103 protein-coding genes and 5 pseudogenes (2 of these 108 running past the window's edge) are annotated in these 114,219 nt (G+C 62.3%); 72 read left to right on the top strand and 36 right to left on the bottom strand.

The features are described from left to right. The 10 genes from C2L66_RS37425 to C2L66_RS37380 all read left to right on the top strand — a co-directional run. Positions 1 to 218, top strand: partial view of a UbiD family decarboxylase gene (locus C2L66_RS37425; RefSeq protein ID WP_060610585.1) — the 3' end only. The gene continues 1,285 nt to the left of window position 1, outside the view; the window shows 218 of its 1,503 coding nt (coding positions 1,286–1,503); the start codon falls outside the window, past its left edge; it ends in the stop codon at positions 216 to 218. After that, the gene (locus C2L66_RS37420) at positions 211 to 831 is read left to right on the top strand and encodes a UbiX family flavin prenyltransferase (RefSeq protein ID WP_060609119.1); all 621 of its coding nucleotides are present in this window, start codon (positions 211 to 213) and stop codon (positions 829 to 831) included. The genes C2L66_RS37425 and C2L66_RS37420 overlap by 8 nt, the downstream gene beginning before the upstream one ends. Then, positions 828 to 3,869 (top strand): xanthine dehydrogenase family protein molybdopterin-binding subunit, encoded by a 3,042-nt coding sequence (locus C2L66_RS37415; RefSeq protein WP_060609116.1) that lies wholly within the window; start codon positions 828 to 830, stop codon positions 3,867 to 3,869. The genes C2L66_RS37420 and C2L66_RS37415 overlap by 4 nt, the downstream gene beginning before the upstream one ends. Continuing rightward, positions 3,866 to 4,687: an FAD binding domain-containing protein gene (locus C2L66_RS37410; protein ID WP_054931166.1), complete on the top strand. Its 822-nt coding sequence runs from the start codon at positions 3,866 to 3,868 to the stop codon at positions 4,685 to 4,687. The genes C2L66_RS37415 and C2L66_RS37410 overlap by 4 nt, the downstream gene beginning before the upstream one ends. Continuing rightward, positions 4,684 to 5,220, top strand: coding sequence for a (2Fe-2S)-binding protein (locus tag C2L66_RS37405; RefSeq protein ID WP_060609114.1), 537 nt, complete (start codon positions 4,684 to 4,686; stop codon positions 5,218 to 5,220). The genes C2L66_RS37410 and C2L66_RS37405 overlap by 4 nt, the downstream gene beginning before the upstream one ends. After that, complete coding sequence (locus tag C2L66_RS37400) at positions 5,213 to 6,787, top strand: AMP-binding protein (protein WP_060609111.1); 1,575 nt, start codon at positions 5,213 to 5,215, stop codon at positions 6,785 to 6,787. Before C2L66_RS37405 ends, C2L66_RS37400 begins: the two co-directional genes overlap by 8 nt. A 6-nt stretch (positions 6,788 to 6,793) precedes the next feature. Continuing rightward, positions 6,794 to 7,600, top strand: a complete 807-nt coding sequence (locus tag C2L66_RS37395; protein ID WP_054931164.1) for an enoyl-CoA hydratase/isomerase family protein — start codon at positions 6,794 to 6,796, stop codon at positions 7,598 to 7,600. Between the two features lie 45 nt (positions 7,601 to 7,645). Next, on the top strand, positions 7,646 to 9,367 hold the full coding sequence (locus C2L66_RS37390; RefSeq protein ID WP_060609109.1) for a GMC family oxidoreductase: 1,722 nt from the start codon (positions 7,646 to 7,648) through the stop codon (positions 9,365 to 9,367). A 67-nt stretch (positions 9,368 to 9,434) separates the two neighbouring features. Further along, complete coding sequence (locus tag C2L66_RS37385; RefSeq protein WP_054931230.1) at positions 9,435 to 10,811, top strand: MFS transporter; 1,377 nt, start codon at positions 9,435 to 9,437, stop codon at positions 10,809 to 10,811. Positions 10,812 to 10,873: 62 nt separating this feature from the next. Next, positions 10,874 to 11,575 (top strand): sterol desaturase family protein, encoded by a 702-nt coding sequence (locus C2L66_RS37380; RefSeq protein ID WP_060609106.1) that lies wholly within the window; start codon positions 10,874 to 10,876, stop codon positions 11,573 to 11,575. A 290-nt stretch (positions 11,576 to 11,865) separates the two neighbouring features. Here the strand turns inward: C2L66_RS37380 and C2L66_RS37375 are convergent, their stop codons facing one another. From C2L66_RS37375 to C2L66_RS37345, 6 genes and pseudogenes are all read right to left on the bottom strand, one after another. Next, on the bottom strand, positions 11,866 to 14,523 hold the full coding sequence (locus C2L66_RS37375; RefSeq protein ID WP_060609103.1) for an excinuclease ABC subunit UvrA: 2,658 nt from the start codon (positions 14,521 to 14,523) through the stop codon (positions 11,866 to 11,868). A gap of 29 nt (positions 14,524 to 14,552) precedes the next feature. After that, entirely contained in the window at positions 14,553 to 14,855 is a 303-nt protein-coding gene (locus C2L66_RS37370; RefSeq protein WP_060609100.1) for a putative quinol monooxygenase, read from the bottom strand. Between the two features lie 440 nt (positions 14,856 to 15,295). Further along, positions 15,296 to 16,306, bottom strand: coding sequence for a zinc-binding alcohol dehydrogenase family protein (locus C2L66_RS37365; protein WP_054931159.1), 1,011 nt, complete (start codon positions 16,304 to 16,306; stop codon positions 15,296 to 15,298). 184 nt (positions 16,307 to 16,490) lie between these two features. Continuing rightward, a pseudogene (locus C2L66_RS42515) lies at positions 16,491 to 16,747 on the bottom strand (hypothetical protein); the annotation flags it as partial. Positions 16,748 to 16,997: 250 nt separating this feature from the next. Further along, complete coding sequence (locus C2L66_RS37355) at positions 16,998 to 18,203, bottom strand: alcohol dehydrogenase catalytic domain-containing protein (protein ID WP_060609097.1); 1,206 nt, start codon at positions 18,201 to 18,203, stop codon at positions 16,998 to 17,000. A gap of 694 nt (positions 18,204 to 18,897) precedes the next feature. After that, entirely contained in the window at positions 18,898 to 20,121 is a 1,224-nt protein-coding gene (locus C2L66_RS37345) for a low temperature requirement protein A (RefSeq protein WP_233445069.1), read from the bottom strand. 669 nt (positions 20,122 to 20,790) lie between these two features. On the opposite strand from C2L66_RS37345, the gene C2L66_RS37340 reads away from it, so the two are divergent. From C2L66_RS37340 to C2L66_RS37330, 3 genes are all read left to right on the top strand, one after another. Further along, the gene (locus C2L66_RS37340) at positions 20,791 to 22,077 is read left to right on the top strand and encodes an LssY C-terminal domain-containing protein (RefSeq protein WP_060609095.1); all 1,287 of its coding nucleotides are present in this window, start codon (positions 20,791 to 20,793) and stop codon (positions 22,075 to 22,077) included. Beyond that, positions 22,074 to 23,327, top strand: a complete 1,254-nt coding sequence (locus tag C2L66_RS37335) for an LssY C-terminal domain-containing protein (protein ID WP_060609093.1) — start codon at positions 22,074 to 22,076, stop codon at positions 23,325 to 23,327. Before C2L66_RS37340 ends, C2L66_RS37335 begins: the two co-directional genes overlap by 4 nt. A 67-nt stretch (positions 23,328 to 23,394) precedes the next feature. After that, positions 23,395 to 24,468, top strand: coding sequence for a lipase family protein (locus tag C2L66_RS37330; RefSeq protein WP_060610582.1), 1,074 nt, complete (start codon positions 23,395 to 23,397; stop codon positions 24,466 to 24,468). Positions 24,469 to 24,952: 484 nt separating this feature from the next. Here the strand turns inward: C2L66_RS37330 and C2L66_RS37325 are convergent, their stop codons facing one another. From C2L66_RS37325 to C2L66_RS37310, 4 genes are all read right to left on the bottom strand, one after another. After that, the gene (locus C2L66_RS37325) at positions 24,953 to 25,726 is read right to left on the bottom strand and encodes a LysR family transcriptional regulator (RefSeq protein WP_208459766.1); all 774 of its coding nucleotides are present in this window, start codon (positions 25,724 to 25,726) and stop codon (positions 24,953 to 24,955) included. A 507-nt stretch (positions 25,727 to 26,233) separates the two neighbouring features. Beyond that, complete coding sequence (locus C2L66_RS37320) at positions 26,234 to 27,244, bottom strand: LysR substrate-binding domain-containing protein (RefSeq protein WP_054931128.1); 1,011 nt, start codon at positions 27,242 to 27,244, stop codon at positions 26,234 to 26,236. A gap of 97 nt (positions 27,245 to 27,341) precedes the next feature. Further along, complete coding sequence (locus tag C2L66_RS37315; RefSeq protein ID WP_060609090.1) at positions 27,342 to 28,013, bottom strand: DUF1028 domain-containing protein; 672 nt, start codon at positions 28,011 to 28,013, stop codon at positions 27,342 to 27,344. A 45-nt stretch (positions 28,014 to 28,058) separates the two neighbouring features. Further along, entirely contained in the window at positions 28,059 to 28,472 is a 414-nt protein-coding gene (locus C2L66_RS37310; protein WP_060609087.1) for a RidA family protein, read from the bottom strand. On the opposite strand from C2L66_RS37310, the gene C2L66_RS37305 reads away from it, so the two are divergent. The 4 genes and pseudogenes from C2L66_RS37305 to C2L66_RS42025 all read left to right on the top strand — a co-directional run. After that, positions 28,441 to 29,850, top strand: a complete 1,410-nt coding sequence (locus C2L66_RS37305) for an ABC transporter substrate-binding protein (protein WP_233445068.1) — start codon at positions 28,441 to 28,443, stop codon at positions 29,848 to 29,850. The genes C2L66_RS37310 and C2L66_RS37305 overlap by 32 nt on opposite strands. Before the next feature lie 120 nt (positions 29,851 to 29,970). Further along, positions 29,971 to 30,825: an ABC transporter permease gene (locus C2L66_RS37300; protein WP_054931124.1), complete on the top strand. Its 855-nt coding sequence runs from the start codon at positions 29,971 to 29,973 to the stop codon at positions 30,823 to 30,825. Position 30,826: 1 nt separating this feature from the next. After that, positions 30,827 to 31,648, top strand: a complete 822-nt coding sequence (locus C2L66_RS37295; RefSeq protein WP_060609084.1) for an ABC transporter permease — start codon at positions 30,827 to 30,829, stop codon at positions 31,646 to 31,648. Between the two features lie 38 nt (positions 31,649 to 31,686). Continuing rightward, positions 31,687 to 32,325: pseudogene (locus tag C2L66_RS42025) on the top strand (alpha-hydroxy-acid oxidizing protein); the annotation flags it as partial. Between the two features lie 140 nt (positions 32,326 to 32,465). Here C2L66_RS42025 and C2L66_RS37285 read toward each other — a convergent pair. Genes C2L66_RS37285 through C2L66_RS37265 form a run of 5 tightly spaced genes read right to left on the bottom strand, consistent with a single transcriptional unit; the run spans position 32,466 to position 36,675 of the window. Further along, positions 32,466 to 33,425: a 2-hydroxyacid dehydrogenase gene (locus tag C2L66_RS37285; RefSeq protein ID WP_233445067.1), complete on the bottom strand. Its 960-nt coding sequence runs from the start codon at positions 33,423 to 33,425 to the stop codon at positions 32,466 to 32,468. After that, positions 33,422 to 33,883 carry a type II 3-dehydroquinate dehydratase gene (locus tag C2L66_RS37280; RefSeq protein ID WP_176056923.1) on the bottom strand — a complete coding sequence of 154 codons (462 nt, stop codon included), beginning with the start codon at positions 33,881 to 33,883 and terminating at the stop codon, positions 33,422 to 33,424. The genes C2L66_RS37285 and C2L66_RS37280 overlap by 4 nt, the downstream gene beginning before the upstream one ends. Before the next feature lie 10 nt (positions 33,884 to 33,893). Beyond that, positions 33,894 to 34,511 (bottom strand): glutathione S-transferase, encoded by a 618-nt coding sequence (locus tag C2L66_RS37275; protein ID WP_054931152.1) that lies wholly within the window; start codon positions 34,509 to 34,511, stop codon positions 33,894 to 33,896. Between the two features lie 5 nt (positions 34,512 to 34,516). Continuing rightward, positions 34,517 to 35,512, bottom strand: coding sequence for an NAD(P)H-quinone oxidoreductase (locus tag C2L66_RS37270; RefSeq protein WP_224102114.1), 996 nt, complete (start codon positions 35,510 to 35,512; stop codon positions 34,517 to 34,519). Positions 35,513 to 35,523: 11 nt separating this feature from the next. Then, positions 35,524 to 36,675 carry an ABC transporter ATP-binding protein gene (locus C2L66_RS37265; protein ID WP_060609078.1) on the bottom strand — a complete coding sequence of 384 codons (1,152 nt, stop codon included), beginning with the start codon at positions 36,673 to 36,675 and terminating at the stop codon, positions 35,524 to 35,526. A gap of 266 nt (positions 36,676 to 36,941) precedes the next feature. On the opposite strand from C2L66_RS37265, the gene C2L66_RS37260 reads away from it, so the two are divergent. Together C2L66_RS37260 and argE are read left to right on the top strand one after the other, a co-directional pair. Continuing rightward, entirely contained in the window at positions 36,942 to 38,192 is a 1,251-nt protein-coding gene (locus tag C2L66_RS37260) for a flavin-containing monooxygenase (RefSeq protein ID WP_060609076.1), read from the top strand. A 42-nt stretch (positions 38,193 to 38,234) separates the two neighbouring features. Beyond that, positions 38,235 to 39,440, top strand: a complete 1,206-nt coding sequence (gene argE, locus C2L66_RS37255) for an acetylornithine deacetylase (RefSeq protein ID WP_060609073.1) — start codon at positions 38,235 to 38,237, stop codon at positions 39,438 to 39,440. 31 nt (positions 39,441 to 39,471) lie between these two features. On the opposite strand, the pseudogene C2L66_RS37250 reads toward argE, so the two are convergent. Next, positions 39,472 to 39,861 (bottom strand): annotated as a pseudogene (locus C2L66_RS37250) (DDE-type integrase/transposase/recombinase); the annotation flags it as partial. Between the two features lie 197 nt (positions 39,862 to 40,058). On the opposite strand from C2L66_RS37250, the gene C2L66_RS37245 reads away from it, so the two are divergent. Continuing rightward, positions 40,059 to 40,706, top strand: coding sequence for a hypothetical protein (locus C2L66_RS37245; RefSeq protein ID WP_060609068.1), 648 nt, complete (start codon positions 40,059 to 40,061; stop codon positions 40,704 to 40,706). A 751-nt stretch (positions 40,707 to 41,457) separates the two neighbouring features. On the opposite strand, the gene C2L66_RS37235 is transcribed toward C2L66_RS37245, so the two are convergent. From C2L66_RS37235 to C2L66_RS37220, 4 genes and pseudogenes are all read right to left on the bottom strand, one after another. Beyond that, a complete protein-coding gene (locus C2L66_RS37235; RefSeq protein ID WP_054931117.1) occupies positions 41,458 to 41,943 on the bottom strand; it encodes a hypothetical protein in 486 nt (161 codons plus the stop codon). Between the two features lie 336 nt (positions 41,944 to 42,279). After that, positions 42,280 to 42,742, bottom strand: a pseudogene (locus C2L66_RS42455) (DUF637 domain-containing protein); the annotation flags it as partial. After that, complete coding sequence (locus tag C2L66_RS37225) at positions 42,723 to 42,878, bottom strand: hypothetical protein (RefSeq protein ID WP_233445066.1); 156 nt, start codon at positions 42,876 to 42,878, stop codon at positions 42,723 to 42,725. The pseudogene C2L66_RS42455 and the gene C2L66_RS37225, both read right to left, overlap by 20 nt. Positions 42,879 to 42,945: 67 nt before the next feature. Then, positions 42,946 to 43,755: an SDR family NAD(P)-dependent oxidoreductase gene (locus C2L66_RS37220; protein ID WP_060609065.1), complete on the bottom strand. Its 810-nt coding sequence runs from the start codon at positions 43,753 to 43,755 to the stop codon at positions 42,946 to 42,948. A gap of 179 nt (positions 43,756 to 43,934) precedes the next feature. Between C2L66_RS37220 and C2L66_RS37215 the strand changes: the two genes are divergently transcribed. Continuing rightward, on the top strand, positions 43,935 to 44,882 hold the full coding sequence (locus C2L66_RS37215) for a GlxA family transcriptional regulator (RefSeq protein ID WP_060609063.1): 948 nt from the start codon (positions 43,935 to 43,937) through the stop codon (positions 44,880 to 44,882). 12 nt (positions 44,883 to 44,894) lie between these two features. On the opposite strand, the gene C2L66_RS37210 is transcribed toward C2L66_RS37215, so the two are convergent. From C2L66_RS37210 to C2L66_RS37185, 6 genes are all read right to left on the bottom strand, one after another. Further along, a complete protein-coding gene (locus tag C2L66_RS37210) occupies positions 44,895 to 45,290 on the bottom strand; it encodes a tautomerase family protein (protein WP_060609060.1) in 396 nt (131 codons plus the stop codon). Positions 45,291 to 45,419: 129 nt separating this feature from the next. Next, on the bottom strand, positions 45,420 to 47,093 hold the full coding sequence (locus C2L66_RS37205; RefSeq protein WP_060609058.1) for an electron transfer flavoprotein-ubiquinone oxidoreductase: 1,674 nt from the start codon (positions 47,091 to 47,093) through the stop codon (positions 45,420 to 45,422). Between the two features lie 3 nt (positions 47,094 to 47,096). Next, positions 47,097 to 47,744, bottom strand: a complete 648-nt coding sequence (locus tag C2L66_RS37200; protein ID WP_082670513.1) for a HutD/Ves family protein — start codon at positions 47,742 to 47,744, stop codon at positions 47,097 to 47,099. Next, positions 47,741 to 48,676, bottom strand: a complete 936-nt coding sequence (locus tag C2L66_RS37195) for an electron transfer flavoprotein subunit alpha/FixB family protein (protein WP_060609055.1) — start codon at positions 48,674 to 48,676, stop codon at positions 47,741 to 47,743. The genes C2L66_RS37200 and C2L66_RS37195 overlap by 4 nt, the downstream gene beginning before the upstream one ends. Then, positions 48,673 to 49,449 carry an electron transfer flavoprotein subunit beta/FixA family protein gene (locus tag C2L66_RS37190; RefSeq protein WP_060610569.1) on the bottom strand — a complete coding sequence of 259 codons (777 nt, stop codon included), beginning with the start codon at positions 49,447 to 49,449 and terminating at the stop codon, positions 48,673 to 48,675. Before C2L66_RS37190 ends, C2L66_RS37195 begins: the two co-directional genes overlap by 4 nt. Positions 49,450 to 49,471: 22 nt before the next feature. Continuing rightward, positions 49,472 to 50,659, bottom strand: coding sequence for an NAD(P)/FAD-dependent oxidoreductase (locus C2L66_RS37185; protein WP_060609053.1), 1,188 nt, complete (start codon positions 50,657 to 50,659; stop codon positions 49,472 to 49,474). Positions 50,660 to 50,842: 183 nt separating this feature from the next. On the opposite strand from C2L66_RS37185, the gene C2L66_RS37180 reads away from it, so the two are divergent. Both C2L66_RS37180 and hutG read left to right on the top strand, forming a co-directional pair. Next, the gene (locus tag C2L66_RS37180; protein WP_054931147.1) at positions 50,843 to 51,808 is read left to right on the top strand and encodes a LysR family transcriptional regulator; all 966 of its coding nucleotides are present in this window, start codon (positions 50,843 to 50,845) and stop codon (positions 51,806 to 51,808) included. 20 nt (positions 51,809 to 51,828) lie between these two features. Continuing rightward, positions 51,829 to 52,626: an N-formylglutamate deformylase gene (gene hutG / locus C2L66_RS37175; protein WP_060609050.1), complete on the top strand. Its 798-nt coding sequence runs from the start codon at positions 51,829 to 51,831 to the stop codon at positions 52,624 to 52,626. A gap of 226 nt (positions 52,627 to 52,852) precedes the next feature. Here the strand turns inward: hutG and C2L66_RS37170 are convergent, their stop codons facing one another. Beyond that, positions 52,853 to 53,455 carry a helix-turn-helix domain-containing protein gene (locus tag C2L66_RS37170; protein ID WP_054931109.1) on the bottom strand — a complete coding sequence of 201 codons (603 nt, stop codon included), beginning with the start codon at positions 53,453 to 53,455 and terminating at the stop codon, positions 52,853 to 52,855. A gap of 247 nt (positions 53,456 to 53,702) precedes the next feature. Here C2L66_RS37170 and glnT point away from each other — a divergent pair, with 247 nt between their 5' ends. The 6 genes from glnT (at position 53,703) to C2L66_RS37140 (ending at position 60,557) form a co-directional block, all read left to right on the top strand. Next, complete coding sequence (gene glnT, locus C2L66_RS37165) at positions 53,703 to 55,091, top strand: type III glutamate--ammonia ligase (protein ID WP_176056924.1); 1,389 nt, start codon at positions 53,703 to 53,705, stop codon at positions 55,089 to 55,091. A gap of 22 nt (positions 55,092 to 55,113) precedes the next feature. After that, a complete protein-coding gene (locus C2L66_RS37160) occupies positions 55,114 to 56,022 on the top strand; it encodes a class II glutamine amidotransferase domain-containing protein (RefSeq protein ID WP_054923437.1) in 909 nt (302 codons plus the stop codon). After that, entirely contained in the window at positions 56,010 to 56,699 is a 690-nt protein-coding gene (locus C2L66_RS37155) for a GltB/FmdC/FwdC-like GXGXG domain-containing protein (protein WP_060609047.1), read from the top strand. The genes C2L66_RS37160 and C2L66_RS37155 overlap by 13 nt, the downstream gene beginning before the upstream one ends. A 31-nt stretch (positions 56,700 to 56,730) precedes the next feature. Continuing rightward, a complete protein-coding gene (locus tag C2L66_RS37150) occupies positions 56,731 to 58,089 on the top strand; it encodes an FMN-binding glutamate synthase family protein (protein WP_060609044.1) in 1,359 nt (452 codons plus the stop codon). 216 nt (positions 58,090 to 58,305) lie between these two features. Continuing rightward, complete coding sequence (locus C2L66_RS37145; protein WP_225032545.1) at positions 58,306 to 59,652, top strand: ammonium transporter; 1,347 nt, start codon at positions 58,306 to 58,308, stop codon at positions 59,650 to 59,652. Between the two features lie 227 nt (positions 59,653 to 59,879). Next, positions 59,880 to 60,557 (top strand): GntR family transcriptional regulator, encoded by a 678-nt coding sequence (locus C2L66_RS37140; RefSeq protein WP_082670567.1) that lies wholly within the window; start codon positions 59,880 to 59,882, stop codon positions 60,555 to 60,557. Between the two features lie 187 nt (positions 60,558 to 60,744). Here C2L66_RS37140 and C2L66_RS37135 read toward each other — a convergent pair. Continuing rightward, positions 60,745 to 61,132 (bottom strand): annotated as a pseudogene (locus C2L66_RS37135) (hypothetical protein); the annotation flags it as partial. A 438-nt stretch (positions 61,133 to 61,570) separates the two neighbouring features. On the opposite strand from C2L66_RS37135, the gene C2L66_RS41040 reads away from it, so the two are divergent. From C2L66_RS41040 to C2L66_RS37035, 20 genes are all read left to right on the top strand, one after another. Then, the gene (locus C2L66_RS41040; RefSeq protein ID WP_148654651.1) at positions 61,571 to 61,948 is read left to right on the top strand and encodes a hypothetical protein; all 378 of its coding nucleotides are present in this window, start codon (positions 61,571 to 61,573) and stop codon (positions 61,946 to 61,948) included. A 329-nt stretch (positions 61,949 to 62,277) separates the two neighbouring features. Beyond that, the gene (locus C2L66_RS37130; protein WP_082670512.1) at positions 62,278 to 64,623 is read left to right on the top strand and encodes a type VI secretion system Vgr family protein; all 2,346 of its coding nucleotides are present in this window, start codon (positions 62,278 to 62,280) and stop codon (positions 64,621 to 64,623) included. A gap of 3 nt (positions 64,624 to 64,626) precedes the next feature. Continuing rightward, positions 64,627 to 65,973 (top strand): DUF4123 domain-containing protein, encoded by a 1,347-nt coding sequence (locus C2L66_RS37125; protein ID WP_060609033.1) that lies wholly within the window; start codon positions 64,627 to 64,629, stop codon positions 65,971 to 65,973. A 3-nt stretch (positions 65,974 to 65,976) separates the two neighbouring features. Further along, positions 65,977 to 66,141 (top strand): hypothetical protein, encoded by a 165-nt coding sequence (locus C2L66_RS41035; protein ID WP_156516844.1) that lies wholly within the window; start codon positions 65,977 to 65,979, stop codon positions 66,139 to 66,141. Beyond that, positions 66,138 to 66,701, top strand: coding sequence for a DUF3304 domain-containing protein (locus tag C2L66_RS37120; protein WP_062918623.1), 564 nt, complete (start codon positions 66,138 to 66,140; stop codon positions 66,699 to 66,701). The genes C2L66_RS41035 and C2L66_RS37120 overlap by 4 nt, the downstream gene beginning before the upstream one ends. A gap of 2 nt (positions 66,702 to 66,703) precedes the next feature. Then, positions 66,704 to 68,236 (top strand): T6SS phospholipase effector Tle1-like catalytic domain-containing protein, encoded by a 1,533-nt coding sequence (locus tag C2L66_RS37115; protein WP_082670511.1) that lies wholly within the window; start codon positions 66,704 to 66,706, stop codon positions 68,234 to 68,236. 1,450 nt (positions 68,237 to 69,686) lie between these two features. Further along, entirely contained in the window at positions 69,687 to 70,274 is a 588-nt protein-coding gene (locus C2L66_RS37095; RefSeq protein ID WP_054931099.1) for an amino acid synthesis family protein, read from the top strand. After that, positions 70,264 to 71,175, top strand: coding sequence for an alpha/beta fold hydrolase (locus C2L66_RS37090; RefSeq protein ID WP_060609021.1), 912 nt, complete (start codon positions 70,264 to 70,266; stop codon positions 71,173 to 71,175). Before C2L66_RS37095 ends, C2L66_RS37090 begins: the two co-directional genes overlap by 11 nt. Continuing rightward, positions 71,168 to 72,124 carry a flavin reductase family protein gene (locus tag C2L66_RS37085; RefSeq protein WP_060609018.1) on the top strand — a complete coding sequence of 319 codons (957 nt, stop codon included), beginning with the start codon at positions 71,168 to 71,170 and terminating at the stop codon, positions 72,122 to 72,124. The genes C2L66_RS37090 and C2L66_RS37085 overlap by 8 nt, the downstream gene beginning before the upstream one ends. 63 nt (positions 72,125 to 72,187) lie before the next feature. Then, the gene (locus tag C2L66_RS37080; RefSeq protein WP_060609015.1) at positions 72,188 to 73,252 is read left to right on the top strand and encodes an LLM class flavin-dependent oxidoreductase; all 1,065 of its coding nucleotides are present in this window, start codon (positions 72,188 to 72,190) and stop codon (positions 73,250 to 73,252) included. Positions 73,253 to 73,272: 20 nt separating this feature from the next. Further along, positions 73,273 to 74,745, top strand: a complete 1,473-nt coding sequence (locus C2L66_RS37075; protein WP_060609013.1) for an aldehyde dehydrogenase — start codon at positions 73,273 to 73,275, stop codon at positions 74,743 to 74,745. Between the two features lie 23 nt (positions 74,746 to 74,768). Next, positions 74,769 to 75,083, top strand: a complete 315-nt coding sequence (locus tag C2L66_RS37070; RefSeq protein ID WP_054931094.1) for an NIPSNAP family protein — start codon at positions 74,769 to 74,771, stop codon at positions 75,081 to 75,083. Between the two features lie 63 nt (positions 75,084 to 75,146). Beyond that, a complete protein-coding gene (locus C2L66_RS37065; RefSeq protein ID WP_054931093.1) occupies positions 75,147 to 76,178 on the top strand; it encodes an ABC transporter substrate-binding protein in 1,032 nt (343 codons plus the stop codon). Between the two features lie 64 nt (positions 76,179 to 76,242). Continuing rightward, a complete protein-coding gene (locus C2L66_RS37060; protein ID WP_054931092.1) occupies positions 76,243 to 77,127 on the top strand; it encodes an ABC transporter permease in 885 nt (294 codons plus the stop codon). 1 nt (position 77,128) lies between these two features. Further along, the gene (locus tag C2L66_RS37055) at positions 77,129 to 77,923 is read left to right on the top strand and encodes an ABC transporter permease (RefSeq protein WP_060610558.1); all 795 of its coding nucleotides are present in this window, start codon (positions 77,129 to 77,131) and stop codon (positions 77,921 to 77,923) included. A gap of 14 nt (positions 77,924 to 77,937) precedes the next feature. Then, positions 77,938 to 79,026 (top strand): ABC transporter ATP-binding protein, encoded by a 1,089-nt coding sequence (locus tag C2L66_RS37050; RefSeq protein WP_060609011.1) that lies wholly within the window; start codon positions 77,938 to 77,940, stop codon positions 79,024 to 79,026. 8 nt (positions 79,027 to 79,034) lie between these two features. Beyond that, positions 79,035 to 79,787 carry a GntR family transcriptional regulator gene (locus tag C2L66_RS37045; protein ID WP_054931144.1) on the top strand — a complete coding sequence of 251 codons (753 nt, stop codon included), beginning with the start codon at positions 79,035 to 79,037 and terminating at the stop codon, positions 79,785 to 79,787. Positions 79,788 to 79,841: 54 nt separating this feature from the next. After that, entirely contained in the window at positions 79,842 to 80,084 is a 243-nt protein-coding gene (locus C2L66_RS37040; RefSeq protein WP_060609010.1) for a hypothetical protein, read from the top strand. A gap of 99 nt (positions 80,085 to 80,183) precedes the next feature. Then, positions 80,184 to 80,333 (top strand): hypothetical protein, encoded by a 150-nt coding sequence (locus C2L66_RS41030; RefSeq protein WP_156516842.1) that lies wholly within the window; start codon positions 80,184 to 80,186, stop codon positions 80,331 to 80,333. Between the two features lie 141 nt (positions 80,334 to 80,474). Next, on the top strand, positions 80,475 to 80,837 hold the full coding sequence (locus tag C2L66_RS37035; RefSeq protein WP_060609008.1) for a translation initiation factor Sui1: 363 nt from the start codon (positions 80,475 to 80,477) through the stop codon (positions 80,835 to 80,837). Between the two features lie 507 nt (positions 80,838 to 81,344). On the opposite strand, the gene C2L66_RS37025 is transcribed toward C2L66_RS37035, so the two are convergent. Next, complete coding sequence (locus C2L66_RS37025; RefSeq protein WP_054931089.1) at positions 81,345 to 82,241, bottom strand: LysR family transcriptional regulator; 897 nt, start codon at positions 82,239 to 82,241, stop codon at positions 81,345 to 81,347. Positions 82,242 to 82,463: 222 nt separating this feature from the next. Between C2L66_RS37025 and sdhC the strand changes: the two genes are divergently transcribed. The 13 genes from sdhC to C2L66_RS36955 all read left to right on the top strand — a co-directional run bounded on the left by sdhC (position 82,464) and on the right by C2L66_RS36955 (position 97,040). Then, a complete protein-coding gene (gene sdhC / locus C2L66_RS37020; RefSeq protein ID WP_060609005.1) occupies positions 82,464 to 82,880 on the top strand; it encodes a succinate dehydrogenase, cytochrome b556 subunit in 417 nt (138 codons plus the stop codon). A gap of 4 nt (positions 82,881 to 82,884) precedes the next feature. Continuing rightward, on the top strand, positions 82,885 to 83,253 hold the full coding sequence (sdhD, locus tag C2L66_RS37015; protein WP_054935251.1) for a succinate dehydrogenase, hydrophobic membrane anchor protein: 369 nt from the start codon (positions 82,885 to 82,887) through the stop codon (positions 83,251 to 83,253). Between the two features lie 3 nt (positions 83,254 to 83,256). Further along, positions 83,257 to 85,032, top strand: a complete 1,776-nt coding sequence (sdhA, locus tag C2L66_RS37010) for a succinate dehydrogenase flavoprotein subunit (protein WP_060609003.1) — start codon at positions 83,257 to 83,259, stop codon at positions 85,030 to 85,032. 31 nt (positions 85,033 to 85,063) lie between these two features. Continuing rightward, positions 85,064 to 85,768, top strand: a complete 705-nt coding sequence (locus C2L66_RS37005) for a succinate dehydrogenase iron-sulfur subunit (protein WP_054935253.1) — start codon at positions 85,064 to 85,066, stop codon at positions 85,766 to 85,768. Between the two features lies 1 nt (position 85,769). Then, positions 85,770 to 86,039, top strand: a complete 270-nt coding sequence (locus tag C2L66_RS37000; protein WP_060609000.1) for an FAD assembly factor SdhE — start codon at positions 85,770 to 85,772, stop codon at positions 86,037 to 86,039. A gap of 283 nt (positions 86,040 to 86,322) precedes the next feature. Further along, positions 86,323 to 87,882 carry a methyl-accepting chemotaxis protein gene (locus tag C2L66_RS36995; protein ID WP_060610555.1) on the top strand — a complete coding sequence of 520 codons (1,560 nt, stop codon included), beginning with the start codon at positions 86,323 to 86,325 and terminating at the stop codon, positions 87,880 to 87,882. Between the two features lie 794 nt (positions 87,883 to 88,676). Beyond that, on the top strand, positions 88,677 to 90,002 hold the full coding sequence (locus C2L66_RS36985) for an epoxide hydrolase family protein (protein WP_060608997.1): 1,326 nt from the start codon (positions 88,677 to 88,679) through the stop codon (positions 90,000 to 90,002). A gap of 220 nt (positions 90,003 to 90,222) precedes the next feature. Continuing rightward, complete coding sequence (locus C2L66_RS36980) at positions 90,223 to 91,926, top strand: methyl-accepting chemotaxis protein (protein WP_060608996.1); 1,704 nt, start codon at positions 90,223 to 90,225, stop codon at positions 91,924 to 91,926. 46 nt (positions 91,927 to 91,972) lie between these two features. Continuing rightward, positions 91,973 to 92,440, top strand: coding sequence for a nucleoside deaminase (locus C2L66_RS36975; RefSeq protein WP_060608993.1), 468 nt, complete (start codon positions 91,973 to 91,975; stop codon positions 92,438 to 92,440). A gap of 163 nt (positions 92,441 to 92,603) precedes the next feature. Beyond that, positions 92,604 to 93,653 carry an aromatic ring-hydroxylating dioxygenase subunit alpha gene (locus C2L66_RS36970; protein ID WP_060608990.1) on the top strand — a complete coding sequence of 350 codons (1,050 nt, stop codon included), beginning with the start codon at positions 92,604 to 92,606 and terminating at the stop codon, positions 93,651 to 93,653. A 60-nt stretch (positions 93,654 to 93,713) separates the two neighbouring features. Next, positions 93,714 to 95,075 carry an MFS transporter gene (locus C2L66_RS36965; protein WP_054931081.1) on the top strand — a complete coding sequence of 454 codons (1,362 nt, stop codon included), beginning with the start codon at positions 93,714 to 93,716 and terminating at the stop codon, positions 95,073 to 95,075. Positions 95,076 to 95,096: 21 nt separating this feature from the next. Continuing rightward, positions 95,097 to 96,056, top strand: coding sequence for a PDR/VanB family oxidoreductase (locus C2L66_RS36960; protein ID WP_060608987.1), 960 nt, complete (start codon positions 95,097 to 95,099; stop codon positions 96,054 to 96,056). Positions 96,057 to 96,131: 75 nt separating this feature from the next. Continuing rightward, the gene (locus tag C2L66_RS36955; protein ID WP_054931079.1) at positions 96,132 to 97,040 is read left to right on the top strand and encodes a LysR substrate-binding domain-containing protein; all 909 of its coding nucleotides are present in this window, start codon (positions 96,132 to 96,134) and stop codon (positions 97,038 to 97,040) included. A 36-nt stretch (positions 97,041 to 97,076) separates the two neighbouring features. On the opposite strand, the gene C2L66_RS36950 is transcribed toward C2L66_RS36955, so the two are convergent. Beyond that, positions 97,077 to 98,312, bottom strand: coding sequence for a citrate/2-methylcitrate synthase (locus C2L66_RS36950; RefSeq protein WP_054931078.1), 1,236 nt, complete (start codon positions 98,310 to 98,312; stop codon positions 97,077 to 97,079). A gap of 269 nt (positions 98,313 to 98,581) precedes the next feature. Here C2L66_RS36950 and C2L66_RS36945 point away from each other — a divergent pair, with 269 nt between their 5' ends. From C2L66_RS36945 to C2L66_RS36910, 8 genes are all read left to right on the top strand, one after another. Next, positions 98,582 to 99,709, top strand: coding sequence for a cupin domain-containing protein (locus tag C2L66_RS36945; protein WP_060608984.1), 1,128 nt, complete (start codon positions 98,582 to 98,584; stop codon positions 99,707 to 99,709). Positions 99,710 to 99,737: 28 nt separating this feature from the next. Continuing rightward, positions 99,738 to 100,631: a 4-hydroxy-tetrahydrodipicolinate synthase gene (dapA, locus tag C2L66_RS36940; RefSeq protein WP_060608981.1), complete on the top strand. Its 894-nt coding sequence runs from the start codon at positions 99,738 to 99,740 to the stop codon at positions 100,629 to 100,631. A gap of 42 nt (positions 100,632 to 100,673) precedes the next feature. Continuing rightward, positions 100,674 to 101,228 carry a carboxymuconolactone decarboxylase family protein gene (locus C2L66_RS36935; RefSeq protein WP_054931075.1) on the top strand — a complete coding sequence of 185 codons (555 nt, stop codon included), beginning with the start codon at positions 100,674 to 100,676 and terminating at the stop codon, positions 101,226 to 101,228. After that, the gene (locus C2L66_RS36930) at positions 101,225 to 102,214 is read left to right on the top strand and encodes an ornithine cyclodeaminase family protein (RefSeq protein ID WP_060608978.1); all 990 of its coding nucleotides are present in this window, start codon (positions 101,225 to 101,227) and stop codon (positions 102,212 to 102,214) included. The genes C2L66_RS36935 and C2L66_RS36930 overlap by 4 nt, the downstream gene beginning before the upstream one ends. A gap of 137 nt (positions 102,215 to 102,351) precedes the next feature. Continuing rightward, complete coding sequence (locus tag C2L66_RS36925; protein ID WP_060608975.1) at positions 102,352 to 103,413, top strand: porin; 1,062 nt, start codon at positions 102,352 to 102,354, stop codon at positions 103,411 to 103,413. A gap of 14 nt (positions 103,414 to 103,427) precedes the next feature. Next, positions 103,428 to 104,789 carry an MFS transporter gene (locus C2L66_RS36920; protein WP_060610552.1) on the top strand — a complete coding sequence of 454 codons (1,362 nt, stop codon included), beginning with the start codon at positions 103,428 to 103,430 and terminating at the stop codon, positions 104,787 to 104,789. A 24-nt stretch (positions 104,790 to 104,813) separates the two neighbouring features. Continuing rightward, the gene (locus C2L66_RS36915) at positions 104,814 to 105,803 is read left to right on the top strand and encodes a substrate-binding domain-containing protein (RefSeq protein WP_060608972.1); all 990 of its coding nucleotides are present in this window, start codon (positions 104,814 to 104,816) and stop codon (positions 105,801 to 105,803) included. A gap of 13 nt (positions 105,804 to 105,816) precedes the next feature. After that, complete coding sequence (locus C2L66_RS36910; RefSeq protein ID WP_060608969.1) at positions 105,817 to 106,737, top strand: alpha/beta hydrolase family protein; 921 nt, start codon at positions 105,817 to 105,819, stop codon at positions 106,735 to 106,737. On the opposite strand, the gene C2L66_RS36905 is transcribed toward C2L66_RS36910, so the two are convergent. Further along, entirely contained in the window at positions 106,732 to 106,956 is a 225-nt protein-coding gene (locus C2L66_RS36905) for a hypothetical protein (protein WP_060608966.1), read from the bottom strand. The genes C2L66_RS36910 and C2L66_RS36905 overlap by 6 nt on opposite strands. A 28-nt stretch (positions 106,957 to 106,984) precedes the next feature. Then, entirely contained in the window at positions 106,985 to 107,623 is a 639-nt protein-coding gene (locus tag C2L66_RS36900) for a GNAT family N-acetyltransferase (protein ID WP_060608963.1), read from the bottom strand. Between the two features lie 173 nt (positions 107,624 to 107,796). On the opposite strand from C2L66_RS36900, the gene C2L66_RS36895 reads away from it, so the two are divergent. Continuing rightward, the gene (locus tag C2L66_RS36895; RefSeq protein WP_054931068.1) at positions 107,797 to 108,762 is read left to right on the top strand and encodes a GlxA family transcriptional regulator; all 966 of its coding nucleotides are present in this window, start codon (positions 107,797 to 107,799) and stop codon (positions 108,760 to 108,762) included. Between the two features lie 72 nt (positions 108,763 to 108,834). On the opposite strand, the gene C2L66_RS36890 is transcribed toward C2L66_RS36895, so the two are convergent. The 4 genes from C2L66_RS36890 to C2L66_RS36875 form a co-directional block, all read right to left on the bottom strand. Then, positions 108,835 to 109,776 carry an ABC transporter substrate-binding protein gene (locus C2L66_RS36890; RefSeq protein ID WP_054931067.1) on the bottom strand — a complete coding sequence of 314 codons (942 nt, stop codon included), beginning with the start codon at positions 109,774 to 109,776 and terminating at the stop codon, positions 108,835 to 108,837. A 95-nt stretch (positions 109,777 to 109,871) separates the two neighbouring features. Beyond that, complete coding sequence (locus C2L66_RS36885) at positions 109,872 to 110,897, bottom strand: ABC transporter permease (RefSeq protein WP_060608960.1); 1,026 nt, start codon at positions 110,895 to 110,897, stop codon at positions 109,872 to 109,874. A 20-nt stretch (positions 110,898 to 110,917) separates the two neighbouring features. Beyond that, positions 110,918 to 112,429: a sugar ABC transporter ATP-binding protein gene (locus tag C2L66_RS36880; protein ID WP_060608958.1), complete on the bottom strand. Its 1,512-nt coding sequence runs from the start codon at positions 112,427 to 112,429 to the stop codon at positions 110,918 to 110,920. 45 nt (positions 112,430 to 112,474) lie between these two features. After that, a complete protein-coding gene (locus C2L66_RS36875; RefSeq protein ID WP_054931064.1) occupies positions 112,475 to 113,236 on the bottom strand; it encodes a GntR family transcriptional regulator in 762 nt (253 codons plus the stop codon). A gap of 151 nt (positions 113,237 to 113,387) precedes the next feature. Here C2L66_RS36875 and C2L66_RS36870 point away from each other — a divergent pair, with 151 nt between their 5' ends. Continuing rightward, a protein-coding gene (locus C2L66_RS36870; protein ID WP_060608955.1) for an L-fuconate dehydratase crosses the window boundary here: on the top strand, positions 113,388 to 114,219 show its 5' portion. 467 nt of this gene lie beyond the right edge of the window; 832 of the gene's 1,299 nt are visible here — the first part of the coding sequence; the start codon lies at positions 113,388 to 113,390; the stop codon falls past the right edge of the window.

Genomic DNA, 114,219 nt, shown 5'->3' with positions numbered 1-114,219 from the left:
TCGATCCATCGACGACGGTGGGTCTGCCCGACGATGCGCCGTCGCATCTGCAAGGCGTCAGCGCGAAGATGGGTCTCGATGCGACGCGCCCCGTCGTGTATCCCGAGCATGTGTTCACGCGCGTGCGCATACCGGGGCAGGACACGGTCGACCTGCACGCACTCGTCGCCGCTGACAACAGCGCGTTCGACGCTTATGTGTCGCGCGATCATGGCTGAACGAAAGAAGCGCATCGTCGTCGGCATTTCGGGCGCAAGCGGCGCGGTGATCGGCGTGCGTTTGCTCGCCGCGTTGCGCCGGCTCGGCACGCACGAGACGCATCTCATCGTGTCGTCGTCGGGCGCGGTGACGGCCGCACAGGAACTCGGCTTCACGCGCGGCGATCTCGAAGCCGTTGCCGACGTCGTGCACAACGTACGCGATATCGGCGCGGCCGTGGCGAGCGGATCGTTTCTGACGGAAGGCATGGTGATTGCGCCATGTTCGATGAAAACGCTCGCGGGCGTCGCAAACGGCTTCGCGGACAACCTGCTTACGCGTGCCGCCGATGTGATGCTCAAGGAGCGCCGCCGCCTCGTGCTGGTCGCGCGCGAAACGCCGCTCAATCTCGCGCATTTGCGCAACATGACGCTCGCCACGGAAATGGGCGCGATCGTGATGCCGCCGGTGCCCGCGTTCTACGCGCATCCGCAGACTATCGACGATGTGGTCGATCACACGGTCGGGCGAATTCTCGATCTGTTCGGCATCGAGCACGACGAGATTGCCCGCCGCTGGAGCGGTCTCGCAGATGAATTCGGCGCCGGCGCCGCACGAGGAGTAACGTCATGAATCAGCGCGAAACCGCATTTGCCGACATGGACGCGCGCGTCGCCGGCAACCAGGCGCGCGAAGCGACCGCGCCGCAGCGTCATATCGGACGCTCGATGGAGCGCCTCGAAGACCCGGCGATCCTGACGGGCCGTGGCCGCTATGGCGATGACATCGCTGTCAAGCCGGGCACGCTGCACGCCGCGATTCTGCGTTCGCCGCACGCGCACGCAGACATCCTGTCGATCGATGCGCAAGCCGCGTCGAAACTCGCGGGCGTGCGCGCCGTGCTCACGCGCGACGATTTGCGTCCGTGGTCGAGACCGTTCGTCGTCGGCGTGAAATCGCCGATGGAACAGTGGGCGCTCGCGATGGACCGCGTGCGCTACGTCGGTGAGCCGGTCGCGGTCGTGATGGCCGAATCGCGTGCGCTCGCGGAAGACGCGCTCGATCTGATCAAGGTCGACTACGCGGTGCTCGATCCCGTGACGTCGATTGAACAAGCCGCGAAGGACGACGCGCCGGTGCTGCACGAACGCGTCGGCAGCAACGTCATCAGCGACCGGCATTTCCGCTACGGCGAGCCGGAAGCGGCCTTCGAGCGCGCGCCGCATCGCGTGAAGCTGGTCGCGCATTATCCGCGCAACACCTGCGCGCCGATCGAGTGCGGCGTGGTCATCGCCGAGTATCTTTCGGGCGACGAAGGCTACGACGTCACGTCGAATTTCATGGGGCCGTTCTCGCTGCACGCGGTCATGGCGATGGCCTTGAACGTGCCCGCCAATCGGCTGCGTCATAAGGCCCCGCGCGATTCCGGCGGCAGCTTCGGCGTGAAGCAGGCCGTGTTTCCGTATGTCGTGCTGATGTGCCTCGCGTCGCGCAAGGCGGGCGCGCCAGTGAAGTGGGTCGAGGATCGTCTCGAACACTTGAGCGCGGCGACATCGGCGACGGCCCGCCTCTCGACCGTCGAAGCCGCCGTCGAAGCCGATGGCCGCATCGTCGCGCTGTCCTACGATCAGTTGGAAGACGTTGGCGGCTACGTGCGCGCGCCCGAGCCCGCGACGTTCTACCGGATGCACGGCTGCCTGACGGGCGCGTACGCGATCCCGAATCTGCTCGTGCGCAATCGCGTCGTGCTGACGAACAAGACGCCGACGGGGCTCGTGCGCGGCTTCGGCGGGCCGCAGGTGTACTTCGCGCTGGAGCGGCTGATTCAGCGCATCGCGATCGAACTGAAGCTCGATGTGCTCGACGTGTATCGCCGCAACTTCGTTCCCGCCGATGCGTTCCCGTATCGCGCGGCGGCGGGCGCGCTGCTCGATTCGGGCAATTATCAGGAAGCGCTGCGCCGTTCACTCGACGAAGGCGGATACCGGGAACTCGTCGCGCGCCGCGACGCCGCACGCAACGAAGGGCGGCTGTACGGTATCGGCTTCGCGGCGATCGTCGAGCCGTCGGTATCGAACATGGGCTACATCACGACCGTGATGCCCGCCGACGCGCGCAGGAAAGCCGGGCCGAAGAACGGCGCGATCGCGAGCGCGACCGTCAGCGTCGATCTGCTCGGCGGCGTGGTCGTCACGATCGCATCGACGCCCGCGGGCCAGGGGCACATGACAGTGTGCGCGCAAGTCGTCGCCGATGTGCTCGGGCTCGATCCGAAGGACATCGTCGTCAACGTCGAATTCGATACGCACAAGGACGCCTGGTCCGTCGCGGCGGGCAATTATTCGAGTCGCTTCGCGGGCGCGGTGGCGGGCACGGTACATCTCGCCGCGACGCGCGTGCGCGACAAGCTCGCGCGCGTGCTCGCGAAGCAGTTCGACTGCGCGCCCGGCGACGTGCGCTTCGAAGGCGCGCGCATCTTTCCGCACGACGCCGAAGACCGTGCGCTGCCGTTCGCGCGCGCCGCGAGCAATGCGCCGCACTGGGCGCCCGCGCTCCTGCCAGAGGGCGAAGAGCCGGGCCTGCGCGAAACCGTGTTCTGGTCGCCGCCGCACATGGATGCACCCGACGAACAGGACCGCATCAATACATCGGCGGCATATGGCTTCGCGTTCGACATGTGCGGCGTCGAAGTGGATCGCGTGACGGGACGCGTGCGCGTCGACCGATATGTGACCGTGCACGACGCCGGCACCATCCTTAATCCCGCGCTCGCCGATGGCCAGATTCGCGGCGCGTTCGCGCAAGGCGTCGGCGCGGCGCTGATGGAAGAGTTCCGCTATGGCGCGGACGGCAGCTTCCAGTCCGGCACGCTCGCCGACTATCTGATGCCGACGACCTGCGAAGTGCCCGATCCGCTGATCGTGCACCTGGAGACGCCTTCGCCTTTCACGCCGCTTGGCGCGAAGGGTCTCGGCGAAGGCAACAACATGAGCACGCCGCCGTGCATCGCGAATGCGGTGGCGGACGCGCTCGGCGTCGAAGACATTCGCCTGCCGCTCACGCCGCCCCGAGTGATGGCGATGATCGGCATGGACGATCCCGAACCGTCGCGTCCGGAATACCGCGAAGCGGCCGCCACGAAGCCCGCGACGCCAGGCGGCGGTCGCGCGCTGACGGCGCAGGGCGCGGTCGACCTGCCCGCAACACCCGAAGCTGTATTCGCCGTGCTGCTCGATCCGAAGGCACTGGCGAACGTCATTCCCGGCTGTCACGCGCTCGAAGAGACGGCGCCGAACCAGTATCGCGCGGACGTGACCGTCGGCGTCGGCATGATCAAGGCGCGTTTCGAGGCGCGTATCGGCTTGTCGGAGATCGATGCGCCGCGCCGCTTGCGACTCGCTGGCGCGGGAAACTCGCCGCTCGGCAGCGCGCGCGGCAGCGGTCTCGTCGAACTGACGCCGCAAGGCAGCGGCACGCGGCTCACGTACGACTACGAAGCGCAGGTGTCAGGCAAGGTCGCAGCGGTCGGCGGCCGCATGCTCGAAGGCGCGGCGAAGGTCGTGCTGAAGCAGTTGTTCGAATCGCTCGGACGGCAGGCGGCGGGCAAGCCCGTGCAAGCGCATGGATCGTGGATCGCAAGACTCTTCGCACGTTTCAGGGGACACGCATGAAGCCCGCACCGTTCGATTACCTGCGCGCGATGAGCGCGCAAGACGCGCTCGACGCCCTCGCGGAATACGGCGAGGACGCGCGCGTGCTGGCGGGCGGCCAGTCGCTGATGGCCGTGCTCAACATGCGGCTCGCGCAGCCGAAGGTGCTCATCGATATCTCGCGCACCGCCGAACTCGAGGCCGTGCGCGTGGACAAGCAGGCGGGGCACCTCGTCGTGAGCGCCGCGGCGACGCAAGGCAGCGTCGAATGGCGCAGCACGCTCACCGACGAAGCGCCGCTGCTCGCGATGGCCTTCCCGCATATCTCGCACTTTCAGATTCGCAATCGCGGAACCGTGTGCGGATCGATCGCGCATGCGGACCCGAGCGCGGAGTTGCCGCTCGTGCTGTCGGCGCTTGGCGGCGACGTGATGCTGCGCTCGCGAAAGAGGCGCCGCACGCTCGCCGCGCAGGACTTCTTTCAGGGAATGCTGATGACCGCGCGCGAGCCCGACGAACTCGTCGAAGCGGTGCGTTTCCCGCTGCGCAAGGCAGGCGAGCGCTACGCGTTCGCGGAATTTTCCGCGCGACACGGCGATTTCGCGATCGCCGCATGCGCGGCCGTCGTCACCGACGAGTCGATCCGTATTGCAGTGGGCGGCGTCGCGGACCGACCGGTGACGGAGCAATGGCCGCGTCTGCAGGGCGATGACCTGCGCGGCGCACTGAACGATTTGAGCTGGAAACTGAACGCGCAAGACGACGCGCACATCAGCGCGACATATCGCCGGAATCTGGTCCGGCAACTCGGATTGCGTGTGATCGAGGAGGCAAAGTGAGCAAGATGTCGGACACCATCATGCGGCACGGCAAAGCGCAGCGTATCGCGCTGACGCTGAACGGCCGCGAACGAAGCGGGTATTGCGAGCCGCGCGAACTGCTGTCGGACTTCATCCGGCACGAACTTGGCGCGACGGGCACGCACGTCGGCTGCGAACATGGCGTGTGCGGCGCATGTACCGTGCAGGTCGATGGCGTCGCGGCGCGCTCGTGCCTGATGCTCGCGGTGCAGGCCGATGGGCGGCATATCGATACCGTCGAAGGCCTTGCGCCAGATCAGACGCTTGGCGACCTGCAGCAGGCGTTCCAGCGGCATCACGCGCTGCAATGCGGCTTCTGCACGGCGGGCATTCTGATGTCGTGCGCGGATTATCTGCGGCGCGTGCCGGATCCGTCCGAAGAGCAAGTGCGCGAGATGCTCTCGGGTCATATCTGCCGCTGTACCGGCTACACGCCGGTCGTAGCCGCCGTGCTCGACGTCGCGGCGCGCCGCCGGGCCGAGGCAAGCACGGAAGAGGTCGAACATGCTTGATCTCGGCCGCACGTTTCTGCAAAGCGTCGAGCGCAGTCCGAACGCGCTCGCGCTCGTCGATGGCGATGTGCAACTGACGTACGCGCAGTGGCATCGCTTGATCCTGAATGTCGCCGATGGCCTGCGCGAGTTCGGCCTGCAACGCGGCGACCGGCTGCTCGTCGTGCTGCAAAACCGCTGGGAAATGGCGACGCTGCATTGGGCCGGACAGTTTGCGGGCATCGTGATCGTGCCGCTCAACTGGCGCGCGAAGCCGGAGGAAGTCGACTACTGCGTGACCGACGCGGGGGTGAAGGCAATCGTCTACGAACCCGTCAGCGCCGATTCCGTCGCGCAGAGTCCCGCCGCGCAAAAAGTGCCGCGCGTCGGACTCGACGATGCGCCCGGCCGCACCGCCACCTTCGATGCGCTCGTCGTCGAACGAACGGGCAGCGGCGACGTGACCGACACGACGCACGCCACCGCCGACGACATCTCGCTGATCCTTTACACGTCCGGCACGACGGGCAAAGGCAAGGGCGTGCCGCGCCGGCATCGGCATGAACGCGCGGGGGCGCTCGCGCACGTCGCGCAGAACCTGTACAGGCGCGGCGAACGCACGCTCGGCGTGATGCCGCTCTATCACACGATGGGCGTGCGCTCGCTGCTCGCGATGGCCCTCGTCGATGGCCTTTTCGTCTGCGTGCGGCGCTGGAACGCGAAGCTCGCGCTCGAATGCATCTCCCGGTACGCGCTCACCTGCCTCTATCTCGTGCCGACGCTCTATCACGATCTGCTCGGCGACAGCGCGTTCGCGAGCACGGACACGTCGTCGGTCAGAAAGCTCGGCTTCGCGGGCGCACCGATGAACGATGGCCTGCTCAAGCGCCTCTCGGCCGCGTTCGAGCCGGAGCTCTTCGTCAATCACTACGGCTCGTCCGAGGTCTACACGTTCAGCATCGACCAGGACGCGACGAAGAAGCCCGGCAGCGCGGGCCGCGCGGGCATCAATACGCGGCTGCGCGTCGTGAAGCTCGATGCGCTCGCGCCCAATGAGATCGCCGAAGTCGGCGAAGAAGGGCAGATCATCGTGGACCTGCTCGGCGACGAAGCCTTCGAAGGCTACTGGAATCGCCCGGACGCGAATGCGAAGTGCCTGCGCGAGGGCTGGTACTTCACCGGAGACACGGGCTATCTCGACCGGGACGGCGATCTGTACGTGACGGGCCGCGTCGACGACATGATCATCAGCGGCGGAGAAAACATCTCGCCGGTGGATATCGAATCGGTTTTGTCGCTGCATCCCGCCGTCGATGAAGTCGCGGTCGCGGGCGTCAAGGACGAACGCTGGGGCCAGCGCGTGGTTGCATTCATCAAGCGCCGCGAGTACGTCGATTCCGACTCGCTCGATGCATGGTGCCGCCAGTCCGACCTCGTCAACTTCAAGCGCCCGCGCGATTACGTCTTCGTCGACGATATCCCGAAGTCGCCGGTCGGCAAGATTCTGCGCCGCAAGCTGCAAGCGGGCGAGTACACGCCCGATTCGAAAGCGCAGGCCGTGCAACCTGCAGAAACCACCAAGGAGTAACCCACAATGAGTGATCTCAACCATCGCGGCCAGACGCTGCTGCAAGACCTCGACGGCTTCTCGGTCGAAATCGATGCGCAGCGCGAGCGCGCCGACATCATCCTGCATCGGCCGCCGTTCAACGTCATTTCGATGCACGCACGCGACCAGTTGCGCGCCGTGTTCGAGGCCCTCGACGAGGACGACCGCGTGCGCGTGATCGTCGTGCGCGCGAAGGGCGAGCATTTTTCGAGCGGCGGCGACATCAAGGGCTTTCTGGAAGCCTCGCCGGAGCACGTATCAAAGCTCGCGTGGAACATCGCGGCTCCCGCGCGGTGCTCGAAGCCGGTGATCGCGGCGAATCGCGGCTTCTGCTTCGGCGTGGGCTTCGAGTTGTCGCTGGCGTGTGATTTTCGCATCGTCACCGATACGACCTTCTATGCGCTGCCGGAGCAAAAGCTCGGCCAGATTCCCGGTTCGGGCGGCTCGGCGCGTCTGCAGTCGATGGTCGGCATCGGCCGCACGAAGGACATCGTGATGCGCTCACGCCGCATTCCGGGCAAGCAGGCGTACGAGTGGGGCATCGCGGTCGATTGCGTCGCGGACGCGGAACTCGAATCGGCAACCGATGCGCTCGTCGACGAACTGCGCGCGTTCTCGCCGCTCGCGCAGCGCACCGCGAAGAAGCTGCTGAACGATACGGAAGACTCGCCGCTTTCGATCGCGATCGAACTCGAAGGGCATTGCTATAGCCGGCTGCGCGCGTCGGACGATTTCCGCGAAGGCGTCGAAGCATTTCATGGCAAGCGCAAGCCGGTGTTTCGCGGCAGCTGATATCTGACACGCCGCGCAGCGGACGAGACAAGAGGAGACAACGCGATGGATCGCTTCGACTACGTGATCGTAGGCGGCGGCTCGGCGGGATGCGTGCTTGCGCATCGGCTGTCGGCGGAGCCGTCGGTGCGCGTCGCACTGATCGAGGCGGGCACCGACACGCCGCCGGGCGCGGTGCCCGCGGCGATACTCGACAGCTATCCGATGCCCGTCTTCTGCGGCGACACGTATATCTGGCCCGATCTGAAAGCGAAAGCCACGCAGCACGCCGCGCCGCGCGTCTACGAGCAGGGTCGCGTGATGGGCGGCGGGTCGAGCATCAACGTGCAGTCGGCCAATCGCGGCCTGCCGCGCGACTACGACGAATGGGCCGCGAACGGAGCCGACGGCTGGTCGTGGCGCGACGTGCTGCCGTACTTTCGCAAGCTCGAACGCGACGTGAACTTTCCCGGCGGCGAATTGCACGGCGGCGACGGTCCTGTACCGATCCGCCGCATCATGCCGAAGGACTGGCCAGCGTTCTGTCATGCATTCGCAAAGGGTTTGCGCGCGAACGGCTTCGCGGAACTTCAGGACCAGAACGGCGAATTCGGCGACGGCTTCTTTCCGGGCGCGTTCTCGAACCTCGACGACAAGCGCGTGTCGACGGCTATCGCCTATCTCGACGAAGCCACACGCAAGCGCCCGAATCTCAACATCTATTCGAACCTGCGGGTCGAACGCATCGTGATGGGAGGCGCGACGGCGCGCGGTGTCATCGCGATTGCGGCGAACGGCGAGCGCGTGCGTTTCGATGCGGACGAAGTGGTGCTGAGCGCGGGCGCGTTGCAGTCGCCCGCGATGCTGATGCGCGCCGGGATCGGCGATGCGCGCCAACTCGTGACGATGGGTATCCCGTGTACGGTCGATTTGCCGGGCGTCGGACGCAATCTGCAGGATCATCCTTCGCTCACGTTCTGTCATTTTCTCGAGCCGCGCTTTAGGATGCCGCTCGCGCGACGCCGCGCGAGCATCATGGCCGCGCGCATGAGTTCGGGTGTAGCGGGCTGCGACGAGTCGGATCTGTATCTGTCGAGCGCGACGCGCGCCGCGTGGCATGCGCTCGGCAACCGGCTCGGCCTCTTCTTCCTGTGGTGCAACCGGCCGTATTCGCGTGGCCGCGTGCAACTGGCGTCGCCCGATGCGGCCGTTGCGCCGCGCGTCGATCTGAATCTGCTCGACGACGAACGCGATCTGCAACGGCTCGCCGCTGGCGTGCGGATGCTGGCGCGCGTTGTCGATGCATCGGGTCTGGGACGCGATGCGCGCGACTTCTTTCCGGCGGCTTTCTCGCCGCGCGTGAAGGCGCTGAGCAAGGTCGGAGATGGCAATGCTTTTGTGACTTCGATCCTCGGTGCGCTGCTCGACACACCGGCGCCGCTGCGCCGTCTGCTGATCGACCGCTTCTTCACGCGCGGCCTGAAGATAACTTCGCTGATCCACGATGAGCGCGCGCTCGCCGATTTCATCCGCGCGAACGTGTTCGGCGTGTGGCATGCGAGCGGCACCTGTCGCATGGGCGGCGCGCGGGACCGCGACGCCGTCACCGACGCGCAAGGCCGCGTGCGAGGCACGCGAGGGTTGCGGGTCGTGGATGCATCGCTGATGCCGCGACTGCCATCGGCGAATACGAACATACCGACCATCATGATCGCCGAGAAAATCGCCGACGCGATGGTTGCCCAGCGACGGGCGAGCGTGGCATCGCCGTTCGTCGCCGAGCACTGACGATTTTTCAACCTCGACAAGAGCGCGCATCCAACAAAGCGCGCCTGTGAAACACAAGGAGATGCAAATGTCTGTAGCAGCGCAAGACGGGGCCGCCGTGCTTCCGGTGAATCAGCGGCAGATCATGGGCGCAGTGGTGGCGTCGTGCATGGGCTGGGCGCTCGATCTGTTCGACCTGTTCGTGTTGTTGTACGTCGCGCCGGTTGTCGGGCGTCTGTTCTTCCCGTCCGAACACGCGATGCTTTCGCTCGCTGCGGTGTACGCATCTTTTGCGGTGACGCTTCTGATGCGGCCGCTCGGCTCCGCGCTCTTTGGCTCTTACGCGGACCGTCACGGCCGCAAGGGGGCGATGATCGTCGCGGTCGTCGGCGTCGGCATGTCGACGGCGGCCTTCGGCCTGCTGCCGACCGTTGCTCAAGCCGGCCTGCTCGCGCCGATTCTCTTTCTCTTGCTGCGGCTCATCCAGGGCGTGTTTGTCGGCGGCGTGGTTGCTTCGACGCATACCATTGGAACGGAATCCGTCGCGCCGAAGTATCGCGGCGCGGTATCGGGATTGATCGGCGGTGGCGGGGCGGGGCTCGGCGCGCTGCTTGCCTCCGTAACGTTCCTCGCGATGTCGGCGCTTTTCCCCGGCGATGCCTTCGACGTATGGGGCTGGCGCTGCATGTTCTTCACCGGCATCATCAGCTCGGTGCTGGGTCTCTTCGTGTTCAACAGCCTTGAAGAGTCGCCTCTGTGGAAGAAGCTCGCCGCCGAAAAGGCTGCGAGGGCCACCACGCAGGCCAAGAGCGCGCCCGTCGAAGTCGTGCGCTCGCCGCTAAAGACGCTGTTCTCGCGCGACTATCGCAAGATCCTTTTCGTCAACCTGCTCCTGACGATCGGCGGCGGCAGCGGCTACTACCTGACATCGGGCTACCTGCCGACGTTCCTGAAGGTAGTTAGCCACGCCCCCAACGGTGCCGCCGCAGCGATCCTGATGATCTGCAGCATCGCGGTCGTGATCGCATCGGTCGCGGCAGGGCACCTCAGTACGTTCATTGGCCGCAAGGGTGCGTTCGTGTGGATCGGGCTGATCCGGCTCGTCGCGTTGCCCGCGCTATTTTTGCTGCTGCCTACGGCGGACAGCATCGTGATGGTCGGCGTCTATGCAGTCCTTCTCAGCGCGCTCGGCAGCGCCGGCTATGCGCCGATCCTGATCTTCCTGAACGAACGCTTCCCGACCTCGATCCGCGCGACGGGCACGGGCCTCTCCTGGAATATCGGTTTCGCGATCGGCGGAGTGATGCCGACGGCTGTGTCGCTGGTGGCGAAGGACGCGAGCCAGCTGCCGATGACGCTGGCCATCTTCGTCGGCGCGATCAGCGTGATCTTTCTCGTGGGCGCCTTCGTCGTGCCCGAGACGCTCGGCAAGCTCGAAGGCGGTTCCGCGCGCAGTTCCTCCTGAGTCATTGGGCATAACGGCGGACGCCAACGGGCGTACGCCTTTCACAACAGCCGGAGACATCGATGAAATACGAAGAAGACGTTCGTGCGCGTTCCTACAAGTTCCGTGACGAGTATGTCAATGCCACGCCATGGTGGTATCGCGGCGAAATGCACCTCGGCTTCACATTGCTCTTCACCGGCGGCGTGATCGTGTATTGCCTGATGCAGCTTCATGCGCCGACGCTCGCCGAATGGCTGGCCGTCATTCCGCTCTTTCTGTTCGGCAACTGGGCGGAATGGGCGGCGCACCGCTACGTGCTGCATCGTCCGACAAAGTATTTCAGCATGATCTACAAGCGTCATTGCGCCGTCCATCACCGGTTCTTCACGCATGTGACGCTTGAATACAAGGGCCACCGTCACTGGCGCGCGCTGCTGTTTCCGCCTTTTGCGCCCGTTGCGTTCGTGCTGGCGGCCGTGCCGTTCGCGCTCGTGATCGGGGTCGTATTCTCCCGCAACGCAGGCTACATCGCGCTGCTCACGATGGCGGCGTACTTTCTGATGTACGAGGGCCTGCATACGCTCTCACACGTCACCGACAGCCCGTTCCTCGACCGCGTTCCGTTCGTCAACACAGTGCGGCGCCTGCACGCCACACACCATGATCCCGAAGTGATGGCGACGCAGAACTTCAACCTCACGTTCCCGATCTGCGACACGCTGTTCGGCACGCGCAGCGACGTTCCGAGTGGTGCGCGCGAACCGTTGGGACGCGGCCGCTAAGGCGCCTGTTTCCCCAAAACTCCCGTCGTCACGCGCTATATCTCGTCAGTGACAAACGTGATGAGCGCCTGTGCGGCGGGACCGATCGGCCGCTTTGGATGCCTGACCTGGTTGAGACGCCATCTCTGAACGGCATCGAGCAGTTGACAGGCCAGGCTGTCGATCACGTTTTCCGTCAGCGGATTCCACAGCGCCAGACCTCGCCGCTACACCGTTCAATACCTGAATACCTTAACTGAACAGCACTGCGGCTTCGGCCGCTGTTTTCACCGCTGTTTTCACCGCAGTTTTCAAGTTTGCGACAAACGCTCGCGCAGATAAGCGGCCGTGCGGCTTTCTGCCACTTTCGCGACTTCTGCAGGCGGGCCGCACGCAACCGCCCTTCCGCCGTCGTCGCCCGCGCCCGGTCCGATGTCGATCAGCCAGTCGCTGTGCGCCGCGACACGCATGTCATGCTCGACGACGATCACCGTGTTGCCCGCGTCGACGAGACCCTGCAACTGCGTCATCAGCCGGTCGACGTCGGCGGGGTGGAGGCCTGTCGTCGGCTCGTCGAGGATGTAGAGCGAGTCACCGCGCTGCGCGCGCTGCAGTTCGGTCGCGAGCTTGATGCGCTGCGCCTCGCCGCCCGATAACTCCGTCGCGGGCTGTCCGAGCCTTAAATAACCGAGGCCGATGTCCCGCAGCACTTGCAGCGCGCGCATGACTTGCGCTTCGTCGGCGAAGAAGTCGCAGGCGGCATCGACCGTCAATCCGAGCACCTGCGCGATGTTCTTGCCACGCCATTCGATTTCGAGCGTCGGCCCGTTGTAGCGCGTACCGTGGCAGGTGGAGCAGGGCGCATACACGCTCGGCAGGAATAGCAGTTCGACGCTGACGAACCCTTCGCCTTCGCACGTCGGGCAGCGGCCTTTCGCGACGTTGAACGAGAAGCGACCGGCGTCGTAGCGGCGTTTGCGGGCGGCCGGCGTCTCGGCGAAAAGCTTGCGCACGTGATCGAAGAGGCCTGTGTAGGTCGCGAGATTCGAGCGCGGCGTGCGGCCGATCGGCTTCTGGTCGACACGCACGAGCCGCCGGATCGCCTCCATTCCTTCGACGATGTCGCCGCTGGTGGGCTGTGTATCGGCGGCGAGGAGCGGGTCGAGTTCTTCGTCGGCGTCCGGCGTGATGGTGCGGCCGAGGCGTCCCGCGACGAGCTCCGGCAGCGCCTGACTGACGAGGCTCGATTTGCCCGAGCCCGATACGCCCGTCACGGTCGTGAAGCAGCCGAGCGGAAACGCCGCATCGAGTCCGTGCAGATTGTTGCGCGTGATTTTCGCGAGCCGCAACCAGCCTGAAGGCGTGCGGGGAGTGTGCGCGGCACGCTTGTGCGTGGCGAAGAGATGCTTGCGCGTCTGCGACGCTTCGACCTTCGCGAGTCCCGCCGGCGGCCCGCTGTACACCACGTGACCGCCTGCTTCGCCCGCGGCCGGGCCGACATCGACGAGCCAGTCCGCGCGTCGCATCACGCTCAGATCGTGCTCGACGACGAAAAGCGAATTGCCCGCCGCCTTCAGCCGCTCGAGCGCCGTGAAAAGCGCTTCGCCATCGGCAGGATGCAACCCTGCCGACGGCTCGTCGAGCACGTACACGACGCTGAACAGTTGCGAGGCAAGTTGCGTCGCGAGCCGCAAGCGCTGCAACTCGCCCGATGAAAGCGTAGGCGTCGAGCGATCCAGCGCGAGGTAGCCGAGCCCGAGGTCGATCAGCGTCGTGAGGCGTTCGAGCAATTCCTCCGCGATGCGTTGCGCTGCGACGCGCTTCTCGTCCGACATGTTGGGCGTGCGCCGCACGTTCGGCGCCGCCTTGTGCGCGGAGCCGCCCGCTGCGACGCGCTTCTCGGTCGCTTCGCGCATCGCCTGCCTGCCAAGGATTGCGCTGTCGCCGTCGATGCCGTGGGTGTGCGCGGGCAGCTCGCCGCGCGCGATCGGGCCGAGCAGGTCGGCGAGGCGCACGAGCGGCATCTGCGAGAACGCGGCGATGTCGAGTCCGGCGAACGTCACGGACAACGCCTCGCGTTTCAATCGCTTGCCGTGACATGCCGGGCACTCGCTGCCGATCATGTAGCGCGACACGCGTTTCTTCATCAGCGCGCTTTGCGTATTCGCGAACGTGTGCAACACATAGCGGCGCGCGCCGGTGAACGTGCCCTGATAGCTCGGCTCCATCTTGCGCTTGATCGCACGCCGCGTTTCCTCGGGCGTCAAGCCGGCGTAGACGGGCACCGTAGGTGTATCTTCGGTGAAAAGGATCCAGTCGCGGTCCTTTTTCGGCAACTCGCGCCACGGAGTATCTATGTCGTAGCCGAGCGTGACGAGGATGTCGCGCAGATTCTGCCCGTGCCACGCGGGCGGCCACGCGGCGATCGCGCGCTCGCGGATCGTGAGCGTGTCGTCGGGGACCATCGACTTTTCGGTGACTTCGTACACGCGTCCGAGCCCGTGGCACGTCGGGCAGGCGCCCTGCACCGTGTTCGGCGAGAAGTCCTCGGCGTAGAGCATCGGCTGCTTCGGCGGATAGCTGCCGGTGCGCGAGTACAGCATGCGCACGAGGCTGGAAAGCGTCGTGACGCTTCCCACCGACGAGCGCGCGCTCGGCGTGCCGCGCTGCTGCTGAAGCGCGACGGCGGGCGGCAGTCCTTCGATCGAATCGAATTCGGGCACGCCGACCTGGTCGATCAGGCGGCGCGCGTAAGGCGCGACCGACTCGAAGTAGCGCCGCTGCGCCTCGGCGTAGAGCGTGCCGAATGCGAGTGACGACTTGCCGGAGCCGGACACGCCCGTGAATACAACTAGCGCATCACGCGGAATGTCGACGTCGATATTCTTCAGGTTGTGTTCGCGCGCGCCGCGCACGCGCACGAAGCCATCGCGCGCGGTTTCGGGGAAGGGTTTCGGACGGGAGTTCATCCGCTGCGGAGCAGCAATCCGCAGGCCAGCTAGCCGGGCAGCTTCGCCGCGAGCACGTCGATGCGCGCGATTTCGGGCGGCCTGGCAAAGAGGTCCGCGGCTTTCGCCATCAGCGCCTCGGCGACCTTGCCCGCGAGATGCGCCTGGCGGCCAGCTTCGTCGGGAAAAGTATCGAAGATGCCGAACGTGGACGGACCGAGGCGCAGGCCGAACCACGCGATCGTTGCGGGCTCCGCTTCGACGAGCGGCAATCCGCCCATCAGAAAGGCTTCTACTTCCTGCTCCTTGCCCGGCTTCGCTTCCAGCCGGACGAATAACGCGGTCTTGACCATGACATGGCTCCTGTTGCACGCATTGAGGTGGCGGACAATGATACGTGCTCCGCACCGGGTGTATTGATCATAGTGACGCACCGATAAGAACGCGAGGACACGCTGACGGGCAGCCTCGCGCCTACCGCCCGATCCGTCTGGAAATAGCCAAAGCGGCACTTGATTCCGACCACGCACACCATCTCGCCGTTGTGGCGGAGTAACGGCAGCAGGGCCGTGGCCGGGTCAGCCGACACCAGATCGATCAGCGCATCGACCCCGCGGGCCTGAGTCAGGCGCATGAACCAGGCAAGCGCGTCGCCCTGGCCGCACATCTGCACCGCACCCCCTACGCCGCCGCCAGCGCCCGTAATCAGGACCGCCTGCCCTGGCTGCTGCAGCTTCAGTTTTCTGTGCTCCGGCTGCCAGGCCGTCAGCCCGAAGCAAGGGAGCTCGAAATCTCAAAACCCGGATAGCACGATCTTGCCGCGCGCCTTGCCGCTCTCGAGCAAGGCATGGGCGCGGCGCAGATTGGCCGCGTTGATGGTGCCGAAATGCTCCGCCAGCGTCGTGCGCAGTACGCCGGCGTCGACCAGTTCGGCGACCCGGACCAGAATATTGTGCTGCTCGATCATGTCTGGGGTCTGGTACATCGAGCGGGTGTACATCAATTCCCAGTGCAGCGAGATGCTCTTGGGCTTGAGGATCGGCACGTCGAGCGACACGGGGTCATCGATCAGCCCCAGCCTGCCCTGCGGCGCCAGCATCTCGGCGATCTCGACCAGGTGCCTGTCAGTGTGGGTGAGGCTCGCCACGTAATCGACCTCGTCAATGCCAAGGCCGCGCAATTGCGCCGGCATCGGCTTCGTGTGGTCGATCACATGGTGCGCGCCAAGCTCGCGCACCCACTCCCGTGTTTCCGGCCGCGATGCGGTGGCGATCACGGTCAGGCCGGTCAGCCGGCGCGCCAGCTGGGTCAGTATCGAGCCGACGCCGCCGGCGCCGCCAATGATCAGCAGCGTCCCGATCGGGTCTTTGCCATCGCGCACCTGCAAACGGTCGAACAGCAACTCCCAGGCCGTGATCGAGGTCAGCGGCAGCGCGGCCGCTTGCTCGAAGCTGAGGCTCTTCGGCATCGGACCGACGATGCGCTCGTCGACCAGGTGCAGCTCGCTGTTGGTGCCCGCCCGTAACAGCGAACCGGCGTACATGACGCGATCGCCGGGTTTGAACAGGGTGACTTTGTCGCCCACGGCGCGTACCACGCCGGACGCATCCCAACCCAGCACCTTTGGCACCACTGGGGGCGGCAGCACGCCGCCACGGATCTTGGTGTCGACCGGGTTCACCGAGACCGAATGCACTTGCACCGACAGGTCGTACCCGGTTGGCTCAGCCTCGGGCAATGTGGTGTCGGTCAGGGCATCCGGTGAACCGAGCGGGACCGACTCGTTATAGACCACAGCTTTCATACGTACTCCACAAAAATGAAAGTTTCAGTTGCAGCCGGCGGGTGTTGTTCAACACACCAATATCGTCAGGAAACCATAGGGCAATGACGCGCCTGTTGGTGGCGCCTTGCGCTCACTGACGCCCAGTCGGTGGCGCAGGTTGATCATCGTATAGGCGGGTATCCTGAATGCGTAGTGGACCGGCTCAGGCGCTGCATAGGCTATGTCTCTGATAAACATGGGTATCCTGCTCGATTTCATCGTCGACGGTCCAACCATGCGAGGCGGTGATGCGTTTCTTGAGTATGTCGTGATGACATGCCGCGTTCATCTGATGTCCGGGCAAGGCGACGTGCTGCCTGATCGGCCCAAGCATGCGAGAAACGCCTGCGTACGACGCGCATCGCGAAAGCCGAACATGTGTCGTTCGCGCCTGCGATTCGGCGGATGGCTGCTATCAGCAGGAAATTGCCAAGGTCTGTTAGACCCCGTGATCCAGCTTGCGCGCGAGCTGGGTCTCGCAGGGCCTCGACGGCGACTTTGCCGGGAGCTCGATAGACGACGCCGAGATTGCTTGCCACGACTTCTTGCTCCATTATCTCGGGCGCCCTCGCGAGTCGGTGACCCGTCCGGTTATCTCACCCGCCTCATGTGACGGATCGGGGCGCCCGAAGGAGAGGAGCAGTCGAGCGCCTCGTAACAACTTCCAGCTCTATGCGGCTTTCTTCACGCTGCCGTGCGGATCGATGACGAACTTCTTCGGCGAGCCATCGCTGAACGTCTTGTACGCCTCAGGCGCCTGCTCCAGCGTGATGATCTCAGTGTTCAGCATGGCGCCAAGATAGGGCATCCGATCCCACAGGATCGCCATCATCAGGTCGCGGTTGTAGTGCATGATCGGCGCCTGCCCCGCCGTTAGTTTCGGCGACTTGATCCAGGCCTTGCCGAAGCCAACGGGAAGTTGGCCCTTCTTCGTCAGATCGGTGCTCGCCTTCGGGTCGGCGTCGGTATAGATGCCGGGCACGCCCATCGCCCCACCGGCCCGCACCACTTCGAGAAGCGTGTTGATTACCGCCTCCGAGTGCTCACTGTTCGCCTCGGGGCCACAGCCGTGCGCCTCCAGCCCGACGCAATCCACGCCGCAATCCACCTCCCGCTTGCCGAGGATTGCTTCGATCTGGTCGGCCACCGGCGTGTCCTGGGTGAGATCGACCACCTCGCAGCCATTATTCTTCAGCAGGTCCAGCCGCGCCCGGTTGGTATCGGCCACGATGATGCAAGACGCGCCGATCAGGCGAGCGCCCGCCGCGGCGCACCGGCCCACCGGCCCGGCCCCGGCGATATAGACGGTCGAGCCGACCTTGGCCCCGGCCTCCATCAGACCATGGAAGCCTGTCGGCAGGATGTCCGATAACAGCGTGAGATCCCGGATCTTCTCCATCGCCTGGTCCTTGTCCGGGAAAGGCAGCAGGTTCCAATCGGCGTAAGGCACCATGAGGTAGTCGGATTGGCCACCCTGCCAGCCGCCCAGATTGAAGCCATAGGCACCGCAATCGACGGCGTCATTGACGTTCATGCATACATCGGTGTGCCGCTCCTTGCAATTGCGGCAGCGCCCGCAAGAGACGTTGAACGGGACCGAACATAGGTCGCCCTTCTTGATGAACTCGACGTCCGGTCCGACCTCGATGACTTCCCCGGTCATCTCATGTCCCATCACCATCCCCACAGGCGCGGCAAAGCGGCCGCGGTAGATATGCTGGTCGCTGCCGCAGATATTCGTCGTCACGATCTTGAGGATGGCGCCGTGATTGGCTTTCTTGCCTGTCGGGGTGACCAGCTTCGGATAGTCGAAAGTCTGCAGCTCCATCTTCATCGGACCCATGAACGTTACTACGCGATTGCCGCTCGCAGCCATGAAATTTCTCCTTGTTCGGTGTGTGAGGTCCGATCGATGTTGCCGTCGCGGCCTGGGTAAGGCACGCCACGCTCGAATGGAGCCTGCCGATCATCGCGATCCCGATCACGCATGCAGGCACGAGATGGCGCCGATCTCGTCGACGCGGTCATTGACCCAACGACGAAGACATTAAGACTAGGCTCTTGCCGGTTGCACTTCTTTCTCATTCCTGCAAAGACTTGTCGGATCTCTGCGCTCCCGCTGCGCGGCTTTCAGATGTGAAAGTACGGCAGCATTCCGCAAAAACTGCGCTGGCGAAGGGAGGAAATCTGCCCCGCGCGCCCTACCGTTGTCCTGCTGCAGACGGATGCGCGGCGCTGGGCGTGGCCCGCGTGCGCGCGTTAGTCCCTCAGCAGACCGAGGAGCAGCGATGAGAACCGACGACATCAAGCGGGAGTGATGTGACAGAGTTTCGCGTCGATCGTTTCGGAGCCGGTCTGATTACTCTAGCGACGCCAGGTCCGCCGGATGTCGAGAACTTCGTCCAGCGTCGTACATGCGGACTGCCATTGCTGACGACCTGAAGATCCATCTCACGGAAAACGGTCGCCGGCTGCTGGAGCGATTCGTGACGACGGGCAAGGCGTGGAAGATCCTCGTGCACGACCACTCAAGCAGCCCTCTATCCGCGGGCGGAGTGCAAAACGTGGGTTCAGTCCGAATCTCCAAGAGGTCGCTTTGGAGCGCGCGCCATGTGTTTGCGTGACTCTGGCTCGCGGTTTCGATCTTCTGTGGCAGCGCTGTCGCGCGGACGGTCGTGATGCTTGGGCGAGACGTTCAGGTATCGGAGGCTGAGGAAAGCATAACAAATCACTGCAGCGGTGAGACCGAGCAAGATGTAATCGGTTCTGGACAATAGCACGGCAAACCAGGTCAACACGAAGACGACCATGGTGTTGACAACCAGTTGGCGCCGCAACTCGGGCCGCTCCAGGAAGTAGCCGTACTGCTTTCCAATGAAAAAGCAAACCGCGCCGATGACCGACAGTACCCGGAAATCGGATATCACCATGTCGTCCAGAGTCGCGTGCCGGATCAGGCTCGCTAAAATCGACAGGCCGATGAAGACGAAAAAGTGCGAGTACAGGACCGAATGGCCGGTCGTGAGCTTCTGTTTGGTCAGCAGGTGAAAACTGTCAAAGTAAACCCACCAGATGCCCGATATCATCACGAAGCCGGTAGCGGCCGTCAGCAGCTTACCCACAGTCCAGCTGATGTTGGCCAGTCCCGTGGACAGGCTGCTAACGGACTCTCCCAGCATGATGATCGTGAGCAGGCCCACACGCTCGATCAGATGCTCGGTATGCACTGGGATGACCTGGAGACGACGCGGCAAAAAAAAGATGAACACAACCAGATCAAACAGTATTCCAAGGTAAAACACGACATATCGCTGTGGCGCCGGGAACAGGATCGAAGCGAGGCTGATAGTGGTACCCGCGAAGATTACCCAGCCAACTGCCGTTGTGAGTGCCTCGCACCCCTTATGCCGGTACCTGGACACGAAATACATTATGGCGACGATGTATTTCGAACCGGCGTAGCAGACGATGATGGCCTCAAAGCTAGTCAGGAATCGTCGGTCGATCAGGCCTGAGATGATGATCAGCTGGAACATGATGAGCAGGGTTGCCAGCCGATGCTTCCGGTCATCGGCATCGAAGCGGTTGGCATACATCGTGTGGCTTGCCCAAATCCACCACAAAGGTATGAAAACCAGGACGAATTTCCAGAACTGGAGCGGGTCGAGATGACCCTCGTGCGTGTGGCTCAAGATATGCGTAACATCACCGATCGTCACCGCAAAAATCAGATCGAAGAACGCCTCGAGCCAGGTGGTACGGCGATTGACCTCGAAATACTTTATGTTATGCATACCGCCTCTTTGTGGTGCTTGCGCCGGTGTCACGTCCGCTGGCGTTATCTAGTACTGCTTACATAATAGTAGGCTCGCAGTTCCCGGCAGAATTTCGCTGAACTTGCGTCTAGCCTTTCCTGACTATATGCACAATTTCAATGCGTGACAGGGCGTGGCAGCTGAGGCATTGCAACTGTTGGAGAACGGTGTGGTTAAGCATTGAATGATAGTGTTCAGTTTCCGTCGATGTAAGCCAGGTTTGTTTTAGGCATGCGTCCCGTACACTCCGAATGTCGCTCTGGCCGGATGCACCAGCTTCATGAACGGGATGTAGCGCTGCCGTTGAAAATTTCAACGACGGCTATCAGGCGGCTTCTATGACTGGGTACAGTCGGCCACGCGGGGCCATTCGACATCGCCGTCACGCGGACCTCCGCGCGACTGCTCTGCACAAAGTTCCGGACTTTCATGGTCCGCACGGTACCGGCGATTCATCCGTAAACGGTATTCGCGCGGCGTCAGGCGAGACATGGCTGGTGCGGCCCCAATCAACTAAACTGAGCAGTACATTTCGCGCATATCTTCGCGCGGGCCGCGAACAGCCTGTTGACCTCTGGCTTCAAGACGCGCGCGATCGTCCCACATAGATGCGATTGGGCCCCAGGATCCCCGCAAAGAGGTGTCTCGATGAGCCGCATCGTGCAGATGCTCGTTGCCTTCTTCTTGGGCTGCATACTGGTGGGCTGTACTGCAACCCGGCCATTGGGTCCGATACCCGCCTATCAGAACCGCGCGGTGACACGCACGGAGGGCGGCATCGAGATTTCGACCGCCGTGCTTTCGCCAGAGGAAAGTGCGGCGATTTACGGCGTGCCGCTTGCCGACAGGAATATCCAGCCCGTCTGGATCGAGGTCCGGAACCGCGAAGACCGTAGCTACTTTCTCCTGTCGCCGGGCATGGATCCGAATTTCTTTCCAGCGTCGGAGGCGGCCGAGGCGTTTTCCGGCACTGCTTCAAACAACCAGCGGTCCGACCTTGACCGCCGCTTCCGTGGTCTCGCCTTTCGTAACCCTGTCCGTCCCGGAGAGCCCGTCTCGGGGTTTGTGCTGACCAACCTCAATGAAGGTGCGAAGCTGGTGCAGGTGGACCTCGTCGCGAGAGGACGCGCCCGGACGTTTTCGATTTTCGTGGCCGTGCCGGGATTCGAGGGCGACTACACGCGCAGCCAGGTATTCAAACGCATCACCGATCCGCAAGAGCCCACCGTGAACTACACGGATGACGCGAATTTCCGCGCGGCGCTTGAAGCCCTGCCATGCTGCGCGACAAACGAGGACGGCTCGGAGAATGGTGACCCGCTCAACCTGGTGATCGTCGGCAGCCGCGACGACGCGCTTCCCGCACTCGTCCGGCGGGGCTGGAGCCTCACGGAGCAGAAATCGTCCGGCGCGATCAGGCGGATGATCAGCGCTGCACTGTCCGGCGAAGCGTACGTCAACGCGCCCGTGAGCGACCTTTATCTCTTCGGGCGCGCACAGGACCTCGCATTGCAAAAGGCGCGGGGCGACATCCACCAGCGCAACCATATGCGCCTGTGGCTCAGCGACATGCGTTACCACGACAGACTCGTCTGGGTTGGACAGATCAGCCGCGATATCGGTACCCGTCTGACCTGGCACTCTCCAACGTTCACCACACACAAGATCGACCCGGACGTGGACGAGGCACGCACTGCGCTGACCGAAGACATGGCGTATTCGCAGAATCTGATGAAGCTCGGCCACGTGACGGGAGTGGGCCCCGCACAGGACAGCGCGCCGCGCACGAACCTGACAACGGATCCGTACTACACCGATGGCTATCGCGTGGTGCTGGTATTCGACCGCACGCCGAGGTCGCTACCGGAGATCGAAGTCTTCCCGTGGATCTTGCCGTACAGAATCATGCACGTGGCGCCCGGAGCGAAGCCGTGAGCACTTCGCAGACTGTGCATCGTGCACGCCGCCATGCGGGACGTGCGCTTGGCCTTGCGCTTGCGCTGGCCGGGTGTGCGACGTGGCACCCTCCGCCCGTGGCCGACGATGGGCCGCTGCGTCAACGTGAGGTCAGTGCCACCAGCCGCAGCGTGCGCGTGAGTGCGACTGTGCTCAGCAGTGAAGACAGCGAGCGGATGTATGGCGCCGACGTCAACAGGACGGGAGTCCAGCCGCTATGGATCGAGGTGGAGAACGGGACATCGCAGGCTCTGTGGCTGTTGCGCTCGGGTACTGACCCGGACTACTTTTCGCCTCACGAAGTAGCGTGGTCCATGCATACGCTGTTCGGCGGTGCAACGAATACGCGCATGGACCAGTATTTCCGCGATCTCGGCTTCAGCAACCCGATCCCGCCAGGCGCGACACGGTCGGGCATCCTGTTCACCAACCACGATCAGGGCATCAAGCTCGTCAATGTCGATCTGTTGGGAAACCAGACGCTGATTCCTTTCTCGTTGTTTCTGCGCGTGCCCGGCGGCACGGTCGATCCGCAGCTCGCGCAGATCCCTTTTCCGTTCCCCGAATCCGCGATCGCGGACTACAAGGACCTTGCGTCGCTGCGGGCCGCGCTCGAACGGTTGCCATGCTGTGCCACTGACGCGAGCGGGACGATTCAGGCCGATCCGCTGAACGCCGTTGGCATCGGCCAGCTCACTGACATCGGGGCCGCGCTGGTCCGGCGCGACTATCGGCGTGACGCGCGCGAGTCCGACCTCGCGCAGCGGGTCTTCGGGCGGGAACCGGACTTCGTCATGCGCAAGCAGGCGCAGGCGGGCGCGCCTGCGACATGGATACGGGGATGGCTCGCCCCAATCCGCTTTCAAGGGCAACTGGTTTACGTCGCGCAGGTCGGTCGCCCTGTCGGGGGGCGCTTTGCTCCGCGCGGTGAAACACATCCCACTCTGCAGGGGAACGTCGATGAGGCACGCAACTTCCTCACTCAGGACCTGATGTATTCGGGTGGTCTTGACAAGCTTGGATATGTGAATGGTGTTGGCGTGGCATCGCCCACTCGTCCCCGCACGACGCTCGATGGCGCGACCTACCAGACGGACGGCTTGCGTGCGGTCGTGTTCTTCGCGACCCGGCCGCGCAGTCTGTCGGATGTGGAGCTTCTCGACTGGGTGCCTTATCTGGACGAGCCCGATACCCGCCAACCTGGAGCAACCGGCGATGCACGCCAGTGACATGAACCGCGGGCCGTCGCTCGTGTTATCACGATGGCGGGTTGCCGCCATCGATGCGTGGCGTCTGATGTGCGCCGTGCTGGCGACGATGACGTTGAGCCTTCTGTTCGGCGCGTGTGCGACGAGGCCGCTTATCCCGTACTCGGCCGATACGCCGCCGATGGTTCTCGTGCCGGCATCCGAGGCCGGGGTCGCGGACAAGCGAGGGCGCTTCCGGGAAATCTATTGCGCGGTGCTTGCGGCGCGCGGTCCGGCGCTACCGGATTACCGGCCCTGCGAGGACGCACTGACCCGAGTGGGCACCGAGCCCGCGGGCACCGGCGAGCCCGTCGAACTGGGTCAATCGAGACAGCACCTGATCGCCGCAGTCGTGTCGGGAATCGGCTACGACTGCTTCAAACCGTGGCTGGATCCGCCCAATACTGTCGTGACGCACCTGCGCCACTTCGGCTTTGACGCAACGCTGATCGACGTCGATGCGCTGTCGAGTTCCACCAATAACGCGCGGCAGATTCGCGACGCGATCATGGCCATGCCGGCGCCCGAGGGTGCGCCGCGCATCGTGCTGATCGGTTATTCAAAGGGGGCGCCCGACATCCTCGAAGCGCTGGTCGCCTATCCGGAAATCCGAAACCGCGTGGCGGCGGTGGTGAGTGCAGCCGGCGCAATTGGCGGATCGCCGCTTGCCAATGACGCCGAGCAGTACCAGGCCGATCTGCTGCGATACTTTCCGGGCGCGACCTGCACATCGGGCGATGGTGGCGCCGTGCAGAGCCTGAGACCGGCGACCCGCAAGGCATGGCTGGCGCAGCACCCGCTTCCGGCCGAGCTGCATTACTACTCGATCGTGACATTCCCGCAACCCGAACGCATCTCGTCAATCCTGAAGTCGAGCTACGACAAGCTGTCGCGCGTCGACTCGCGAAACGACAGTCAGGTCATCTTCTACGATCAGGTTGTGCCTGGCAGTACGCTGCTGGCCTACGTCAACGCGGATCACTGGGCGCTGGCGGTGCCGGTTGCCCGGACGCATCCGACGATCGGGGCGCTCTTCGTGACAGCGAATGCCTACCCACGCGAGGCCTTGGCGGAGGCCATCTTGCGCTTCGTGGAGGAAGATCTGGCAGAGCCCGTGCGGTGAACGGTTGCTCTGCCTCGAGACACCGCCACCATGAAAAGTCCTTTCACCTTGGAAGCGGTCCTCGCGGTCAAGCAAAGAACGTCAGTTCAGGATCGGCCCCGGAAGTTGGGGGCGGCTCGGCGACGGGCGACCATCTGCGAGCGTCGAGTGCCGCGAACGGCCAAAAAGGAGTCATCCGCAAACCTTCGGTGAACGGCTCTCGACGAGTGACAGACAGTCACTCGTCGAAGTCTTATGTGCCGCCAAGGTCTGAGCCGCGTCCTGACCAAAACTCCGGCGCCGTCCAGTGCGCAGCAGACAAAAGGGAACCTGCCGTAGCTCCAGGCAATGCTCTTTTCTGCTCGTGAACAATCATCGGTCCGCGCCCCTGCCGGAGAAGCATTGATCGTCTGAACGTTTCATGGGCGCTGTGTTCTGCGCAGAGCAGTGACTCAGCCTTTCACATATCGACACGCGGCATACGCATGACTGGGATGCTGCAGCGTCATCCAGCGCGTGTCACGTCGACGCTTTCGCTGAACTCGTCCAACAAGAAATTGATGAAGGCGCGGGCCGCCGTCCGGGTCGCGCGGCCGAGGGGGAAATAGGCATGCACCTTGGTGCCGACCATCGACCAGTCGGTGAGGATCGGCACGAGCGATCCTTCCTCCAGTTCCCTGCGGCAGGCCCAGTATCCAATCGAAGTAATACCCAAGCCAGCCTTAACGGCTGCAACCGCGCCCTCGTTGTCGCTGAACGATATGTTGGGTTCTATCGGCACATTGGTGGTTATACCCTTGTGCGTGAACGTCCAGGCGGTACTGACGCTGGCCGCAGGTCCATAGACGATCCGGTGACCGACGAGCGCGTCCGGCGAAATGGGCGTGCCGCATCGCGCGAGATATGCAGGGGAGGCGACGATCAGTCGCGCGTAGCTGGTGAGCAGACGCGCCGTCGCGTTCGAGTCCGGGAGGGTTCCGATACGGATGGCGACATCGACTGCGTCCCGGACAAGGTCCTGGCGACGGTCGTCAAGCACGACCTCGATCCGTAGCAGCGGGTGACGCTCAGCAAAAGGGGGAAGTCGGGGAATGATCTCCCGCACGCCGGCACTCGTCGGCATTCCTACGCGAAGCGTTCCACGAAGCTCATCCTGCCGGACGCTTTGTCCGGCATCGTCAAGCTGATCGAGCACGGCCTCGACGCGAATGAGATAGTCGGCCCCTGCCTCGGTCGGAATAACGGCGCGTGTGGTCCGGGCCAATAAAAGCGTGCCCAACTCGGCTTCGATATCAGCGACAGCTTCTGATTTACGTTAAACTTTCGTTTCCTAACTATGTACGCTGATTGTGCCTGTGTTTGCAGTGTCTTTCCCTTCTTCGATCCTGCACGAAATCTTGCTTTCTCCTCGTTCTTTGCTCCGATAATTGTCTTTGACCGGTAATTGACCTGACGTCAATCCTCGCAACTGCGGCACTCCTTCGTGTCGCGTGCTACACGTGCAGAACGCGCGGCGCTGTGTAAGCCTGGGCCGGAAAAATTTTATTCGCCGACCCAGACAGCGGCGGCGAATGGGCAGCCGCGTGTACGCATTGACTGGCGCTCGCACACGTACTGCTTATCACGCCCGCGCCGGAGTTCAACCATTTGCATTCCGCCGCCGAACCTCGCACGGTGCGACTCGCTGCCGTCAATCGGCAATTTAAGACCACAATGTTGCGCTATCACCTCGTCGCGGATTTCCTGCAGACCACCACGCACGCGCGCAGTATTTTGGCTCACGTGTTCAGGCGGCGCGAATGGCGTGCACGTTGGACTGCGCGGCAGTCGCATCGGTGCTCACGCCGGTGAGATGCGGATCGAAGTAGCTCGCGGCGCTCATGCCGGGAATGTACTGGTCGGAGATGTAAGCGCGGCAGCGCTCCATGAACACTTGCGCGAGGCGCGGCTGTTTGGCCGGCGCATAAGTGGCAAGCCCCAGCAGCATCGGTCTGTGTTCGCCCGCGAGGCGCAGGCGCGCAAAGCGCTTGCCGTCGAGTGACTGATTCGACTTCGGGCGTACGTTGAAGAGCGCATAGCCGATGCCGTTGCAGACCAGCGAGCGCACGACGTCTTCCGAGCGCGAGCGCGCGACGATATTCGGCTCCACGCCCGCCTGCGCGAACAACGAGAGAAAGTAGTCGCGGCTCATCGGCAAGTCGAGCAATACCATTGGCAGCGGCGCGAGTTCGCCGAGCGTCACCGCGTTTTGCTGCGCGAGCGGATGCACTTCGTTGACGATCACGTGCGGCGGCAACTGGCACAGCACCTCGAATTGCACTTCGTTGCTCAATTCCAGGTCGTAGGTAATGGCGACATCAATCTCGCCGTTACGGAGCTTTTCCATCAGATCGCGCTGATCGCCTTCCACGAGTTGCAGATCGATCTTGCTGAACGCGCGCTTGAAACCGAAGATGACCTCGGGCGCGATCATTGGCGTGAGCGACTGGAAGCAGCCCACGCGCAGCACGCCTTGCATCGCCTCGCTGGAATCGGAAGCGATCTCATAGAGCCTGGACGCGCGGTCCAGCAATTGCTCGCATTCCTGCGTAACCTGAGCGCCTATGGGCGTGAGCGTCATGCCCTTCGACGGATGGCGGATGAACAGTTGAATGCCGAGTTCCGTTTCCATATGCGCGATGGCCGCGGAAATGGACGGCGCGGAGATATGAATCTGATTGGAGGCGATGGCGATGCTGCCGTATTGGGCGGCCGCCAGGAAATACTCCATTTGGCGAAGGGAAATCCGATTTAGCATGAGCAGGACCAGGGACATACGTGAGGGAACGCCACCGGAACCAAGTCCAGCACAGGCAAGCCGATCTTCGCATAAAGCAAGAATCGGCGTTATCTCGTCAAAAATCGCCGGGTACGCCGAAGCTCGGCGCAGCGCGCGGGTCGCGGGCACGCGTGATGTAGTCGCTCACCTGGGGCGCGTACACCTGCCATGCGGCGTGCAGCATTTCCACCGGGGCTTCCTCTACCCAGTCCATGCGCAGATCCACCATCGGCCAATCCAGTTCGCCGTACACCAGCAAACCGGCCGAGTGAACTGGCCCTTCTTCACCACCTGCCGCTTCGCCCGCGAGTAGCGCCAGCATCAAACGCTCGGCGAGCGGCCCCGTGCTGTGCTCGAACGCGGCGAGCATGGCGGCGGGTACGTCGCGCGAGGCGAGCATGTTGCCCGCGCACGCGGCGTGTTCGCCGGTGACGCTCGCGAGCGTGCCGAGCGCGTTGGCGCCGGTAAAGACAGTCGGTGTGCCATGCGCGTCGATTGCCATCAATTGACGGTAGTCGACGAACGGCTGTCGGCGCAGTCGTTCGAGCGCCTCGGCGGGCGTGTGTCCGGCCGCCATCAGGTCGAGCGCCTGCGGGCCGAGCGACGGGTCGGTGATGTTCTGGCTGGCCGCCGCGCCCACGCCCGCGCGGCCGCGAATGCAGCGAGCCGCCACTGCGGGCGACGACGAGGCCACCGCCGCGCCGAACTGGCCGGTTTGCGGGCAGCGCGCAATGATCGAGAAGGTCATGAGGATTGCCTCAAGGTCGTGTGTCAGTCGGAGGTCTATGGCGGATCAATCGGGGATCACAGCGGTGGCGTCGACTTCCACGAGCCATTCGGGACGCGCGAGCGCTGAGACCACGATGCCCGTGGAAACGGGGAAAACGCCCTTGAGCCATTTGCCGACTACGCGATACACCTCCTCGCGGTAGCGCGGGTCGGTGATGTAGACGGTGATCTTGCAGATGTCGGCGAGTTCGCCGCCCGCTTCGCCGAGCAGCATGGCGATGTTCGACATGGCCTGTTCGGCCTGCCCCGCCGCGTCGCCAATGCACACGCTCTCTGAGGTGTCAAGGTTCTGCCCGATCTGGCCGCGCAGGAACACGAACTGGCCGCGTGCGACCACGGCCTGGCACAAATCGTTGTCGAGCTTCTGTTCGGGGTAGGTGGCTTGGGTGTTGAAGGTGCGGATACGTTTGTGTTTCATGGCACGAATGGGTTGGGTTGACTGGGATCGACCGATAGCGTCGCCGCATCGTGGCGAAACGGAGCGCGCGCTTGCGATGGATCAGATAGTCACCGAGACCCGCGACGCTGCCTATTTGGTTTTTCCAGGGCGGTGTCTCAGCTTTTCCGAAAGTGTGCAGGCGGCACGAGCGTTCGCAACCGTTCACGTTAGAGAAAAATCGGACGTCAGGAATTGCGAGTCATGCCTGCAGAAAAGGCAACTTGGTGATCAAGATCAACTCTTTCACTATTCACGTGTACCTGAACACACCGCGAACCGGGCGTCTGGCCAGCACACGACGCGATTCATCCATCAACCTACGGGATTTAGAGTGATCAAGACACTATTCACAGCCAGCATTGCGTTCGGCGCACTGATCGCGGGCACCGCGAACGCCGAAGACGCGCTCGTCGTTAGCACCTGGGGCGGCAACTTCCGCGACATGATCGACCAGACGGTCGGCCAGGAGTTCACCAAGGAAACCGGCGTGCCGGTGAAGTACGTGACGGGCGGCACTATCGACCGTCTGAACAAGGCCAAGCTCGCCAAGACGCCAGAAAGCGACGTGACAGTCACGACTTCGCAGGTCGGCTGGCTCTACGCCAATAGCAATCTGTTCGAGAAGCTCGACACGAGCAAGCTGCCGAACTACGCGCACCTCATGGATCAGGCGAAGATCAGCCCGTATCACATCGGCACGTGGGCGTATGTCTACACCATCGGGTATCGCACCGATATGGTTCCACCGGGCATGAAGTTCGACAGCTGGAACGACCTGTGGAATCCGGCGCTCAAGGGCAAGCTTTCGGCGCCGGACTGGGATCCGAGCCACATCATCACGGTCGCGGCCGTGCTTTCGGGCGGCGACGCGAAGAACTGGCAGAAGGGCGAGGACAAGCTCAAGGCGCTCAAACCGAACTTCAAAGCGTTCTACACCGACGACGCCAACGGCGAGCAGCTAATTCAAACGGGTGAAACGCCGGTCGAAGTGCTGCTTTCGATGAACGCTTACTACCAGATCGGTCAGGGTGTACCACTCAAGGTGGTGATTCCGAAAGAAGGTGCGGTGCTCGGCATCGACACCATGGGCATCATGAAAGGCTCGAAGAAGGCAGCGCTGGCCTACAAGTTTATGAATATCGCGCTGTCACCAGCGGTGCAGGCCAAGATCGTCGCGATGGAAAAAGCGAGTCCGGTGGTCGACAACGCCACCGTGGCCCCGGCCGATGCCGCGCTGCCTGGCGTGTTCACGACGCGCTCGCAGTGGGACAAGCAGACCATTGTGATCGACTCGAAGTTGCGCGCGGAACTCACGCCCGAATGGCGCAAGTGGTTCACCGAAAACATCATGAACTAAGCGTGGTTTCGCGATATCGCGTTACACCAGCCCCGAACGCACTCGTGGCTTTCGGGGCGTCGCGCGAGCAGCCTTTCCGTATCAGCGAAGCAGGAACAGCAAACACTAGCGATTGACACCATGAATATGTATAGCAGGCTGAAGGGATGGCTGATCTCGCCCGCGGTGATCGTGGCGATCGGCACATGTTCGGCCTTGATGACCGTATTGCAGTTTAGCCTGCGCACTTATGTTCCGGGCTCGCTCGACGTGGGCGGCTTCACACTGGACAATTTCTCCGGGCTCATGAAGTCCATCTATTTGAGCGCTCTGGGCAATACGCTCTGCCTGAGCGTAGAAACGATGGTGTTTTCGCTGCTGCTCGCGTATCCGCTCGCGTATGCGCTCGTGCGTGTGCGCAATCGCGCGCTCAAGTCGGTGATTCTCATCATGTCGCTCACGCCGCTATTTCTCGGCGAGATCGTGCGCACCTACTCGTGGACGGTAGTGCTCGGCAGCAACGGCTTCGTCAACACGGTGCTGCGCAAGCTCGGGCTGATCGAATGGCCTATCGACCTGATGTTCACGCATTTTGGCGTGGTGCTCGCGCTCGTGCACGTGACGATTCCCGTGACCGTGCTCATGCTCGGCGCCGCCATTTCGCACATCAACCGCGACTACGAGCGCGCGGCGCAGAGTCTGGGCGCGAATCCCGTGAAGATTTTCGTGACCGTGACGCTGCCGCTTTCCATGCCCGGCATTCTCGCGAGTTCGACCACGGCCTTCGCCTGGACATTCAGCGCGTTCGCCACGCCGCAGATGATCGGCGGGGGCCGCGTGCCGACACTTTCCACCTTGGTGTATCAGCTTGGCTTGTCTTCATTGAATTTTCCGCTGGCGGCGAGCCTCAGCGTTATCGGCCTCGCGCTCACCGCGGTTTCGTTGCTGGTATTCGGCAAACTCACCGTGCGCCTCAAACGGATTGGAGGACATTGAGATGAAAATCAGACACGGCTTGCCCTGGCCGTTGCGCGTTGCCGGCCCGCTGTTGATTGCGGCGATTCTCGCGTTCATGTTGTTGCCGGTCATCGTGGTGACGCTGGCTGCGTTCAACGACAAGGCGATACTTGCGTTTCCGCCCAAGCATTGGTCGCTGCAATGGTTCGCACGCGTGCTTACGTACTCCGACTTTCAGTCGGGCTTTCATTCGAGTCTGGTCGTCACGTTCTGGGCTTCCCTGATCGCACTGGTGATTGGCACGGGCATAGCCATTACGGTCAAGCGGCTCGACTTCAAGGGCAAGGACGCGCTGCAAGCCATCTTGATGATGCCGATGGTCGTGCCGCAATTCACCATCGGTTTGGGGCTGCTGATTCTGGTCGCTCAAGTCGGGCTCGATCGCGGCTATGCGATCCTCATTCTGTGCCACGTGATTCTGGTGCTGCCATTCGTGTTGCGCAGCGTTTATGTGTCGATGGAAAACCTCGACGAGCGGCTCGAACACGCGGCGGCCAGCCTTGGCGCGCCCCCCATGAAAGTACTGTTCACGGTGGTGGTGCCGCTGCTCGGGCCGGGCTTGTTCGGCGGCTGGCTGTTCGCGGCGATTCTGTCGTTCAACGAATTCACGGCCTCGCTGTTTATCACGACAGAAAGCACGCAAACGCTGCCCGTGACCATGTACAACTACGTGCGCGAGTTCGCCGATCCCACGCTGGCGGCGCTTTCCGTGGTGTATATCGTCGTGACGGCCAGTTTGCTCGCGTTCGCCAATTACTTCCTCGGTCTTGGCAAGATCCTGAATATCGAGGAAAGCCCTTGAGCGGCCACGCGCGAGAAGGACACGCATGATTTTCTCGGATGTGGCGAACTATCATCTCGCGGCGCGACGCTTTCTGCCGAAGTTCGCCTTCGGGTATCACGAGGGCGGTGCCGCAAGCGAACTCACGCTGCACCGCAATCGCGCCGCACTCAAGGCGCTGGCGTCGAGCCGCACGTGCTGCGCGACGTGCCCACGCTCGACACGTGCACGACGCTCGCGGGCCGCGCAGCGGCATGGCTCGCCGTGGTCGGACCCCGCGGCATCAGCGGCATATTTCGCCGCGACGCGGAAGAAGCGTGCGCGCCGCGCGCGTAGGGGTGCATCAGCGTGGAGAATTGCGCCGCGCCGGCGCGCGCCATCTGATTCTGCGCGATACGGCGGTCCTGCCTCGCGCTCGATACCAAAGCGTGAGCGATGCGCGCCGCGGGTTCGAACACGATGTTGGTTGCACCGTGCTCCCGGATCACGCGGGACGGCAACCCGACGGTGTGCGTAGCCTGCTGGATCTGCTCGCGCAAACCGTGAGCGAAGCGCCGCGCAGGGCGGAAGTATTCGTCGATGGGAGCATTCGGCGCTGCAGCGATATCGCGAAGGCCGTGGCGTTGGGCGCGCATGGCGCGCTGCTCGGCCGCGCACCCCTCTATGGACTCGCGGCGGCGGGGCGTTCTGGCGCCACCGACGTGCTCGCTATGCTGCACAAGGAATGCAGACTTGCATGCGTAGCTTGGGGGGCGCGGAACCCACTGATCTCACGCCCGCCTTGCTGGCCGTGCATGGCATGGCGGTGCAGGAAGCAGCCACGACGATCTAACCTTGCTCAATAACCGCGCCGCACATCGACCTGACTTGTGAGGCTTTCCCCGCTGGACACGCACAGTAGATTGGCGGCGACCTGCCGAGCGGCCGAAGCGGGAATCGCCACGGAAGCGAGATGCGGTGTGATGAGTACATTCGGCATCGACCACAGCGGATCGTCGCTCGGCAGCGGCTCTTTCTCGAACACGTCGAGCGTGGCCGAACCGATATGACCGCTTTGCAACAACGCCGTGAGCGCAGGCTGATCGACAATCGCGCCGCGCGCCACATTAACGATGGCGGCGCCGCGAGGCAATTTCGAAAGCCGGTCGCGATCGAGCAAGCCGTGTGTATCGGCGGTAAGCGGCAACATGATGATGAGAATATCGACCTGACCGAGCACGCTATCGAGCGTGTCCATGCCCGAGTGACACTGCACGCCGTCGATCTCGCGCGGGCTGCGCGACCAGCCGAGCACCGTCAAGCCCTGGCGTCGCAACTCGCTCGCGGCGAGCGCGCCCAGTTCGCCCAAACCGAGCACGGCCGCGCGAATGTCCTCGGGATTGCGCGGATGCCGGTACGCCCATTCGCCGCGCCGTTGCGCCGCTTCGAAATGCGGAATCTCACGCGCGTGCCGCAGTGTGGCGAACAGCACGTAGCCGGCCATCATGCGTGCCATGTTCGGATCGCTGATGCGCGTGATCGGCACGTGCGCGGGCAAGTCGTCGCGCGCGGTGAGCGAATCGACGCCTGCGCCGAGATTGACGATCAGCTTCAGGTTCGTCATCGACTGGAAAAAGCCAGCGGGCGGTTTCCACACCAGCGCGAAGTGAATCTCGCGCGGATCGGTGACTTCGTTCGCGCGTACCACCCGCAAGCCGCGAAGCTGCGTTTGCAGTGCGCGCTTCCACGTGTCGAAGTCGTCGAAATTGCTATAAAAAACGAGCGTGCCGTGAGAGGTATCCTCGGGAATCATGCTCATACCGGGCGCTGGATCAAACGGGACATGGCCTCGATGGCAAACTCGTAGCCGTCGCCGCCCAAACCGGCGATCACGCCGTCGGCGGCTTTCGAAATATACGAGTGATGCCGGAAGCTCTCGCGGCGCCAGATGTTGCTCATATGCACTTCAACGATCTTTCCGGGGAAGGACAGCAGCGCGTCGAGAATGGGCACGGAAGAATAGGTCAGGCCCGCCGCGTTGATGATGATGCCGCTGGCCGTGCCGCGCGCTTCCTGAATCCAGTCGACCAGTTGGCCCTCCCAGTTCGATTGCACGAAATTTAGCGCGAGCCCGAGCGAGGCGGCCTTCCCTTCGCAGCGAGCCTTGAGCGTGAGATAGCTGTCGCTGCCATACACGTGGTTGGCGTCGAGCCCGTAGAGATTCGCGTTGGGGCCGTTCAGAAACCAGACGGTTTGCGTCGAAGAAATGTCGGTCATGAGCGTGCGTTCAAAGCTCGTAAGGAAGTGTGACTTGCAGGGCGGGCAGCGCGTGAACCTGAGCATGCCAGCGCGCCGATTCGGGATGGGCGTCGCGCCATGCGAGTTCAGGAAAGCGGAAGTCAAGGTAGCCCAGCGAGCAGCCGAGCGTGACTTCGCCGATGGTGAGGTGTTCCGTGGCGAGCGCGGGCGCGTCTTTTTCAATCTCCGCAAGGCACGCGTGTACCTTCGTCAACTGCGCGGCGCGCCAGTCGTGCGATTGTTTTTCGGCCTTGCGCGCCGTGTATTCGTAGCGCGCTAGCAGGGCGGCGTCGAGCAGGCCGTCGCCGAGCGCTTGATGGCTAAGCGCGAGCCAACGCAGCGGGCCGCTCTGCGGAAACAAACCGTAGGCGGGCGCAAGACTGTCGAGATATTCGCAGATCACGCGGCTGTCGTAGAGCGCGTGCCCGTTGGCGAGAATCAACGTGGGCACTTTCGCGAGCGGATTGTGCGCGGCAATGCGGCTGTCGCGTACGATCGGATTCGCGGCGCTCGGCAGCAGCGCGATGCGTTCGGCGAGTCCCAAAAGGTGCGCGCTGACCATGACCTTGCGGACATAGGGCGAAGTGGGCGCGTGGAGCAGTTGCATGTCGCTCATGGCACGAGCGCCAGTTTGCCGAACACGTCGCCGCATTCGAGCAGACGATGCGCTTCGGAAGCTTCGGCGAGCGCTAAGCGTTGGTGCACACGCGGACGCACGCGGCCGTCGGCGACGAGTGGCAGCACGTGGCGCTCGATTAGGCGCGCCATACGGGATTTTTCTTCGTCGGCTTGCGGGCGCAGCGTGGACGAATGCAGGCTCAGTTGCTTTTGCATGAGCGTCAGTAATTCGATGTTGACTTGCGAGCCCTGCAGGAACGAGAGGCTGAGATGACGTCCACCAAATGCGAGTGCGTCGAGATTGCGGCGCACGTAATCACCGCCGACCATGTCGAGCACGACGTCGACGCCGCGCCCCTGAGTGGCTTCGTCGCATGCCGCGACGAAGTCGGTCTCGCGATAAGAGAGCGCGAGCGCCGCGCCCATGTCGCGCAGCGTGTCGAGCCGGTCGCTGCGTGCGGCCGTGGCGATGACGGTCGCGCCCGCCGCGTGCGCCATGCGAATCGCAAGGGTGCCGATACCGCCGGCCGCGCCGTGAATCAGCACGGTTTCGCCCATCTTGAGTGCGCCGAGTTCGAACAGGTTGTGCCAGATGGTGAACAGGCCTTCGGGTAACGCGGCGGCTTCAGCGTCGTCGAGCGTGGCGGGCACGGGCAGGCAGTGATTCGCGTCGGCGAGGCACCACGGCGCGTAACCGCCGCCGGGCAACAGTGCCATGACGCGCGCGCCCGGTGCGAAGCGGTGCACGCCGGCGCCGCACGCGGCGACTTCGCCGCACGCTTCGAGACCGAGCACATCGGTGGCGCCGGGCGCGGGTTTGGCGCGGCCTTCGCGCTGCATGATGTCGGGCCGGTTGACGCCCGCCGCGCGCACGCGTAGCAGCACCTGACCGGGGCCGGGCGTAGGCACGGCGCGCTCGGCGAGCGCGAGCACTTCGGGGCCACCCGGTTCGCGGGCGACGACGGCTTGCATGGAAAGTGGAATCATCATGACGGGCGCGTTCAAGCTGTGGCTTCGGGGAATACGGTCATGTTGCGCGGCGGCAGCGCCAGCGCGGTGACCGTGCCGATCGGGAAGCGCTCGATCGAATCGAGGCCTGACGTGCGCACCATGACGCGCTGGGAACCGTCGGCGACGACGTTTATATCGACATAGGTATCGACGTGGTCGCCTTGGAACACGTGATTGACCACGGTGCCCGTGAGCACCGAATCCGCCCCCAGCGGCTCGAAGTGAATATGTTCGGGGCGCACGTAAATATCCATGCGGCCGCCGCCGTGCTCCCCGCCCACGAGGCGCTCGCGCTCCAGGCTCACGATACCACCGCCGAGGCGCAGATGCAGATGCGTGGCGTCTTCGCCGTGAAAATGCGAGGGCAGGATGTTCACGTCGCCGAGGAACGACGCCACGAACGGATCGGTCGGGCGGCGATACACCTCGTCGGGCGTGGCGATCTGGCAAATGCGTCCGCGCGACATCACCGCGATGCGATCAGACATGCTGAGCGCTTCGCCCTGATCGTGCGTGACGAACACGGTCGTTACGCCGAGTTCGCGCTGGATCTCGCGAATCTCCACCTGCATCGCGCCGCGCAGGCTCTTGTCGAGCGCCGAGAACGGTTCGTCGAGCAGAAGCACCTTCGGCTTGATGACCAGCGCGCGTGCGAGCGCGACGCGCTGCTGCTGGCCGCCCGAAAGTTCGCGCGGCTTGCGATGGCCGAGCCCGCCCAGCTTGACGAGCTGCATGGCCGCTTCCACGCGCTGCGCGATTTCGGCGTTCGGCACGCCGCGCATGCGCAGCCCGTAACCGATATTGCGCGCGACATCCATGTGCGGAAACAACGCGTAGTTCTGGAACACGATGCCGATTTCGCGCTCGTGCGGTGGCAGGTCGGTGACGAGATTGCCGTCGATAAAGATCTCGCCATTATTCGCCTGCGTGAAGCCTGCAATCAGATTGAGCAGCGTGGTCTTGCCGCAACCCGAGGGGCCGAGCAGCGTGATGAATTCGCCTTGACCGATTTTGAGCGACAGATCGTGCAGGATGGTCTGCTCGCGGTACTTCGCGACCACGCCTTCCATGCTGACGGCAACCGGCGAGCCGGACGTCGATGGGCGGGCGGGACTGCGTGCGGAGGAATCGTCGGATTTCATGGAAGTCTTTTGTCTGCGCGCTCGATGCGTGGCGTTACCGGATAAAAACTTGCATCGAAGGATACGAGAAAAGCGAGCGGATGCCGTTTGCGAATCTTGAGGGCAGGCGTCGGAAAAACGGAGGAGCGCGCGAAGCGCCGGGCGACCTCTTTGGTTTTTCCGAAGTCTCGCCTTCAAAAATGCTGGTTATCAGCGGCGCGGACCTTGAGCACACTTCCCATCCAATGAACCGCCTGTTCAATCTCAGTCCTCTTTCAGGGTCAAACATGTCAGTTGAAGCAATCGATACGCTGGTGATCGGCGCCGGACAGTCCGGAATTGCCATGAGCGAGCACCTCACGCAGATGAACGTCCCTCATATCGTTCTTGAACGCAAGCGCGTGGCGGAACGCTGGCGCTCGGAGCGCTGGGATTCGCTGGTCGCCAACGGCCCGGCGTGGCACGACCGCTTTCCGAACCTCGAATTCGACGATGTCGGCCCGGACGTCTTCCCGCCGAAGGAGCGCATGGCGCAATACTTCGAGGATTACGCGAAGATGATCAAGGCACCAGTGCGTACCGGCGTGGAAGTCAGGCACGTGAAGCGCTGCGAGAATCGGCCTGGCTTTATCATCGCGACTTCGGAAGGCGTGATCGAGGCGCAGCGCGTGGTGGCCGCGACCGGTCCATTTCAGGTGCCGCAATATCCGAACATCGTTCCCGCCGATGCAGGCATTCAGCAACTTCATTCGTCGGCGTATAAAAATCCGGGTCAACTCGAAGACGGCGCAGTGCTGGTCGTGGGCGGCGGCGCGTCGGGTTCGCAGATCGCGGAAGAACTGCGTGCGAGCGGCAGAACCGTGTATCTCTCGATCGGCGAGCATTACCGTCCGCCGCGTTCGTATCGTGACCGCGACTACGTGTGGTGGTTGGGTGTACTCGGCAAGTGGGACGAGATCAAGATCAAGCCGAAGAAGAAGCACGTGGCGTTCGCCGTGAGCGGCTACGACGGCGGCAAGACGATGGACTTTCGCCGTCTCGCGCACAGCGGCATCACGGTGCTCGGTTTGACGAAGGGCTACGAGAACGGCGTGCTGCATATTGCCGACGATCTCGCTGCGAACATCGCCGAGGGCGACGAGGCCTATTTCGACGTGCTGCGCGATGCCGATGCCTATGTCGAGCGTAACGGTCTTGATCTGCCGCCTGAACCCGAAGCGTGGAATCTGCTCGACAATCCCGCATGTATCGTGCAGCCGATTCTTCAACTCGATCTCGCGAAGGCGGGCGTGAAGACGATTCTTTGGGCCACGGGTTTCAAGTTCGATTTCAGCTGGCTGGACGTGGACGCCTTCGACGAAAACGGTATGCCGTTCCACAAGCGCGGCATTTCGGCGGAAACCGGTGTGTACTTTTTGGGTCTGCCAGAATTGACCAATCGTGCTTCGTCGTTTATCTACGGCGTGTGGCACGACGCGAAATACATTGCTGATCACATTGCACTCCAGCGCAGTTACCTGGCGTATCAAAAGGCGTGACGGGCGGATGAAAACTCACTCTCCTGTTATTCGGATCAAGCGATGAATACGCTTTCGAGCAAGGCCATGCTGGCGAAGCTGGTGGGATTCCCGACCGTGAGCCGCGATTCGAACCTCGCGCTCGTCGAATTCATTCAGGCTTATTTGAGCGATGTCGGCGTCGAGAGTGAGTTGTTCTATGACGCGGAGCGCACGAAAGCCAATCTTTTCGCGACGATTGGGCCGGTGAAAGATGGCGGCATCGTGCTCTCGGGACACACCGACGTTGTACCCGTGGACGGACAGAACTGGACTGTCACGCCGTTCGAACTCACCGAGAGAGACGGTCGCCTCTACGGACGCGGTACCGCCGACATGAAAGGCTATCTCGCCTCGGTGCTGACGGCCGTGCCGCTGTTCGTCGAGCGTGCCCGGTCGGGATCGCTCGCGGTGCCGCTACATCTCGCGTTTTCGTACGACGAAGAGATTGGTTGCGTGGGCGTACGACCGTTGTTGGCGGCATTGCAGGAGCGCGGTCTTCGGCCGCGCGTATGCATCATTGGCGAACCGACAGAGATGCAGCCGGTGCTCGGCCATAAAGGGAAGATGGCGGTGCGCTGCTGCGTGCGCGGCGCGGCGTGTCATTCGGCGTATGCGCCGTATGGCGTCAATGCCATTCACTATGCGTCGCGCTTGATCGGAAAACTCGAGGAGATCGGCGAAACGCTCGCGCATCCTGAGCATCGCGACGATCGGTTCGACCCGCCGTTTTCGACCGTGCAAGCGGGGCTGATTCGCGGCGGACGCGCGCTCAATATCGTGCCGGCCGAGTGCGATTTCGACTTCGAAGTGCGTGCGGTGCCAGGCTTCGACATAGGCAGCGTGGCGCGGGAACTCGAAACCTATGCGAGCGAGACGCTCTTGCCCAAAATGCGCGCGGTGCAACCGGATACCGACATTCGTTTCGAGGAGCTCAACGCCTATCCGGGACTCGCCACCGACCCGGACAGCGACGGCGCGCGGCTGATCGCGTCGATCAGCGGCGTGCAGGCAGAAACGCGTGCGTTCGGCACCGTGGCGTTCGGTACGGAAGGCGGGTTGTACGACGCCGCCGGCATTCCTGCGGTAGTGTGCGGCCCCGGCAGCATGGATCAAGGACACAAGCCCGACGAGTTTGTCACGCTGGAACAACTTGCGCGTTGCGATGCGATGATGGTGCGGCTCGCGAATGAGCTTGGCTGCACGGGCGTTGTCGAGTTAAATCGCTGACGACGCGAAAGTACAGTTCGCGCGAGTCTGCTCAGACGGCAGACGGATTATGGACCAACCCAGTAAAGCGATGCCACCTGGCAAAGCGCTCGCCAAGCTGTTTGCGGTAGAGCGAAGCGCGCAGCAGATGTCGCTTGAGCGCAAAGTGTTGCCGGATCGGTCCGAAGCTCGACAGGACAGCCTGGGTACGTTTCCGGCCACGAAAGCCGCGCATCCGATGCTTCCGTTCGCGGGTTGGTTGATGGCTGTTATCCGCGCGGTTGTTCACGCGAGCCGCTGCCTTGACGAAGATATGCCTGACGTCAGTCAGTTCGGGGATGTCGGCCTTCGCCGCCGGATAGCTGCGTAGCTGATCCGTGACAATCTTGCGCAGTACTTCACCACAGGAAGCGAGCACGCGCTCGAAAAACCGCTTCGCTGCTATTGGGCGCGTATCGGTGCTCGTCAACGGCGGCGGCTTCGGCTTTTTCGAGCGCCAGGGCATGCACACTACATCGCACGTTTTCTGGGCGACGACGTGGACATGGCGCAACACGACGTTTAATCCGCATGACGGTAACATGACCACTGCTGTCACCGTGGACTATACGTCTCAACGTCGTTAACTGAAATCCACGTATGAATTTTCGACTTGCATCGCTCGCCGCCGCGTTTCTTGCGACAATCATTACGTCAGCCTGGGCCGACGTGCTGGTCGTCAAACACGACAAGCTGCAAATCACGGACCTGATCGAACAGTCGATCAGCGTCCTGTACACCAATCACGGCGGAGATCAAGCGTTCGATGTTGCCACGGGCGATATCGTTTCGTTCAAGTCCGGCGCGGACACGGCGTGGTTGTTGCCCGTCCTCAACGGCAATGCGGACAATCATCCGTTACGTTCAGGTCAGTGTGATGTGTTGATCTACAAGGCGGACACCGACTATCTCACGCCGTTGCAGTTTTCTCACGTGCTGCTTGGCGAAACGCGTGACGACCAGTGTGTCGGCTTCAATCGTCCACTCGTTGTCACGCTGGGATTGTCGGCGATGGAGGCGCCGGTGCTGAACGGCTGTTTGCGGCCGACCAGTGCCCCACGACCGGGCGCGGCGATTACCTCGGGCGCCGCTCCCATGCAAAAGGAAAACCCGTCCCACTGCAGTCACCCAATTCTTCGCAAATCGGTCGTTCGATGTCGCAAGGTAAGTAGCAGAGAGTCTCGTCACCTCATGCACAAATTTGCTACGAAGCGGAAGCTGTTCCAGGCCGTATCCGAGTTGCCATGAAGATATGGGTCGATTAGGCAGCGAGGGTTTATCATCAATATCGCTTTATAGTCGTCAGTGCGGATTCAACTCCAACAATTCGCGCGCAAGCCGAACTGTAATCACCCGGCCGCACGTTGCGCAAAATCGGTCGTCAGTTTGCTTGCCACAGCAGGGGCAAAACCATTTTCCAAGCTTTTACGGCATATTCCCCGAGGGCAGAACTGCCGCGCTCAATGCAAGCTGCTCGAATTGATCTCGAACGGAAATGCTGAACAATGATCCCGTCCACAGGCGTCGCCCAACTGTGCAGAGCAGTAAGGGCAGTACATAGGCAAAACGAAACTGTTTCGGTCCGATTGTCGCGGATTGTGTCGGCGCCGTCGACCGGCCGAATTTGGCCGGCTATTTCCCGAGGCTCCCACCGACCGACTCAAGGGCGCTGGGCCGACGCGTAAGCATCGATCACTTGCAGTTCAATTACGCGACCCTGCACTCATACCGCTCTTGCGGATATGGAAGGAGATCTTGTTCGGATAGGGACGTGTACTTCCCGTAGCCGACGGGTTCGCAATAAACGCACATCGCCTCGGCAGGTGACAATGCCCAAAACGTCCATATCCATTCGCTACCCAGCTCGTTGAGGGCACGGGCGGCATCTCCGCCCGGTCCATGGGCAGAGGCATATGGGAAGAGTGTTGCCGAACTCGTCCGGGCAGAGCCAAACCTCCTGCCAGGGATCAGTGAGATCCGAGACAGTGCACCGTCGGGCTCACTTCGTCGCTACGCCTGCGAGTTGACCGATGCCGTCTGCGGTTTGCGTACCCACGTTTCTCGCGACCACTCCCAGCCCACCCACGACTGAGATACCCGTGTCTGACACATCAAAACCGGTTCCTGCGACCGACACGGTTCCCTTGATGTGATCACTTCCCGACAAAACGCCAAGAAGGATTCGAGCAGCCACCGGGCGGGTCTTGAATTCGCTCACGCGCAGTATCACTGGCGCACCCGTTGCTGAGACCGGGATGCCGATCTTCGTCATCTCCGTGTGAAACGCTCCAAGCAGTTCCTTCTTCGCCTCGTCGGAGATATTGAAAGTTCCCGAGTCAATCTGCAGGTCGCTTACGCCGTTCGCAAGCGCGACAGTTACATCATGGCCGCGATCCGGCGGAAGTTGCGTCATCGTCGGGTTGCCGGCACATGCCGTGAGAAGCATGGCGCTGATGAGCGAAGTAGTGATAGCAATGACTTTCATATCGATCTCTCAGTTACAGTTATTTTGTGCCATTGCCGCCCAACAGCCATCTTTGCACCTCCCCTTGAGGGATACTGCATTGGTGTAGCGTCAACGACGTCTGCATAGTCGCATCGGTGTTATCGGCACGAACGTCGTTTTGCTTTAATGCGCTGAGACACCGAGCAAGCGATTCTTGACAAAGCGTTGCCGATGCATGCATTTTCACGTTCAACTTATGCGTCATCTCATGCACTACTGTTTAACACTCCAGGTTCCAGTTCTGCATCCCGCTTGCATACCTCGTGCGAATCTGCACGGTAGACCAGGCTGGTTGATGCGGACAGACTCTATTGGTTTTCGCGTATCGAGCGCGTTCTGAATCAGGTAGGCCTTCTCCTGTTCCGTCACCGATGTGCCCGCCTTGCTGTCGTAGCTCAGTCCATCGATGAAGCTGGCCTTGCCCGTCTGCTGTAGCGTCGCCTGCTAGAGCATCAGGTCTTCTTCGTGCGGGTTGTAGTAAAACCGCGTCGACCCGGGCTGCAGGTTCGCAGGCAGATTGTCGAGCAGCGCCTGCGGATTGAGACTGCCCACCGCCGGGCTCAGCGAAGTCACCTGCGACGGCGCATTCGCACGCGGTGTGTAGGTGTTCGCGGTCGTGATGCCGTTGATGAGCTTCTGGCCGGTCAGCGTTACCGATGTCCCGATAATTGCCGTCGTTCTGTATCACGCCGTTCGACGTGATGGAACGGTTGGGCGCCTCGATCGTCGCAGCGATGTTGCCGACCGGCGTCGGCGGATCAATCGTGCCGCCCGTGTTCCTCGTTCAGGTAGTAGCCCGTCTCGTAGTGCTTGGCATCGCGCAGGTCGAGCTCATGCGCGCTCGACATCGCAGCGAGAACCTTGCCGCGTGACTGTGCCGAAGCGCGCACCGGCAAGGCAAAGGCCGTGGCCATCGCGAGCGCAGCGGCCGAGTTTAGGGAGGTTCACGATCACGCTTTTTTGCAATACGCGTTGCCGGACCTACTGGGCGGGCGTGGCGTTCGACGTGTAGCGCGGCGCGGCCTTGGCGTTCGCGAACCGGGGAGCCAGCGCGCGACGGTCGGCTTCCCACTTCGTCCAGTCGTCACCATCGTGCAGCGTCGGGATGGTCACGAGTTCACCCTGATCCAGGCCCGCGAGCGCGGCATCCACCAGATCGTCGGCTGTCATCGTGCTCGCGGCTTCCTTTTGCTTCGCATAGCCGGCGACGTCCCAGAAATCGGTTGCCGTCGCTGCCGGCAGCACGGTCTGCACACGCACGCCCTTGCCTGCGAGGTCGCGCTGAAGCGCATGGCCGAAGCTCAGCACGTACGATTTCGAGGCGCTGTACACGCCGTTCAGCAGCTCGACTGCAATGCCGACCACCGAACTGATGTTGATGATGGTGCCCGAGCCTTTGGCGACGAACGCGGGCGCAACCGCGTAGGTGAGACGCGTCAGTGCCGTGATATTCAGGTTGATCATCGACTCCATGGAGTCGACGTGACCATCGAGAACCGATGCGACCGAGCCGACGCCCGCGTTGTTCACCAGCATCGTGATGCGCGGGTCTTCGCGAAGCAGGGTCTCGATTTTCGCGAGCGCAGCCTTGTCGTTGAGATCGGCGGCAATCGTTTCGATCGAGCGGCCGGTCTCTTTCGTAAGACGCTCTGCGAGAGCGTTCAGTCGGGCCTGGTTGCGTGCCACCAGAATAAGGTCGAAGCCGCGCCTGGCGAGACGATCAGCGTAGATGGCGCCAATGCCAGCCGATGCGCCCGTGATCAGCGCGAAACCGTTCGTAGAGGAAGTCATTTTCAATCCTTTGAGTGAGTGGTTGAACCAACAGGGCGTCAGTTCATGGATCGAATTCTGACCTCGGCCGCGCGCGACCTCAATGTCATATATGCAAGGATTTCGGTCATGCTTTCATCCACAATGCTGTCCGTTATGTGCTACCTTCAACGAATCAGGCCATGACTCGCGAGGCATCAATGCATACCGTCGGACTCGTCGTCTATCCCAACTTCCAGTCGCTCGCGCTCGCTGTGGCGAGCGTCTTCGAATACGCCAATCTGCTGCGCGGCGAAGCTGCTTACGAGTTCAGCATCGTGTCCGAGCACGGCGGACCTGTCGCTTCGTCCCAGGGGTTTTCGGTTCATAGCGAACCACTTGCCGCAGAGGGCTACGACACCCTCATCGTGGCGGGCGACAACGAATGCCGCCTTCCCTCGGCTGCGCTGGTGGATTACCTTCGGGAAGCGCCGCGCCGGTCACGGCGAATTGCGTCGATCTGTACCGGTGCATTTGTTCTGGCTGCTGCAGGTCTGCTGGAAGGAAAGCGCGCAACGACACACTGGTTCCACGCGCGTGACTTCCAGAAGCAGTATCCGAACGTGCAGCTCGAAGAAGACCGCATCTTCGTGGTGGATGGACAGATCTGGACCTCGGCCGGCATGAGCGCCGGCGTGGATCTCGCGCTTGCGATCGTTGAAAACGACTTCGGGCTTGACACGTCGCGCATGGTCGCGCGCAAGCTCGTGCTTTATCAGCGTCGCGGTGGCGGTCAGTCGCAGTTCTCGGCGCTGCTGGAAATGGGTCCGCGCTCAGACCGCGTTCAGATGGCACTTGCCTACGCGAGCGAAAACCTGGCGAGCGATTTGTCGGTCGAGCGGCTGGCCGAAGCAGCACGGCTCAGTCCGCGTCAGTTCAGCCGCGTGTTTCGTGAGGAAACGGGTCAATCGCCCGCGAAGGCAGTCGAGCGGCTTCGCGTTGAAGCCGCTCGACTGATGATGGAGACGACTCGTCACCCGATCGAGATCGTTGCGCGAGAGACAGGCTTTGGTGACCGGGAGCGGATGCGTCAAGCGTTCCTGCGTGCATTCGGTCAGCCACCGCAAACCATACAGCGGGCGTCGGGTGTCACACCCCTTGCGCTTTAAGCGTAGTTCGCCTTACTGCTCGCCCGGCGTCCACTCCGGGCTATAGCCGCCCAGCGCCGGATGATACATCTCATCCCCGGAATGCTGGGTGAATTCGACGTTGAGCCGGTCTTCACGCAGGCCGAGAATTTCGATGCAGTGCGCGCACAGCGCTTTGGCCACATCCATACGCAGTTCGGGCGCTCTGCCTCTTCGGATGTCCAGCATCATGACCGCGACCGGGGTGGGCTCTTCACCGGCCTCGGGAATCCGCCAGACACCCCCATCGCCCAGCTCTCGAATCGCGACGCTGATTCGCCTGATGTCGACCGACATCATCCGCGCGTAGGTCTCGCTCATCTTCAGCGCCAGGCGCCGCTTGTCCTCCACTGAATAGTGGTCGGTTACGTCGAGTTGCAGGTAAGGCATGGTCGTCGCACTCCTTGAAAACGCCATTTTTCACCGAACACGGAGCCTCGCCAATGTCAGATGCGCAAGGTTTCCGGACAAGCGAGGGGGTGGAGTCACCCTGACGCATTCGCACCAGAAGCGAATCCGCTACATGTTCGGATAGTTCGGCCCGCCACCGCCCTCAGGCGTCACCCACACGATGTTCTGCGTCGGGTCCTTGATGTCGCAGGTTTTGCAGTGGACGCAGTTCTGCGCATTGATCTGCAAGCAGTCTTCGTTCTCTTCGGTTTTAATGAACTCGTAGACGCCTGCCGGGCAAAAACGTGCTTCAGGACCGGCGTACGTTTGCAGGTTCAGCTTCACGGGCACTGTCGGATCCTTGAGCGTCAGGTGAGCCGGCTGATTCTCCTGGTGGTTCGTGTTCGAGATGAACACCGAAGAAAGACGATCGAACGTCAGCTTGCCATCCGGCTTCGGATACTCGATCGGCTTGCATTGCGACGCGGGTTTCAGCATCTGGTGGTCCCAGTGCTGGTGATGCAGCGTCCACGGCACATTGCCGCCCATCAGCTTCTGCTCGATGCCGACCATCAGCGTGCCGAGGTACAGGCCCTTGCTCATCCACTGCTTGAAATTGCGCGCGCGGTAAAGCTCGGTGTGCAGCCACGAAGTCTTGAACGACTCGGGATACGCGGCCAGCTCATCGTTGTGACGGCCGGCCTGCACCGCGTCGAAGGTGGCGTCGGCGGCGAGCATGCCCGTCTTGATCGCCGCATGCGAACCCTTGATCCGCGAGGCGTTCAGGAAGCCCGCATCGTCGCCAACCAGTGCGCCGCCCGGGAAAACCAGCTTCGGCAGCGACATCAGGCCGCCTGCCGTGATCGCCCGTGCACCGTACGACACACGCTTGCCGCCTTCGAGGAACTTGCGGATTTCCGGATGCGTCTTGTAGCGCTGGAATTCTTCAAACGGCGACAGATACGGATTCGAATAGCCCAGGCCAACCACAAAGCCAACCATCACCTGGTTGTTGTCGATGTGATACAGGAATGAGCCGCCGTACGTTTGCGAGTCCAAAGGCCAGCCCGCCGTGTGGATCACCAGACCCGGCTTGTGTTTCGCCGGATCGATTTCCCACAGTTCCTTGATGCCGATACCGTAGACCTGCGGGTCCGCGCCATCGCGCAGCTTGAACCTGTCCGACAGCTGGCGTCCGAGATGCCCGCGCGCGCCTTCGCAGAACAGCGTGTACTTCGCGTGCAGCTCCATGCCGAGCTGGAAGTTTTCGGTCGGCTCACCGTCCTTGCCGATGCCGAGATTGCCCGTCGCGACACCCTTGACCGAGCCGTCGTCGTTATAGAGCACTTCAGCCGCCGCAAAACCCGGAAAAATCTCGACGCCCAGCGCTTCAGCCTGCTGGCCCAGCCACCGCGTCACATTCGCCAGCGAGATCACATAGTTGCCGTGATTCTTGAAGTTATCCGGCAGCGCCCAGTTCGGCACCGATTTCGCGCCCGTTTCGGAGAGAAACAAAAAGCGGTCTTCCGTGACTTCGACGCTCAAAGGTGCGCCCTTGTCTTTCCAGTCGGGGAACAGTTCACCAAGCGCGCGCGGGTCCATCACCGCGCCCGACAGAATGTGCGCGCCAATCTCCGAACCCTTTTCGAGCACACACACGCCAATCTCGACACCACTCTGCGCAGCACGCTGCTTAAGCCGGATCGCCGCAGCCAGTCCAGCCGGCCCGCCGCCGACGATCACCACCTCATATTCCATCGACTCGCGCGGCCCATATTGCTCGACCCACTTCGCATCCGTCATCGATCAACGCTCCACGCCCGCAATCGCGATCGAAACCAGCCTGGCGCCCAGCCCGACCGCGTGCAGGTCGATCTCTTCACGCCTGCCTTCGAACCAGATGCCCGTCATCGGCTGCAGCGACACGCTGTTGAGCAGCGAGCTACCGACGCGCCATTCGCCCGCAACACACAGCACGATATGAGTCGACGCCGGCGTGACACGCAACGAGTGCGTCGCGACGCTTACCGCGGCCTGATACGTGCCACGACGTGTCATCACGTTGAGCACGTTCACGGGCTGCACGGACATGCTCGCCCACATCAGCAGATCACCGGAAAACTGCACCGGCTGACCAGGCCGGGCGACGGACGCGCCGTCCTGCGAATGCAGATCCACCGCGCCTTCATCGAGCAACAGGAGCGTGCGATCGAGTCCGGGAAACAGCGAAAACCTCGACGCTCCATTGAGCGTCGCGATACTGATGCGCCAGTCGACCGCGTGATCGTCGGCGGATTGCAGCGCGACGGTGCGGGTCGTGCCGCCGCCGTTCGCCCATGGCTCAGGCGCAAGTTTCGAGCAATCGAAGAAGTGAATCGACTGATGCGAAGGCCGCGCCGTGGTTCCATGACGCTGCACAGACACGCGATCGGGCGACAGTGTGTCGATCATCATGCGCTCCTCGCTGCGACGCGGGCTTCGAGTCCGCTGACCGTCTCGAACAGATCGCCGACGAGACCGACATCCGCGATCGAAAAGATCGGCGCATCCGGGTCCTTGTTGACCGCGACGATCAGCTTCGAATCCTTCATGCCCGCCAGATGCTGGATTGCGCCGGAGATGCCGAAGGCCAGATAGACGTCGGGCGCCACCGTCTTGCCCGTCTGCCCGACCTGCGCGGCGTTGGGCGCATAGCCGGCATCGACAGCGGCGCGCGACGCGCCGAGCGCAGCGCCCATGTTGTCCGCCAGTTCGCCCAGCCGCGCCATGTTCTCTTTCGATGCGAGACCGCGACCGCCTGCCACAACGATACGTGCGCTCGACAGATCCTGTCCCGCCTGCTGCGTCGCATGACGCTCGATCAGCGTCGTGTTGCCGAAGACTTTCGGTGCTTCGAGCGTCACGACGGCGGCGTGTCCGCCGTTGCGTGCAACCGGCGCAAACGACGACGCGCGAAACGTCGCGAACGTCAGCGCACCTTCGCTTGCGACGTTCGCCACGACGCTGCCCGCATACAGACCGCGCACGAAGTGGCCATCGCGGGATACACCCGTGACATCCGCGAGAAACGCGCTACCCGCACGCGCCGCTGCGCGCGGAAACGCGCCACGAGCCAGCGCGCGATGCGCGGCAGCGATCAACGTATAGTTTGCCGAAACGGAAACACCTTGCAGTACGGCAGCGAGTGACTCAGCCGTCGGCGCGGTATCGAACGCCGCCAGCAGCACCTGTTCCACGCCCGCAATTTGCGCGGCTGCTTGTGCAGCGTCGGTGTCGAAGGCGAGCAGATCGACAGGCTTGCCGATCTGCAGCGCTGCGCCGATCACGCGCAGGCTCGCGTCGCTGACGACGCCGTTGTCGATATCCACCAGAACGAGCGATCTCATGCTGCCACTCCTGTTTGTTCGAACACACGCTGCGCGGCGATCGCCTCGATCAAGGCGGCCGTATCCGCGACCTTGATGCCCGCCTGCCGCGCGGGCGGATCGCTCAAGCCAACGAGGCGGGTTCGTGGCGCGAGATCCACGTTGAAGATGCCTGCATCGATCGTCTTGAGTGGCTTCTGTTTCGCCTTGACGATGCTCGGCAGCGTCACACGCCGCGGCTCGGCAAGCCGCAGGTCCGCGCTGACGACGGCTGCGCCTTCTAGACGCCACGTCGCCGTGCCCGCGTCGTCGCCGCAGGTCACGCGCCAGCCATTTGCGTCCGCGTCGATCGCGCTCGCGTCGAGCGCCTGCGGCCAGTCGAGCAGGCCCGCGAGCATCGCGGCGACGCCGCCTGTGTCGTCGTCGATGGCCTGCTTGCCGCACAGCACGAGACCGTATCCCTCGTGCGCCGACAGATACGCGTGCAGCAAACGTGCGACCGCCAGCGAATCGAGTGTCGCGGTGGCTCCGCCCGTATCGATCAGTACGGCATCGTCGGCGCCGATGGCGAGCGCGGTGCGCAGCACGTCCTGACAGTTCGACTGTCCGCAGGTGAGGACGGTCACATGGGTGGCGTGACCCGCTTCCTTGAGTTGCAGCGCTTTTTCAACGGCGCATTCGTCGAACGGATTGAGCGACATCTTCAGGCCGTTGGTATCGATCGAACCGGCTGCGCTGACGCGCACGCGCACATTCGGATCGACGACGCGTTTGACGGGAACCAGAATCTTGATGGTCATGACAGACTCCACGAAATCAGGACACGGCGCCCGAACCATACTTGCCGACGAGCAGCGCACCCGTCGAGAAGCGGTCGAGCGCGTAAGGCGCGAGCGAGACATCCGTTGGCTGGCCGAGCGCGTGCTGGGCAAGCAGCTTGCCGATACCGGGCGAGAGCTTGAAGCCATGGCCCGAGAAGCCAAAGCCGACCACCAGCCCTTCGACATCGCCGACGTTCCCGAGCACCGGATTCCAGTCCGGCGTGACGTCGTACACACCTGTCCACGACGATGCGAGTCCTGCCGTTTCATACGCGGGAAAACGCCCGGCAACCTGCGCGCCGACTTCCGCGACGTAATCGAGCGAGATGTCGCCCTGTTCGGTCTCGGGCGCATTGAGCGTCTCGCCGACCACGCCTTCGGAGACGAGCATCTGAGTGCCGCCATAGCTGCGGAAATACAGCATGCCCGGCGAGCCGAGATCCTTGAACGCGGGCATCTTGAACGTGTACGCACCTTCGTCGCATTCGAGCGCGAGGACGGTATGGCGCTCCGGTTTGACGGGCAGCGGCACGCCGATCCAGCCGGCCAGTTCGGGCGTCCAGATGTTCTGTGTGCTGATCAGCGTGTCGCAACTGAAGTTTCCCGCGCTGGTTTCGACGCCGACCACGCGGCGTCCTTCGCGGATCACGCCCGTCACTGTCGCGCCTTCGATAATCTTCACGCCGCGGCGGCGCGCCGATCTGGCGAAGCTGGTCGCGACCAGATACGCATCGGCGAAACCGGCTTCGGGCTCGTAGCCGATCAGGGCGGCATCGTCGAAGCTGGCAATCGGCAGCCGCTCGCGCGCTTCATCGCGGTCGAGCAGTTGCACTTCGATACCCATATCGCGCTGTGCATCGAGCGATGCGCGCAGCGGATCGAGTTTGTCGCCTTCGGGCGCGCAGATCATGTAGCCGCATTTGACGAGTCCGCACGACGCTTCGTCGTCGCCGACGTATTCGGCGAAATTGTTGAACGCCCACCACGACGAACGCGCCAGCTCGACGTTCTGGCGCACGGAATAGTGCGTGCGCAGCAAGCCCGACGACTGCGACGTCGTGCCCGCGCCGATCGTCCCGCGCTCGAGCACGAGCACGCTTTTCGCGCCAAGGGCGGCGAGATGGTGGGCAACCGACGCGCCGATCACGCCGGCGCCGATCACGACAAAGTCATAGTGGCTCATGGAGACCTCTGGAAGGGCAATGGAGCCGATTCTAGAAAGCCAAAGCGCACGCGAATTTTGTATTAGGCAAACTTATGCTGCGTACCCGAAAACGCTCATCGTGAGTACGGGACGTTTTTGAAGGGGCACCATGCGTCGTCGCCGGGCGGCGCGTGCTGGGCCGCCGACGACACTGGAGTCAGGATGAGACGAACCCAAACGCCAATCGATCTGCGCGCGCTGCAGGCTTTCGTCGCCGTGTGCGAGACGGGATCGATGACGGCCGCGGCGAAGCAGTTGGGCGTGAGCCAGAGCGCGATCAGCCAGGCCGTGTCGGCGCTGGAACGCGAGCAGGGCATGACGCTGTTCGACCGCGACAGCCGTCCGCCGCGCCCGAATATCGCGGGCCGCGCGCTGCTCGAACTGGCGGGGCCGCTGCTCGAGCATGCGCAGATGGTGACCACGCGTATCGGCGATGCGTCCAATGCGGGGAAACTGCCCGTGCGGCTTGGCTGCGTCGATTCGTTCGCGGCGACGGTCGGTCCGGAACTGATTCGTGCGGTGTCCAATTCGACGCGGCAGATTTCGTTGTGGTCGGGACTCACGCCGGGTCTGTCGAAGCAGTTGCACGACCGCGAACTCGATATCGCCGTGTGCACGCAGACGACGCTCAACGATGCGCGCATCGTCGAAGTGCCGCTGTTTTCCGAGGCGTTCGTCGCGGTGGTGGCGCGCAGTCATATCGCGGGCCGCGCGCAGATGGACTGGCGCACGCTGGCCGCCGAACTGCCGTTGATCCGTTACACGGCGCGCTCGGTGATTGGCCAGCAGGTGGAGCGCTTTGCGCGGCATCTGGGTATCGACAGTCCGCGCCGTTATGAATTCGATGCCACCGATCCGCTGCTGAGCCTCGTGGCGGCGCGCCTTGGCTTCGCGATCTCGACGCCGCTGTGCCTGTGGCAGGCCCGTCATTATCTCGACGAGATAGCCGTGTTGCCACTGCCGTCGGGGCGTCTCGGGCGACGCGATTTTTTTGTGCTGCACCGGCAAGGCGAGTGGGATGACTTCGCTGGTGAAATCGTCACGCTGACGCGCGCCGTGATCGACCGCTCGATCCAACCGGCGCTCGCGCGCGCGTTGCCGCAACTGCCCGACGACGCGCTGCGCTGATTCTTCATGGAGTGATGCGAATGAATGAGCTGTATACGTTGCAACGTGGCGATGCGCCGCTGCTGGTTTCGATTCCACATCTGGGACATAGCATTCCGCCGGCGATGCGGCATCTCTATACCGACGCAGCGCTGACCTTCGTCGACACCGACTGGCATCTCGACCGTCTCTACGATTTCGTGTCGAAGGAGTTGGGCGCGACGTTGCTCGGCGCGAACGTGTCGCGTTATGTGATCGATCTGAACCGCCCGTCGAATGACGAGAGCCTGTATCCGGGGCAAACCACGACAGGCCTTTGCCCGACCGAGACGTTTCGCGGCGAGCCTGTCTATCGCGCGGGCTGTGAGCCGGACCCGGATGAAAAGCAGCGGCGTGTCGCGCAATACTGGACGCCGTATCACGACACGCTGCGCGCGGAACTCGCGCGTCTGCGCGAACGACATGCGAATGTGCTGCTGTGGGAAGCGCATTCGATCGCGAGCGTGTTGCCGCGTCTGTTCGACGGCAAGCTGCCCGACCTGAACCTCGGCACGCAGGACGGCCGCACGGCTGCACCTGCGTTGCAGGCAGCCGCCGAATCGGCTGCTGCACAAAGTGGCTTTACATGGATCGCGAATGGCCGCTTCAAAGGCGGCTATATCACGCGTCATTTCGGTTCGCCGCGCGACGGCATTCATGCAATCCAGTTGGAGATGTGCCAGTCCACTTACATGCATGAAGAAGCGCCCTTCGCGTATGAACCGCCGCGCGCCGAACGCGTGCAGCCGGTGGTGCGCGCGATGATCGAAGGCGCGCTGGACACGCTGCAGACTTTATAAGCAACGCTGATACAGCGTCGTAACCGGCCTTACCGTGTCAGTGCAGATGCGCACCAGATTCACGATTCGGCCGCACCGCAGTCAGGCAGGCGCAATCGCAGTGCAAACGATGTCGAACGGAGCCGAATGCCGCAATGCGCCGCCAGTGTTTATTCGCAGGAACTTTTGATTCCCTTTGATAAACATGGCATAGACGTTGCATAACGAAGGACGAAGCAGGTGCGGCTCACTCGGCGGCAGGCTGGGAGTAGACGAAGATCGACAGGAACTGGATCGGCGTTTTGATCAGCCGTTCGGGACCATGCGGTACGTCGCCCCGGAAGGTGAGCGTGTCGCCGGGATGCAGGATGTAAGTTTGCTGGCCGTGGCGGTATTCGATCACGCCCTTGAGCATATGGATGAATTCCGTGCCGGGGTGTTCGAAGACGGGGAAGCGTTCTGCTTCGTCTTCCATCGTGATCAGGAACGGTTCGAAGAGTTTGCGCGGTCCCTGGTCGTAGGCGAGCAGATGGTAGGTGTGGCCGCGTTTCGTGCCCTTGCGGACCACCTCCATGCCGCCGCCCTTCTTGACGAGCTGGGCGCCGCCCTGAGGCACGTCGAAGTTGCGGAACAGCGTCGACATCGACACGCCGAGTGCCTGCGCAATGCGGTTGAGTACGTCGAGTCCGGTAGAAGTCTGCGCGTTTTCGATTTTCGAAAGCATCCCGCGGCTGATACCGGCCTGTTCGGCGACCTGCGCGATGGTCAGCCCATGTGACTGACGCAACTCGCGGATCGTCGAGCCGAGATAGCGTTCGAGCGGTGATTTGCTGTCGTCCCCGTTTTGCATGGTTGGCCTCGATGAAAAGGCAAGGTTAGCAGATCGCGACGTTGCGCCATGTATCGCAGGGAAGGCTCAGTCGCGCCCGATTGGTTTCATGTGGGGAATCATTGTTGCATAACAATAAATTCCGCCGCGAACATGCGGACATGCCTGCAGTGCGCCGATGGCGTCGCGGCATGCTCGTGCAGCCGGGTCATGCGCAGGTCGCGTGGCTTTTTCAAACCAGCGAAGGATGTTGTTGCAAGGAGTGGCGATGAACCTGAACGACGCGAGCAAGCTGCCCGTCAACGAGCTAGGAAGCGTGCCGCGCTTCGAGACGGCGGAAGACGCGCAAGCCTGGCTCTCACAGCAGGGCGTGAAATACGTGCTGGCGCAATTCGTCGATATTCACGGCGTGGCAAAAGCGAAGTCGGTGCCCGTTGCGCATCTGAAGAGCGTGCTGAAGGCGGGCGCGGGCTTCGCCGGTTTCGCGATCTGGGGCGTCGGCATCGAGCCGAACGGTCCCGACTTCATGGCCGTCGGCGATCTGTCGACGCTCACGCCGATGCCGTGGCAAGCGGGGCTCGCGCGCATCGTGTGCGACGGGCATGTGGATGGCAAACCGTGGACCTACGATTCGCGCGTGACGCTGAAGAAGCAGATCGCGCGCATGACGGAGCGTAACTGGACGCTTTTTACCGGCCTTGAACCCGAGTTCTCGCTGTTGCGCCGCTCGGCGTCGGGCGTGCTCGAACCGTGCGATCCGAGCGATACGCTCGCCAAGCCTTGCTACGACTACAAGGGTCTGTCGCGCACGCGTGTCTTCCTGGAAAAGCTCACTGAATCGATGCGCGATGTCGGCATCGACGTGTATCAGATCGATCACGAGGACGCGAACGGTCAGTTCGAAATCAACTACACGTACACCGATTGCCTGACGTCGTGCGATCACTACGTGTTCTTCAAGATGGCCGCATCCGAGATCGCCAACGAACTCGGCATGATCTGCTCGTTCATGCCGAAGCCGTTCGCGAACCGTCCGGGCAACGGGATGCACATGCATATGTCGATCGGCGATGGCGAGCGCAATCTGTTCGCCGATAAAAGCGATCCGCTCGGCATGGGTCTGTCGAAGCTCGGCTATCAGTTCACGGCGGGACTGCTCGCGCATGCGCCCGCGTTGACGGCGCTGTGCAATCCAACCGTCAATTCGTACAAGCGCCTCGTGGTGGGCCGCTCGCTGACGGGCGCGACATGGGCGCCGGCCTATGTCAGCTACGGCGACAACAATCGCTCAACGATGGTGCGCATGCCCGGCGAGCGCATTGAACTGCGTCTGCCCGATGGCTCCTGCAATCCATATCTCGCGACCGCGGCCGTAATCGCAGCGGGGCTGGATGGCGTCGAGCACGAACTGTCGCCGGGTCAGCCTGCTAACGAAAACCTCTACACGTGGTCGCCGCAACAGTTGCAGGAACGCCAGATCGGCGTGCTGCCGCAGAACCTCGAACAGGCACTCGACGCGCTCGAATCAGACCGGTTGATCTGCGACGCGCTCGGCCCCGTTGCCGATGAGTTCCTCAAATTGAAGCGCATGGAATGGCTCGAATACATGCGTCATGTCTCGGACTGGGAGCTGAAAAGCTACCTCGAATTTTTCTAGGCATCACCAGGAGGAAGAAATTATGTGTGGAATCGTAGGTCTGCTGGTGAAGACACCGGCACTACGCGAACGGCTCGGCGAACTGATGGTGCCGATGCTGATCGGCATGACGGAGCGCGGCCCGGATTCGGCGGGTCTTGCCGTGTTCGGCAAGGCAGTCGATGCGAGCCAGCGCAAGCTGAGCCTGTACGCGGGCTTCACGGAAGAAGGCGATCGTTTTGCATGGACGCCGCTGCTCGACGCGTTGAACGCGGCGATGGACGTGACGGCGCGCATCGACGCGAAGGGCAATCATGCCGTGCTGACGCTGCAAGGCAATGCGGAAAACGTAAAGAGCTGGCTGCGCGAGCATTATCCGAAGCTGTATCTGCTGTCGACGGGCCGTTCGATCGATCTGTACAAGGACATCGGCACGCCCGCGCAGGTCGCGGACCGCTACGGCTTTGCGAATCTGAAGGGCTCGCATCTGGTTGGCCATACGCGCATGGCGACGGAATCGGCTGTGACGCCGGATCGCGCGCACCCGTTCACGGCGGGCGAAGACTTCTGTCTCGTGCACAACGGCTCGCTGTCGAATCCGTATGGCGTGCGTCGCAAGCTGGAGCCGCAAGGCATTCACTTCGACACCGACAACGATACGGAAGCCGCATGCCGCTTTCTCGAATGGCGTCTGCGTGAAGGCGATGCATTGCCCGAAGCGTTGCAGAAAGGCTTCGAAGAGCTCGACGGCTTCTACACGTTCCTGATGGGCACGACGACGGAGCTCGCGTTGATTCGCGATCCGTTCGCGTGCAAGCCTGCCGTCGTCGCCGAGAACGACGACTACGTGGCGATCGCGTCCGAGTTCCGCTCGCTCGCGCATCTGCCCGACATTAAGAACGCGAAGGTATTCGAACCGGCACCCGAGGAGATGTATGTATGGAAAGCGTGACATTCGACCTTGAGCGCGGATCGGTCAGGGAAGTGAACCAGTATTTGCACGGCGACGCCGCTGCGCTCAAAGGCCAGCAGATCACCGTGACCTCGCCGAACGGCGCGCACAACATCGCGGTCGGCGTCGATGCCGACGTGACGATCACGATCGACGGCCACGCGGGCTACTACGCGGGCGGCATGAACAAGCACGCGAGCATCGTGATCAAAGGCAGCGCGGGTACGGGCGTCGCCGAAAACATGATGAGCGGCAAGGTGCATGTGAAGGGCTTCGCGTCGAATGGCGCGGGTGCGTCCGCGCATGGCGGGCTGCTCGTGATCGACGGCGATGCGGGTTTGCGTTGCGGCATTTCGCTGAAGGGCGGCGATATCGTCGTCGGTGGATCGGTGGGGAGTTTTTCGGCGTTCATGGCGCAGGCGGGCCGCATGGTGATCTGCGGCGATGCAGGCGATGCACTCGGCGACTCGCTCTACGAAGCGGTGCTGTACGTGAAGGGCGATGTGAAATCGCTCGGCGCGGATGCGCAGTTCGAGGCAATGTCGGATGTGGACTTTACGGCGGTCGCCTCGCTGCTCGACGCAGCAGGCCTGAAGCACGATCCGCGCGCGTTCAAGCGCATTGCTTCGGCACGCACGCTCTATCACTGGAACGCGGACGCGGACCAGGAATATTGAACACCGATCACTGAATCACGAGAGCGTCCCCATGGAAAAACCTATCCATTTCGCCCGCTTGCAGCAGGAAGAGTCGCAAGGCTACGACCGCAAGACGATCGATTACATCCATACCGCTGCACAGCGCGGACTCTATGAAATCCGTGGCCTCGGTGCGAAACGCCGCGTGCCGCACTTCGACGATCTGCTGTTTCTCGGCGCGTCGCTGTCGCGCTATCCGCTGGAAGGCTATCGCGAGAAGTGCGCGACGCAGACGTTGCTCGGCACGCGCTTCGCGAAGAAGCCTGTCGTGCTCGACATTCCCATCACGATTGCAGGCATGAGCTTCGGCGCATTGTCGGCGAACGTGAAGGAAGCATTGGGCCGCGCGGCCACGGCAGCCGGCACGTCCACCACGACAGGCGATGGCGGCATGACACAGGAAGAGCGTCAGTCATCGAAGACGCTGGTGTATCAGTGCCTGCCGTCGCGCTACGGCTTCAATCCCGACGACGTGCGCCGCGCCGATGCCATCGAGGTCGTGATCGGCCAGGGCGCGAAGCCGGGCGGCGGCGGCATGCTGCTCGGACAGAAGGTCAATCCACGCGTGGCGTCGATGCGTACGTTGCCGGCCGGTGTCGACCAGCGTTCGGCCAGCCGGCACCCGGACTGGACGGGCCCCGACGATCTCGCGATCAAGATTCAGGAACTGCGCGAAATCACTGACTGGGAAAAGCCGATCTACGTGAAGGTCGGCGCGACGCGCACGTTCAACGATGTGAAGCTGGCCGTGCATGCGGGCGCGGACGTGGTCGTGATCGACGGGATGCAGGGCGGCACGGCGGCGACGCAAACGTGCTTCATCGAAAACGTCGGCATTCCGACGCTCGCCGCCGTGCGTCAGGCCGTTGATGCGCTCGAAGACCTGAACATGAAAGGCACGGTGCAGCTGATCGTATCGGGCGGCATTCGCACGGGCGCCGATGTGGCCAAAGCGCTCGCACTCGGCGCCGATGCCGTGGCGATCGGGCAGGGTGTGCTGATGGCGCTCGGCTGCAATAGCGACACGTACTTCAAGGACGGCGCGCTGCATTCCGCCACGGCCGATTACGCGGCGCTCAACACGTCGGCGGGGTTCTGCCATCACTGTCATACGGGCAAGTGTCCAGTCGGCGTGACGACCCAGGACGCCGTGCTCGAACAGCGTCTGCAACCCGAAGAAGGTTCGCGTCGCGTGCGCAACTATCTGAAGACGCTGAACATGGAGCTGACGACGATCGCACGCGCCTGCGGCAAGCAGAACGTGCATCACCTGGAACCGGAAGATCTCGTCGCGCTGACGGTAGAAGCGGCAGCGATGGCGCGCATTCCGCTCGCGGGCACGTCGTGGATTCCTGGGCAGCAGTATTGATATCGAAGAGATGCGGCGGGCGTGTGCGCCCGCCGCAAGTAGCGGCGACAACGCTTCAAGCATTTCTGCAATCCCCGCAGTTTCTGCAGTTCCCGCAGTTCAGTGAAGTCCACACATTACCGTCGACGCTTCCCGCGTATCGCACGCGGCATGCCGCGGCGTTTTCCAAAGGATCGCGCAATGAAAAGTCTGGTCAGATGTGTTGCGTTACTCACGATGCTGGCGCTCGCGATGCCGGCTTTCGCCGCCGACCCTGTGCCGAACAAGGGCGACACCGCATGGATGATCGTCGCGACGCTGCTCGTCGTGATGATGGCCGCGCCGGGACTCGGGCTGTTCTACGGCGGCATGGTGCGCGCGAAGAACATGCTGTCGGTGCTGATGCAGACGCTCGTCGTGTTCTGTCTGCTTGGGGTGCTGTGGGCGTTGTATGGCTATAGCGTCGCGTTCACCGAGGGCAATGCGTTCTTCGGCGGCTTCAGCAAGGCGTTCCTTGCGGGTGTGACGCCGGACACGACAGCTGCCACCTTCAGCAAAGGCGTGGTGATTCCCGAGTACATCTATGTCGCGTTTCAATTGACGTTCGCGGCGATCACGCCTGCGCTGATTGTCGGGGGCATTGCCGAGCGGGCGAAGTTTTCGGCTGTGCTGCTGTTCATGGTGCTGTGGTTCACGTTCTCGTACCTGCCCATTGCGCACATGGTCTGGTACTGGCCGGGCCCCGATGCGTACACCAGCGCCGCCGCGGGTGAAAAGGCGACGGCCACGGCAGGCTTCCTGTTCCAGAAGGGCGCAATCGACTTCGCGGGCGGCACGGTGGTGCACATCAATGCGGGGATCGCTGCGCTGGTCGGCGCGATCATGATCGGCAAGCGGACGGGCTATGGGCGCGAAACGATGGCGCCGCACAATCTCACGCTGACGATGGTCGGTGGCTCGCTGTTGTGGGTTGGCTGGTTTGGGTTCAACGTCGGCTCGAATCTCGAAGCGAATGGCGCGGCAGCACTCGCCTTCGTCACGACGCTGCTTGCGACGTGCGCGGCGACGGTGGCGTGGACTTTCGTCGAATGGACGCTCAAGGGCAAACCGTCGATGCTCGGCGCGGTGTCGGGCGCGATTGCGGGGCTTGTGGTGATTACGCCGGCGTGTGGTTTCGTCGGACCGATGGGCTCGATCGTGATGGGCTTCGCAGCGGGCATCGTGTGTTATTGGGGCGTGAATGGGCTCAAGCGCCTGCTCGGCGTCGACGATTCGCTCGATGTGTTCGGTGTGCACTGCCTGGGCGGCATCGTCGGCGCGCTGCTGACGGGTGTGTTCGCGTCGCCGCGGCTCGGTGGTACAGGCGTCTACGATTACGTCGCGAACAAGGTCGGCGACTACAGCATCGCCGATCAGTTGATCTCCCAATGCTGGGGCGTGGGGACGTCGCTGGTGTGGTCGGGCGTGGTGTCGGTGATCGCGTTCAAGCTGGTCGATATGACGATCGGTTTGCGGGTCGAGCAGGACGGCGAGCGCGAAGGGCTGGATCTCAGCTCGCACGGCGAGAACGCGTACCACTCGTGAGCGCGAGGCCATACATCGGCGTGAGGCGGCGGCGAGCGCGCGTCGCGCGGCCTGCGCAGCGCGCCGTGCGTGCACGGACGCGGTGCGGCGTAATGAGCGAACCGGCGGCGGTTCGCATCGCGGGCCGGCATCAGGGCAAGATGGACGATAATATGGCATTCCAGCCGACGCGCTATCGTTTGTGCGGCGCGCGGCAGGGCCTTCGTTCATCTTCCTTATTGCCGCCTATGTCAGACCTCAGAATCGACCGCAACGCCAAGACCCTGCGCGAACTCACGCTGGACAAGCTGCGTGGTGCGATCGTGCAGGGTTATTTCCGTCCGGGCGCGCGGCTTGTCGAACGCACGTTGTGCGACGAGTTGGGCGTGAGCCGCACGGTAGTGCGCGAAGTGCTTCGGCATCTGGAGACGGAAGGGCTCGTCGAAATCGTCGCGCGGCAAGGGCCGATTGTCGCGCGGCTCGACCCGGAGCAGGTTGGGGAAATTTACGAGCTGCGTGGATTGCTTGAAGCTAACGCGGCGCGTGCTTGTGCCGAGCAGTCGACGCCCGAACTCGTGCAGCAGTTGCGCGGCATTCGCAAGCACATTGAAGATGCGTTCGTGCAGCAGGATCTGCCGCGTGTGCTCGAGTTTACCGAACGGTTTTATGACGCGATGCTCGAAGGTGCGCAGAAGCATGTGTCGTTGACCGTTGTGAAGACGCTGAATGCGCGGATCAACCGGCTGCGGGCGCTGACGATTGCGACGCCCGGGCGTGGCGACGAATCGAATCGCGAGATGAATGCGTTGCTCGATGCGATCGAGCGGCGGGATGGGGAGGCGGCGTCGGCGGCGTCGTTTGCGCATATCCGGCGCACGTCGGAACTGGCGTTGAAGGTGCTGGCGGGGCAGGAAGACGTGGAGTGAGGTGGTAGTCAAGGTTTGGCTTTTGTCTGCGACGCCGGGTTGGTTTGGTTTGCCTGGTCTTTCGCTGGCATCCGCGATTCGTTAGCGTGCTTCACGCGTTGCCCCTGTGCGGGGGCACCTACATTTCTTTGCCGCCGTGCTGCAAGGAAATGTATGGTCAGCCTGGTTTTTGCAACCTGAATCTGTGCGCTTCACGCACCCGATGCAGCGCGAGCAGCACCTGTTGTTCGGGCGTCTTGAGCGCGACAAAGCGCATCGACGGGCGTGAGGGGGCTTCGCAGATGGCTTGCGCATCGGCGTCTTTCTTGTTTGCCGTTGACGAACGGACGCACGAACTGTGGGGCGATCAGGCGAGTCTGGTGCCCGAACGACCGGCATTTGCGCGCCAGCCAGTGGGCGCCCGCGCAGGCCTCGATGGCGATGATGCAGGCCGGTGCCTGGACAAGCCATGCATACAGTTGCTTGCGATTCATCTTCCTGCGCGTGAAGGGAAGAAGCAGTGCTTGGCCAGGTCGATACCGATCAGCGTTGCGTTGGCCTTGGTGGTCTCCCGGTAAAGGAAATGACCCGATCAGCGTCAGCCCGTCGGGCCATCTCGGTCAGGCTGACCATCCCATTAGTTGGTGCCGCCGCGCACAGGGCATTCCGCGGGAGAACTCTTCTCCCTGCAACCCCGTTCCTGACAAGGGTTTCCGTTCGATCCCCGTATCGTGGAAGTTTCTTGCTAATTTGCGGGACACCCACAGGACACGCTTTGGGGCGGTTTTGCAAGCGGCCCAGGTTCCCGGCGCGCCCAGCGGCCGGAAATCCGAGTCAAAAGCTGAACGCGCCGGGACTGGCATCCCCGCTTTCCCGCCGCACCGATCCTTTGCCAGACGGGCGCTTGCCGACGGCGCCGTTGCACTGCCCAAAACCGAAACTCGTGCGCAGCGGGTAATCCTTTGACACTTTGGCGTTCCGGCCGACGGATATGATCGCCGGAACGTCATGCAACCAGTCTCAGGAGAGCAACCATGAAGGACGCCACCTGTTCGAAGTTTCGCCACACGGCAACTGCCACTGCGACGCAACGCGCGCCGACGCGCACGAAGAATCAGCAGCGGCGCACCGGTCCGGAGGGTAGTTTTAGCCGAAGCCTGGGGGCCGGGTCCGGCGTCGCAGCGAAGTTTGTTCCTGGATCACTGAAATGGCTTGTATCGCGCCTTTCTCCAGGTGATTCGCTCATCAGACCTGACGCGAGCGAAACAACCCGCCGCGCATGCCTGCGGGCGATCGACGCTGTGACGTTGTGCGACCCGTCGCGCAAGCACGACCTGGGTCTTTGGTTTGCGGTGCATCACACCGGGCGCGGCGAGTCGTTCAGGATGCTTAGGCTGAAGCGGCGGGCATGACAAATTTCCCAGTTGCCCGATAGATCATTGCGCTTTGCGCCCCTTATATTGAAATTGCATCACTCCGCGCATCGCCTCGGATGCGCAAAGGTCCGGTTGCTCTACGACCAACCTGGAGCAACTTTTGATAGCCCGCCGTGAGCGGGTTTTTTTATGCGTCGTAATTCAAAGGATCTGGATTCTTTCGAAATTCATCAATCAGCACGCGCAAATTTTCCTCGCAAGCCCAACTTTCGGACATTTCTCATGGCGCGGCGTGCAGTTGCACGTTCGAATCATCGACGGCCCGCGGTGTCGCCCAGACATCGGGATAATTCGGATATAAATCTATGGCTGGCGGTTTCGAAGGAGATAGTCTGCGTCTTAACGGACTGACGGGCAGACAGTCTTACTTTCTTGAAGTGACGGGCAATACAGGCGCAAGCGCGAGCGGGCTTTCCGTTGTCTCATTCGCAGCGACCGAGAGACTCGGCGAACCGTATCAAGTCACGGTCCGGCTTACGCATCCATTGCGGCTCGCTCGCGCCGACTATCTTGGCAAGGACGCGACGTTTTCGATTGTTCCCGAAGACCTCGACGGACGCCGTTTTGCGGGTTGGATTACCAGCTTTACCGAACTCAGGACAACGCCCGATTTCACCAGCTATGAAGTGGTGCTCGAAGCGCATTTCTCGAAGCTGGCTCGCGTCCATGCCAGCCGTATCTACCAACATGTCACCGCGCCGGAAATCATTGAGCAAGTACTGAAACGGCATGGCTTTCGGGGGCACCAGTTCAGTTTCCGACTGCGTCGCCAGCACCCTCAGCATGCGTTTCGCATGCAGTACCAGATGGATGATCTCGCCTGGGTGCAACTGCTGATGAAGCAGGAAGGCATCTACAGCTATATCACTGCGGGTGAGCATGGCGACGTGCTGAACGTCTGCGACGACATCGACCATTATGTTTATCAACCGTCGCTCGATGTGCCTTATCGCGAGCAGGCCGGTCTGGAGTCGGGTATCGAGGCGGTCAGTTCGCTCGTTACGCGAACGCAGACCGTCGCGCGATCGTTCCAGGTCGCCGACTACAACCCTGATAGCGCCTGGGAACGGTTCAGGGATGATGCCAACATAGCAGCCGAAGATAAGACCACCTACGGGCAGCCTTATGTGTGGGGTACGCATCACCCGGACGCACAGGCCGCGAAGTGGGAAGCTCAACTCAGGCATGAGACGGCTATCGCCTCGCAGGTCGTGTATGAAGGCGAGAGCAATGTTCTTGCACTGATGCCTGCGCGCATCCTGCATATTGATGAAGCACTGCCCGACGCGCCAAACGGACAGGTCGTTGTCGAAGTGGTTCATCGCGGTGCGCGGGATGAGGCCTACTCCAACAGGTACAAGGCCATTCCTTCCGACCGGCGTTTCCGGCTGGCGCTGGATGAGAGAGCGTGGCCCACGATTGCAGGCACGCTCAGCGCACGCGTGACCTCACCCGACGAGTACAAGTATGCGTATCTGACTGCCGCCGGTTACTACGTCGTCCGCTTCGATCTCGATTTCGACGCGTGGAATCCTGGCGGCGAGAGCGTGCCTCTGCGTCTTGCGAAGCCGTTCGCGGGCGCATTGCAGACGGGCTTTCACTTCCCGCTGCTCGACGGTACAGAGGTCGCCATTGCATTCCACGACGGCAACCCGAACCGGCCATACATCGCGCACGCGATGCACAACAGCCAGGCCGTCGATCACATCACGAGCGACAACCGCTGGCTATCGCGCAATGTCATTCGCACGCAGAGCAACAACAAGCTGCGGATGGAGGACTGGGAAGGTCAGGAAGGCATCAAGCTCTCGACCGAGCATTCCGGCAAGACACAACTGAATCTCGGCTTTCTGGTCGATTCGAAGAGGCAGAAGCGCGGCGAAGGTGCCGAGGTACGTACCTCCGGGCATGCCGCTGTGCGAGGCGGGAAAGGTCTGCTGTTCACCGCGCACGACAAGCCAGGCGCAACGGGCGAATTATTGGATATGGAGCCTGGTCTGGCTTTGCTGCGCCGGGCGTTGGATCAGAGTTCGGCTCTCGCGGAAACCGTGAAAACGGCGCAGGCGATTGCAGCCGACTGCGAACGGCAGAAAGCACTTCTCGACGAGACAATCGACCAACTCAAACGCGCAGGGATATTCGTGACCGCGCCGGAAGGAATCGCACTGGTAACTGGCGGCGATCTCCAGTACAGCGCAGCGAGGAACCTCATTGCCACTGCTGGTGGCAACGCGGACATGAGCGTCGTGAGGCGCATCACGATGGCAGCGGGTGAGGCTGTTTCGGTGTTCGCCCAGCGAATGGGCATCAAGTTGTTCGCCGGGAAGGGCAAGGTCGAAATACAGGCGCAGAACGACGCCATGTCGCTCGATTCCGAAAGAGACATGACGATCAAGAGCGCAAATGGGCGTGTTGTGATCGAGGCAAAGGAAGAACTCGTCCTCAAGTGCGGCGGGTCCTACCTGCGTATGACGACGACGGGCATTGAGGACGGCACCCGTGGGGACCGCACGTGGAAAGCCGCTTCGTTCTCACGCCGTGGGCCGGCCCACCTTCCCGAAGAACTACCTGTCTTGCCCAAACCGGCCGCGACGCAATGCGCGCTGCGCGCGAGTCAATCCGGCATGCCGTTCGCAAAGCTGGAGGCTTGAGCGATGTATCGCGAGTTCGAAAACGGGATGCTTGCGCGCTTTCGCGCAATGCAATCGAAGCTGGCGGAAACTGAGCCAGAGGTGCGACTCTATGCGCTTGTCGATATAGGTCACATGAGCGACAGGGAGCGAGCTTTTCTGTGCGACGGTTGGGATAGTCAGCATAGGTCGCTCTACGCCGGTTCTGGGCTAGATCACCTGGAGCAGACCGGTCCAATCCTTTTCGCGATGCCCGACCTACGGGGCGATCAGACCTATACCGTCAGTTTCATGAGTGGGCAGGCGAATCCTCTCATGATCTTCTGGAGGGTATTGCATCTCGCCGAAATGGACGCGCAGCTTGTCTCATGGGTCTGGACGTCATGCGACATGGAGCCATTTGTGGAGCATCTGCAAACACTGCTTCATGCGCGTCTCGGCCCCGACGATGAAGAGGCATGGTTCTTCTTCTATCAGCCATCGTATCTGCGGGTGCTGTATCACTCATTACCTGATGACACGCGTAGGCATGTCTTTGGTCCGTGTCATGCGTGGTGGACATTGGACATCGAAAAGCGGCTAGTCGAACTGTCTGGCGAGAACCTGCCGACTCCTGTTGCGTGGGACGTGTTTCCGATTCCCGCCGAAACTGTCGACGAATTGAAGCGCGAAGTAGTGCCGCGACAGGTGCTTGAGTGGATCGACAAAGTAATGCCCGATCTCGTGAAAGCGCCCCGTCCCAACGATCGTGCTCTTGAAATCGCCCCCTTTGTTTATCGCGCATTGGAGTGCGGACTTGACCGCAAGAGTGATGCGAGTGTCTTCGTCCTCTATGCATTGCGATACGGCAACGGCTACGACTTGCACGCGGAAGTCCAACAGGCCATTACCCGTACGATTCAAGGCGAGTGCTCTCTTATCGATGCCTTTAGCGAGATTCCTGCGGACGTATGGAAATCGGTATCGGAGTGCGCACCACTGCTGCTGAAAGAGAAGCAGAATCGCGACTGGCTGGCGGGGATCAGGCTGGCTGGCTGCATAACCACGTCCGTTTACGTAATCAACGACAGCCGACGACCGGTGCGCAATGTGCAGATCGAGTGGCCGGGAAAGCCCGATATCGATGCCCAGCGTATCGGGAATGTGGGGGATGGCTCCACTGTATCGAGTGTAACGAAAGAGTCAGTAACGGTTCCGTTGCCGGGCGACCGGATTGTCGTTCGATGGAGCGATTCGCTCAATATCGCAAATCGCGTTGAGCTCACGGTCGTAGGCTCGCTCCCGGCAGATAGCGAGTCGGGGTACATGGAACTTTTGTTTTACACGCGCGATCAGGTTGCGCAGATGCGTGCTGACAAGATCAGAGGATAAGTTATGAACAACAGGAAAATGATTGCCGGCTTGATTGGGGCTGGACGCGCAGCGCTGCTTGGCGTGTCCGTTTGGGGAGTATGTGCGTGCGCAATGGGGATGCCGCAGGGATATGTAGCTGAAATAGACGTCCATGCCGCAAACTACACCAATGACTACATTCAATGAATATCACCTGGAAACTATCGATGGGGGCAATCTATCAAGCGATGGCAAACATAAAAAGCAAACTACTGCCGGCGATTGTCGCGACCGCGTCCATCACCTGTGTCGGTTGTGCCTCTAGCGCTTCCTATATGCCGTACATGAATATATGGCCGGTCAATTACACCGAAGACGACATCCGGGACTTCCACCTGGAGACAGAGTCAGGCAAGAACTTGGCGTTAATAGGTTATGACGTACAGCGATTCTCGAAGGGCGGTAGTTCAAGTCCCGCATGCTGTGCGAGCCTTCCTGGAGTTGGGGCCAACCTACGTGTCATCTGGAGAACAGGTGACAAATATGCGCAAGAATCGGAATGGCAAACGCACAGCAGTACAACCCGAATCAAGGGCGCAACGTCAAAAGATCCAGATACGGGAATTCATTTGATTGTCCGCTTTTTTTCCAATGAGAAGGTAGAGGCAGAGTATATCGTTCGTTCAGATGACATCCATAGCCCAGTAAATCCCCGCGTCGATCTGTTACTCAGAGGCGAGCGAGCAATGCGCAACCCTGGAGACTAATAATGCAGGACTGGATAACAGATAGTCATGAGGCTTTTGAACAGAAAATCAAAACGGCAACAGAACTCTATGCCGAGGAGTTTGGTACGTGTACCACTTGTGAGCAAATGCCATGGATCAGCTTTTTCTTTGATGGAACTGGAAATAATAGAAATATTGACATTCCGTTGGAAAAACAATCTAACGTAGCCCGCTTATGGCAAGGCCATATGGATGACTTCCCCGTCATTCAACGACTTTACTATGCGGGAGTTGGAACACCTCTTGAGGCTAGTAATCCCACGTGGATTGATCGGATACGCGACAGCGAAGCGCTGGGAGGCGGTACTGGACTGGGCGGCGATATTCGAATCAAGAATGGCTTGCGCGACCTGGATGTGGTCTTGTCGCAGAATCATCGCGTCTCCCGAGTGGACATAGCTGTTTTCGGATTTTCACGCGGTGCGACGCTGGCGCGAGCTTTTGTCAATCGATTGCTCCAGAGGTGCGAGCGTAAGAACGGTGTGCCGCACTGGCCGTGTATTACCGCTATCGATGGCAAGAGCGCTCCGCTGCGTATCCGTTTTCTAGGCATTTTCGACACCGTCGAATCAGTCGGCCTGCCAGCGCATGACTTAACCGATATGTTGATGCATGTGCCAGAGGACGTCGAACAGTGTTTGCATTTAGTGGCCGGACACGAAGTCCGCTCAGCATTCCCGCTTACGCGACTGGGACAGATAACCGATACACATCGTGAGTTCGTCTATCCTGGTGTGCATTCCGACGTGGGGGGTGGATACAAACCGGGCGAGCAGGCACGCAGTGACGCGCTTGCACGCATCCCTCTTAACAGAATGCGCCTCGAAGCCGCGATAGCCGGTGTTCCCTTCACACCCCCCGCGCTCCTGGACAAGAAAACCTCCGACCTCTTTGAGTATGACCCAGACCTGAAAGCATCCTTTGACGAGTTCGAGGCCGCGGCAGATATCGGGAGCACTTTGGATGCCAAGATGGCCGCACACATGCGTCTCTATTATGGATGGCTCAAAGCCCGCTATCAGACGAACCCATGCGACGTGTACAAAGACGTATGTGGAGCAAATTTACAGAGTGAAAAGGACCTTGAGAGGATCAGGTCTTCTCACACTACTATCGCTGCACAACTGGACTCACTCAACTGGCGGCGTTATTGGATGGAAGTTGAGAAGACGAATCCGCGTGAGTGGCAAGACCGGGAAAAAAATGGTGGCGTACCACCTAAGCTTTCCCCCGAGGAGCAAGCTTACTATGATGCTTGGCTCAATCCACCGGTGCTATCCGACAGCCTGATTCGTTTCTTCGATCAATATGTTCACGACTCTCGGGCCGGCTTTGAGTCTTTTATCGGAAAGGGGTTGTATCTGACAGCGCGCGAAATCATTGCGCCATCTGGCGACCAACCGATCAAGGCGAACGTGCCGTCTCCCAAAATCAAAACAGATGCTTTTTCATATAACCAGGTCACGCCCATAGGGAGTACGCATGTTCAGGTCGCGCCGTCAGTCACGCAATAATCACGGGACTATCGAAACCATTTCAAAGAACGGCCCACCCGTCTATCTTCGAGAACAGCGGATGGGAGCGAGTACGAAATCTCTCTCGACGGGACACTGTCCAGCACACTAAGGAGCGCACGGTCCGTATCAATCTCTGACGCACACTATATTGGCGAGTACAGCATCAACAGGTTCCTTAATACCGTATCGCATGTAGTGCGCTTCCTGAACGACGGAACACTCTGCTATTCGACTGACCTCACGGCCACCATTCTAGACTGTAACTTCAAGAATCTGCGAGGAACGATTAGTCACGGGCGGCTCGTTGCCGGGTGCGGCGGGACGCACAGTGAACGACTATTCAGACACTGTGACCAGGAAGGAAACACGTCCAGCAAGGAGAAGTAGCGATGCGTTACGACATAAGGAGCGGTGACCATACGACGACGGGTGGCGTCGTCTTTACGCCTCACCGTGGGGATACGTTGGACGGAAAGGAGTTGGCATACGAGGGGGACGTGGTCAAGTGCTTCGCCTGCGGGACAAATGGACGTATCGTTTGCATTGGAGAGCGGCCACACGAAACTGGCGTGAGCGGAAAACACAGTGCGTTGAGCGATGACCTCTGCGTGTGTAAATGCGATCCGCCGCCCCGGCTGGTCGCCTCCTAGCATCGCAGCGGCTGTTGACTGTTGTTTGGCCCGCACTCTCGTCCATGTCAAAGGCACGAGCCGGCCGCCAGAAAAGACGCCAAGTTTCGAAGATTTCCGATAGGCGCACGCGTACTCCTCTGTCACACTTTGCAGGCCGGTCCCGTACGGCTGGGGCGTGACGCTTCGGCTGACGAGGTCAAGTGGTGCGCCGCCTGTAACCGCCCACGTCGCGAACGTATGTCTAAGATCGTGCCAGCGAAAGTTGCGGATTTTGGCCACGCGACGAACGTGATCGAATGCCTTGATTTCCCGCTACGTGCCGCCGAGCGCGTTCGGAAAGTTGCGGGCTTGACGCGTTTTTCCGGCAGGCCATTCGCGCCGGGGCGCAGCACGCGCGACAGTTCGGCCGTTTTCCAGCCCGATATCTCTTTGGTCGTGATCCCGCTCAGCGGACGGTCCAGCCACGACGCGAACGGCTTTTGAATATCCGCGACGATGCGCGGCGCCGGTCGACCGCTCGGCCCTAACGAACGGGCCGCAGGTGCCCGTCAGGTACTCCCCCAGCGTCGGGGACCACCTTGACCCGTTCGGCATCATTCGCGCGCGGCTCGCGTTTCGCAAGAATGGCGCCCGCAAAAACCCCGAACCACCCGCACGGTTTCCCCACCGCACCCCCATCCAAAAACATGCCAGCATTGGCATAACCCATATCATGGTATTCCATAATATTGACACGCGCGGTGCGGACCGTAAGATGGCATACCATAATCTCAACGAACGACACCACGGCCAAGAGCCCCCGTCAGGAGAACGATATGAAGCTGGAAGTCCGCAAGCTGGTCACCTACGTCGAAGAGACGTTTATTGAAGGCGGCAAGGAAGCCCAACGTCCGCTGAAGCTGTTCGGCGCGGCAGCCGTGCTCCGCAATCCGTGGGCGGGCCGCGGCTTCGTCGAGGATCTGAAGCCTGAAATCCACGGCCTCGCGCCACAGCTAGGCGAGATGCTGACAGCAGAAATGCTGCGAGTCGCCGGCTCAGGCGATGCAATCGAAGGCTATGGCAAGGCCGCCATCGTCGGCACGTCGGGCGAGATCGAGCACGCGTCGGCGCTGATCCACACGCTGCGCTTCGGCAACCACTATCGCAAGGCGGTCGGCGCGAAGAGCTATCTGAGCTTCACGAACCTGCGCGGCGGCCCGAACTGCCCCATCTCGATTCCGCTGATGCATAAGCACGACGAAGGCATGCGCTCGCACTACCTGACCGTGCAGTTCTCGATCGTCGATGCACCCGCGCCCGATGAACTCGTCATCGCACTTGGCGCATCGATCGGCGGCCGTCCGCATCACCGGATCGGCGACCGATATCAGGACCTGAAGGAGCTCGAGTCCAATGAAGCCTGAGCTTGCTCACGTGCGCGCGGTGTCACGCGGCGAGGCGGCCGGCACGAGCTATAGCGTGCACGCGCCGCAGTGCGCCAATGCACGCGAGACGGTCGTGCTGATTCACGGCGTGGGCATGAACCAGAGTGTATGGGCGCCGCAGATCGACGCGCTGACGTCGGCCTACCAGGTCGTGGTGTACGACATGCTCGGCCACGGCAACAGCGCGTTGCCGACGGCCATGCCGACGCTCGACGAATACGCAGCGCAACTCGATGCGCTGCTCGATACGCTTCAAATCGGGCGCGCGCATGTGGTCGGGCATTCGATGGGCGCGCTGGTCGCACTCGAATTCGCGCTTGCGCATCCCGAGCGCACGCTGAGTGTGACAGCGCTCAACGCGGTGTACGACCGCACGCCCGCGCAGCGCGCAGCCGTGATGAACCGTGCCGCGACCCTCGGCGAAGCGTCGGCGGAAAAGCCCGCCGAAGCAGGCATCGATGCAACCTTGTCGCGCTGGTTCGGCGATCCAGTTCCCGCGCATCTGACGCAGGCCGCGCGGGCCGTGCGCGGGCTGTTGCTGTCTGTCGATCCCGTTGGCTATGCGCGCACCTACCGGCTGTTCGCGTCGTCGGACGATGCGCATGTCGGCCGGCTCGCGAGTCTGCCCGTGCCCGCGCTGTTCCTGACGGGCGAATGCGATCCGAACTCGAGTCCGGCGATGTCGCGCGCGATGGCCGCGGCCACGCCGCACGGACGCGCCGAAATCATCGCGAACGAGCGTCACATGATGAATGTCACCGACCCCGCGCGCGTCAACGCAAGCCTCCTCGCGTTCCTCGCCGAAGTATCGGCTTCGAGTCCGAGGGCTGCGGCCCAATACGCCGTCAACGGATCGATCTCTGGAGAACATCATGGCTGAACCCAGTAATCAGCAGCCTTTCGATAGCGCGGAATTCCGCCGCGCACTCGGCGCATTCGTGACGGGCGTGACGGTCGTTACGACAATCCAGAATGACGGCTCGCCGCGCGGCTTCACGGCAAACTCGTTTACGTCGGTGTCGCTCGATCCGCCCCTCGTGCTGGTGTGCATCGCGAAGACGGCTTCGAGCTACGAAGTGTTTTCGCAGACGAAACACTTTGCGGTCAGTGTGCTCGCCGAAGACCAGAAGAACGTGTCGGGCGTGTTCGCGTCGAAAGCCGCCGACAAGTTCGCACAAGTCGCATGGTGTGCGCGCACGACGGGCGCGCCCGTGATGGACGGCGCCGCCGCGAGCTTCGATTGCACGACCCATGAAGTGGTCGATGCCGGCGATCACGTCATCCTGATCGGACGCGTGGTCGATTTTGTTCATACCAGTTCGTCGCCGCTCGGTTATTGCCGGGGCGCGTATGTGAACTTCAGCCTGTCGCAGGACGCGCTTGCTGCAGCGGGCGCTCGCGCCCAGGTCGGCGCGATTCTCGAACATCGCGACGGTCTCGTGCTGCTCGATACGCCCAAAGGCCTGCAATTGCCGACGGGCCACAAGCTCGAACCCGCAAGCGACGCAACCAGCCTGCACGGCGTGCTCGCGAAGCTCGGCCTCAATGTGCATCTCGACTTTATTTTTGCCGTGTTCGAATCGGGTAACGGGCCTGCGTCGAGCGTGCAGATCTACTACCGCGGCCGGGTGATCGACAGCGGCGCGGCATGGATCGACAGCACGATCCGCATCGTGCCGCTCGGGGCGATTCCGTGGGGCGAACTGCGCGACGACGCGGTGCGCTCGATGCTCGAACGCTACGTGCGCGAACGCAGTGAGGACGCATTCGGCATCTATGTCGGCGATACGGAAGCGGGCACGGTGCAGACACTCGCACTCGCGCACTGAAGCCTCCGTTCGCCGCGCCGCGCGCGACGCACAACCCGCAGTTGCCATCGGAGAAGACACATCATGAAGTTTTCGTTGTTCCTGCACATGGAGCGGTACGACAACACGACGTCGCATCGCGAACTGTTCGACCAGATGACGGAGCTGGTGCAGATTGCCGAGCGCGGCGGATTCGAGACCGCGTGGATCGGCGAGCATCACGCGATGGAATTCACCATCGCGCCGAATCCGTTCGTCAACCTGTCGTATCTCGCCGCCAGGACGGAGCGTATCCGGCTCGGCACGGGCACCGTGATCGCGCCGTTCTGGCATCCGATCGCGCTCGCAGGCGAAGCGGGCATGGTCGACGTCGCCAGCAATGGGCGGCTCGACCTCGGTATTGCACGCGGTGCCTATTCGTTCGAATACGAGCGTCTTTTGCCCGGCCTGGACGCCATGGGCGCGGGCGCACGCATGCGTGAACTGGTGCCCGCGCTGCGCAAGCTCTTCGAAGGCGACTACGTGCATCAGGGTGAATTCTGGTCGTGGCCTTCAACGACGCCCGTGCCGCGTCCCGTGCAGCAACCGCATCCGCCGATGTGGCTCGCCGCGCGCGATCCGAATTCGCATGCGTTCGCAGTGGCCAACGGCTGCAACGTGCAGGTGACGTCGCTGGCGTCGGGCGATGCCGAAGTCGTGAGCCTGATGGATCGCTTCAATGCCGCATGCGCCGCGCACCCCGAGGTGCCGCGTCCGCAGGTGATGATGCTGATGCATACGTTCGTCGGCGCGAATGCAGCCGAAGTCGATGCCGCTGTCGAAGACCTTGCGAGCTTCTATCGCTACTTCAGCAAGTGGTTCAAGAACGAACGGCCCGTCGAGCAGGGTTTCATCGAACCGCTCACGGATGCCGACGTCGCGATGTTCCCGCAATACTCATCCGACGCGATCCGCAAGAACCTCGTGATCGGCGAGCCGAAGCAGGTGATCGCGCGGCTCAAGGGTTACGAAGAACTCGGCTACGACCAGTACAGCTTCTGGCTCGACAGCCACATGAGTTTCGAGCGCAAGCGCAAGTCGCTGGAACTGTTCATCTCCGACGTGATGCCCGCTTTTGCATCTGCTGACCCAACTGAAGTGATGCACTAACCGAACACGGAGTGGCTGACATGGTCCAGCGGTTCCAGCAATACATCGACGGCGCATTCGAAGGCGCGCGCGAACAGTTCGACAGCGTCGATCCATCGACGGGCGAAGTGTGGGCGCGCATGCCCGCCGCCAGCGCCGGCGACGTGGATCGCGCCGTGCAGGCCGCGCACCGCGCATTGACCGATCCGTCGTGGGCGAACCTGACAGCGAGCGCGCGCGGCAAGCTGCTGTACAGGCTCGCCGATCTCGTCGCGCAGCACGCGCCGCGCCTGGCCGAACTCGAAACGCAGGACACGGGCAAGATCATCCGCGAGACGCGCAGCCAGATCGGCTATGTCGCGGAGTACTACCGCTATTACGCGGGCGTTGCCGACAAGATCCAGGGCGCGTGGCTGCCCGTCGACAAACCGGACATGGAAGTGACGCTGCGCCGTGAACCCGTCGGCGTGGTCGCGGGCATCGTGCCGTGGAATTCGCAGCTGTTTCTGTCGGCCGTGAAGGTTGGACCGGCGCTCGCGGCGGGCTGCACGATCGTCCTCAAGGCATCCGAAGAAGGTCCCGCGCCATTGCTCGAATTTGCGCGCCTCGTGCATGAGGCGGGCTTTCCGAAGGGCGTCGTCAACATCGTGACGGGCTTTGGTAACGACTGCGGCCGCACGCTGACGAGCCATCCGCTCGTGTCGCGCATCGCGTTCACGGGCGGACCGGAAACCGCGCGCCATGTGGTGCGCAATTCGGCGGAGAACCTTGCGGCAATGTCGCTGGAACTGGGCGGCAAGTCACCCGTGCTGGTATTCGACGACGCCGATCTGGACAGCGCGTGCAACGCCGTCGTCGCGGGCATCTTTGCGGCAACGGGACAAAGCTGTGTCGCGGGCTCGCGGCTCATCGTGCAGCGCGCTATTCACGATGCGCTGCTCGAACGTCTGATCGCAAAGGCGCAGGCGATCCGCATCGGCAATCCGCAGGACATGGCGACCGAAATGGGTCCGCTCGCAACGCGCCGTCAACTCGAGCATATCGAACACGTGCTGCGCGCGAGCATCGAAGCGGGCGGCCGCGTGGTGACGGGCGGCAAGCAGCCGGACGGTATCGGCAACGGCAATTACTTTCTGCCGACCATCGTCGATTGTCCGCACCCGCAGGTGCCGAGCGTGATGGAAGAGCTGTTCGGCCCGGTGCTGAGCGTCGTCACGTTCGATACGGAAGCCGATGCCATCGCGCTCGCCAACGACACGCGCTACGGCCTCGCATCCGGCGTGTTCACGCGTGATCTCACGCGCGCGCATCGTCTCACGCGTGCGCTGCGCGCGGGCATCGTGTGGGTCAACACGTATCGCGCGGTGTCGCCCATCGTACCGTTCGGCGGCTATGGCTTGAGCGGCCTCGGCCGTGAAGGCGGACTCGAAGCCGTGCTCGAGTACACGCGCACGAAATCGGTCTGGATTCGCACGTCGGACGAACCGATCGCCGACCCGTTCGTGATGCGCTAAAGCCCAACTGTCGAGGACGCCACATGTACTACGAAATCCGCACATACCGCATCAAGACGGGCGCTGTGCCCGCCTATCTGAAGCTCGTCGAGGAAGAGGGCATCGAGTTGCAGAAGCGGTATCTGGGTCAACTGGTCGGCTACTTCTTTTCGGAGATCGGCCCGCAGAACCAGATCGTGCATATCTGGGCTTACCCGAGTCTCGACGAACGCGAACGACGCCGCGCGGCGCTCGCGCAAGACGCGACATGGCAGGCCTTTGCGCCAAAGATTCAGGCGCTGATGGAAGAGATGGAAAACAAGATCATGAAGCCAGCACGTTTTTCGCCGCTTGCCTGAGAGAGCGTTCGACTGGCCGCCGTACACGTTGCCTCGATACCCACCCGTTTCCTGGAGATTGACATGAGCAGCAGAAGCACCTCGTTTATTGCGCCGCTGATCGCATTCTGCGCGGCAACGCTCGCGGCGGCGCCCGCCCTCGCCGCAGATCCCATCGTGTTTACGAGCTGGGGCGGCACCACTCAGTCATCGCAGCAGAAGAACTGGGCGCAGCCCTTCACGCAGGAAACGGGCATCAACGTGCTGATGGACGGTCCGACCGATTATGGCAAGCTCAAGGCGATGGTCGACAGCGGCAATGTGAACTGGGATGTCGTCGACGTCGAAGGCGATTTTGCGTATGCAGCGCAAAAGGCCGGGCTGATCGAGCCAATCGATTATTCCGTCGTGAAGAAAGACGAACTCGATCCGCGCTTCTCGACGCCCGATGCCGTGGGCAGCTTCTATTACTCGTTCGTGCTCGGCTACAACAAGGCGAAGTTCGCGAGCGCGCAGCCGCAGACGTGGGCCGATCTGTTCGACACGAAGAAATTCCCCGGCAAGCGCACGTTCTACAAGTGGTCGGCGCCCGGCGTGCTGGAAATCGCGCTGCTCGCCGACGGCGTGCCGCCCAACAAGCTCTATCCGCTCGATCTCGACCGCGCCTTCAAGAAGCTCGACACGATCAAGGGCGATATCGTCTGGTGGAGCGGCGGCGCGCAATCGCAGCAACTGCTCGCGTCGGGTGAAGCGCCCATCGGCATGTTCTGGAACGGCCGCCTGCATGCGCTCGAACAGACGGGCGTGCCCGTCGGCATTTCGTGGAACCAGAACCTGACGGCCGCCGACATGCTGGTGATTCCGAAGGGCGCAAAGCACAAGGCAGAAGCGATGAAGTACCTGGCCGCCGCAACCAGCCCGCAGGCGCAGGCCAAGTTCGCGACGGACACCGGCTACGCGCCCATCAACGTGAAGTCGGCCTCGCTGATGTCGCCCGCCGTCGCGAAGACGCTACCCGATCAGTACAAGACCTCGCAGATCAATCTCGACATGAAGTACTGGGCCGAGAATCGCGATGCGATCGCCAAGCGCTGGTACGCATGGCAATCGAAGTGAAGATCGGGGCGAGACTCAGGTCTCGCAACGTGTCCCACAGTGATCGAAGTGGATGGGAGACACCATGCCTAATGTTCTGAGTACCGTCGCGCATGCGCCCGCGACGGCCGCACGCCCGCGGCGCGACTGGCGCAGCGTGCGCCTGCTGATGCCCGCGCTGCTGCTGCTGGTGATCTTCTTTCTGCTACCCGTGCTGTCGCTGCTGTTGCGCAGTGTGCTTGAACCGTCGCTGGGAATGCAGAACTACGCGCAACTGGTAGGCTCGACAACCTATCTGCGCGTGTTCGGCAACACCTTTCTGGTGGCGACCGTGGTGACGCTGGCGACGCTCGCGATCGGCTTTCCGACTGCATGGCTGCTCGCCATTGCGCCGCGCAAGCTGAGTTCGCTGCTGTTCGCAATCATGCTGCTGTCGATGTGGACCAACCTGCTGGCGCGCACCTTCGCGTGGATGGTGCTGCTGCAGCAGACAGGGCCTATCAACCGCATGCTGATGGCGCTCGGCATCATCAGCGAGCCGCTGACGCTGGTGAACAACCTGATCGGCGTGACGATCGGCATGACGTACATCATGCTGCCGTTTCTCGTGATGCCGTTGCACGCAACCTTGCGCGGCATCGATCCGTCGACACTGCGAGCCGCGGCGATCTGTGGCGCTAGCCGCTGGCAGGCTTTCTGGCGCGTGCTGGTACCGCTGGCGATGCCGGGTGTCGCATCGGGCGCGCTGATGGTGTTCGTGATGGCGCTCGGTTACTTCGTGACGCCTGCATTGCTTGGCGGCGCTTCGTACATGATGCTCGCCGAACTCATCGCGCAGCTCGTGCAGCAATTGCTGAACTGGGGTCTCGCTGGTGCGGCTGCGTTCGTGCTGCTGGCTGTCACGCTTTCGCTGTATGCGTTGCAACTGCGCTTCACGGGCGGTGCACGTGCAAGTGTGGGAGGCCGCTGACATGCTGCTCGATTTCGACCGTCTGGGCGCGCTGCGCTGGGCCTTGCTCTCTGTTGGCGTTGGCGTTGCACTGTTCCTTCTGCTGCCGATCGTCTTTATCGTCGCGCTGTCATTCGGCGATTCTCAGTGGCTGATCTTTCCGCCGCCGGGCTGGACGCTGGAGTGGTATCGCCAGTTGTTCACCGACGCTGGCTGGATCGACTCGCTGCTCACCAGCGCGAAGCTCGCGGTGATAGTAACCGTGTTGTCCGTGCTGATCGGCTTTCTCGCGTCGCTGGCGCTGGTGCGCGGCAAGTTTCGCGGACGCAATGCCGTGCAGGCTTTCTTCCTGACGCCGATGGTGCTGCCCGTCGTCGTGCTCGCTGTCGCGCTGTATGCGTTCTTCCTGCGCATCGGCCTGAACGGCACGATGACGGGCTTCGTGATCGGCCATCTGATCATTGCGTTGCCGTTCTCGATTATCTCGATCAGCAACTCGCTAGCGAGCTTCGACACATCGCTAGAAGATGCCGCGCTGATCTGCGGTGCGTCGCCGCTCGAAGTGAAGCTGCGCGTCACGTTGCCCGCGATCCGGCTCGGCATCTTCGCGGCCGCGATCTTCTCGTTCCTCGCATCGTGGGACGAAGTGGTGGTGTCGATCTTCATGGCGAGCCCAACGCTGCAAACGTTGCCCGTGCGTATCTGGGCGACGCTGCGGCAAGACCTGACGCCCGTCGTCGCGGCGGCGTCTTCGTTACTGGTCGGCCTGACGGCTGTGTTGATGCTGGCGGGCGCCGTGTTGCGCCGCGCGCGATAACCAAGGTGAACGACATGACTGCATTCCTGCAAATCCAGCGCCTGCGCAAAACATACGACGACGTCGTCGCCATCGATCACGTTTCTCTCGATGTGCGCAAGGGCGAATTCATGACGTTCCTCGGGCCGTCCGGTTCGGGCAAGAGCACGACGCTGTACATCGTCGCGGGCTTTCAGGAGCCGAGCGAAGGGCGCGTGCTGCTCGACGGCAAGCCTTTGCTTTCCGTTGCGCCGAACAAGCGGAACATCGGCATGGTGTTTCAACGCTACACGTTGTTTCCGCATCTGACGGTGGGCGAGAACGTCGCGTTTCCGTTGCGCGTGCGCCGCCGTCCCGAAGCCGAAGTGAAAGCGAAAGTGGAGCAGATGCTCAAGCTCGTGCATCTGTCCGAATGCCGCGACCGTATGCCCGCGCAATTGTCGGGCGGGCAGCAGCAGCGCGTCGCGATTGCGCGTGCGCTCGCCTATGATCCGCCTGTGCTGCTGATGGACGAGCCGCTGTCCGCACTCGACAAGAAGCTGCGCGAAGAAATCCAGCTTGAACTGCGGCGCATCCATCAGGAAACGGGCGTCACCATTCTCTATGTGACGCATGATCAGGAAGAAGCGCTGCGTCTGTCGGACCGTATTGCGGTGTTCAACAAGGGGCGGATCGAACAGGTCGGCACGGGCGAAGAACTATATGCGAACCCTGCATCGCGCTTTGTTGCGAGCTTTATCGGCAATTCGAATTTCCTGCCTGTGCGCGTAACGTCGCACACCGATGGACGCATGAACGGTGTGTTCCCGAATGGTCATCAGGTTACGTCCGGCAGTTTCAACCCGGCGCTCACGGCAGGCGACGACGGCACGCTGATGATTCGCCCGGAGCAGATGCGCATCCACGCGATGCGCGATGCGAATGGCACAGCAGGCTTGCCGGTCACAGTGCGCGACATTACGTATCTCGGCGATGCGATGCATTACGCGGTGGCAACGCCATGGCAACAGGAGATCTCGATCCGCATGCCCGCGGGACAGCGTCATGACAGTGGGCTGTCGATCGGCACGAACGCGCTCGTCGATTGGGATACGCGCGACGTGCGGCTCTTTGCTCAAGCGTGACGATTGCCATGAGTGATGCACTGCCGTCGCTGAAGGTCGAACGCCGCACGACGACGCTGCGCGAACTCACGCTGGAGAAAATGCGTGCGGCGATCGTCGATGCGCATTTTCGTCCGGGCGAGCGGCTCGTCGAGCGTTCGCTGTGTGAAGAACTGGGTGTGAGCCGGACGGTCGTGCGCGAAGTGTTGCGGCATCTGGAGACGGAAGGGCTGGTCGATTCGATTCCGAACCAGGGGCCGATCGTCGCGATACTCGATCTCGATACGGCTGCCGAGATCTACGAAATACGCGCTTTACTAGAGGGCGAAGCCGCAATGGCCTGCGCGCAGCACGCCGACGAAAACACGCATGCGGAGCTGGCCGGCTGCATCGAAAAGATCCAGGCCGCGTTCGATGCACAGGATCATCAGGCCGTGCGCGCCTTCACGTCGGCGTTCTACGAATGCATGTTCACGGGCGGCAAGAAGAGCGTGGCGTGGGACATCGTGCAGTCGTTGACGGCGCGTATCAACCGGCTGCGTGCATTGACGATCGCATCCGATGATCGCGGCCGCCAGGCCGTTCAGGAAATGCGCCGGATTCTCGCGGCGATTCGCGCACGTGCGCCCGTTGAGGCACGCGATGCCGCGACTGCGCACGTCGAACGCGTGGCCGAGATTGCGCGTCATCTACTGCGCGAGGGGCAGGAGAGCGCGGAGACGCGGGGCAGGTTAGGGCTGGTAAGCCATCGCAGTCCGGCTGAAGTCGAACGGGAGCGCTGATCGCTGGCGGCCTGGAGCGGGGTTTTTCAACAACGCATCGGGGAGAGCGTGGGCATGAATAGGGGATCACCGGGCACGGGTGACGTCGGCGTAGACATGGCGTCGAACGTATTCAATGGACAGCGGGATTCTGCAACGGACATTCCGTTACGCGTGACGATCCGGGTCGTCGCCATCTGCCTGCTGATGATTCTGGCGGAAGGCTACGGCGTCGCGATCTCTACGATACGACTGTGGTGGTCTGCAGTTGCATCGGGGAGCGGCCATGCTCGCCAATCGACTCTGGCAGGCGCGTAATATCGCGTTGTAAGTTCATCGGGCATCCCGTGCGCAGACTGAGTGGCTGCCGGTTTACAGCGCGAGTCCGCCTGAGGACATCGGAAGGGGACTTCACGCATGCCTGCCGACGCACCCCTGTATCTTCGCCTCGCCACCGAAATCAAGGGCTGGCCGCTGTTGCACGCGGCGCATGTACTCGCGGGCGGTCTCATCGGGTTGGCTTGCGTGGTTGGGGTGCACATCGCGGTGCGCCGTTTTTTGCGGTGATCTTTCCGTTCACCTGCTTTCGTCGACACGGATGGCCCCAGCCATCGGGTCGAAGTCACACGCTCTGGCCGGATTGTTTGGCATGGCAAGCGGAATACGCCCTGCTAAACTCGTCTCGATTAGTCTCTGAGTAAGCCGATCATGAAGAGTAGTTCAAAAGGTGGCCTTGTCTATTCCACCGATGGTGGGCGGATGTGTCCTGAATGTAGGCAGGTACTTGCGGAATGTGTCTGCAAGGCGGTTGCCAGGGCACAACCGGTAGGCGATGGTGTGGTAAGGGTGACGCTCGTGACCAAGAGTCGGGGCGGAAAAAGCGTGACGATCGTCAAAGGGCTGGCGCTCGATCCTCTTGCTCTGGCGTTGCTAGGCAAGCAGTTGCGCATGGCATGCGGTTCTGGTGGAACGGTCAAGGACGGCGTGATTGAAGTACAGGGCGACCATTGCGAGCGAATCATCGAAGCGCTCAGAAAGGACGGGCACACTGCGAAGCGGGCCGGGGGCTAATTGCGCTAGAGAGCGGCGAAGCGATCTCCGTCGGTGTAAAGGCCATCAACAAGGGTGTCATTGTCGTCCGTTCATCGAGAACGGGTAGTGCTTATGGTCCCGATGACTCCGCGTATGCCGGCATGCTCGGCGATAACCCCTCATTCCGCCGGGTAGCCCCGTAATCACATTGCCTCCCCGCTTCTATTTTCCCGGGGCGGATCCGCACTCCAGTTGTTCTGGGTTGAGCGCCTCACGTCCAGCCATTTGCCGTCAGTGCCTTTTCTCGCCGAGCGGACCATCGCACCTGCCTGCAGCCCCGCTGACGAATTGAAGATATACAGGTTTGCGCAGTTCGGGGTGTTTTGAATGCCGAATCTCTTGGCGGATTACCTTGAGTGCCCCGAATATATTGAACGTGTTGCCGGGGCAAAAGCGCCGTTCAAATGCGCCAAGCTCATCAAGCAAATTAAAAAGTACTTGCAGTCGCTGGCCTTGCGCATGGCCGAACCCCACCCCCAACCTCCACTACAACATCTCCGCCGCAAACACCGAAGCCTGCGCGAGAAAATTCGCTGTCTTTGCCGGCGTCGATTCAATCCGCGACGCCAGCACCAGCCGGATAGAAATAGGCTTACCGAGCGCATCGATATACACGACGCCTTCAACCTGTATCTGACAAACAGAAGCCGGCACCAGCGACACACCAAACTCCGCCGCCACGAGATTCACTACTGACGACAACTGCGGCGCCTGCTGTCCGGCAATCGGCTCAAAGCCTGCTTCCCGGCAGGCCCCGACGATCACATCATGCAACGTCGGGCTAGCCTCTCGCGGCAGCATCACGAACGGGTCTTCGGCCAGATCCGACAGCGCGATCTTGCGCTTCTTCGCAAGACGATGCGTGGCGGGCAGCACGATCTTCATTGGCTCGGTTGCGATGTGATGGAACTGCACGCCAGCGGGCGACTGACTGCCGAGCCGCACGAACGCGACATCCACACGGCGTTCGTCGAGATAGGCGAGCAGTTGCGCCGTATTGCCCTCCGCAAGCGTCAACGTGACGTTCGGATAAGCCTGCCGGTACGCGCGGATCAGCTTCGACACGACAGGATTGAAAGCCGCCGAGCCCGTAAAGCCGATGTTCAGTTGCCCGATCTCGCCGCGCCCGGCGCTCTGCGCCTTTTCGACGGCGATGCGCGTGTCGTGCAGGATGCGTTTGGCGTCGGTGGCGAAGGCTTCGCCCGCTTCCGTCAGCACGACCCCATGCCCCGTGCGGCGAAACAGGCGCACGCCCATTTCGTCTTCGAGCGCGTGGATTTGCTGGCTGAGGGGCGGTTGACCGATGCCCAGCCTTTCGGCCGCGCGCGTGACGTTGCGCTCTTCGGCAACGGCAAGGAAGTAGCGGATATGACGCAGTTCCATCCGATATATGAAAAAGCTATTTCAGAAAGACGCGATAGATATTGGACAGTATAACAGTCCCGCGACAAAATATCGCTATCGCGCGGTCCGCCGCCCCCGAACGTCTCCCCGGATAACGTCCCCAACAATCGTCAAGAGGAGAAAGGCAGGACGCATCGCGCCTGGGGTGGCGTGCGGCTATGCCGTCGTTGTTTCGTCTTGAAGAACCGAAAGGGGTCTACTGTGGCAGATGCATTGAAAAAACCGAGACCGGAATACCGGAACATCGGTATCGGGCAGATATTGACGGCATACCGTCTTCCTCTGGCGGGACGGGTGTCGATCCTTCACCGTGTAAGCGGCGGCCTGCTGTTCATCTGCCTGCCGTTCCTGCTGTACCTCTTCGACCAGAGCCTGACCTCTGAACTGAGCTTCGAGGTGTTCAAGGGCTTCCTGTCCAACATCGTCGTCAAGCTGATCACGCTGGTGCTGGCCTGGGCGTTCCTGTTTCACTTCTGCGCGGGCGTGCGCCATCTGACGATGGACGTGAACCACGACGCGGTATCGAAAGAGCGCGGCAAGAGCACGTCGGTCGTCGTGCTGGCGGTGTCGTCGATCCTGACCATCGCCTTCGCGCTCAAACTGTTCGGAGCCTTCTAAAAACATGTCCGCCAATAACCGAGTTGGTTCGAAGCGCCTCGTCGTGGGCGCGCATTATGGTCTGCGCGACTGGCTCGCGCAGCGCATCACGGCCGTGATCATGGCCGTGTACACGGTCATCCTGCTCGCCTGGTTCTTCGGCGCGCACGCATTCTCTTACGACGGCTGGGCCGGGATCTTCGCCACGCAGTGGATGAAGCTCGCCACCTTCGTCACGCTGCTGGCGCTGTTCTATCACGCATGGGTCGGCATCCGGGACATCTGGATGGACTACATCAAGCCCGTCGGCACGCGGCTCGTGCTGCAGGCGTTGACGATCGTCTGGCTGCTCGCGTGTGCGGGCTACGCTGCGCAGATTCTCTGGAGAGTGTAAAGAATGGCTGCAATCAAGAATTCCCTGCCGCGCCGCAAGTTCGATGTGGTGATCGTCGGCGCAGGCGGCTCGGGGATGCGCGCGTCGCTGCAACTGGCGCGCGCGGGTCTGTCGGTGTGCGTGCTCTCGAAGGTGTTCCCGACGCGCTCGCATACGGTGGCCGCACAGGGCGGCATCGGCGCCTCGCTCGGCAACATGAGCGAAGACAACTGGCACTACCACTTCTACGACACGATCAAGGGCTCCGACTGGCTCGGCGACCAGGACGCAATCGAGTTCATGTGCCGCGAAGCGCCGAACGCCGTGTACGAACTCGAACACTTCGGCATGCCGTTCGACCGTAACGCGGACGGCACGATCTACCAGCGCCCGTTCGGCGGCCACACGGCGAACTACGGGGAGAAGCCCGTGCAGCGCGCGTGCGCGGCGGCTGACCGGACCGGCCACGCACTGCTGCACACGCTGTACCAGCAGAACGTCGCGGCGAAGACGACGTTCTTCGTCGAATGGATGGCGCTGGACCTGATCCGCGACGCCGACGGCGACGTGCTGGGCGTGACCGCGCTGGAAATGGAAACGGGCGACGTCTACATCCTCGAAGGCAAGACCACGCTGTTCGCCACGGGCGGCGCGGGCCGGATCTTCGCGGCATCGACCAATGCGTTCATCAACACGGGCGACGGCCTGGGCATGGCCGCACGCGCGGGCATCCCGCTCGAAGACATGGAATTCTGGCAATTCCACCCGACGGGCGTGGCGGGCGCGGGCGTGCTGATCACGGAAGGCGTGCGCGGCGAAGGCGGCATCCTGCGTAACTCGAACGGCGAGCGCTTCATGGAGCGCTATGCGCCGACGCTGAAGGACCTGGCACCGCGCGACTTCGTCTCGCGCTCGATGGACCAGGAAATCAAGGAAGGCCGCGGCGTCGGTCCGAACAAGGACCACGTGCTGCTCGACCTGTCGCACATCGGCGCCGAGACGATCATGAAGCGTCTGCCGTCGATCCGCGAAATCGCGCTGAAGTTCGCGAACGTCGACTGCATCAAGGAGCCGATCCCCGTTGTGCCGACCATCCACTACCAGATGGGCGGCATTCCGACGAACATCCACGGTCAGGTGGTGGGCACCGCGAAGGGCCACGAAGATCCGATCAACGGTTTCTACGCTGTCGGCGAATGCTCGTGCGTGTCGGTGCACGGCGCGAACCGCCTGGGCACGAACTCGCTGCTCGACCTGGTGGTGTTCGGCCGCGCGGCGGGCAACCACATCGTCAAGCACGTGAAGGAAATCAAGGATCACAAGCCGCTGCCGGCCGATGCCGCTGATTTCGCGCTGTCGCGTCTGGCGAAGCTGGACAAATCGACCTCCGGCGAATACGCGCAGAACGTCGCGAACGATATCCGCTCGACGATGCAAAAGCAGGCGGGCGTGTTCCGCACGTCGGCGCTGCTGGCCGAAGGCGTCGAGCGCATCCGCGAAGTGGCGGCGCGCGTTGGCGACATCCACCTGAAGGACAAGTCGAAGGTGTTCAACACGGCGCGCGTCGAGGCGCTCGAAGTGGAGAACCTGATCGAAGTGGCACGCGCGACGATGGTGTCGGCCGAAGCGCGCAAGGAAAGCCGCGGCGCGCATGCGCAGAACGACTTCGAACATCGCGACGACGAGAACTGGCTGCGCCATACGCTGTGGTACAGCGAAGGCGACCGCCTCGACTACAAGCCGGTGCACATGAACCCGCTGACGGTCGAATCGGTGCCGCCCAAAGCGCGTACTTTCTAAGCCACACGCACAAGTCAAAGGACCCCACACAATGGCCAAGCGTACATTCGAAATCTACCGCTACGACCCGGACAAGGACGCCGCGCCGCGCATGCAGACGTACGAGATCGAGATCGACTCGCACGAGCGCATGCTGCTCGACGCGCTGGTGAAGCTGAAGGCACTGGACGAAACGCTGTCGTTCCGCCGCTCGTGCCGTGAAGGCGTGTGCGGCTCGGACGCGATGAACATCAACGGCAAGAATGGTCTGGCGTGCCTGACGAACCTGAACGACCTGCCGCAGAAGATCGTGCTGCGTCCGCTGCCGGGGCTGCCCGTGATCCGCGACCTGATCGTGGACATGACGCAGTTCTTCAACCAGTATCACTCGATCAAGCCGTACCTGATCAACGACACGCCGCCGCCGGAGAAGGAGCGTCTGCAGTCGCCGGAGGAGCGCGACGAACTCGACGGGCTGTACGAGTGCATTCTGTGCGCGAGCTGCTCGACGTCGTGCCCGAGCTTCTGGTGGAATCCGGACAAGTTCGTCGGCCCGGCGGGGCTGCTGCAGGCGTATCGTTTCATCGCGGACAGCCGCGACGAGGCGACGGGCGAGCGGCTGGACAACCTGGAAGATCCGTACCGTCTGTTCCGTTGCCATACGATCATGAACTGCGTCGACGTGTGCCCGAAGGGGCTCAATCCGACGAAGGCGATCGGCAAGATCAAGGAATTGATGGTGCGCCGGACGGTCTGAGATGGAGACATCGCATCAGTCCGACCCGCTGCGCCGTGCGCGCCTGAAGTGGCGCGCGCGGCGTGGCCTGCTGGAAAACGATCTGATCTTCGAGCGTTTTTTTAGCCGATATGAGCATGATCTCAGTGATGCGGATGTGGGCGCGCTCACGCGCCTGCTCGAACTGAGCGATAACGACCTGATGGACTTGCTGCTCGCCCGCAAGGAACCGGAGGGCGACCTCGCCGACGCCGATGTCGCGCGGGTGCTGGAGATGCTGCGCACTGTGTGATCCACCGTGCAGCAGTTGGAATCCAGCAAAGGTAGCGCCTCTCACTTCACTCGCGTTCGGGCGGGCCTCAAAAGCTCGGCCCGACGCGAGATTTCTCTGCGGCGGTTCGCCGACCAGCTGCCGGAACATCGCAATTCACGCGTTCGCGCTGCAATAGCGCGGTTCGCGCATCAATGTCCGATGCGACTGGCCGATATTTCCCGAATGTCCTAAAGCGTTCCCCGATATTGCCGTTAAAGCTGTTCAGTCAACTCTTCGCCGGCGCGTGCTGGCATCGATCAGCATGCGCAACATTACGGTACGGGCCAGCCTGCTTGCATTGCTTGTGGTATTTGCGTCGATGATTCTGCTGGGCGGCGTGGTCGGCATCGGCGCGCTGAAGATCACCAACGGCAACGCGCAGAATCTGCGCGACATGGCGCGTCAAACCATTCTCGTCAACGATGCGTACAAGGACACCACGCGCACGCGTTCGGCGATGGTGCGCGCCTACTCCGCGCTGAAGGAGCGCAACGACACGGCCACGCGCGACTCGGCACTGCAAAGCGCGCAACGCTCGCTCGACCTGTCGGTGCGCGAGACGCAGGCTTTCGAGAAGTCGGATGCGTTCGACGGCATGGACGCTGCGCTCAAGCAGCAACTGCTCGATTCAGCGACGCAACTCGCCGCGACACTCAACCGCGCCGCCGACGCATTGCGCAACGGCGACACGGCGACCTACGCGGCGCTCAACGATCGCGACATCACGGCGTCGGGCGCTGCCTATTCGGCGAACGTCGAGAAATTCCAGAAGCTCGCGAACCAGCTTTCCGAAGATGCGCTCGCGAGCGGCAACGAGCGCTATCAATGGATCGTCGGCACGGTGATGTTCGGCATCGCGATCGCAGTGGCGTTGATCGTGCTTGCCTACATCGCGTTGCAACGCACGGTCACCACGCCGCTCAAGCAGGCGGCCAACGTGCTCGATCGCATCGCCTCCAACGATCTCACGGTGCGCGTGCCGGAGGCGAGCAAGAGCGAGATCGGTCAGCTGTTCGCCGCAATGCACCGCATGCAGTCGGGTCTCACGCGCACGGTTTCCGGCGTGCGCGAAAGCTGCGAGGCTATTCATACGGCGGCGCGCGAGATCGCAGCGGGCAATCTCGATCTGTCGAGCCGCACTGAAGAGCAGTCGGCCTCCCTCGAAGAAACGGCGGCGAGCATGGAGCAACTGACGTCGACTGTGAAGCAGAATGCCGAGCACGCGCGCGAAGCCAACAGGCTTGCCACGAGTGCAGCCGATCTCGCGCAGCAGGGCGGCGACGTGGTCGAGCGCGCGGTGCACACGATGGCCGAGATCAGTTCCAGTTCGAGCAAGATTGCGGACATCATCGGCATGATCGACAGCATTGCGTTTCAGACGAATATCCTCGCGCTGAATGCGGCCGTCGAGTCGGCGCGCGCGGGCGAGCAGGGGCGCGGGTTCGCCGTCGTCGCTGGCGAAGTGCGCACGCTCGCGCAGCGCAGCGCGGGCGCCGCACGCGAGATCAAGGCGCTGATCGGCACGTCCATCGACCACGTGCAGAACGGCAACGGACTCGTCGCGCAGGCGGGCGCGACGATGACCGAGATCGTGCGGTCGGTTCGCAACGTCGCGGGCATCATGGGCGAAATCACGACGGCGACGGCCGAGCAGAGCGACGGCATCGAGCAGGTCGGCCACGCAGTGAGCCAGATGGACCAGGTCACGCAGCAGAATGCGGCGCTCGTCGAACAGGCGGCCGCCGCGGCGAGCGCGCTCGAAAGCCAGGCGCAGACCATGCGCGAAGCCGTTTCGGCATTCCGGCTTGCCAAGGCGTTTTGATCGCCCGCGGGTCCGCACTTTTCAGGCTCCGTAAAAGAGGCTTTTACGGCGCGCCGTCTTTTCCGCTTGCGCACGCTTCCTGGACTGCACGTAAGTTCAACAACACGTGACAGTCCAGGGAGTTCTCATGCAGTATCTGTTTGCAACGCGCGTCAAGCCGCAACGTCGCTTATGTCAGCCATCTGGGCGGCACGATTCGCCGCGTTTCGCTCGACGGTTCGGACAGGTGCGTCGCCGCCATGCACTGCCGAACGTTCTTCCAGTGTCGGATTCAAGCAGCCACTGATGCTCGAAAGAAACGCCTTGGAACGTGCCGCAATAGCAAACGTCCAGCTATGAAGGGGCTGCTTCGGAAGGGCCCGCGTGTGTAGCGGCACGCGATCCGGGTCAAGCGATAAGCGTTGCGGGGCAACAATCGAGCGCACTCGTTCTGCCGTGGAAAAGGCTGCTGTTTGCAACCGTTTTACGGTTGGGGCAGCACTACTGCCTATTCCTGCGAGCAGGCACGCAGCATCGGCGGCGAGTTGTTCATCGCCGACACAAGTGTTGTGCCGTCGCGGGTATTTACGTCATGTACCCGCGTTCAGATAATCCGCTCACCTGCTGCGAATCACGAATCACGAATCACGAATCACGAATGTCGATTCGCAGCGAAACGGTGACGATATGAGCTTTGCCGAATGGCTTGAGGTATGGGCTTTCGAACGGGCAGCGATAAGCGGTATGCCCAGGATATCAATCGCAGCGGCGCTCATCGCTCCACCTACTCGTGCACATTGCCAACAGGAGCTTCCATGCAAAACGATATCCTTCCTCAAGTCCCGTCGCGTCGCCGCTTTATCGGCGTGGCGGCTGCCGCGGTCGCCGCAGGTTCGTTGAGCCGATTCGCCTTTGCGCAGACGAATCAGCCAGTCGTTGACATCACGCCGTCGGCTGGCGGCGACAAGACGGCCATCCGCAAGCTTCGCGTGCACGTGCCGGAATCGCAACTGACAGATCTGCGCCGACGCATCAAGGCGACCAGATGGCCCGAGCGCGAGACCGTCACGGATGCGTCACAAGGCGTGCAACTCGCGACGATGCAAAAGCTCGCCACCTACTGGTCGACTAACTACGACTGGCGCAAGGTCGAAGCGAGACTGAATGCGCTGCCGCAATACGTGACTGAAATCGACGGACTCGACATTCACTTCATCCACGTACGATCGAAACAGAAAGACGCGTTGCCGATGATCATCACGCATGGATGGCCGGGCTCGATCATCGAGCAAATGAAAGTCATCGATCCTCTGACCAATCCGACGGCGCACGGTGGTAACGCATCGGATGCATTCGATGTCGTGATCCCGTCGCTTCCCGGCTACGGCTTCTCAGGCAAGCCGACAGCAACGGGTTGGGACCCGGCGCGGATCGCACGCGCATGGGTGACCTTGATGCAGCGTCTCGGCTACACGCGATACGTCGCGCAAGGCGGGGACTGGGGCAATGCCGTCACCGAGCAGATGGCGCTTCTGACGCCGCCGGGACTCATCGGCATTCATACCAACATGCCCGCCACGGTCCCCGACGACATTGCGAATGCACTCAAGTATGGCAACCCGCCGCCCGCCGGCCTGTCGTCCGACGAACAGCACGCGTTCGATCAGCTCGATTACTTCTACAAGCACGGTCTGGGGTACGCGCAAGAGATGGCGAACCGGCCGCAAACGCTGTATGGCATCGAAGATTCGCCTATCGGTCTTGCCGCGTGGATGCTCGATCACGACGCGGCGAGTCAGGCGATGATTGCCCGCGTGTTCGACGGACAAACTGAAGGGTTGTCGCGCGACGACGTGCTCGACAACGTCACGCTGTATTGGGTGACCAATACGGGCATTTCGTCGGCGCGGCTCTATTGGGAGAACAAGCTCAATTTCTTTGCGCCGAAGCACGTGAGCATTCCCGTCGCGGTCAGCGTGTTCCCGGATGAAATCTACTCGGCGCCAAAGAGCTGGACCGAGAAGGCGTATCCCAAGCTGATTCACTACAACCGTTTGCCCAAAGGCGGCCACTTTGCAGCCTGGGAGCAACCGCAAGCATTCACGGACGAGGTGCGCCTGAGTTTCCGCTCGCTGCGCTGAGATGGGATGAGATGAGGGCACGGACGACGCGGCGCGCACGTCGTCCGCGTCACGTCGGCTGATTAGCGGTCGACGCGTTGCTAATGCCGTCACGCGTCGGCGTCGGCATCGAACGAACGTCCGTGTTGTAACCGCTATGTGCAGTGCGGCATAAAGCCGCATTAAGTCGTTCGTTGGTTTGCCGTAAACAAGTTGTAACCAACAACGAGGCACGACTGCAATGAAACTGCGCGACCTGAATGTCTCGACACGCCTGCTTGCCGGATTCGGCCTGTTGACGGCCTTGCTGCTCGCTGTGGCGATGATCGGTTTCTATGGCCTGTGGGCGCTGAACGGCAAACTGGATGAGATTGCCCGCGTCAACGGTACGCAGGCGCGTCTCGCCAACGAGCTTCGCACGTCGATTCAGGACCGCGCGATCGCGATGCGCAACGTCGTGCTCTATACGACCGCTGCGGACAGGCGAGCCGAAGCCGAGCGGATTGCGAAGCAGAGCGCGCTTTACGCGGACGCGTATCAGAAGCTCGACCGCATGTTTGCGGAAGAAGCCGGAACCGACGCGCGCGAGCGTTCGCTGATGGCCGCGCTCAAGCAGGAAGAGTCCGCTGCTGTGCCGCCGATGAGCAAGGTGGTCGAGCTCAGTCTCGCGAACGACACGATCGCCGCGACCCAGTTGCTGCTCGAACGTGCCCGGCCGACGCAACGCACATGGCTTGCGCACGCGGCGGAGCTGGCGGATTTCGAAGACCAGTCGAATCTCGTCGCGCAGCAGGACGCAATCGCGACCTACTCGCGGATTCGCGTGCTGATCGCGGCGATCGTGGCGGCATCGATTGCGCTCGCGCTGCTCACGGCGACGCTGATTACCCGCAGCATCCTGCGGCAACTGGGCGGCGAGCCGCGCAGCGCGCAGGATATCGCCGCGCAGATCGCGCAGGGCAATCTCGCCGTCAAGGTCGATCTCGCGAACGCCGATGCCGACAGCCTGATGGGATCGCTGGACACGATGCGCGCGCGGCTCACGTCGATCGTCGCCGACATCAAACAATCGGCCGAGTCGATCTCGGTCGCGGCGGGCGAAATCGCGCAGGGCAACACCGATCTGTCGCAGCGCACGGAAGAGCAGGCGGCTTCGCTGGAAGAAACGGCTGCGAGCATGGAAGAGCTTACGTCGACAGTCCGGCAGAACACCGAAAACGCTCGCCAGGGCAGCACGCTGGCGAGCAACGCATCGCAGACCGCGACGACGGGCGGCGATGTGGTACGCAAGGTCGTCGCGACGATGGATGACATCTCATCGAGTTCTTCGCGCGTTTCCGAGATCATTTCGGTGATCGAAGGCATTGCGTTCCAGACGAACATTCTCGCGCTCAACGCGGCCGTCGAAGCGGCACGCGCCGGAGAAGAGGGCCGCGGCTTCGCTGTGGTCGCGGGCGAGGTTCGCACGCTCGCGCAACGCAGCGCTGCCGCCGCGAAAGAGATCAAGGCGTTGATCGAAACATCCGCTGCCCATGTGTCGACGGGCTCGACGCTCGTGCACGACGCGGGCGAGACGATGAACGACGTGGTCCGCTCGGTGAAACGCGTGACGGACATCATGAGCGAAATCGCGGCGGCGTCGACAGAACAGTCGACGGGCATCGAACAGGTCAATACGGCCGTCGCGCAGATGGATCAGGTGACGCAGCAGAATGCCGCGCTCGTCGAACAGGCGACAGCAGCCGCGCAGTCGATGGCCGATCAGGCCGCGAGCCTCAAGGCTGCGGTGGCGATGTTCAGGCTCGATGGCGGGCAGCAGGGGATTCATGCGGCGGCTGCGCACGCGACGCCGATTCGCACTCGCGCGGTGGCCGCGAAGAAGGGCGTCGCACAACGCGAGCCGGCCGTTCAAACGCGGGCGGAAGTCGAGTGGGAGACGTTTTGAATCGACGTGTCGTAAACTCCTGGGACGTATTCAAGGAGCGACTGCCATGACCCCGCAACAACGTTACCTCGCTGAAGCAATCGAACTCGCCTACGGCAATATCGAGAGCGGCGGCCGGCCGTTTGGCGCAGTGATCGTCAAGGATGGAAAGGTCGTCGCAACAGGCGTGAACGACATACTGCGCACGAACGATCCGACCTCGCACGCGGAATTGAACGCGATCCGCGCGGCGAGCCAGAAACTCGGCTCGCCGGATCTCGCGGGATGCACGGTGTATGCGAGCGGTCATCCGTGTCCGATGTGTCTTGCCGCGATGCGGATGGCGGGCATCGGTGAAGTGTTTTATGCGTACTCCAACGAAGACGGCGCGCCTTATGGGCTGTCGACAGCGGCTGTGTACGCCGACCTCGCGAAGCCGTTTGCCGAGCAAACCGTCAAGATCCGTTATGAACCGGTTCGGCTGGAATCGCATGGTGATCTATACGCTGACTGGAAGCAGCGGCAGGGCGCGTAGTCACAACCCTGTCTTGCCTTCTTGAAACGTGCCTGTAGCGCTTCTCGGTATAGGCATCGAAAAATTGCGATTCTGCCGCCAAATAATTGCGTTTGTCGTACTCGTGTTTCGCCGATAACCTGCCCTTGTCCCCAACGACAGCGTTATTCGAGGAAAGCGAGTCATGAAATTGCTGAGGAACACGTGGTACGCCGCGGCGTGGAGCCGCGATGTCGGCGTCGATTTTTCCACCCGCGAGTTGCTAGGCGAGCCGATGCTGCTCTACCGCAAGCACGATGGCGCACCCGTCGCGATGATCGACCGCTGCCCGCATCGCTTTGCACCACTGTCGATGGGCAAGCGGGTCGGCGACGGCGTCGAATGCGGATATCACGGACTGCAGTTCGACTGTAGCGGCGACTGCTCGAAGAATCCGCACGGCGACGGCCGCATTCCTCCCGGCGCGCGCGTGCGCAGCTTTCCGGCAGAAGACCGGTATGGGCTCGTGTGGATATGGGCGGGCGAACCATCGCGCGCCGACGCGAGCCTGATCCCCGATTTTTCGCATCTGGTGTCGCCGCGACTGAAAACCGTCGGTGACGAGATGACCCAAACAGCGCATTACGAACTGGTCGTCGATAATCTGATGGACCTTTCGCATGTGAACTACCTGCACGCGCCGTATCAGCAGGTCGACGATTTTCTTCAGGCGAAACACGATGTCGTGCAGGACGGCAGTGCGCTGGAAAGCCGGCGCATGGTGGCCGCGACGCGCGCGCCGCAATCGTTCCGCCCGTTTCTCGACGATCCCGACGCGCCCGTGGATTACTGGCTGAACATACGCTGGCATGCGCCGGGCTGCTGTCTGCTGGAGACGGGCGTGGTGCCCGCTGGCAGGCCGCGCGAGCAAGGCCTCGTGCGGATCGGCACGCACATCGTCACACCCATCGGTGCAGCGGCGACGCAGTATCTGTATGCGAGTTCGCGCAACTATCGTCTCGACGATCCTGACGCGGACGACGAAACGGCACGCTGGCAGCAAATGGGCTTTCACGAACAGGACAAGCCGATGATCGAAGGCGTGCAGACGCGCATGGGCGAGCGCGAGCTGTTGTCGATGCGTCCCGTCCTGCTCGCCACCGACGCGGCCGCGATCCGCGCGCGGCGTCTGCTCGCGGCGATGATCGACGCCGAGGCGCGCAGCGATCAGCCTGTGCCCCTGGCGATAGCGTAAGCGACGCAAGAAACCAGAAAAGAAGGCGGGACGCACCGCGCCCGCTTCAAGGAGACAGACATGCAATCGACCGCAACGCCGCGCGCGGCTGCCGCGCTGATCGACAGCCGGCCGCTCTCGGCCTATCAGCGACTGATTCTCGTGCTATGCGGATCAGTCATCTTCCTCGATGGTCTCGACACCCAGTCCATCAGCGTCGCCACCAAAGCCATGGCCCATGCGCTCGACGTGCCGCTCGCGAGTTTCGGCGTGGTGTTTTCGGTGCTGCAACTGGGCGGCCTGATCGGCACCTTCGTGTTCGGCTATCTCGCCGACCGTGTCGGCCGCCGGCCGCTCGTGATCGCTGCCGCGTTGCTGATCGGCGCGCTCACGCTTGGAACGGCGTCCGTGGAGAACTACACGCAACTGCTGATCGTGCGCTTTCTCGGCGGCATCGGCCTCGGCGGCATCTTTCCCTGTGTTCTCGCGCTCGGTGCCGAATATGTGCATAGCCGCTCCAGAGGGCTCGCGGTCGCGGTGCTGTTCGCCAACTACTCGCTCGGCGCAGCGGTCGGCGCGGTCGTCAACGGCTATGTGCTCGCGCACTTCGGGTGGCGTGCGGTATATGTGGTGGGCGGCGCGCTGTCGATCGCAGCGGCGCTCGCCATCGTCGCGTGGCTGCCGGAGTCGCCGCATTTCCTGATCTCGCGCGGCAAGACGCAGAAGTTGCGCGCCGTGTTCTCGCGGCTCTTTCCTGGCGAGACCATCGACGTCGACCAGCTACGGTTGAACGCGGCGGCGGGCGCTGCGCAAGTGACGCGCAAGGGCGTGCCCGTGCGAGAGATATTCAGCGAAGGCCGCGCGGGCATCACGTTGTTGCTGCTCGGCATCCTGATGCTGAGTTACGCGACCATCAAGGTCATGACCGTATGGCTCACGCCGCTGCTGCAGACGGCGGGCATCTCGGTGGTGCAAACATCGTATGTGCTCGCGAGCCTCGACATCGGTTCGATGCTCGGACTCGGGTTGGCCGGATACCTGGTGAGCCGCTTCGGGCCGACACGTTCGCTGTTGCCTGCGCTGCTCGTGCTCGCCGTGACGACGGTTGTCGTTGCATTCGAGGTCACGCGCTTCGCGGCGCTGCTGCCAGGCGGCTTCGTGATCGGCTTCACGGGCGGTATCGGACAATCCGCGCCGCTCGCGCTGTTCGCGCTCATCTTTCCGACGCGTGTGCGCTCCACGGCGCTTGGACTCGGCGGCGCGGCGGGACAGATCGGCAAGATCGGCTCGCCGATGCTGGTGGGTGCCGTCCTCGCGAACGGCTGGAAGCCGGACACGATTCTCTTTGCGGTCGCGCTGCTGCCTGCCATCGGCGTGTTGCTGATGCTGCTCGTGAGACTGTCGCGCCGCTATGCGGTGGCAAGCGTGAGCCAGAGTGCCTGACGACATCAATCCGAATCCCCCATGAAAACAGGTATCAGAAGGATCGAAGAGGTCGCGCAAGGCATCCGCATGTTCGAACTCGCGCCGCTCGACGGCACGCGGCTTCCGGAATACACACCGGGCGCGCACATCGACGTGCATCTGCCGACAGGCCTCGTTCGCCAGTACTCGCTATGCGGAGGTCCACAGCAACGCGACGCCTACGTGATAGCGGTGCAACACAACGTTGCATCGCGCGGCGGTTCGCGCGCGATGCACGCATTGCACGTGGGCGACACGCTGAGTATCGAAGGGCCGCGCAATCATTTTCCGCTCGCGAACGACGCGCGGCATTCGGTGCTGCTCGCGGGCGGCATTGGCATTACGCCGCTGCTGAGCATGGCCGAGCGGCTCGCGCGGACGCAGGCCTCGTTCGAGCTGCACTATTGCGTACGCAATCGCGAGCGGGCGGCCTTTCTCGACCGGCTCGACGCGCCGCATCTGAATGGCCGTTGCACGCTCTACACCGACGACGCACCCGCCGATGCGCGAATCGACGTTGCGCGTGTCGTGCGCGATCCGTTGCCTGGTTCGCATCTGTACGTGTGCGGTCCTTCCGGCTTCATGGACCACGCATTCGATACAGCGAAGCAGGCCGGCTGGACGGACCGGCATTTGCATCGCGAGTATTTCAGCGCGCCCGCGATCGACACGCGTGACAACGCGCCCACGGCGCGCGCGTTCAGCGTACGGCTGGCACGCAGCGGCAAGTTGGTAAGCGTAAGCGAACGGGAAACGGTGGTGCAGGCGCTCGCCGCGCACGGCGTGTGCATCGAGACATCGTGCGAGCAGGGTGTCTGCGGCACGTGTCTGACGCGCGTGCTGGCGGGCGATCCCGAACATCGCGACCTGTATCTGACCGACGACGAGCGCGCCCGCAATGATCAGTTCCTGCCGTGTTGCTCGCGCTCGCATACAGACGAGCTGGTTCTCGATCTTTGATCGCGGCAATCCCGGATTGCGACGCGCCGCGCGGCTGGGTACGATGGGTTACGTCCCTCGACGGAGCCTTTCCCCTTGAGCACACAAGCGCTGCCATCGATCAATCATCTGCGCAGCTTCCAGGTGATCGGCCACCATCTGAACCTCGTGCATGCGGCCCGCGAACTGCATCTGAGCCCATCGGCGCTCAGCTATCAGCTTGGCGTGCTCGAAGAGCGGCTCGGCACGCGGCTTTTCACGCGCACCGGGCGCGGGCTCGCGTTTACGGAAGCGGGGCGCCTGCTGCACGGCGAAGTCGATCAATGTCTGCAACGGTTATGGTCGGCGTGGCAGCGCGTAGCAGCGAACGAACGCCCGGCGCCGCTCGTCGTCAACTCGCTGCCGACCTTCGCGATGCACTGGCTCCTGCCCCGGCTCACAGCCGTGCAGGAACAGTTCGCCAATGTGGAGATTCGCGTGTCGATTGCGCAGGTGGACCTGGAGCGCGAGGCGCTCGACTGCGCGATCGCCTATGGCGACGGTCACTGGCCAGGCGTGCATTGCGACTTCCTGCGCGAGGAGTCGCTGATCGTCGTGTGTTCGCCTGACACGCTGTCGGCGAACGGACCGCTGTCGAGCGTCGCCGATCTTGCGCGCTTCACGCTGCTCTCGGCGAAAACGCGGCCCGACGATTGGACCGTCTGGGCCGATGCTGCGCAACAGCCATTGCCGCCAGGCGGACGCCAGTTGTTACTCGCATCGCGCAACATGGTGATCCAGGCCGCCTGCGAAAACCTCGGCGTCGCGGTGGTGGACCCGGCGATGGTGCGGACCGAACTGTCGTCGGGCCGACTCGTGCAGGCGCTGCCGCAGACCGCGAAGGGCCAGGGGGCGTATTACCTCGTTTATCCGGCGGGCGAGGAGTCGCTGGCGCGCGTGGCGGCATTTCGCGCATGGCTGCTCGCCGAAATGGCGCGGGACACGGCTGCGGGTTTATCCGTCTGAGCCGGCGCGTGTTCGACGCTAAAGGCGCTACAGGCGCTACATTCGCAAGGCCGCGATGTACTTCGCCCGTGGCCGCAGCAGAAAAGCCTGCGCGCGCTGTTCCAGCACATGCGCCACCCAGCCCGCCGTACGGCTGATGATCCATAAGGCCGTGGCCGTGCCATCCGGCAGGCCGAGCGCCCGTGCAAGGACGACGAGGGCAATCGCCACGCCGGGATGCATCGACAGTTTGTCTCTGGCGAGCGCGAGGAATTCGAGTGTCGGGATCGTCTCCGGCGTCGCGTGCTGCAGCGCGCGCACCTGTTCGAGGATCAGATTGGCGCGCACGTCGCCTTCCGGATACAGCGGGTGGTTGAAGCCGAACAGACTCGCGCCGACCTCGCGAACCATCTGCAGGCGCGGCGCCGTGTCCGGATTGGCGACGTCGCGTAACAGCAGGGTTTCGACTTTCTCCGTCGCCGTGCCCGTCGAAAAACCGACGTGCGAACCGATCGCCGCCGCGACGCAGTTGTAGAGGTCCGCATTCGTCGACGCCGCGACACGCGCGGCAAAGGTGGCGGGCGCCAGTTCGTTGTCGGCGAGCACGGTGAGCGCTCCGTTGACGGCAAACACGGCATCGGGTGTGCACGTGCCGCCTGCTGCGCGCAGCAGATAGGCCGCGAGACTCTCGCCGCGCTCGCGCATCACGAACGCGCGCGTTTTGCTCAGGAATCCGAGACATCCCGCCATCGTCTGCATGATGAGGCGTGCGGCCTGCACCGCGCTGCCGTCGGAAATCTCCGCCGCGCCGCGCCCCTGCATGCCGAGCGCGAGCGGCACCATGCCGAGCAGGTTGGCGATATCGCTGCCGTCCAGTTTGCCCGCGTACGCATCGAATAGCGGCAGGACGGCTTGCGGCGTGTCGAGCGCCCCCCAGGCGGTGACGCCGTCCTGCCAGATGCCTGTCATCAGCAGCTGCGAAACCGATTCGAACGAAGAGCCAGCCTTCGCCATCTCGACGGCGGACCGGTTGCGGTACAGCGGACCTTGCGGCGTGATGTGCGTGATCGCGGAAGCGAGCACGGGCTCGCCCCAGCGCATCGTCGATTCAGCCGATGCCGCCTTCGGCATGCGTCCACGCTTGCGGCTGCCCACCCGTTCGACGTCGGCGCGTACGTACAGGCTGCGCCGGCCGTCGTCGTGCGGCGCGGTGCCGATCAGGCCGCGGCTTACGTACGAGTAGAGCGTGGCCGGCTTGATGTTGAGCCGGGCCAATACCTCCTCGCGCGTCATCAGATCTCGGGTCGTCATGAAATCAATGTAATCAATATAAATCAACCAAATTCAGCGTAATGCTCGGGCATTCTGCAGTCTAGCAGAAAGGCTGTAGTTAATGACTTTCAGGTGTTTTGCATCGCAGCAGTGAGCGTTTCCAACGTTTATATTGATTTGAAATATCAATCTTGATCGACAGAGCGTCGGCGAGTAATTTTCAGTCCTCGATTCCATTTTTGCACCGCGCCGCGAACCGTTTCGGGCGGGTGCCTTGAGGAGACTTTCCGATGCATGACCTGAGACGCGAATTCGGGCCGGCGCAAGCAAGCTTCGTCGATCAGACGGGCCAGCGTCCCCGCGACAATCATTACTGGGCGCCCGTGATCGTGAGCCGCGAACAGATCGACGCGGAAGTGGAGCGCCTTGCCGCGCTGCCGAAGCCCGCGGACGGCCGCCGCCAGTCGTTGATCGTCCATCCGTCGGCGCGCGCCGGCTCGCCGGGACTTGCGCCTGGCATTCAGGTGTCGCTGCAGGTTCTGTTGCCGGGCGAATCGACGGAGCCGATGCGCCACAACGCCACCGAGGTGAACTTCTGCATCCGGGGCGGCGGCTCGACGCGCGTCGCGGGCCGCACCATCGCGTTCCGTCAGTACGACGTGTGGAATCACCCCGCCTTCGTCGCCTTCGCACATACGAACGACACCGACGACATCCAGGTGCGGCTGGTCTACTCGAACACGCCGCTGCTGCAGCACATGGAAGTGTATGTGCCCGAGTTCGGCGTCGAACTCGAAGTGCCGACGCAGACGCTCACCGCGCATGCGAGCGACGACCCGAAGCGCCGCAGTCCGTTCGGCACGTTTCCCATCGGCGAAGACGGCGGGCTGCTGATGCCGTACGAAACGCTGATCAACCCGCAGGTGGTCGAATCGCGCCCGCTGCATTTTTCGTGGCAACAGGTGAAGGCGGAACTCGACAAGCTCGAGGCGCTGGGCAGCGACTACGTCGGCCGCCGCCTGTACATGATGTACAACCCGGTGACGGGCCGCACCAACGGCATCACGCCGAACTTCTTCGCGACGATGACGATCCGTCCGCCGAAGATCGTCGACCGTCCGCATCGCCACGTATCGGCAGCCATCAACTACTACTTTTCGGGCTCGGGCTACAGCATGGTGGCGGGCAACCGCTACGAGTGGAAGGCCGGCGACCTGATGCTGTCGGCGCCCGGCTGGGCCGTGCACAACCATGCGTCCTACGACGACTACGTGTACGAGCTGACCATCCAGGATCAGCCGCTCAACATCTACATGCAGTCGCTGCTGTGGCAGGAGAGCATGAAGGAGGCGCCTGCGCTGCTCGGCACGCAGACGGGGTTTTCGACCAATCGAACGAACGCTGCCAAGGCTGCGTAATCCGCTTCATCGACAAGGAATCCGAATCATGCGCGACATCTCCTGGCTGAAAGGCTCGATCACGCCGATCGTTACGCCCTTCCGCAACCAGACCGTCGATTACGAAACGTATGCGCGGCTCGTCGACTGGCAGATCGTCAACGGCGGCCACGGCGTGCTCGTGAACGGCACGACGGCCGAGCCGAGCCTGCTCACCGTGGCCGAGCGCAACCGCCTCGTCGACGTGGCCGTCGAGGCAGCGGCGGGCCGCGTTCCCGTGCTGGCCGCCACGGGCTCGCAATCGCACGCGGAGACGATCGAACTGACGCAGCACGCCGACAAGGCGGGCGCCGATGCGATGCTGGTCGTCACGCCTTACTACATCCGTCCGCCGCAGCGCGGGCTGGTCGAGTACTACGCGGATATCGCCGCGCGCACCGAACGGCCGCTGCTGATCTATCACATCCCGGGGCGTGCGGCAGTCAGCATGGACCTCGCCACCGTCAAGGCGATCCGCGAGCGCGCGCCGAACCTCGTGGGCATGAAGCACGCGGTCAACGACATGGCTTTCGTCACGCACATGCTCGATGCGTTCGGGCCCGAGTGGCGCGTGTTCGTCGGTCTCGAAGAGCTGAGCTATCCGATGCTCGCCGTCGGCGCCTGCGGGCTGATGAATGCGGTCGGCAATCTGGCGCCGCGCAAGGTCGCCGATCTGGTCGAGGCCGTCGAACGCGGCGACTACGCGGCGGCGCGGGCCTTGCATTTCGCGTTGTTCGAGTTGAATCAGTCGGTGTTCTACGACACGAATCCGATCCCCATCAAATACATGATGAAGCGCATGGGCCTGATTCCCGCGAATGAGCATCGCTTGCCGATGATGCCCGCTACGCGCGAACTGGAAGCGCGGCTCGATGGCGTGCTCGATCGCGCTGGCCTGCTCTGAGCGCCCGCGACGATCCGAACGACAACGAACACGGAGACGCTGATGAGCGACAGGATTCCACGGCTCGAAATGGCCGACATGCGGAGCGATCTGGCCGCCTATCTGACACCGCGCGTCGAGCGCTTGCGTTATCTCGGCGAGCTGTTCAAGTGCGCGGGCCATGCGCCCGACGTGCTTCTGCAATTCATGCATTTCACCGACGCGCTAAAGCAGGCATTGCCCGACCGGCTCACGGAACTCGGCGCGCTGACGGTGGCGAGTTACATGGAGAACCGTTACGAGCGCCACCAGCATGAACGTCTGAGCGTGAAGCTGGGCTTTGCGCGCACCTGGATCGCGCAGGTCAACCGGCTCGATCCTTCTGCCGCAACGGAACTGAGCGATGTCGAAAAAGCGGCGCAAGCCTATGCGCTGAAGGCATTGCATTCGCGCGGCCTCGAAGCGCAGGCAGAGTTCGACGCATTTGCGCGCCTCGTGACGCCTGCGCAAGCCATGGCCTTTGTGATGCTGATCGGCCGCTACGTCACGCATGCGATCGCCGTCAACACGCTGCGGCTCGAACCACCCGTGGCGTCGATTTTCGAGGATGAGCAATGAACGCGGCCAACACACCCGTGTGGATTTCCGAGCAGCAGATCGTCTCGCTGATGAATCTCTCGGGTGCCATCGAAGCGCTCGAAGCAGGCCTCGCGCAACAGGCGAGCGGCGCGGCGCGCAACATGGGCAAGACACATGTCGCCTGGGGGCACAGCAATCTGCACGCGATCGGCGCGGCGTTTCAGCAGGCGGGCATCGTCGGGACCAAGACGTGGGCGCATACGGAAGGCGGCGCATGTCCGCTGCTGATTCTCTTCGATAGCGAGAACGGCCAGTTGAAGGCGATTCTCGAAGCATTCGCGCTCGGCCAGATGCGCACGGGCGGCATTTCCGGCGTGGCGACGAAGTGGCTCGCGCGGCCCGATGCGGACGTGCTCGCGCTGATCGGCACGGGCAAGCAGGCGCTCGCGCAACTCGCTGCCGTCGCTGCCGTGCGCCGCCTGAAACTGGTGCGCGTGTACAGCCCGACGCCCGACAAGCGGCGTGCCTTCGTCGAGCGGGCGCGCGAGAAGTTCGACATCGAGATCGTCGAGGCGCCGTCGGTGGAGGCCGCCGTCGCCGATGCGCCGATCGTCACGACTGTGACGCGCGCCACGGAAGCGTTTCTGCCTGCATCGGCGCTTGCGCATGGAACGCACGTGAACGCGGTAGGCGCAATTACGGAAGAGCGTATCGAACTCGCCGACGATGTGTTCGCCCGCTGCACGCGTGCCGTGGTCGACGATCTCGGCGCGGCGAAACGCCTGTCGACCGAGTTCGTGCGTGCGTACGGCGCGCGCGATGCCTGGAGCGAGGTGACGCCGCTATGCGACGTGATCGCCGAGGGACGCGCGCGCACGGCATCCGATGACATCACGGTCTTCAAGGCGATGGGCATGGGCGTATCGGATCTCGCGCTCGGCTTGCGGCTGTATGCGCTCGCGAGCGAGGCAGGGCTCGGCACGCCGTTGCCGCAGCCGCGCCGCGAGCCGCCGCGCCTGAACTGACACGCAACGCGTCGAAGCCGTATCGCCCGTGGCGTCACGGGCGGGTTTGTCCGCGCGGCATCGCGCCTGCCGCCATGCCGCGCGGACAAACCGGATCAACACCAACACACGAATACAAAAATCTCGGAGACACTCTAGTGAAGAGACGCCACACTCTCGCCGCGTTCAGCCTGACATGCGCCGCCACCTCTTGCGCGTATGCGCAGGGCTCGGTGACGCTCTATGGCATCACCGATGTCGGCGTGGAAGTCGCCAATCACGTGCCCGGCCCCAATGGCACGTCCGGCACGGCAGTACGCATGGAGTCCGGCAGCCTTGCCGGTTCGCGCTGGGGCTTGCGCGGCACGGAGGACCTCGGCGGCGGCCTGAAGGCCCTATTCGTGCTCGAGAACGGCTACTCGATCAACAACGGAACGCTCGGGCAGGGCGGCCGTCTGTTCGGCCGCAAGGCGTATGTCGGGCTGAGCACGCCGTATGGCGACGTGACGCTCGGCCGGCAATACAACCTGCTGTATGACCTGATGTACGTGTACGACGCACTTCAGTTCAATCCGAGTTATTCGGCCCAAGGCTACGATGCAACGCTCGTGGGTCGCGCCGACAATGCGGTCCGATATACGGCGCGGTTCTCGGGCGTGACGTTTGCGGCACTGTATAGCACCGGGTTCGACTCGACGATCCCCAACGGCGCGCAGGTGCCCGGTCATTCGAAGGTCGGGCGCGAATACAGTTTCGCGCTGCAGTACGCAAACGGCTCCGCCAACGTCGGCGTTGCCTATGATCAGATGCAAGGCACGTCGATCGCCACGCAGGATGTCACGCAGATGCGCGTAGTGGGCGGTGCGACCTATACGTTCGGACCGGTGCGGGCGTATGTCGGCACGCGCTGGCTCAACATCCGTAACAGCGCGACGCTGGAAGGCTCGCTGTTGTACTGGCTGGGCGCGTCGTGGCAAGCCAGCTCGCCGCTGATCTTTTCGCTCGGCGGGTATCAGGAGCGCATTCATGGCACGGGACAAAAGGCCACCAGCGGCGTGCTGCTGGCGGACTACTTTCTATCCAAGCGCACGGATCTCTACGCCGAAGTATCGTACGTCACCAACTCGAACGGGCTGAACGTCGGGGTGCGCGCCACGGGCGACGTGACGGCGGGCGGAAACCAGACGGGTGCCATGGTCGGCATCAAACATACCTTCTGACAGTGGAGAACATCATGGCCCAACACAAAGTGTCGATGCCTGCGGGGCGCATCGACGTTCGCCAGGAACTGGAGGATGCGCCGCTTGGCGGCTTTCACATCCGGCTCGGCGTCCTGATCGCAATGATCCTGCTGTTCGACGGTTACGACCTGTACAACTCGGCGTATATCGTCCACTACGTGGCAGGTCCGTGGGGACTGTCGCCGACGCGCATCGGCATTATGCTGTCGAGCGGGCTGGCAGGATTCGCCGCGGGCTCGGCCGTCAGCGGGCTGCTGGGCGACCGCTTCGGGCGCCGCAGCATTCTGCTGCTAGGCTGCTGGGGCTCCGGCGTGATGAGTCTGGCGATCGCGCTGTTCGCGCACAGCCTCGCGTCTTACATCGCGTTGCGCGTGACGATGGGACTGGCGCTCGGGCTGCTGATGCCGCTCGCGATCACCTACATCAACGAGATCGCGCCGAAGCGTTCGTCGAATGTTTTCACGAGCCTGTTCTTCTCGCTTGGCTGGGTGAGCGGCTCGTCGTCGGCAGGATTGATCGCGGCGTGGCTCACGCCGCATTACGGCTGGCAGAGTCTTTATTACATAGGCGGCGTCGCGCTCGTGTTCGCGCTTGCGATTCAACTGTGGCTGCCCGAATCGCCGCGCTTTCTCGCCAGCCGCGGACGTTGGGAAGAGGTCAAGCCGTTGCTGCACCGCTTGCGTCCGGACCGCGCTGCAGCCTACGACGCGGGCCAGTTCGCCACGGGCGGCGCGATCTCGCACAGAAGTCCGCTCGGCCTGCTGCTGTCGCGCGATTACCGGCTGCGCACGCTGAGTTTCTGGGCCGCCGGCGCGTTGAGCCTGTTTTCGGCCTACGGCCTGTCGGGCTGGCTGCCAACCATCATGCTCAAGCGCGGCGAGAACCTGTCGTCGAGCTTCGCGTATGGCTCGTTGTTCGCGGGCATGGCCGTGGCGGGCGGCCTGATTTCGGGGTTTATCGCTGACCGCGTCGGCGATCGCCGACGCGTGATTTCGGCGTCGTACCTGCTCGGCGCAGCGATGGTCGCCTTGCTCGCGTGGGCGACCGACCGCACCACGACGCTGATTGCCGTCGCTGGCGCGGGTGCTTTCGTCGTCGGCTCGCAGATCGTGCTCAACAACCTGGTTGCAGCCACTTACCCGACTGAAATGCGCGGCACGGGCGTCGGCGTGTTCCTGGGGCTGTCGCGTATCGGCGCGATGTTCGGACCGGCCGTGGCGGGTGTTTTGCAGCAGTGGTCGGGCGGACCGGGCATCATGTTCGCAGCGATCGGCGCCGCGGTACTGACGACAGCGATGCTGGTGCTGACCGTTGGTCCATCGCAGCCGCATGTGGTCGTAACTAACGCACACTGAATTTCCGTTTCAAAGAGAACCATTATGTCGAGATTAACGCTCAGCCTCGCTGTCAGCGACTATGACCATGTGCGCGACCTGGTAAGCGGCCGCGTGCAGCCCGAAGGCATCGAACTGGTGCCGTCGGTGCTCAACGTCGAAGAGATCTTTTATCGCACGACGCATTTTCAGGAGTGGGACATTTCGGAAATGTCGTTTGGCAAGTATTCGTCGCTGCGCTCGCAGGGCGATGACCGGCTGGTCGGATTGCCCGTGTTTCCATCGCGCTCGTTCCGCCAGTCTTCGCTCTATGTGCGCCGCGATGGCCGCGTCCAGCGTCCCGAGGATTTGCGCGGCAAACGCATCGGCATTCCGGAGTGGGCGCAAACGGCCGCGATCTACTCGCGTGGCTGGATTGCGCATTCGCTCGGCATTCCGCTTTCCGAAATCGAGTGGGTGCAGGGCGGCGTGAATCAGGCGGGCCGCAAGGAGAAGGTGAACGTGCGCGTGCCCGAGGGCGTGTCGTATCGGTCGGAGCCCGGGCGCTCGCTGACGTCGTTGCTGCTCGACGGCGAGATCGACGCCGTGCTGAGCGCGCGTCCGCCCGAGCCGGGCCAGGAACGCGCGGATGAGATCGTGCGGCTCTTCTCGCGCTTTGCCGACACGGAACGCGAATACTACGAGGCCACGCGCATCTTTCCGATCATGCACCTGATCGTGTTGCGCCGTGAGGCGTTTGAAAAGCATCGGTGGATCGCGGGCAATCTGTTGAAGGCGTTTGAAGAGGCCAAGCGCAATAGCCTTTACCGGCTGAGCGATATCACGTGCTCGCACTTCCCGCTGCCATGGATGCCGACGCGTGTTGCCGAAGCGCAGGCGTTGTTCGGCGCGGACATCTGGCCGTACGGACTAGAGCCGAATCGCACGACGCTCGAGGCTTTCCTGAAGTTCGGCTATGAACAGGGCGTGTGCCATCGGCTGCTCAAGCCGGAAGAACTGTTTCCGGCCGAAACCCTCAGTGCGGTGCGCGTGTGAGCCGGAACCGCCGATGATCACGCTTCAGAAAACAGGCAGTTTCTTCGTCGGCGGACGGCGCGTGAACGTCAGGGGCGAAGCGCCGTATCGCGTCACGCTGTCGTCGACGTCGACGCGTGACTACGATCCGAACGGCACGTACTGGATCGAAGCGGCCTACGTGCAGTACTTTCTGCAAGCCTCGCCGCGATATGCGGTGCCGCTCGTGCTGATGCATGGCGGCGGGCTGACGGGCGCGATGTGGGAAGACACGCCGGACGGCAGGCCCGGCTGGCTGCAGCGGCTGCTCGAAGCGGGCGTGTCGGTGTATGTGGTGGACAACGTCGAACGCGGACGTGCCGGCTTCTGCGCGCTCGACGGTGTCTGGCCCGACCGTCCGTTATCGCGCAGCGACGAAGAGTCCGCGAAGATCTATCGCTTTGGTTACGCGGGCCACCGCTTTCCGCTCGACGCGATGCAAGGCCTGTCGGCGCAAACCGTGCCGCGCTGGCCGGGCACGCGTGCGCTGCAAAGGCAGGCGTTGATCGATGTGGTGCGGCGTATCGGGCCGTGTGCCTTGCTTGGTTTCAGCCAGGGCGGCGGTCTGGTTTCCGATGCAGCCGACGCGGCGCGCGATCTCGTGCGCGCCTGCGTCGCACTCGAACCGCACGGCGTCCCTGCTTCGTTCGATGCCGGTTTGCCGGGCACGCCCGCACTCGTCGTGTTTGGCGACTTCATCGAAGAGGACCAAGCGTGGCGTGCGCATGCGGCTCGCGCGAGTGCGTCGATCGAGGCGTGGAATGCGGCGGGCGGAGAGGGCGTGCGTGTCGATCTGCCTGCCCTCGGCATGCGCGGCAACACGCACATGATGATGATGGACGAGAACAGCGACGACGTTTTGCGTGTCGTGCTCGACTGGCTGGATCGCTGCAAAACAGCACGCAGCGGCCTATGAGAAGAACGCGAACGGCAAAATCGCCGCGACATACACCGCGATTCCGAACGTCGCGAAGCCCAGACTGATTGCCAGCAAAGCGCCCACGCTGGCGGCGAGTGCCAGTACGAAGCACCAGCGGTGCTGAACCTCAAGGCTCGCGAGCGTGCTTTCGTTGCGGGCTGGTTTCGCGCCAGTCTGCGTTACATCGTGGGATTCCCGAAATCTCAACCGCAGCATGCGGCACCTCGTTGCCTTAATCGGACCTTCACGCCGCGAACCGAACGAGGTGCGCGCCCGGCAATGCGATCTGATGCGTCCATGCGGCCAGCGTGCGCGCGACAACGGGCGCCTTGCTGAGAATCGCGCTGTCGTACACCTTGCCCGCGAAACGCACCGCGTCGACGATGCGAAAGCCCTGCCCGCGATAGAAGGCAACGAGATGCGCAGCCGGATACGGCGTATCGAGCGCCAACTCCGCATAACCGCGCGTCGCGGCCCAATGCTCGGCGAACGCCAGCATGGATTTGCCGATGCCGCGGTTCTGCCACGAAGGATCGATGGCCAGCTGGCGAATCGACGCCACGTCTTGCCGGTGATAATGCTCGCAGAGCGAGTCGCTGTCGCTTGTATAAAGCGTCATGGTACCGATGATCTTTCCACCGCTTACCATCACGAAGCATTCGCCGCTTCGAGCACGTTTCATCGTGACGGCCACATCCTGATCCACACACGTGCAGTTCAACCCCATCATGCCGAGCCGCGCAAATGCGCGATGCAGCATTGTCGTGAGTTGCCCGTACGAGTCGCGCGATGGATCGAAGCGGCGCAGCACCACGCTGCCAGTGCTTCTCTCGCTATAAGCGAGGGGTGAATGCTTTTCGAGTGTCGCGCGTCGTTTCGACATGGTGTCTCTCTCCGGGCTTGCTGACTTGTGTGAAGTCTAGAATCGGCCATGAGGGGCCACAAGAAAAAATGTCGTAAAAATCGCGAGGTTCTCTTTTGCATCCGGCAGCGAGCCTGCACTCCAAGTGAAAAAGATGTACCGTCGCATATGACAACGTTAGGGTCATTTACGCCATGCGCATTACCGTGCTCGCACTCGATGGACTGTTCGATACAGGGCTTGCCGTTACGCTCGACGCGCTCGGCTCCGCGAACAAGCTCGCTTCACGCATGACGGGCGGAACGCCGAAATTCAACGTGACCGTGGTAGGCGTGCGCAAGCGCGTGCGCTCGGGGCAAGGCTTCACGATTCCCGTGCAGCCGATCACACCAGACCTGAAACCGGACTGGGTCATCGTTCCCGCGCTCGGCAAGACCACGCCGGAAGAACTGCTTCCCGCGCTGGAACGGGCGGACGTGAAACAGGCCACGGCGCAATTGCTGGCGTGGCGTGCCGAGGGCGCCTTGATTGCCGCTTCGTGCATCGGCACGTTTCTGCTCGCCGAAGCGGGGCTGCTCGATCATCGGGAAGCGACGTCGACCTGGTCGCTCGCGCCGCTCTTCAGGCAACGCTATCCGAAGGTTTCGCTCGACGAATCGCGCATGCTCGTCGCGACCGATATCGGCGTGACGGCGGGCGCGGCAATGGGACACCTCGATCTCACGCTCTGGTTAATCCGTAAGGCGAGCCCAGAGCTGGCGACCCTCGTGTCGCGTTATCTGCTCGCCGATATCCGCTCATTGCAGGCGCCATACATCATTCCCAATCATCTGGCGATGGCGGACCCGTTGATGCAGCGTTTCGAACGATGGGCGCGGGATCATCTGAAAGAGGGCTTCTCGCTGCAAGACGCAGCGGGCGCACTGGCGACGAGCGCGCGCACGCTGCAGCGCCGCTGCCAGGAAGTGCTGGGGAAATCGCCGCTCGCGTACTTTCAGGACTTGCGCGTCGAACGCGCGCAATCGCTGCTTCATGGCAGCGGTCTCGATCTCGAGGCGATCGCCGCTGAAGTGGGTTATGTCGACGGTGCGACGTTGAGAACGCTGCTGCGCCAGCGCTTGGGAAGGGGCGTGCGTGAATTGCGCGCGGACTTGCGGTAATAGCGACGTGTGCGGCGTTGTATAAAAATGCAAGAGGAAGGTCTTGAAGCTTCCTCTTGCATCGCACGCTACCTAGTCATAGAGCACCGCCGCGATCTTCGGATCATTTATGTTCGTCTTGTCGTACCAGTAAAAGCCAGTATCAACTTTCTTCGGCAACTTCTCGCCCTTGAGCGCTTTCACGGCTGAATCGATCACGCATTTGCCGATGCCCACCGGGTTTTGTGTAATCGCACCCGCCATCAGGCCGGACATGATGTCTTCTTTCTGTTCCTTGCCTGAGTCGTAGCCGATCAGCACCAGCTTCTTGCCCGATTCCTTCACGCCGATGGCCGCGCCTTCCGCTGAGCCTTCGTTGGCGCCGAAAATGCCCTTGATGTTCGGATTGGCCTGAATCATCGCCTTGGCTATCTCCGCCGACTTCAGGTGATCGCCGCCGCCGTATTGCACCGACACGATCTTGATGTTCGGATGCTTCGATTTCATCTCGTTCAGGAAGCCGTCGCGCCGGTCGATGCCCGTGCGGCTCGTCTGGTCGTGCACAATGACGCCGACTTCGCCCGAGTTGCCGATCATCCCAGCCATCTTGTCCGCGGCGAGCGCAGCGGCGGCGAGGTTATCCGTCGCGCAGGTCGTCAGCGGAATATCGCTGTCGACGCCCGAGTCGAATGCGATGACGGGAATCTTGCCGGACTGCGCGCGCTTGAGCAGCGGAATGGCAGCCTTGCTGTCGAGCGCGGCAATGCCGAGTGCCTGTGGTTTCTTCGCGAGCGCTGCCGACAACATGTCGATCTGTTTATCGACCATTGCCTCCGTTTCCGGGCCTTCGAACGTGATGCGCACGTTGTGTTCCTTTGCGGATTGCTCGGCGCCCGATTTCACGGCCTGCCAGAACTGATGCTGGAAGCCCTTGGAAATGAGCGGAATGTAGGGCTCGTCCGCATACGCCAGACTGCTTGCACCAACGAGTGCGCCGACACCGAGCGCGATACCGAGTACTTTTCTTTTCAACATGGGGTTTCTCCTCCTAAGGTGGGCTATCGACCTCCAGCCGTTGAGAGAGCCTTTCGGTACTCTCCTTTCTTTGATTTCTATTGTCGTGTGCAGGCTCAGCGCTTTCGGCGTCGCAAGATGTCGGCATACACGGCGAGAATGATGATGAGACCTGTCACCACGATCTGCCATTCCTGCGCAACCGACATGATGCGCAAGCCGTTGGTCAGCACGCTCATGATGAATGCGCCGATGATGGTGCCGAGTATCGTGCCCGATCCGCCGCTCAACGACGTGCCGCCAATCACCACAGCCGCAATCGCTTCCAGTTCGTAGCCCTGGCCGAGGGCCGGTTGCGCCGAATTCAGACGCGACGCGATCAGCAATCCGGCGATGCCGCAAATCGCGCCGCCCAGGCCGTAGATTGCTATCTTCCATCTGTCGACGTTCACGCCCGACAGACGCACGGCTTCTTCATTGCTGCCGAGTGCGAACGTATAGCGGCCAAGTGCGGTGCGGTTGAGCGTGACCGAACTCACGATGGCGAGCAAGAACAGAATGAGGACGGCGTTCGGCACGGGCACGCTGGGCAGGAAATACGCGATCAGAGAATCCTGCGAGATCATGTAGAAGTTCTCCGTGTCGGTGAAATAGATCGGCTTATCGACCGACACGACGAGCGAAAGTCCTTTCAGCAGCAACATCATGCCCAGCGTGGCAATGAACGGCGGTATTTTCATTTTTGCCGTCAACGTGCCCGAAATCGTGCCGCACGCTGCGCCCGTCGCGATGGCGGCGAGCACGCCCATCCACATCGGCAAATGCCAGTAGGTGAGAAACACGCCGCAAATGACAGCCGTGAATGTCATCAGCGTGCCGACGGACAGATCGATGCCGCCCGTGATAATGACGAAAGTACTCGCAATGGCCAGCACACCATTGACGGCCGTCGCCTGCAGAATGCCGAGGATGTTGTCCATCTGCATGAACGCGGGCGACGCGAAACTGAAAAAGATCAGCAGCAGTATCAGGCTTGTGAACGCGAGCAGCTTTTGCAAGGCGGTTGGCGAGAAGAGCCGGGCTCTGAAGCCCGATAGTCTTCTTTCGTTGGATAGTGCCGCGGTATCCGGTTGCGATGTCATCGATCTCGACCTCTAGAGGCTCAAGCGGTTTTCAAGGATTCGCGCTGCGTCGCGAGATGCATGATGCTTTCCTGCGTGGCCTCGCTGGCGGAAAGCTCGCCAGTGATACGGCCTTCGCACATCACGACGATGCGGTCGCTCATGCGCAGAATTTCCGGCAATTCAGACGAGATCATCACGATCGCCTTGCCTTGCGCCGCGAGCGAGCGCAACAGCTTGTAGATCTCGCTCTTTGCGCCGACATCGATGCCGCGCGTCGGTTCGTCGAAGAACAATACATCGCAGTCGCGCTCCAGCCATTTTGCAATGACGATCTTCTGCTGGTTGCCGCCCGACAGCAGCCTGACAGGCTGTGTCGGGGAAGGCGTGCGGATCGCGAGCAGATTGATGAAATGCGAAGCGCGCTTGCGGATCTGCGCGCGGCGGAGAAACACACGCAGCGACAGGAACTTGCCGAGATCCGACATCACGATGTTCGATTCGACATCCATGCCCGTCGCGAGGCCGAAGCGTTTGCGGTCTTCCGAGAGATAGCCGATGCTGTGCGCAACGGCATTGCAGGGTCGCTTGATGAGCGCCTTCACGCCTTTTACGAAGATTTCGCCTGACTCGATCGGGTCGGCGCCGAATACCGCACGCGCGACTTCCGTGCGGCCGGCGCCCATCAGGCCTGCAAAGCCCAATATCTCGCCTTTGCGCAGCGTGAAGCTCACGTCCTTGACGAGTGGGCCGGCGTTCAGATGCTTCACTTCGAGCGCGATGTCGCCCGTGCATTCTGTGCCTTGATACGGCGTGACGTCGGCGAGCGTGCGGCCCACCATCATGCCGATGATCGCGGGCACGGTCGTGTCCGCCGTCGCGACGGTGGCCACGTATTCGCCGTCGCGCATCACGGTGACCCGGTCGGAAATCTGCTTGAGCTCATCCATCTTGTGCGAGATGTAGATGATGCCGACACCGCGTTCCTTCAGCTGACGGATGATACGGAAAAGCTCGGCAATCTCGGCGTCGTTGAGCGCCGAGGTCGGCTCGTCCATGATGAGCACGCGCGAGTCGAACGACAGCGCCTTCGCGATCTCGACCATTTGCTGGCTCGCGACCGTGAGCGAATCGACGACGGTACGCGGATCGAGATTCACATGCATGCGCGAGAGGATGTCGCGAGCTTGCGCGTTGAGTTTGTCTTCATCGAGAAACAGGCCGAGGCGTCCGCGCGGCTCGCGGCCAATGAACATGTTCTGCGCGACGGTCAGATGGTTCATCAGCTGAAGTTCCTGATGAATGATGCCAATGCCTGCCGCCTGCGCCTCGCGCGGGCTGGTGAAATCGACGGGCTTGCCGTCGTAGAGCATTTCTCCGGAATCGCGCGTGTACACGCCGGCAAGGATTTTCATCAGCGTGGACTTGCCTGCGCCGTTCTCGCCCATCAACGCATGCACTTCGCCTGCCATGAGTTCGAACTGCACTTCGTGCAGCGCCCTCACGCCCGGAAAGCTCTTGTTGAGCTTGCTGACGGAAATGAGTGGAGTCATGGCGCGGCAGTCATGCAAAGAGAAGCCAGAGACATTGCCTTGTCCTCAAGGTGCGAAAAGATCGGGCCTTTCTTTCGCGGACCGGTGCAATTCGGCGACCACTTCGTCGAGATGATCGTGCATTGCTTTTGCAGCCGTATCGGCGTTTCCCACCCGGATAGCCGCGAATATGCGCTCGTGCTCGTCGAGCGTATGCACGAGCCGCTCCGGACTTGCCAACAGTTGTCTTGCGCGATCCAGTGCGTTGCGCGACACAGCGACGATTTCCTTCACACGCGGCAGATTCACCGCGTCGAGCATGATTTCGTGAAAGGCCAGATCGAGTACATGAAACGACAAACGCTCTCCGTTGCCGGCAACGTCGCGCTGCTGATCGAGATTGACGGCGAGCGCGTCGATGGTCGCACTGTCACGCATCAGCGCGACGGCGCGCACGGTTTCGACTTCCAGCGCGCTGCGTATGAACAGGTGCTGGCGTATGTCGTGAAGCGCGATGGGTTTGACGCGCGTGCCGCGCTGCGGCAGAACTTCGACGAGGCCCGCATGCTCGAGCCGCGCCAATGCAGCGGAAACCGGAAAGCGCGATACGCCCATGCGCTCGCACACAGCCAGCTTGTCGATCATCATTCCGGGTTCCAGCACCAATGTCACGATCGCTTCTCTCAGCGCCTGTTCCACCGCGTCGGTCAGGCTGCCGCGCTCGCCGCCTTTGACCTTTTGCAGTGCGACATACGGATTACTGGCGGCATTCGCTACATCTGACGAAGAGCTCACGGCACGCTTGATTTCCAGAAGACATGCTAGCATGCTAGGAAGTGGATTGAGCGTTGTCAACGCGTGCAAACGCCTGGTAGGACTTATCAGGGTGTACCCGGATCTCCCGTTTTTGACGAACGCACCAGGCGGTTCCTCTTCGCTAGCAGGTCAATGCCCGTAGCCATCCCTGGAGGGTGCTCAGATGACCACGATCACGAGGCTGTCCGTTCGCGACATTCGTTTTCCCACTTCCCGTTCTCTCGACGGCTCCGACGCAATGAATGCCGCGCCGGACTATTCCGCCACTTACGTCACGCTCGAAACCGATTCGCCGCAAAAGCTCACAGGGCACGGATTGACCTTTACGATCGGGCGCGGCAATGAAATCTGCGTGACAGCGGTGAATGCCTTGACGCCGCTTATCGTAGGCAAGAAGCTCGAAGATATCGTGGCGAATATGGGTGCATTCTGGCGCGCCTTTACTTCAGATAGTCAATTGCGCTGGATCGGTCCCGATAAGGGCGCGATTCATCTGGCCACGGCCGCTATCGTCAATGCCGTGTGGGACCTGTGGGCAAAGTCGGTTGGCAAGCCCGTCTGGAAGCTGCTCGTCGATATGAGCCCGGAAGAACTCGTGCGCTGTCTCGACTTTCGTTACGTCACGGATGCGATCACGCCGTACGAAGCGCTGGCGCTGCTGAATCGCCACGCCGGGACGAAAGGCGAACGCGAAAAGGAAATGCTCGCCCGAGGCTATCCGGCGTATACGACATCGGCGGGCTGGCTTGGTTACGACGACGACAAGATCCGCCGGCTCGCGCGCGAAGGTGTTGCGCAAGGGTGGACCCATTTCAAGCAGAAGGTAGGCGGGAATCTCGAAGAGGATGTGCGGCGCGCCCGCATTCTGCGTGAAGAGATCGGCGAGAACCTGAAGCTGATGATGGATGCGAATCAGGTGTGGGACGTCGATGAAGCCGTCGCGAACATGCGACGCCTCGCGGAATTCGACCCGTGGTGGATCGAAGAGCCGACAA

The organism is Paraburkholderia caribensis, assembly GCF_002902945.1.
Lineage (GTDB): Bacteria > Pseudomonadota > Gammaproteobacteria > Burkholderiales > Burkholderiaceae > Paraburkholderia > Paraburkholderia caribensis.
This window is presented reverse-complemented; position numbering and strand designations above follow the sequence as displayed.

What these genes read in the sequence shown, in the direction of transcription:
- C2L66_RS37095 (WP_054931099.1), top strand. Translation starts at nt 69,687, where the DNA reads ATGAAGCTGGAAGTCCGCAAGCTGGTCACCTACGTCGAAGAGACGTTT.
- glnT (WP_176056924.1), top strand. Translation starts at nt 53,703, where the DNA reads ATGAACCTGAACGACGCGAGCAAGCTGCCCGTCAACGAGCTAGGAAGC.
- C2L66_RS36910 (WP_060608969.1), top strand. Translation starts at nt 105,817, where the DNA reads ATGATCACGCTTCAGAAAACAGGCAGTTTCTTCGTCGGCGGACGGCGC.
- C2L66_RS37075 (WP_060609013.1), top strand. Translation starts at nt 73,273, where the DNA reads ATGGTCCAGCGGTTCCAGCAATACATCGACGGCGCATTCGAAGGCGCG.
- C2L66_RS37140 (WP_082670567.1), top strand. Translation starts at nt 59,880, where the DNA reads ATGTCAGACCTCAGAATCGACCGCAACGCCAAGACCCTGCGCGAACTC.
- C2L66_RS36980 (WP_060608996.1), top strand. Translation starts at nt 90,223, where the DNA reads ATGAAACTGCGCGACCTGAATGTCTCGACACGCCTGCTTGCCGGATTC.
- C2L66_RS37395 (WP_054931164.1), top strand. Translation starts at nt 6,794, where the DNA reads ATGAGTGATCTCAACCATCGCGGCCAGACGCTGCTGCAAGACCTCGAC.
- C2L66_RS37150 (WP_060609044.1), top strand. Translation starts at nt 56,731, where the DNA reads ATGGAAAAACCTATCCATTTCGCCCGCTTGCAGCAGGAAGAGTCGCAA.
- C2L66_RS37225 (WP_233445066.1), bottom strand. Translation starts at nt 42,878, where the DNA reads ATGGCCACGGCCTTTGCCTTGCCGGTGCGCGCTTCGGCACAGTCACGC.
- C2L66_RS37120 (WP_062918623.1), top strand. Translation starts at nt 66,138, where the DNA reads ATGAATATCACCTGGAAACTATCGATGGGGGCAATCTATCAAGCGATG.
- C2L66_RS37385 (WP_054931230.1), top strand. Translation starts at nt 9,435, where the DNA reads ATGTCTGTAGCAGCGCAAGACGGGGCCGCCGTGCTTCCGGTGAATCAG.
- C2L66_RS37245 (WP_060609068.1), top strand. Translation starts at nt 40,059, where the DNA reads ATGAATTTTCGACTTGCATCGCTCGCCGCCGCGTTTCTTGCGACAATC.
- C2L66_RS37155 (WP_060609047.1), top strand. Translation starts at nt 56,010, where the DNA reads ATGGAAAGCGTGACATTCGACCTTGAGCGCGGATCGGTCAGGGAAGTG.
- C2L66_RS41030 (WP_156516842.1), top strand. Translation starts at nt 80,184, where the DNA reads ATGCCTGCCGACGCACCCCTGTATCTTCGCCTCGCCACCGAAATCAAG.
- C2L66_RS37025 (WP_054931089.1), bottom strand. Translation starts at nt 82,241, where the DNA reads ATGGAACTGCGTCATATCCGCTACTTCCTTGCCGTTGCCGAAGAGCGC.
- C2L66_RS36890 (WP_054931067.1), bottom strand. Translation starts at nt 109,776, where the DNA reads ATGTTGAAAAGAAAAGTACTCGGTATCGCGCTCGGTGTCGGCGCACTC.
- C2L66_RS37270 (WP_224102114.1), bottom strand. Translation starts at nt 35,512, where the DNA reads ATGATGATTCCACTTTCCATGCAAGCCGTCGTCGCCCGCGAACCGGGT.
- C2L66_RS37070 (WP_054931094.1), top strand. Translation starts at nt 74,769, where the DNA reads ATGTACTACGAAATCCGCACATACCGCATCAAGACGGGCGCTGTGCCC.
- C2L66_RS37310 (WP_060609087.1), bottom strand. Translation starts at nt 28,472, where the DNA reads ATGAAACACAAACGTATCCGCACCTTCAACACCCAAGCCACCTACCCC.
- C2L66_RS37380 (WP_060609106.1), top strand. Translation starts at nt 10,874, where the DNA reads ATGAAATACGAAGAAGACGTTCGTGCGCGTTCCTACAAGTTCCGTGAC.
- C2L66_RS37345 (WP_233445069.1), bottom strand. Translation starts at nt 20,121, where the DNA reads ATGCATAACATAAAGTATTTCGAGGTCAATCGCCGTACCACCTGGCTC.
- C2L66_RS37205 (WP_060609058.1), bottom strand. Translation starts at nt 47,093, where the DNA reads ATGACGGATGCGAAGTGGGTCGAGCAATATGGGCCGCGCGAGTCGATG.
- C2L66_RS36995 (WP_060610555.1), top strand. Translation starts at nt 86,323, where the DNA reads ATGCGCAACATTACGGTACGGGCCAGCCTGCTTGCATTGCTTGTGGTA.
- C2L66_RS37050 (WP_060609011.1), top strand. Translation starts at nt 77,938, where the DNA reads ATGACTGCATTCCTGCAAATCCAGCGCCTGCGCAAAACATACGACGAC.
- C2L66_RS37080 (WP_060609015.1), top strand. Translation starts at nt 72,188, where the DNA reads ATGAAGTTTTCGTTGTTCCTGCACATGGAGCGGTACGACAACACGACG.
- C2L66_RS37235 (WP_054931117.1), bottom strand. Translation starts at nt 41,943, where the DNA reads ATGAAAGTCATTGCTATCACTACTTCGCTCATCAGCGCCATGCTTCTC.
- C2L66_RS37115 (WP_082670511.1), top strand. Translation starts at nt 66,704, where the DNA reads ATGCAGGACTGGATAACAGATAGTCATGAGGCTTTTGAACAGAAAATC.
- C2L66_RS36970 (WP_060608990.1), top strand. Translation starts at nt 92,604, where the DNA reads ATGAAATTGCTGAGGAACACGTGGTACGCCGCGGCGTGGAGCCGCGAT.
- C2L66_RS37280 (WP_176056923.1), bottom strand. Translation starts at nt 33,883, where the DNA reads ATGACCGACATTTCTTCGACGCAAACCGTCTGGTTTCTGAACGGCCCC.
- C2L66_RS37040 (WP_060609010.1), top strand. Translation starts at nt 79,842, where the DNA reads ATGAATAGGGGATCACCGGGCACGGGTGACGTCGGCGTAGACATGGCG.
- C2L66_RS37285 (WP_233445067.1), bottom strand. Translation starts at nt 33,425, where the DNA reads ATGAGCATGATTCCCGAGGATACCTCTCACGGCACGCTCGTTTTTTAT.
- C2L66_RS36915 (WP_060608972.1), top strand. Translation starts at nt 104,814, where the DNA reads ATGTCGAGATTAACGCTCAGCCTCGCTGTCAGCGACTATGACCATGTG.
- C2L66_RS37000 (WP_060609000.1), top strand. Translation starts at nt 85,770, where the DNA reads ATGGAGACATCGCATCAGTCCGACCCGCTGCGCCGTGCGCGCCTGAAG.
- C2L66_RS37045 (WP_054931144.1), top strand. Translation starts at nt 79,035, where the DNA reads ATGAGTGATGCACTGCCGTCGCTGAAGGTCGAACGCCGCACGACGACG.
- C2L66_RS37035 (WP_060609008.1), top strand. Translation starts at nt 80,475, where the DNA reads ATGAAGAGTAGTTCAAAAGGTGGCCTTGTCTATTCCACCGATGGTGGG.
- C2L66_RS37130 (WP_082670512.1), top strand. Translation starts at nt 62,278, where the DNA reads ATGGCTGGCGGTTTCGAAGGAGATAGTCTGCGTCTTAACGGACTGACG.
- sdhA (WP_060609003.1), top strand. Translation starts at nt 83,257, where the DNA reads ATGGCTGCAATCAAGAATTCCCTGCCGCGCCGCAAGTTCGATGTGGTG.
- C2L66_RS37410 (WP_054931166.1), top strand. Translation starts at nt 3,866, where the DNA reads ATGAAGCCCGCACCGTTCGATTACCTGCGCGCGATGAGCGCGCAAGAC.
- C2L66_RS37275 (WP_054931152.1), bottom strand. Translation starts at nt 34,511, where the DNA reads ATGCAACTGCTCCACGCGCCCACTTCGCCCTATGTCCGCAAGGTCATG.
- argE (WP_060609073.1), top strand. Translation starts at nt 38,235, where the DNA reads ATGAATACGCTTTCGAGCAAGGCCATGCTGGCGAAGCTGGTGGGATTC.
- C2L66_RS36930 (WP_060608978.1), top strand. Translation starts at nt 101,225, where the DNA reads ATGAACGCGGCCAACACACCCGTGTGGATTTCCGAGCAGCAGATCGTC.
- C2L66_RS37210 (WP_060609060.1), bottom strand. Translation starts at nt 45,290, where the DNA reads ATGCCTTACCTGCAACTCGACGTAACCGACCACTATTCAGTGGAGGAC.
- C2L66_RS36885 (WP_060608960.1), bottom strand. Translation starts at nt 110,897, where the DNA reads ATGACATCGCAACCGGATACCGCGGCACTATCCAACGAAAGAAGACTA.
- C2L66_RS41040 (WP_148654651.1), top strand. Translation starts at nt 61,571, where the DNA reads ATGAAGGACGCCACCTGTTCGAAGTTTCGCCACACGGCAACTGCCACT.
- C2L66_RS37145 (WP_225032545.1), top strand. Translation starts at nt 58,306, where the DNA reads ATGCTGGCGCTCGCGATGCCGGCTTTCGCCGCCGACCCTGTGCCGAAC.
- C2L66_RS37055 (WP_060610558.1), top strand. Translation starts at nt 77,129, where the DNA reads ATGCTGCTCGATTTCGACCGTCTGGGCGCGCTGCGCTGGGCCTTGCTC.
- C2L66_RS36950 (WP_054931078.1), bottom strand. Translation starts at nt 98,312, where the DNA reads ATGACGCGCGAGGAGGTATTGGCCCGGCTCAACATCAAGCCGGCCACG.
- C2L66_RS37340 (WP_060609095.1), top strand. Translation starts at nt 20,791, where the DNA reads ATGAGCCGCATCGTGCAGATGCTCGTTGCCTTCTTCTTGGGCTGCATA.
- C2L66_RS37170 (WP_054931109.1), bottom strand. Translation starts at nt 53,455, where the DNA reads ATGCAAAACGGGGACGACAGCAAATCACCGCTCGAACGCTATCTCGGC.
- C2L66_RS36900 (WP_060608963.1), bottom strand. Translation starts at nt 107,623, where the DNA reads ATGTCGAAACGACGCGCGACACTCGAAAAGCATTCACCCCTCGCTTAT.
- C2L66_RS36920 (WP_060610552.1), top strand. Translation starts at nt 103,428, where the DNA reads ATGGCCCAACACAAAGTGTCGATGCCTGCGGGGCGCATCGACGTTCGC.
- C2L66_RS37085 (WP_060609018.1), top strand. Translation starts at nt 71,168, where the DNA reads ATGGCTGAACCCAGTAATCAGCAGCCTTTCGATAGCGCGGAATTCCGC.
- C2L66_RS37060 (WP_054931092.1), top strand. Translation starts at nt 76,243, where the DNA reads ATGCCTAATGTTCTGAGTACCGTCGCGCATGCGCCCGCGACGGCCGCA.
- C2L66_RS37160 (WP_054923437.1), top strand. Translation starts at nt 55,114, where the DNA reads ATGTGTGGAATCGTAGGTCTGCTGGTGAAGACACCGGCACTACGCGAA.
- C2L66_RS37090 (WP_060609021.1), top strand. Translation starts at nt 70,264, where the DNA reads ATGAAGCCTGAGCTTGCTCACGTGCGCGCGGTGTCACGCGGCGAGGCG.
- C2L66_RS37355 (WP_060609097.1), bottom strand. Translation starts at nt 18,203, where the DNA reads ATGGCTGCGAGCGGCAATCGCGTAGTAACGTTCATGGGTCCGATGAAG.
- hutG (WP_060609050.1), top strand. Translation starts at nt 51,829, where the DNA reads ATGAATGAGCTGTATACGTTGCAACGTGGCGATGCGCCGCTGCTGGTT.
- C2L66_RS37420 (WP_060609119.1), top strand. Translation starts at nt 211, where the DNA reads ATGGCTGAACGAAAGAAGCGCATCGTCGTCGGCATTTCGGGCGCAAGC.
- C2L66_RS37195 (WP_060609055.1), bottom strand. Translation starts at nt 48,676, where the DNA reads ATGAGATCGCTCGTTCTGGTGGATATCGACAACGGCGTCGTCAGCGAC.
- C2L66_RS36975 (WP_060608993.1), top strand. Translation starts at nt 91,973, where the DNA reads ATGACCCCGCAACAACGTTACCTCGCTGAAGCAATCGAACTCGCCTAC.
- C2L66_RS37260 (WP_060609076.1), top strand. Translation starts at nt 36,942, where the DNA reads ATGTCAGTTGAAGCAATCGATACGCTGGTGATCGGCGCCGGACAGTCC.
- C2L66_RS37415 (WP_060609116.1), top strand. Translation starts at nt 828, where the DNA reads ATGAATCAGCGCGAAACCGCATTTGCCGACATGGACGCGCGCGTCGCC.
- C2L66_RS36985 (WP_060608997.1), top strand. Translation starts at nt 88,677, where the DNA reads ATGCAAAACGATATCCTTCCTCAAGTCCCGTCGCGTCGCCGCTTTATC.
- C2L66_RS37370 (WP_060609100.1), bottom strand. Translation starts at nt 14,855, where the DNA reads ATGGTCAAGACCGCGTTATTCGTCCGGCTGGAAGCGAAGCCGGGCAAG.
- C2L66_RS37330 (WP_060610582.1), top strand. Translation starts at nt 23,395, where the DNA reads ATGTGCGCCGTGCTGGCGACGATGACGTTGAGCCTTCTGTTCGGCGCG.
- C2L66_RS37065 (WP_054931093.1), top strand. Translation starts at nt 75,147, where the DNA reads ATGAGCAGCAGAAGCACCTCGTTTATTGCGCCGCTGATCGCATTCTGC.
- C2L66_RS37180 (WP_054931147.1), top strand. Translation starts at nt 50,843, where the DNA reads ATGAGACGAACCCAAACGCCAATCGATCTGCGCGCGCTGCAGGCTTTC.
- C2L66_RS37375 (WP_060609103.1), bottom strand. Translation starts at nt 14,523, where the DNA reads ATGAACTCCCGTCCGAAACCCTTCCCCGAAACCGCGCGCGATGGCTTC.
- C2L66_RS36945 (WP_060608984.1), top strand. Translation starts at nt 98,582, where the DNA reads ATGCATGACCTGAGACGCGAATTCGGGCCGGCGCAAGCAAGCTTCGTC.
- C2L66_RS36935 (WP_054931075.1), top strand. Translation starts at nt 100,674, where the DNA reads ATGAGCGACAGGATTCCACGGCTCGAAATGGCCGACATGCGGAGCGAT.
- C2L66_RS37215 (WP_060609063.1), top strand. Translation starts at nt 43,935, where the DNA reads ATGCATACCGTCGGACTCGTCGTCTATCCCAACTTCCAGTCGCTCGCG.
- sdhD (WP_054935251.1), top strand. Translation starts at nt 82,885, where the DNA reads ATGTCCGCCAATAACCGAGTTGGTTCGAAGCGCCTCGTCGTGGGCGCG.
- C2L66_RS37300 (WP_054931124.1), top strand. Translation starts at nt 29,971, where the DNA reads ATGAATATGTATAGCAGGCTGAAGGGATGGCTGATCTCGCCCGCGGTG.
- C2L66_RS37265 (WP_060609078.1), bottom strand. Translation starts at nt 36,675, where the DNA reads ATGAAATCCGACGATTCCTCCGCACGCAGTCCCGCCCGCCCATCGACG.
- C2L66_RS36895 (WP_054931068.1), top strand. Translation starts at nt 107,797, where the DNA reads ATGCGCATTACCGTGCTCGCACTCGATGGACTGTTCGATACAGGGCTT.
- C2L66_RS37320 (WP_054931128.1), bottom strand. Translation starts at nt 27,244, where the DNA reads ATGCTAAATCGGATTTCCCTTCGCCAAATGGAGTATTTCCTGGCGGCC.
- C2L66_RS37220 (WP_060609065.1), bottom strand. Translation starts at nt 43,755, where the DNA reads ATGACTTCCTCTACGAACGGTTTCGCGCTGATCACGGGCGCATCGGCT.
- C2L66_RS37295 (WP_060609084.1), top strand. Translation starts at nt 30,827, where the DNA reads ATGAAAATCAGACACGGCTTGCCCTGGCCGTTGCGCGTTGCCGGCCCG.
- C2L66_RS37200 (WP_082670513.1), bottom strand. Translation starts at nt 47,744, where the DNA reads ATGATGATCGACACACTGTCGCCCGATCGCGTGTCTGTGCAGCGTCAT.
- C2L66_RS36875 (WP_054931064.1), bottom strand. Translation starts at nt 113,236, where the DNA reads ATGCTAGCATGTCTTCTGGAAATCAAGCGTGCCGTGAGCTCTTCGTCA.
- C2L66_RS36960 (WP_060608987.1), top strand. Translation starts at nt 95,097, where the DNA reads ATGAAAACAGGTATCAGAAGGATCGAAGAGGTCGCGCAAGGCATCCGC.
- C2L66_RS36965 (WP_054931081.1), top strand. Translation starts at nt 93,714, where the DNA reads ATGCAATCGACCGCAACGCCGCGCGCGGCTGCCGCGCTGATCGACAGC.
- C2L66_RS37125 (WP_060609033.1), top strand. Translation starts at nt 64,627, where the DNA reads ATGTATCGCGAGTTCGAAAACGGGATGCTTGCGCGCTTTCGCGCAATG.
- dapA (WP_060608981.1), top strand. Translation starts at nt 99,738, where the DNA reads ATGCGCGACATCTCCTGGCTGAAAGGCTCGATCACGCCGATCGTTACG.
- C2L66_RS37185 (WP_060609053.1), bottom strand. Translation starts at nt 50,659, where the DNA reads ATGAGCCACTATGACTTTGTCGTGATCGGCGCCGGCGTGATCGGCGCG.
- C2L66_RS37400 (WP_060609111.1), top strand. Translation starts at nt 5,213, where the DNA reads ATGCTTGATCTCGGCCGCACGTTTCTGCAAAGCGTCGAGCGCAGTCCG.
- C2L66_RS37315 (WP_060609090.1), bottom strand. Translation starts at nt 28,013, where the DNA reads ATGACCTTCTCGATCATTGCGCGCTGCCCGCAAACCGGCCAGTTCGGC.
- C2L66_RS41035 (WP_156516844.1), top strand. Translation starts at nt 65,977, where the DNA reads ATGAACAACAGGAAAATGATTGCCGGCTTGATTGGGGCTGGACGCGCA.
- C2L66_RS36880 (WP_060608958.1), bottom strand. Translation starts at nt 112,429, where the DNA reads ATGACTCCACTCATTTCCGTCAGCAAGCTCAACAAGAGCTTTCCGGGC.
- C2L66_RS37390 (WP_060609109.1), top strand. Translation starts at nt 7,646, where the DNA reads ATGGATCGCTTCGACTACGTGATCGTAGGCGGCGGCTCGGCGGGATGC.
- C2L66_RS36905 (WP_060608966.1), bottom strand. Translation starts at nt 106,956, where the DNA reads ATGCTGCGGTTGAGATTTCGGGAATCCCACGATGTAACGCAGACTGGC.
- C2L66_RS37365 (WP_054931159.1), bottom strand. Translation starts at nt 16,306, where the DNA reads ATGAAAGCTGTGGTCTATAACGAGTCGGTCCCGCTCGGTTCACCGGAT.
- C2L66_RS37005 (WP_054935253.1), top strand. Translation starts at nt 85,064, where the DNA reads ATGGCCAAGCGTACATTCGAAATCTACCGCTACGACCCGGACAAGGAC.